Genomic DNA, 113,442 nt, shown 5'->3' on the forward strand with positions numbered 1-113,442 from the left:
CGTGCCGGTGCCGATTCCTGCGAGCGTGTGGGCGACGGCCTGGTGGCTGCGCACATCATTGCCCGCGTGCATTCCGAAGTGGAAAGCATCCTGCCGACCGCGCCCAGCGCCAGCGGCTCCGCCAGCTGAGGATACGCCGATGGCCGATCCACGGATCGTGGGCTATCTGAACCGGGCCGTCGCGCATGAAATGTCGGCGGTCCAGCAGTACATGGCCCAGGCGCGGCTGACCGCGCTCTGGGGCATGGCGGAACTGAGCGACTCGCTGCGGCGGGAAGCGCAGGAGGAACTGGAGCATGCGGATCGCCTGATGACCCGCCTGATGCACTACGGGCTGGCGCCTCCCGGCAGCCAGCTGGCACCGGTGCGTCTGGGGCGTTCGGTCCGCCAGCTGATGGAGTACAACCGCGCGCTGGAGCTGGATGCGGTGCGGATGTACGAAGAAGCGGTGGCGTACTGTCGTCGGACCGGTGCGCGTGAGGATGCCGCGCTGTTTGCGGCCCTGCTCGACGAAGAGTGGGAACACGTGCGCGAGATCGATGCTCAAATGAATGCAAACGGCAGCGGAGATTCCGATGGCCGAGAACGGTGACGTGGTTCCCGCAGGCTGGGAGCCTGGCAAGGGTTCGCTGGTGTCGATCAGCAAGCAGTACACCTTTGATCGTTACGGGGTGACGCGGGATTTCCTCGACCGGGTCGCGGATCTGTCCGAGGCCGACGGTTATCACCCCAACATCAGCTTCGGGACGACCTACGTGAACATCACCATCGATGCCCGGGACGGCGAAGCCATCGGCGAGGCGGATCGCGCCTTCGCGCTCGAGGTCGACCGGCTCGCCGGCGAGGTGACTTCATGACCCGGGGGGCGTAATGAGCTCGCGGGTGATCGCGGTCGTCAATCAGAAGGGCGGGACCGGCAAGACCACCCTGACGATGAATCTCGCGGCCGGGCTGGCCCGGCGCGGCCGGACCCTGGTTGTCGACGCCGATCCTCAGGGGTCGGCCGGGCAATGGGCGCGCATGAGTTCGGAGCGCAAGCCGTTCCCGGCATCCGTGTTCGCGGTGGCCGGGCCGCTGGACCGGGAGCTGGCAAACCTGCGTCGGGATTATGATTTCGTGGTCATCGACTGTCCGCCGACCCTGGAAGGCGGTGCGGTGAACGGGGCCCTGGCAGCGGCGGACCTGGCACTGATCCCGGTGCTTCCTTCGCCGGTAGACCTGTGGGGCAGTGTCCGCATGGGGACGGGCCTGGAGGACGCGCAACGGGCGAACCGGGATCTGCAGGCGCGTATCGTGGTCAACCAGCTTGAGGTGCGGAGCGCGCTCTCGCGCGCAATGAAGCACGCCCTCATGGAGATCGACATTCCCGCACTGGAGCAGACGCTGCGGCGGCGGGCCATCTACCGGCGTTCGGCGCTGGAAGGCAGCTCCGTCTATGATCTGGGGAAACCCGGACAGGCGGCGGCGGCCGAGATCGAAGCCATCATCGAGGAGGTTTCACAATGAGTGACCTGCAGAACAAGCTGGCGGCCGGCGTGCGCGCGGCGCGCGAAAACCAGGACAACAAGGGCGAGGCATCGGGCACTTCGACGGAGGACAAGTCGAGCGCCAGGTCGGAGTCCGGCACGGAGCAGAAAACGGCGGAGAACAAGCCGGCGCAGAAGCCCGCCTCGGGCCAGTCGTCGGCCGGCAAGGCGACGACCGGGACGCGCGGCAGCACGGCGAAAAAGCCCGCTGCAAAGAAAACCGCGGGCAGTTCCGGCGGGTCTGGCGGGTCCGGCGGCACGCGCAAGAGCAGTGGAACGACGACGAAGAAGCCGGCCTCCGGCGGCAGCCGCGGGAGTCGCAAGGACTCACCGGGGAACGACGATCGTGCCACCGGTGACGCGCCCTGGGAGAATCTGCATCCGGATCGGGTCTGGCCGGACTGAGCCGGGACGGGAACGCGAGCATGGCCGGGCGCAGCCCGGCCTTTTTGTGAAGGAGCATTGCCATGCAGGACGAACTGCGCGAATACCGGGTGACCGCAGAGCCCTATTACCAGCCGGTTGCCGACGAGGTGGAGCTGTACGAGGCGGCGTATGCGGCGCGCATGCCCATGATGCTCAAGGGTCCGACGGGCTGCGGCAAGACGCGCTTCGTGGAGCACATGGCCTGGAAGCTGGGCAAGCCGCTGGTGACGGTGGCCTGCAACGAGGACATGACCGCCTCGGATCTGCTGGGGCGCTATCTGCTGGATGCGGAGGGGACGCGCTGGCAGGACGGACCGCTGACCATGGCGGCCCGGCTCGGGGCGATCTGCTATCTCGACGAGATTGTCGAGGCTCGTCAGGACACCACCGTGGTGATCCATCCCCTGACCGACAACCGACGGGTGCTCCCGCTGGAGAAAAAGGGGGAGATGGTCGAGGCGCATCCCGACTTCCAGGTGGTGATTTCCTACAACCCGGGTTATCAGAGCCTGATGAAGGACCTGAAGCAATCGACCAAGCAGCGCTTCGGTGCGCTGGATTTCGACTATCCGGATCATGCGACCGAGACGCGGATCGTCGCGCACGAGGGTGGCGTGAGCGAGGATGTAGCGGACAAGCTGGTCAGCGTGGCCGAGCGTGCACGGAATCTGAAGGGGCACGGTCTCGACGAGGGCATCTCCACCCGCATGCTGGTGTACGCGGCCACGCTGATCGGCAAGAACGTCCAGCCGCTGGCCGCGTGTCGCATGGCCCTGGTCCGGCCCATTACCGACGATCCGGACATGCGCGATGCGCTGGATTCGGCGGTAACCACGTTCTTCTAGACCGCCTTCGAGGCGGCGCGGGCGCGCGATGAGCATCCATCTGGAAGACTATCCGGACCTCCTCGACGATCTCGGGGAACACGCCGCGCAGGTGCTGGAGTCCGCGTGGCAGGAGGCGACGCGCGCGTTCAGTCCGGCCGGTCTGGAACGCTATTACCTTGAGGGGGCGCGCAGCCTGCATTCGCTGGGGCGGGGCACCGATCTGGTCGCGGCGTTCATCCAGGAGGCCCCGGGGCTGGCCCAGGAGCTGGGCGAGGATGCGGTGGCCGAGCTGCTGAGTGCGTCCATCCGGATGTATTCCAAGACCAGTTCCGCAGTGATCACGCTGGTAATCTCGACCGCGCCCATCGCCGCGCGTCGCCTGGGCGACCATTCGCTGTTCGAAGGTTATCTGCGCCTGCTGGATTCGTTGCTCGGGCAGGCCCCGCGTGGCGTGCGTCCGATGCTGGAGCACCTGGACGAGCTGCTGAGCCATCTGACCCTGGGCGGGTTGCGGCGCTGGGCCACCTGGGGCGCACAGGCCCATCGCACGGATCTCGAGGCGCAGATCGAATACTTCGGTCTGCAGTCGCCGGAGTCGCGCTCGGTATTCCAGAAGGAGCGCCGCGGTACGCTGTTCGTGGACGTGCAGCGGCGCATCAACCTGTATCTGCGCTCGCTGTGGGGGCGCGATTTCTTCATGCGTCCGACCAGTGGCGATTTCGAGTCGCGCGAGGGCTACCGGCCGTATATCCAGGGCTTCACGCTGTTCCTGCCGGATGCCTTCGACGATACCGACGAGCTTTCCGGTCTGGACCTGTATCGCGCGGCGGCGGCACATGCCGCCGCGCACATGGTGCATACCCGCGAGCGTCAGGAAGAGGAGGCGCCGCGGGGGATCCGGGGCGCGCTGCTGGAGCTGTTCGAGGATGCCCGGGTCGAGGGGCTGACACTGGCCGCGTTTCCGGGGCTGGGTCAGATCTGGAAACCCCTGCACACGGCCACCCCGGAAGACGGCGATGCGCCGCAGCCACTGCTGGCACGGACCGCGCGCGCCCTGATCGACGCCGATTACACCGACCCGCACCCGTTCGTGAACGAGGCGCGGGCGGCCTTTGCCCGCGAGTCCGATCTGGAACGTGCGGGACTGGCGGCGGAACTGGCGGAAGCGCTGGCGCCGGCGTTCCCGGAGAAGGGCTACGTGAACCCGAAGCAGATCGCGCCCGAGGTCGTCTACCGCGACGACAACCGCTATATCTGGGCGGTGGGCCGCGAGGACGAGGAAGAGGCGGAGGTGCTGGGCGCACACGGCTCCGGCCAGGAACGGATCTACGTCACGCCGATGGAGATGATCAACACCCTGGACGTGCCCAGTGCCGGGGACGATGCCCAGCAGATCATGGTCCTGGCGACGGAGTTCTTCCGCGATGGCGAGGACACCAGCATCAACGCGCAAGAGGGCAAGGAGCCGATCTCGCTGCCGTTCCACTATCACGAATGGGACTACCAGATGCAGCTGGAGCGCCCGCACTGGGTGACCCTGCTGGAGCGCCGCCCTCCAAAGGGCGATCTGGACGAGATCGACGCGATCAATGAGAAACACAAGCCGCTGATTGCCCGTCTGAAATACCTGATCGAGGCGATTCAGCCACAGGGGATGCAGCGCCTGCGCCGCCAGCCCGACGGCGACGAGCTGGACGTGAACGCGCTGGTGGAGGCACAGATCGACCTGCGCATGAACCGTCAGCCCGATGAGCGCATCTACACCCGCAATCTGCGCCAGGAGCGGGATCTGTCCGTGCTGGTCCTGCTGGACCTGTCGGAGTCGACCAACGAGACGGTGCGCGGGACCGACACCTCGGTGGTGCAGCTGGCGCGCGAGGCGACCACCCTGCTCTCGGGCGCAATCGCGCGCATCGGCGATCCGTTCGCGATCCACGGCTTCAACTCGGACGGGCGGCACGACGTCGAATATTTCCGCTTCAAGGATTTCGATGCGCCATGGGACGACACCGCACGGGCGCGCCTGGCGGGCATGACCGGCGCACTGTCGACGCGCATGGGAGCGGCCATCCGGCATGCCACGGAGCAGCTGCGTGCCCGCGGCTCGCAGAAGAAGCTGATGCTGGTGATTACCGATGGCGAGCCCTCGGACACCGACGTGCGCGACCCGCAGTACCTGCGCTTCGACGCGCGCCGCGCGGTGGAGGAGGCCGGACGCAATGGCGTCCACAGTTTCTGCATGAGCCTGGACCCTAACGCCGATGATTACGTGGAGCGCATCTTTGGGAACCACTACATGGTGCTGGATCGGGTCGAACGGCTGCCGGAGAAATTGCCGATGCTGTATGCCGGCCTGACGACCCGTTAACGGGGGGCGGCGTGAGTCAGAGTGATTCGACGCGGGATTCCGGCCTTCCGCAGGTGATGCTCAAGTCGGAGCTGCCGGCGCATCTGATCCGGCATGCGACCCTGCGCCAGCTGCAGGTCTTCGAGGCGATCGTGCGCCTGGGCAGCTTCACCCGCGCTGCGGAGGAGCTGCACCTGACGCAGCCGACGGTGTCCATCCAGATCAAGAAGCTGTCCTCCGCGCTGGGGCTGCCGCTGTTCGAATACGTCGGGCGCCGGGCGTCGCCCACCGAGGTCGGGCTGCTGCTGTACGACACCTGCCGCGAGATGCTGGGGGCGCTGACCAACCTGGAGATGAAGCTCGCCGAGATGCACGGCCTCAAGCGCGGCCGGCTTCGCCTGGCGGTGATCACCACGGCGCAGTACTTCGCCCCCAGCATCCTCGGCCAGTTCGCGCGGCGCTATCCCGATGTGGAGCTGTCGCTGGAGGTCTCCAACTTCGACCGGGTGCTGGATCGCCTGGCCAATAACGACGACGACCTGTACATCATCGGCCATGTGCCCGAGCGCCTGACCGACGTGGCGGTGTACCCCTTTGCGCCCAACCCGCTGGTGGTGATGGCCAGTCGCGATCATCCGCTGGCAGGGCGCCGCAACATCCCGCTGCAGGAGCTGGAGCAGGAAAACTTCCTGATGCGCGAGCCGGGGTCGGGGATCCGCGAGTCGACCCTCAAGCTGTTCCAGGAACACGGGATCAACCCGCGGGTGCGCATGGAGCTGGGCTCCAACGAGGCGATCAAGCAGGCGGTCATCGGCGGTCTGGGGATCTCGGTGCTGTCGCTGCACACCCTGAGCGCGGAGGGTGCGGAAGGGCCGGTGGCGCTGCTGGACGTCGAGCATTTCCCGATCCACCGTCAGTGGCACATCGTGCATCCGCGGCAGAAGGTACTGTCGGTGGTGGCGCAGACCTTTCTCGACTTCGCCATTCAGGACGAGGCACGGCTGCGCAATCAGATCGAGGACATGCTGGCTGCCTTCAAGGCGCAGGCCGATGCCGGACAGGGCCCCTCCGCCGGATGAACGGTGCCGGCTGACAGGCCCGGCTGACAGGCTATGGGGGGCGGTTTACAATCCCCCGCAAAGTACAACCTTTGATCAGGGCCGCCACGGCGCCCGCGGAGAACACCCGTGAAGAAGCCTTCCGACGACCGACCGCGCATCAGCGGCACCCGGTTCATTGATGCCGACAGCGAGCCGCGCGCCCGGTTCAGCCTGAGTGCCTCGTACCGGGACCAGCACCACCCCGTGACCGGGACGGGTGGGGACCCGAACTTTGGCGCCATCGACACCCCGTTGGACGAGAGCTGCGTGGTTTGTGCCCCTGCGACCCGGCGTCTGGCGGAAGAGCTGTTCGAACGCTGGAACGACGCGCTGAAAACCGGCGACGCTGATCGGGTTACCGACTGCTACGCTGAAGACGCGGTACTTCTGCCCACGGTGTCGAACGTCCCGCGCACCACGCGCGACGAGATCCGTGACTATTTCCGCCATTTCCTGGAGAAGCGGCCCGCGGGCACGATCACTCAGCGTAACGTGAAGTTCGGCTGCAACAAGCTGACGGATGCGGGTACCTATACCTTTCGCGTGCGCGACGGCGGCGAGGTCAGGGACGTACCGGCGCGTTACACCTTCGTCTACGAGAATCGCGACGGCGAATGGAAGATCGTGCATCACCACTCCTCGATGATGCCCGGCAACGACTGAACAAGACCGACAGTCCCGTGCCCCGCGAGAGCCGGCGCGGGGCGACGTTTCTGACTGGAGGCAAGGACCGTGGTTTCCGAACCGGTCGTTCTGTTTTTCCTGCTCGGCGCGATCGCCGGGCTGGCCAAATCCGACCTGAAGATCCCGATGGCGGTGTACGAGGCGCTGTCCATCTTTCTGCTGCTGGCCATCGGCCTGCACGGCGGGGTCAAGCTGGCCGAATCCGAGCTGGTGCCATTGCTCCTGCCCGGACTGGCCGTGCTGGTGGTGGCGGCGTTCATCCCGCTGATCGCCTTCCCGGTCCTGCGCTGGGTCGGCCGCATGACCCGCGCCGATTCGGCCTCCATCGCCGGCCATTACGGCTCGGTCAGCGTGGTGACCTTCTCGGTGGCGGTGGCCTACCTGGCCCAGCGCGGGCTGGATTACGAGGGACACATGATCGTGTTCCTGGTACTGCTGGAGATCCCCGCGATCGTGATCGGCATCCTGCTGGCCAAGGCGGGCACCGGTGGCGGGACGCGCTGGGGCAAGACCCTGCACGAGGTGTTCTTCGGCAAGAGCGTGTTCCTGCTGATCGGCGGGCTGCTGATCGGCTACCTGGCCGGTCCGGAGAACATCGAGCCGCTGGAGCCGATGTTCTGGGATCTGTTCAAGGGCGTGCTGGCGCTGTTCCTGCTGGAGATGGGACTGGTGGCCTCCAGCCGCATCGCCGAGGTGCGCAGTTACGGGGTCTTTCTGGTGGCGTTCGCGATCGTGATGCCGGTGGTGGCCGCACTGCTCGGTATTGTGCTGGGCTGGGGGCTGGGCATGTCGCTGGGCGGCACGCTGCTGCTGGCCACGCTGTACGCCAGTGCCTCGTACATCGCGGCCCCGGCAGCCATGCGCATCGCGGTGCCGGAGGCCAACCCGGCACTGTCGATCGGGGCCTCGCTGGGGGTGACGTTCCCGTTCAACATCTTCGTCGGCGTACCCCTTTACTTCTGGTTGGCCGAACAACTCTACGCAGTCGGAGGATAGGGCATGGAAGGCGAACCGATGCGCCTGATGGTGATCGTCACCGAGGCGATCCTGGAAGACATGCTGGTCGACGAGATCCGCAAGCTGGGCGCCAGCGGGTACACCGTGATCGATGCCCGCGGCTGGGGCGAACACGGCAAGCGTCGCGGCAACTGGCGCCAGGGCGGCAATATCCGCATCGAGGTGCTGGGGTCCGAGGAGCTCTGCACCCGCATTGCCGCGCACATGCGCGACACCTACCAGAAGGACTACGGGCTGCTGATCTACACCACCGACGCGCTGCTGCACAACTGAGTCGGCTGCGGCCATGGGTGCGCGGGAGGACGAAGAGCTGGCCGCACGCGTGCGCGACGCGACCGGCGCCCGCGCGGCGTACCCGCAGGAGCGGGTGCAGGGGCTGTGGAGCGGTTACGGCGAGATCCGGCGCTACCGCCTGGAGGATGCGACGGTAGCCTCGGTGGTGGTGAAGGACGTTCGCTACCCGGCAGCCGTCAGCCACCCGCGCGGCTGGGGCGGCGGGGTTTCCGACCGGCGCAAGCGGCGATCCTATGAAGTGGAGCGGGCCTGGTACGCGGATTTCGCCCCGCGGCTCGATCCGTCGCGCTGTCGGCTCCCGCGCTGTTTCGCGGCGGGTGGGGACGATCATGGCGGCTGGATGATCCTGGAGGATCTGGATGCGGCCGGTTTCCCGGACCGCCGCGAGCGCCTGGACTTCGACGGCGCGGTCCTCTGCCTGCGCTGGCTGGCCGAGCTGCATGCCGCGTTTCTCGGCACCGCACCCGACGGCCTGTGGCCGGTCGGCAGCTACTGGCATCTGGCGACCCGTCAGGAAGAATGGGCGGCGATCGAGGACCCGGCCATCCGCCGCACGGCCGCGGAGATCGATCGCCGGCTGAACGCGGCCCGTTTTCACACCCTGGTCCACGGTGACGCCAAGGTCGCGAACTTCTGTTTTGCTGCCGACGGGGGCGCCTTGGTGGCAGTGGACTTCCAGTACGTCGGCGGCGGCTGCGGGATGAAGGACGTGGCCTATTTCATCGGCTCCTGCCTCGACGAAGAGGAACAGGAGCATCGCGAGGCCGACCTGCTGGACGCCTATTTTGATGCCCTGCGCGAGGCGCTGCGCGATCACCACCCGGACGTGGAGGCGGCCGCGCTGGAGGCCGAATGGCGGGACCTGTTCCCGCTGGCGCAGGCCGACTTCTACCGCTTCCTGGTCGGCTGGAGCCCGGCTCACTGGAAGATCCATGACTACAGCCGGCGGGTCGCGCTGGACGTCGTACGGCGGCTGGATCCGGGGCCGGCCTGAGGCGCGCCGGATCGGCCAGAGGCTGGCCTCCTGCAGGTCGAACCCTGCCGCCCCGGTGGGAGGCCGGCCCTCCGGCCGATTGTGCGTCGGGGCAATCTCCGGCGCCGGATCGGCCAGGAGGCTGGCCTCCTGCGGGTCGAACCCTGCCCCCGGTAGGAGGCCGGCCCTCCGGCCGATTGTGCGTTCGGGCTGTCTCCTGCGCCGGATCGGCCAGGGGCTGGCCTCCTACGGGTCGAACCCTGCCCCCGGTGGGAGGCCGGCCCTCCGGCCGATTGTGCGTTCGGGCTGTCTCCGGCGCCGGATCGGCCAGAGGCTGGCCTCCTACGGCACCTCCGCAGGAGGGTGCCTTGCCGGCGCGCGATGACAGGCACCGGGTGACCCTCCATGATGGGGACTGGTCGAACGGAGACCGCCGCGCGATGATCCCGCTGTGGTTCAAGCTGAGCTGGCTCGCCTTCCTCGCCGTGCTGGTGCCCGTGTACCTGCAGGAATACGGGCCGCTGAATTTCCTCTGGCTGTCCTCCATCGCGCTGGTGGCCGGCTGCGCGGCCGCCTGGCTGGAAAACCGGCGTCTCGCCTCCATGCTGCTGGTCGCGGTCCTGCTGCCGGAGCTCGTCTGGGTCCTCGACCTGGTGCTCAGCCTGCTGCTGCTAGGCAATCCGGTCATCGGTGCCGTGCACTACATGTACAACACCGACATCCCGCTGCACGTGCGCCTGCTTTCCCTCTATCACCTGCCGTTGCCGTTCGCGCTGCTGTGGATGGTCTGGCGCCTGGGTTACGACGCGCAGGCCTGGAAGTGGTGGCTGCCGATTGGCTGGGGCGTCCTGCTGGCCAGCTACGCGGTCGCGGAGGAGGGGGGCAACCTGAACTGGGTACTGGGCCCGCACGGCCAGCCGCAGGAATGGGTCGCGCCCGAGCTGTGGCTGGCGTTCGTGGTGCTGTTCTGCACCGTGATGTGGTGGCTCACCCACCGCCTGGTGCGGTGGGTGTACCGCCGGTTTGGGGGCGCGCGACCGGGCGTGAGAGAGTGACGGCCGAAGCGCAAGGAAACGAGGGGGGATCATGGATGTTCGTTACGATTCGGGTGAAGTGGTTTTGGTTTGTCGCAACCGCCACGATGACCGATGTCTCTTCTACCGGCTGGACCCGCACGCGGACGACCCGTTCATTCCCTTGCACGAGACCGGAGGGGCAAGCTTCGATCGTCACTGGCGCATGGCCCGCGTCGGAGGCTATCTGCTGCAATGGGGCCCGCTGGGCGAACGCGATGGTGTATCCGGCTATCCCTACGCGCTGAGGGAGTTCGATCCTTCACTGGCCAATCCACTGCTGGGGCCTCTGGTGCAGGGCGGGTTCTGGGAACAGAACAAGTTCCTGGGACATCGCACGCATTACGGTGATGATCCCGACGAAGGGCAGCAACTGGATCTGGTGCCGGTTGGCAGTTTCGTGCTGTGTCTGATCCCCACCCGTGGTCGGGGCACCTTCGAGTTATGGAATTTCGATCCCCGGCCCGATGCCCCCGGGAGCGAAGATCCGATCCCGGAGCCCTATTCCGCACAGGGGGAGTTTACCCGCGGGCAAGGAGCGTTCCCGCTGATCCGCAAGGGTCACACGTTGCTTCCGATGGGCGATTATGTCCTGGAGCGTCTCCCCGGAGGGCGGCGTTTCCGTCTGTGGAGCTTTGACCCGCAGCTCGACAACCCGCTGTCCCTTCCGGTGATCCGGGAGGGTTCCTGGAACGAGATCGATGACGGCCACGAGCTGACGGTGGTCGGTAACCAGCTCCTGGACTGGTGCCCCGGTCATGGTCGTTACCGGCTCTGGACCCTGGATCCGGATCTTGAGGAGCTCCTCGCGGGGCCCGTGCGGGAAGGTCGACTCCCCGCGGCGATGGGCCCCGACTCGGAGCTTGTGGCATTCGAGGCCTCGCCCCGCATTGATAGTGGCAAGGCGGTGATTCCCGGGACGATGGATTTCATGCGTTCCAGGATTCGGCATGTTGTGTACTACATGCTCGAAAGCCGGTCTTTCGACAACGTGTGTGGCTGGTTGTACGAGAATGGTGGACGGGATTGCCACTTCATTGGTCGTACGGATCCTTTTGACGGTGCGACCACCGAGGATTTCAACTGGCATGGTGACCGCAAGGTGCACGTCAGTCAGTTTCACGACGGTGTCTTGAGCGAGGAATGGGATCTCGACGCCCCCGGGCAGGACCCGTTTCATCACACCAGCGACAGTCTGCAGCAGATGTTTTCGGACATATCCGGTTACTGGCGAGGCGAGCCGCCGGATATGCAGGGATTCATCCTCAATACGGCAGACGATCAGGTGATGCAGACACTGAGCCCGGAACAGCTCCCGGTGCTCAATGGACTGGCACGTCATTTCGCCGTCTCGGATGAATGGTTTTCGTCGATTCCGGGAGGAACCGATGTCAATCGAGCCTTTTCGCTCACCGGCTCGGCATTCAATCGGCTGGGGACCTGGGAGGGCGGCAATGCTTATCAGTACTGGCCGTGTTATCCGCGCCGCCAGTCGATCTGGAAGCTGCTCTGGAGTCATGGCATCACCGACTGGAAGATTTACAACGCGGTGCTCTGGCAGGACGCGGTCTTTACCCGGCAGCTCTTCCTGCGTGGTCAGGTTCCGTCACTGGATGCGGAGCCGTCGCGGTACCTGGCGGATATCGAGCAATTCAAGACGGATGCCCGTCGCGGCGAACTCCCGGCTTTCAGTTACCTTGAGCCGGCCTGGATCGCCCCGTCCGGTTCTACCTCGTACCATCCCGGGAGTGACCTGGTGCCCGCGGAACGGACCCTGAACGAAATCTATGAGGCGCTACGCGACGGGCCCGCCTGGGAAAACACGCTGCTGGTGATTACGTTCGACAAGAACGGAGGTACCTACGATCACGTATCTCCGCCCTATGCACGCAAGCCCTGGCCGAATGACGGCGTGGATGGTTTCCGTTACGACCTGATGGGCCCCCGGGTGCCTGCCATTATGGTGTCGCCGTGGATTCGGGAGCGGAGCGTGATCCGATCCGGCGGAACGGTGCCGTTTGACTCGACCTCCTTCGGCGCAACCCTGCTCCAGTGGTTCGGGATCCCGCGATGTTCATGGTGCCTGGGAGACCGCATGGCTCATGCCCCTTCCTTTGAATCCGTGTTGCAGGCGGATGAGCCACGCCAGGACGGTCCGAGCTTTACGCCGCCCTATGATCAGTCGAACCCGCGGTCACCCCACCGGTAGTGATTGCAGGTCTCGTCCCACCCGGCGGGCCGCCGGGCGGGCGGGGGCACGGGATCCCGGATGTCGTCGGGGTCGTACTGGCAATCATGGCTGGCACAGGCGTTGGCCTCATGGGCCGAGCAGTAGTTCCAGGCCTCGGTGAATGAATCACAGGCGGCTTCCGGGTCGTTGGTATCAAGCTTGGCCTGAATGCACAGTGACTGACGGTCCTCGGCGGACGGTTTTCCGGACCAGCGATCCTCGCACTGTTTCCGGACGGCCTCGGGTGAAGCCCCGGGGTCTTCCGCCATGGCGATCAGCCAGCATGCGGACACGAAATCCTTCTCCTCGTCCTCAATCAGGTTGCGCGACCCGCGGCCACATTTATCGCTCGGGTTGTCCGGACAGCAGTTGTAGGAGGTGACATCCGGATGGTTGGTGGCAATCCAGGGGGTTGCCGGAGCGTCGGGGGCCAGGGAGGTCGAGCCGGTGTCGAGCACGCTGACCGCGTCTCGCCCGATCATGCGGGCCCAGGTGCGGCGGGCATCGGCGCCGAATACCGCTACTGGCCGTGATTCATCGGGCCGCGTTGCGAGGAGCCGCAGCATCGGGCGAAGGTAGTCTCCGCCCGGACCGGTGCGGTCATCGAACCATTCCACGGGATCCGGCAGGTAACCGGTCTGGCCGGTGCCCGGTGCTGCAATCGGACGGGCGTCCACGATGGTCTGGAAGGCATCCGGATTCTCTGCGCCCGCGGCCCCCATGATCCGTCCCCATCGGCACATCGTGTAGTTTTCCAGATAGTCCTGTCCGGTGAGGGCCGGGATCGGGGGGTAATCGAGGAAAAGTACGGTGTGCTGGCTCGCCAGAGGCAGGCCCAGTGGCAGAAACAGGGTCCAGGGTTCACCGGCCTGTGGATGCGGGTCCCAGCAGCCTTCCCGGGCCTTGCAGGCCTCGACCCCGCGGCGGGCCTGAGCGGCGTGCTCCGAATCAAGAAAGGCTGGATGCACGGTCGCATAGCGACGGGTCGTCGCGTTCTCGGGCTGGATGCGGACTCTGACTCGTTCGTCCGTTTCACCTTCAACCAGACTGACCGACACCTCGGGGTCGGGGACGCCGTCTCTCTCGAGCGACTGGGTCGTGAAATGTTCGATGGTTGCGGTCAGGTCCTCGTAGTCGCTGGCGTACGCCTCCGGGAGCCAGGATGCGTCGGGGTAGAGCTCGCGGATATGCGGCTCCGGTCCCAGGTCATATTCGACGGCTCCGGGGTTGTCGGCCATGGCGGGAATGCCGCTGCCCAGGCCCATGGCGATCATGACTACCGTCAAAAGCACCGGGCGGTTGTGGATGCAGGTACGGGGTGCTGGCATGGATGAAGTCCCTCTCTGTCTGCGGGCCAACAGGCCCCTGGTTCATGACGGGCCGGATTCGCGGGCGGGGTCCGGTGGCCGGGTGTCGGCGGGGCCAACGACCCGGTTGCGGCCGGCCTTCTTGGCGCGGTAGAGGGCTTCGTCGGCTTCGTTGATCAGATCCTGACGTCCCCCGCGGCCCGAAGGGGTCCGGGTGGCGGTCCCGATGCTCACCGTGACCACGTCCGCGGTCGTGGAATATTCGTGCGGCAGCTGCTGCTCGAGGATGGCCCCGCGCAGCCGCTCGGCCGTCGCATGCGCGGCATCGGTGTCGATGCCGGGCAGGATCACCATGAACTCCTCGCCGCCATAGCGCACCGCCAGCTGTTCCGGGTCGTCGAGGGTCTCGCGGATGATGCTGCCGATGGTGATCAGGCAGTGGTCGCCGGCGGGGTGCCCGTAGTGGTCGTTGTAGGGCTTGAAATGGTCGACGTCGAACATGATCAGTGACAGGGGCCGCTGTTCGTGCCCCAGGCGGTCCCACTGTTCCTGGAGGTAGTCGTCGCCGCGCCGGCGGTTCGCAAGACCGGTCAGGCCGTCGCGCTCGGCGAGGTTCTGCAGCTCGCGATTCACTTCCTCGAGCTGGCGGGTGCGTTCGGCCACGCGGTCTTCAAGGGTGCGGGAATACTCCCGAACCTGTTCATACAGCCGGGCATTTTCAAGCGCGACGGCGGCCTGGGCGGCCAGCAGACGGACGACCTCGGCGCGGTCCGGGGGAAAGGCGCCGGCGGTCAGGTTGTTTTCCATGTACAGCGCCCCGACGAAGCGTTCCCGCCCCAGGGGTACGCAGAGCACGGAGACCACCTGGCGCGCGGCGATGGCGGGGTCGTCGGTGAAGGCCCCCTCCTGGCTGGCGTTGTCCAGGACCACGGGCTCGCCACTGCCCAGGACATGACTGACCAGGGAGATCGGCAGGGCGATGCCGCTGCCGTCGGGGGCGATGGCGCCGGGCCCGGATCCGGGTTCGGGTTGGAGTTCGGGGCCGGGCGGTGCCTGCGGCAGTTCACCGGCCATGGCTTCCACGCCGGGCAGGCCCTGGTCCCGTCGGATCAGGCAGGCCCACTGGCCGCCGGCGTTTTCGAGCAGGATCTCCAGACTGGTGCGCAGCAGCTTCTCGGTCTCGATCTCTCCGGAGATGGCGCGCGAAGCCTTCATGATCGAAGCCAGATCAAGATCATTATGGTCCAGGGGGTCATCGCCGGGATCGCCGCCGGGGCCGCCGATCTCCTCCAGGACCGGATGCCGTTCCTCCAGCAGGCGCACCTTGCGCCGCGCTCCCCAGCGCGCGTACAGCCGGTGGGCGGCCCGCAGGTAGCCCTCGGCCGCACGGCGGCGACCCCGGGCCAGCAGGTGCGATGCGGCCCGTTCGCTGGCCATCGCCTCGTCGCGCATGAAGCCGCTGGCCGCGGCCGCTTCGATGGCGGCCTCGTATCGTTCCATGGCCGGTTCGTCGCTGCCGGACAGGCGTTCCAGCTCGGCTTCCATCAGATACTGCAGGTGCAGGAAGTTGTCCGGACAGTGGTCGGCCCAGCGCCGGATCCGGTCCAGGTCTTCCAGCAGCTGGTGCCGCATCGGGTCGTCGGGCGTCGTGACGCGATCGGGATGGACCCGGACGCAGGCCAGGAAATCCAGCAGGTAGAAGCGCGCCAGCTGCGGCAGAGACATGGCCGAACGGATCAGACGCTGCCGGCGGGCCAGGTGCTCCAGGGCGTGCTCGGGGGCGTCGTGCAGGACCGCGACCTCGGCCTTGTAGATGTGGTAGTTGGCCACTCCGGTCATGAACTGGCGCTGGTGCATGCCGTCGAGGCAGGCGTGTTCGTCGAACCGCTCGTCGCTCAGCGACAGCGGGTCCCGCGTGAGGCCCTGAAAGGCGTACTGCATCTGCAGGAAGAGGGTGGCCGAATCCAGCGAGTCGCGATAGTTGCATTCGCGGACGATCGCGATGTTTTCCTCGTGCTGGCGCGTGGCCTCCGGCAGGTCCAGTGCCGGATCCCAGATCACGCAGTCCTGGGCGCTGTACGCCAGATAGAGGAGATCGCCGGACTGATGGCCGGCCTCGATGCCGCGCCGGAACCACGGGGTCAGGCTGGACCAGTGATGGTTCCAGTGGTGGATGAACATCGCGTAGACGTAGATCACCCGTGCCCGCAGGGCGAGGTCGTCGAACCGTTCGTTGATGGCCAGACCCAGGCGCCCGTACTCGAGCCCCAGCGCAGGGTCATCCAGCTCGCCACACAGCAGCATCCCGTAGGCGGCGTGGATGAAGGCGGCTTCGGGACAGTTGCCATGGCGCAGGGACAGATTCACGCCCTTGAAGACCAGGTAGGGAAACAGGTTGCCGCTGCCCGACAGGAACGATGCCGGGAAGATCTCCATCAGCAGGCGCATGGCGAGGAGCACGGAACGGTCCTCGACGTTCGGGGCGTCCAGCAGGTCGGCGATCGCCCGATCCCCCAGATGCTCCGTGATGCGTGCGCGCTCCTCGGCCACCTCGCGGTCGCCGGGATCCTCGTGGATCTCCACGCCCAGCAGGCGCAGGCCCTCGATGGCCGTGTGCATGGAGGCCTCCATGCGGCCAAGCGTTGCGTACTGGCGGGTGCGGGTGGACAGGAGTTCCACCTTTTCGTAGGTACCGGGGGCGTGGTCGAACAGGAACCCGGCCCATTGCTCGGCCTCGTCCTGCCGGCCGGTCAGATAGGCGCATTGCTGCAGCTCCCGGGCCAGTTCGAACGCCAGCGCCCGGTGCGTGGCGTCTGTCGGTTCGGGCAGCAGGGCATGGCCGACGTGCAGCAGTTCGTAGGCGGTTTCGTAGGCCGCCACGTTGCGCGCGCGTATCCCCGCGCGCAGGTTGAAACGGGCCAGCGCAAGACGTTCTTCGGGGTCCTCGATCAGCGAGCGTCCCGCATTGAGATGGCGGACCATCTCCATCAGACGGTCGCCCTCGATCGCGTCACCGGAATGCCGACGCATCAGGCGGCCGATGGACAGATGCACGCCGGTCATCGCGCGCGCATCCGACAGGCGGTAGGCGGCCTGCTGGACGCGGTCGTGTGCAAAGCGGTAGACCGGGTTCCACCGGTTCTCTTCCGGTGCACCGTCGTCCGGGGCGTGTCCCACGAGGCGATAGTCGGCGTGCAGCGGCACGATGGTGTGCTGGCGCAGGGCGGGCATCAGGGTCTCGGCCACCTCCGTGGCCGGGCATTCGCTGATCACCGCCAGGCTCTCGAGTTCGAAGGTGTTGCCGATGCAGGCGGCGAGCTGCAGGACGCGGCCGGTGGCTTCCGGCAGCTTGCGCAGGTTGTCGATCATGAACTCGACGATGTCGCCGCTCAGTCCCGCCCACAGGGCCGCTTCCGTGTCCCAGGTCCAGCCGCCGTCGGGACCGGGACGGATGACGCCTTCGTCATGCAGTGTCTGCAGCAGCTCGCCGGTAAAGAACGGGTTGCCCCGGGCCTTGTCGTGGACCAGATCGCTCAGCGGGCGAACCCGCGCCTCGTCGTCCTGCAGGGTATCCGCCACCATACGGCGTATGGAGTCGCGGTCCAGCGGAGCGACCGGCAGGTCGTGGACCGGGCGCCCCGCGCGCACGGCCTCGAAGGCCTGGTGCAGGGGGTGACCCGGGGGCACCTCGTTGCTGCGATAGGCGCCGATGATCAGGAGGTGGTCGGTATCGCGTGACAGGGCGAGCTGCCTGATCAGGTCCCGGGTCGGACCGTCACTCCACTGCAGGTCGTCGATGAACAGGACCAGCGGGTGCCCGCGGCCGGCAAAAACCCGGACGAAGTCGGCCAGCACGATGCGGTTGCGGTTGCGTGCCTCGTCGGGAGGCAGCTCGGCGACCGGTGGCTGGGGGCCGATGATCAGTTCCAGTTCCGGGACCAGATCCAGCACCAGCTGAGCGTTGGGAGACAGCGCCTCGTTCAGCCGTTGCTTCCAGCGTGCAAGCCGCGCCTCCGGTTCGGCCAGCAGCTGCTGTACCAGGGTGCGGAAGGCGGCGGCCATTGCGGAGTAGGCGCCCTGATGGAACTGGTCGAACTTGCCCCGCGCGAAAAAGCCCCGTTCCCGTACCAGCGGGCGGTCGATCTCGTTGACCAGGGCGGATTTGCCGACGCCGGAGTAGCCATGCACCAGGCACAGTTCGGTGCCGCCCGCCGCGGCCGATTCGAACAGCTCCGCGAGTTCGTCCAGCTCCCGTTCCCGGCCGTACAGCCGCTGCGGCAGGAGGAAGCGGGAAGGCCGGTCATGCCGCGCTGGCTCGAAGTCCTCGAGCCCAGTGCCGGACGCCACGGCCTCGGCGCACTCGGCCAGGTCGCGCGCCAGACCCGCGCCGGTCTGGTAGCGATGCTCGGGATCCTTGGTAAGCAGCCGCAGCAGGATCCGCGCAACCGCGGGCGGGAGATCGGGGGCCAGGTCGCCGGGGTCCGGAGGCGTCTGGCTGATGTGGGCATGAACCCATTCGAGGACGCCCTCGGCGGTGAACGGGCGTTGTCCGGCAAGGGCCTCGAACAGCGTGACGCCCAGGGAATAGAAGTCACTGCGGTAATCCAGTTCGCGGTTCATGCGCCCGGTCTGTTCGGGCGAGAGATAGGGCAGGGGCGCCCGACTGCCGGCCTCCAGCGAACCCTGGCGTTCGCGCCCGAGCTCCGAGGCCAGACCGAACCCGGTGAGCCGCGGCGAATCCTCGTCGGCGGGCAGACGGATATGGTCGGGGGTGACGGCCTTGTGCACCATGCCCCGGGCATGGAGCCCGTCCAGGATCTCCGCGATGCGACCGCCCATGGTCAGCCCCTGCGCGAGCGGCACCCGGCCGTCGGGTGCCCGCGCCAGCCGGTCGCTCAGGGTCTCCGTCACCGGCTCGGTCACCAGCGCCGTGCGTCCGCGGCCACAGGTCTCCACGGCATGGACCTGCAGGACCCCGTCGACGTCCGCCAGTGCGCGCGCGATGCGTCCGTCCCGGCGGATCTCCGCCAGCTGCCGCCGCGACGGGTAATCCGACGCCAGGGTCTCGATGACCCGTTCTTCCCCGGAGCATTCCTCGCGTGCGTGGTAAAGCACGCGTTCGCGGTCGCGGCGCAGGACGGGCCCGACCCGGTATCCGGTCAGCCGCAGGGCTTCGGTGGTCATGCGGCTAACGGGCGTCTTCGGGACGGGTGGCGGGGTCGCTGGCCGTGTGCGGCGCGCTCATTCGCGTGACGATGCGGACCCGAAGATGCGTTCGAACGTCGCCGCATAATCCTCGCGGGCCGTGTCGCGCAGGGGTTCGCCGTGGCCGCAAAGCGCATGCCGGAAGTTCCGTTCGATCAGGCGATCGAAATCCTCGGCACCGGGTTCGGCGTTCTGCAGCCAGAGTGGTCCGATGTTGGCCGGGGTGAAGAATCCCATCTCGCGCATGCGCTCGCGGGAATCGTCGGAGAAGAACGTGTCGGGGGCCGTCCAGTTCTGCAGTGCATCGCACGCCACCAGGATGCCCCCGTCGCGGTGCAGGTGCAGGATGGCTTCGGGGATCCGGGTGGTCCGGAAGGTGAACAGGTCGGCATCGGACACCGGCAGGGCCCCGTCCGGGTCCAGCGGGTGGTCGGCCGCCAGGCCGGTTTCGTGCGTCATCTCCGGCAGGGCCCAGTAACGTGCGCCGTACTGCTGCACGTAGAACGGGTCGTCCCGACCGTGCAATGCCCCCAGGCGGACCACGTCGGTGATCCGCCCGAGCTTCTCCAGTGCCGCCAGTCCCTCGCTGTCCAGACGTACGCTGTTGACCACGATCAGGCGGTCTTCATCGCGGATCACGGTCATGTTGCGGCTGAATTTCCAGTCGGCATCCAGCAGACGGGTTTCCATGGCACCGGTGACGAAAAAGACGCCGTCATGGACTTCTTCGAGCGTGCCGTGAGGCAGGGCTGCGGGGAGTGTGCTCATGCGGGTTCCTTGCAGGCCGGGGCTGTGGTCTCAATGGTAGTCGAAGTGCCCGACATAGCGATATTCGCGGTCGTATTCCCGCAGATAGTTGTACAGGTACTGGCGCTGGGCCGGTCCGAGTCGATCAACGCGCAGATCCTCGAGGGTTTCCGAGCCGTCGCTGGTGTCCATGCGACGCAGGTGAAACAGGGTCATGTCCTGTCCGCCAAAGAAGTCCCTGAGCCAGGCGTGTGTGGCCCGGGCATCACTCATGTCGAACACGGCCCCGTAGAGGGCGGTGAGATGCGGATATTCGGGCAGCGAGCGGGCATCGAAGCGCGGGTGGCTGCCGGGCGGGTGCTCGAACGGCGGGGCGTCTTCGACGGCGAGGGCCGGCTGGGCGCGCAGCCGGGCAATGTGTTCCCGGTCGAGCCCGGCCCGTTCGGCACCGCGGATCAGGATGTTGAGGTAGCGCTGGCTGGGCAGGCAGCGATCATCCAGAAAATCCGGCCGCCCGCGATAGGCATAGGCACTTTCGCTACCCTCCGGGGTCTCCACCTCGACCACGATGCGGTCATACCCGACTCCTTTCGCCTCGACCTTGTCCAGGGCCGGCAGGCTGTCGTCCGGACACTCGTGCAGGATGCCCACCACGCGGTCGCCGGGCGTTGGCGAGGGCTCGATGTTGCCCACGCCCCCCTCGTGGCGGAAGAAATGCCGGACATTGAATCGCAGCTGCCAGCCGTGGAGCACGGCGGCCCGCGAGCGCACCGGCTCCACTCCCTTGGCCCGCAGCGAGATCAGATCCAGGTTGGAGCCAAAGCCGAAATACCGAAACAAGCTCGCTCTCCGTTTGCCGCAGGGTTCAAGTGTTATTCCTCGCCAATGGTGTGGTCAAGGGTGAGTGCTCGCGGCTCTACCTGATCCGGGGTGTGGTATTTTAGGGCGTTAAATTCGGAAAGGTTTGAAGTCTGCATGATCCCTGGGGTGGCCGGCGCGGAGAAGACGGGAGCAGGGTGCCGTGTCCGGGAGGCGCGGGATTCGTGACTGGCGTGATCCTGCGGGGTGCGTTGTTGCTGTTTTCCCTCGTCCCGGCGATGTCGGTGGCCGACGCGAACCTCCACATCGATTCCCTGGCAGAGGAGGCCGTCCCGGAGGACCCGGACGCCGCGGCCCTGGCCGAGCTGGACTGGGAGGCGCAGCCGGGGCGAACGGCCATCGAGCGCGATCACAGCCGCTGGTGGCGGGTGCGGTTCGAGTCGCGGGAGGACAACCGTGAGCCCCGGGTGCTGGCGCTGCGGGAGGTGTTCGATGCGCGTCTGGTGGTGTACCGCCCGCCAGATTACCGACCGGAGACACTGGAACTGTTCGACCCTGACGCCCCGGTAGTCGGTTCCCGGCACCGTCTCGCACTGGAGCTGGAGTCCGCGAGTCCGGATCATCCCGTTTATTTCCGGATCCTCGAGGCCCGTTCACAGCCCATCGGTCTGAGTGCGACATCGGCGTCGTCCTACCTCGAGTCCGATCGTCAACGCGTGCGCTTTACCTCCGCAGTGCTGGCGGCCAGTGTGCTTCTTGGCCTGGTTAGCGCGATCTTCGCCGCGACCCTGCGACGTCTGGCGCACGGGCTTCTGGGCGTGTGGGTGTTCTTTGGCGGGGTGTACTTTGCGGTTCTGAGCGGGGAAGCGCTGGTGCTCTGGCCCGGGCCCGTCGATGGGGGCGTCGCGCTACAGGCGGCCAGCCTGGTTGCGAGTATCGGCACTCTGGCGGCGTTTTCCGCCCTCTACCTGTTTCTCGACATTCGCCGGGCCTTCCCGCGGCTGGCGCGGGTGTTTCGCGGCCTGCTGTGGGTGGTGGCCGGATTCCTGCTGGCGGGGCTGGTGTTCCCGGGTGCATGGCTTGCGGGGTGGATGAACCTCCTGTTGCTGGTGCTCGCGACGATCACGCTGGGGGTGGCCGTTCTGCAGGCACGCGCCGGTGTCGGTCAGGCGTGGTTCTATCTCGTGGGCTGGGGAGGCGTGACCGTGGTGGTGATGGCTCGCGCCGGCCATTTCCTGATGGGCGAAGGGACGCCCGGGTGGCTGGAATACGCCCACCCCGCCACGCATGTGACCAGCGCCCTGGTGCTGGTTCTCGCCGGTGCCCTGGCGGCACGCCATGCCGAGCGCGAAATGCATCAGGCGCGGCGGCGGGCAGTCACCGATGCCCTGACCGGCTTGCCGAACCGGGCGCGGCTGAACGAACGTCTGCAGGAGCTGGCGCAGGGCGCGCAATTGGCAGATCGTCCACTGAGCGTGTTGTTCGTCGATCTGGACCACTTCAAGGCTCTGAACGACACCCATGGCCATGCCTTCGGCGATCGTTGTCTGCAGGAGGCGGCCCGTACCCTGCAGCGCCATTTGCGTCAGCACGATCTGGTCGCGCGTTATGGCGGCGAGGAGTTTGTTGTGGTGCTGGAGGAGAATCTCGGTGACGCCAGTCGAGTTGCCGAGACCCTGCGTGAGGCGGTCAGCAAGGACTGCAGGCGCGTGGACGGGCATGAGATTCATCTCACGGTTTCGATCGGCCTCGCCCATCGGGGGTATGGCGAATCGCTGGAGCATCTTTTAGAGCGGGCGGACGATGCGCTCTATCGGGCAAAGGGAGGTGGCCGCAACCGTGTGGTCCGTGCCCCCGACCCGGTGGATTTCGAGTCGACAGGGAGGGATGTCCACGATGAAACCGTATATTGACACCACCGAGCTGCGGGCAGGCGATATCCTGCTGATGCGGGGCAGAAGCTCGCTTTCGGATCTGATCGCCTGGTTCGGTGATTCGGTCTACAGCCATGCGGCGGTCATGTGTTCCGACACCCATTTCGTCGAGGCGGCCATGCCACGGTCACGCATGGTGGCGCTCGACGAGCGACTGCGTCAGACCGACGCTTATCACTTCATTGAGGTCTTTCGCCCAACCGCCGATGACGGCAACCCGCTGGACGAGGTGCAACGGGAGCGACTGGCCCGGGCGGCAAGCCAGCAGGTCGGCGTGGATTACCCCGTGGACATGCTGGTGCAGCTGGCGGCCGTCGCGGTCGTGCGTGACCGGATTCCGGAAGACGGCTGTCTGCGCTGGCTGCTGCGCGAACTGGTCGATCACCTGATCTGTTTCGACCCGGAGCATATGGTCTGCAGCGAACTGGTCTATCAGGCGATGCGCCAGGCGGAACTGGCGCCCACCATCGTGGTCGCCGCCCGTCTCGACCAGCCCTTCCCCGATGTGGATGTCCGGGAACTGGTTCGCGAATGGCTGGAGGCACGCGGTGCCGGATCAATGGGGCAGGGTCAGGCGGTGATGCCCGAACCCGTCAACGAAGAGGAACTGGTCGGGGCCTATCATCGACTGCGGCAGGAACGCCGTTTCGTCGCGGGGGGCTTCAGTCCGCACCCGGTACCCGATCCGAATCCGGCGACGATCCTGCCTGCGGATCTGTCCACCAGTCCTCAGGTACGGCGCCTCGGTCGGCTGCGCCTCTCGGAGAAGGAATGAACGGCTGAGCACAATGGAATGAAGGCCCGGCGGGGCCGGGCCTTCGGGGGACGGCAGGGTCAGTCCGCGAGGCGTTTGTACTTGACCCGGTGCGGCTGGTCGGCCTCCGGGCCGAGCCGCTTGTGGCGGTCTTCCTCGTACTCCTGGTAGTTGCCTTCGAAGAACACCACGTTGCCATCTTCCTCGAACGCGAGGATGTGCGTGGCGATACGGTCGAGGAACCAGCGATCGTGCGAGATCACGATCGCGGAGCCGGGGAAGTCCAGCAGGGCCTCTTCCAGTGCGCGCAGGGTCTCGACGTCGAGGTCGTTGGTCGGTTCGTCCAGCAACAGGAAGTTGCCGCCGCTTTGCAGCAGCTTGGCGAGGTGCACGCGGTTGCGCTCCCCGCCGGAGAGCTCCTTCATGCGCTTCTGCTGGTCCTGGCCCTTGAAGTTGAAGCGGCCGCAATAGGCGCGTGACGGCATTTCGAAGTTGCCGACCCGGATGACGTCCTGACCGCCGGAGATCTCTTCCCACACGGTCTTTTCGTCCTCCAGCGCATCGCGGTTCTGGTCCACGTAGGCCAGCTGGACGGTCTCGCCGACGTCGATCGTGCCTTCGTCCGGTTCTTCCTGTCCGGAGATCATGCGGAACAGGGTGGTCTTGCCCACGCCGTTCGGGCCGATCACGCCGATCAGCGCACCGCGCGGCACGTTGAACGACAGGCCCTGGTAGAGCACGCGATCGCCGTAGTGCTTGGACAGGTTGTCCACCTCCAGCACCTTGTCGCCCAGACGCGGACCCGGCGGGATGTAGATCTCCTTGGTCTCGGAACGCTTCTGGTAGTCGCTGGAGGCGATCTCCTCGAAGCGCTTCAGGCGGGCCTTGCTCTTGGCGCCGCGGCCCTTGGGATTGGAACGCACCCACTCGAGCTCGGCTTCCATCGCCTTCTGCCGCGCGGCCTCGGCCTTTTCTTCCTGCTTCAGGCGCTTTTCCTTCTGCTCCAGCCACTGCGAGTAGTTGCCCTGGAACGGGATGCCCTGGCCACGGTCGAGCTCGAGGATCCAGCCGGCGACGTTGTCGAGGAAGTAGCGGTCATGGGTGACTGCGACGACGGTGCCCTGGAACTCCTGCAAAAAGCGCTCCAGCCACGCCACGGACTCGGCATCCAGGTGGTTGGTCGGCTCGTCGAGGATCAGCATGTCCGGGCTGGACAGCAGCAGCCGGCACAGCGCCACGCGGCGGCGCTCGCCGCCGGAGAGGTTGTTCACGTCGGCGTCCCACGGCGGCAGGCGCAGGGCGTCGGCCGCGACCTCCAGCTTGCGGTCCAGGTTGTGACCGTCGGCGGCCTCGATCTTCGCTTCCAGTTCGGCCTGCTTCGCGGCCAGGGCGTCGAAGTCGGCATCCGGCTCGGCATAGGCCGCGTACACCTGATCCAGTTCGGTCAGGGCCTCCTTTACCGAGGCAACCCCGTCTTCCACGTTGCCGCGCACGTCCTTTTCCGGATCGAGGTGCGGTTCCTGCGGCAGGTAGCCGATCTCGATGCCCGGCTGCGGCCGCGCCTCGCCGACGATCTCCGTGTCCACGCCGGCCATGATGCGCAGCAGGGTGGACTTGCCGGCCCCGTTATAGCCCAGTACGCCGATCTTGGCGCCGGGGAAGAAGTTCAGGTTGATGTCCTTGAGGATGTACTTCTTCGGCGGGACGATCTTGCCCACGCCGTTCATCGTGTAGATGTACTGCGCCATGATGCTCCTGCGAAGCGTTTGTCGGGGTAATCAGGGCGTGCACTTTACCATTCCGGCCGGCGGGAAGCTTGGTGGTCTGCCTGCGGGCGGGGCGGTGGCTCGACAGCGCGATGACCGGAGCCGAAAATGACCCGATGATCACGTGGTGGCAGGGCCTGTTGCTGGTGGGGGCGGGGGGTGCACTGGGCGGGCTGGCGCGCTTCTGGCTCGTGCAGTGGATCGACAACCGTACCGGCGGCGGTCGGTTCCCCTGGGGGACGCTGGCGGTGAACGTCTCCGGTGCGCTGCTGATCGGCCTGGCGCTGGGCCGGGTGTCCGGGCCGGCGCTGACCTCCTGGCTCTGGTTGTTGCTGGTGGTGGGCGTGCTCGGCAGCTTCACCACGGTATCGTCGTTCAGCCTGCAGGTGGTGGGCGTGGCGGAGCGTGACGGCCTGCGCCCGGCGGTGCTCTACATCCTGCTGACGCTGGCCGGCGGGCTGACGCTGGTTTCCCTGGGCTACGGTCTGGCTCGTGCGGCGGGCGGGGCGGCATGACGGGGTATGACGTCCGGCTGTCCGCGTTCGTCGCGCTGGGGGCCGCGCTGGGCAGCATGGCGCGGTACGGCCTGTCGTGGACCGGGCTGCACCTGGTGGGCACCGGGTTTCCCTGGGATACGCTCGCGGTCAACATCGCCGGGTCCTGGCTGATCGGGCTGTATGCGGTGATCAGTGCGCCGGAGGGCTGTCACCCGGCCGATCCGGTGACCCGGCAGTTCGTGCTGGCCGGGTTCTGCGGCGGGTTCACCACGTTCTCGGTGTTCAGTCTGGAAAGCCTGTGGCTGATGCAGTCGGGCGATCCGTGGCGTGCCGCGCTTTACGTGGCCGTGTCGCTGGTGCTGTGGATCGCGGGGGTCTGGCTGGGCAGCCGCATGGGGCGGCACTGGAACGCGGCCGCGGAACGGCGGGAACGCTGAGCCCCGGTGGGTGAGGCCCGTTCGGCGGGCAACCCCGTTCCGGGGCTCGCGGCGTGGCCCGGTCAACGGGCAGGCGGGAGGGGCGGGGGCTCGACGCCGGTACGGGTCGGCCCTCCGTGTTCGATCCAGCCGTGGAGCATGCGCGGGGTGGTGGTGCCGGCCGCGCAGCGCCCGGCATGGTCGATCGCGATGGCCCCGCCGTAGCCGCCGATCCGTTCGTGCAGGTGCTGCAGGCTTGTGCTCAGGGCCTCGCGGGCGTCCAGACCGAGGTGGCGGATGCGGTCGGCCAGGTCCCTGGCGAAGACGCTGCGCAGGAAATCCTCGCCGTGCCCGGTGGCGGAGATGGCGGCGGTGGCATCGTCCGCGTACAAGCCCGCGCCGGGGATGGGCGAGTCGCCGACCCGGCCCGAGCGCTGGCCGGTCATCCCGCCGGTGGAGGTGGCCGCGGCCAGATGGCCGTGGCGATCGCGCGCGACCGCGCCGATGGTTCCGGGCGCGGGCTCGTCATGATCCAGCGTGACCTGGCCCTGGCGCAGGGCACGCTCCAGCTGTTCCCGCCGCTGCGGGGTGATCAGGGACTCCTCGTCCACCTGCGGCATCCCGATCTCGCGGGCGAAGGCGGCGGCGCCGTCCGCGACCAGCAGCACGTGTTCCCCGTCTTCAAGGATCGCCCGCGCCAGGCGGACCGGGTTGGCGATGCCCCGGACCGCCGCGACGGCCCCCGCAGCGAGAGCCGCGCCATCCATGATTGCGGCGTCCAGTTCCACCGTGGCGTCGCGGGTCAGGGCGGCGCCGGTGCCGGCGTTGAACAGGGGGTCGTCCTCGAGCCGCGCCGCGCAGTACTCCACGGTATCCAGGGCGCGTTCTCCCCGCGCCAGGCGCTCGCGGCCGGCCTCCAGGATCGCGTGCAGCGCGGCGTGATACGCCTCGGCGGCCGCCGCGTCCTGCACTTCGCGCAGCGCCCCCGCGCCGCCGTGGATCATCAGTGAGTAGGCCCCGGATGTCATTGTTCCTCCTCGATCTGGCCGCGAATCAGCAGGATGTCGCTGTGCTGGCCGGGCATGAAGCGGCTCCGGGCCACCGCGATCTCGCCGTAGCGGTTGACCGCCAGACGTCGTTTCAGCTGCCCCTGCAGCCCGCCGCTGTAGGGCGTGTCCAGCGTGCCGGGGACCGGTTCGACGGGACCGAAGGCCGCGGATTCCCGTGGCGCGTGGGTGAATGCCAGGCCCCGGGGGCGATCCGTCGGATGGGGGTAGCGCTGCCACACCAGATACAGGCGGTGGTCGTCCTGCGCCAGTGTGGGAAAGCTGCCGGGCCAGTCGTCGGCGTCCAGGCGGGACGGTGGCGCGAACTCCAGCGTGTCGGCCTCCGCCCGGCTGACATGCAGCCGGCGATGGTGGGGCTGGCGATAATCCTCCAGGTCGTTGGCCGGGATCGCCCCGAAGGCCAGGTGAACCACGCCGTCCGTGTCCACTACCAGCGACGGCGCGTCGGCATGGCCGGGGTGTTCCAGCGCGGTGGCCGGTGCGGAAAAGCCTTCGTCCGCATCGTCCGAGAAGGCGATGCGGATGTCCGCCTGCGGGCGGTCGCCCTTTGCCCAGGCCAGCAGCATGCGACCGGACGGCGCCTGCGCGAGCGCCGGGGCGCGTGCCGGCGCGTCGCCATCCGGGTTCACGGTGACCGGATCGGTGAACGCGTCGCCCGCGTCCGTGGAGCGGGCGACGCGCAGCGGCCCACGGTACTCGGTCCAGGCGGCGATCACCTCGTCGTCGGCCCCGAGCAGCAGGTCCAGGCTGCCGTTGTCCCAGCGGTGCGCGGTGATGCGGCCCTTGCCGGCCCCGTCACGCGAGCGGGAAAGATTCCTGTGGTCCTCGAAGCTGCGACCGCCATCGTGCGATCGGGCGTACAGGATCTCGCCGCCGTGGTCGCCTCCTGTGAACAGGATCTCCTGCCACAGCAGATGCACGGTAAAGCCGTCGGGGTCCTCCGGATCCGGCTCGATCGCGACCCGCGGCAGCCAGGAGAAGGTGTCCGGCTCCCCGCCGATGCGCGTGGGACGGTCGAAGATCGCATGGCCCTCGCGGTCATAACGCTGCAGGAACAGGGCCTGTTCCGCCTGGTCGGTCCAGACGACCACCACCTCGCCGTGGTCGTTGATGGCCACCGAGGCGTCATCGACATAACGGAAGTCCGAATCGTTCATGCGCCAGGGGCCACGCCAGGCCTCGCCGCGCGCGACCTCGACCGGTTCCTCCCAGACTACCGTCGCCGCGTTATCGTCTGCCGGTGCGGGCAGCCCCCACAGGGCCAGGGCCAGTACGCAAAGCGTTCCCGGGGTCTGTCGGTATCGGGCCTGCAGCATGTGACCTCCGGTGACCGTTGTTCCGGATCGACTCCCGTAAGACCACGTACGGCCGGGCCAGGATCCGTACCGATGGCCCGGTGGGCTGCCGGGGACAGCGGATACCCGTAACATCGCGGTCGGGTACGTGCCGGGAGCCGCGGATGGATTTCGAAGAGTATCGGCGAATGGATGCGATGGCCATGGCGGCGGCCGTCGCCGACGGGCAGACTACGGCGCGGGAGCTGCTGGAGTGCGCCCTGGCGCGCACGGATGCCGTGAACCCGGAACTCAATGCGGTGGTGGCCCGCCGCGATGCCAGGGCTCGCGAGGAGGCGGAGGCCGATCCGCCGGCCGGGCCGTTCGCCGGCGTTCCGTTCCTGGTGAAGGACCTGTTTCAGGAGCTGGCCGGCGAGGGCAGCGACCGGGGCTGTCGTGCGCTGCGGGATGCCGGCGCGAGTGCGGAGGTCGAAGCCGGGATCACCCGCCGCTGGCGGGCGGCGGGGCTGGTGGTGTTCGGCCGGACGAACACCCCGGAGTTCGGCGCCCGGTCGGTGACCGAGCCCGTGGTCCACGGCCCGGCCCGCAACCCTTGGGATCCGGCGCTGTCGCCGGGCGGCTCCAGCGGGGGCGCGGCCGCGGCCGTGGCGGCCGGCATCGTCCCCGTGGCCGGGGCCAACGATGGCGGCGGTTCGATCCGCATCCCCGCCTCGCATTGCGGTCTGTTCGGGTTCAAGCCGGGGCGGGGGCGTACGCCGGCGGGTCCGGCGTTTTCCGAATGGATGCACGGTGCCGCGGTGCATCATGTGATCTCCCGCAGCGTGCGCGACAGCGCGGCACTGCTGGATGCCGCGCTCGGGTCCGAACGCTCCGCGCCGGCGGTGGCGGCCGCACCCGGTTCCTTGCGGATCGGGTATGCGACCCGTTCGCCGATCGGGACGGAGGTGCATCCCGAATGCCGTGCGGCCGTGGAGGGGACGGCCCGCCTGCTGGAGGGGCTGGGTCACCATGTCGAGGAGGCGGAACCGGCGATTGACGGTCAGCAGCTGGCGCGCGACTGGCTGACCCTGTGGTTCGGCCAGGTGGCCGCGATGGTGGAGCGGGCGCGCCGGCGTACCGGCGCGGGTGCCGCGGGTTTCGAGCTCGAGACCCGGGTGATGGCGGCGCTGGGGCAGTCGCTGTCCGCGGCGGATTACGTTGCCGCGCATGAGCGCTGGAACCGTTACCGCCACGCGATGCACGACTTCCACCGGCAATACGACCTGTACCTGACGCCCACGGTCGCACGGCCGCCGCCCCGCATCGGGGAGACCGCACTGCCCGGGTGGCAGCGAACGGTCCTGGAGCTCGTGCTGCGGTCGAGGACGCTCCCGCTGCTGCGGGCCTCCGGGCTGATCGAGCGCCTGGTCCGTGACGAGCTGGGACGGGTCCCGTTCACCCAGCTGGCCAATCTGACCGGCGCCCCGGCGATGTCGGTGCCCCTGCACTGGACCCCGCACAACCTGCCCGTGGGCGTACAGTTCGTCGCACCGGTGACCGGCGAGGCCCGTCTGTTCAGTCTTGCCGGTCAGCTCGAGACCGCGTCTCCCTGGTTCGACCGCGTGCCGGCCTTGCCCTGACCGTGCGGGTCGAACCCGCGGCGGCGCAGGATGGTTTTCTCGATCTCGACCAGCACGAACAGGATTACGCCGAAGGCGAGGATGCGCAGCCATTCCTCGAGGCCGATGGCGGCGGTGCCGAACAGGAACTGCAGCGGCGGGGCGTAGGTGAACAGGCCCTGCAGCAGGATCAGCACGGCCACCGCGATCAGCACCGCGCGGCTGCCCAGCAGCCCGGCGCGGTTGAACACCGGCTCGAGGATGTAGCGGCTGTTGAACAGGAAGAACAGCTGCCCCATGACCAGGGTGTTGATCGCCACCGTGCGGGCGAAGTCGTCGGGGACACCCTGGTGCTCCAGCCACAGGAAGTGGCCGAAGGTACCGGCGACCAGCAGCACGGAGACGAAGGCCACCCGCCACAGCAGGAATCCGGACAGCAGAGGCGTACCCGGCGGTCGAGGCCGGCGCTGCATGACCCCCGGCTCGGTGGGCTCGAAGGCCAGCGCGAGGGCGAGGGTCACCGCGGTGACCATGTTGACCCAGAGCACCTGCACCGGGGTCAGGGGCAGGGTCAGTCCGAGCAGGATGGCGGCGACGATGGTGAAGGCCTGGCCGCCGTTGGTGGGCAGCAGGAACAGGATGGCCTTCTTCAGGTTGTCGTAGACCGTGCGGCCTTCCTCCACCGCGTTGGCGATGGAGGCGAAGTTGTCGTCCGCCAGCACCATCTCGGAGGCCTCGCGCGAGGCCTCGGTGCCCTTGATGCCCATGGCCACGCCGACATCGGCGCGCTTGAGCGCCGGGGCGTCATTCACGCCGTCGCCGGTCATCGCGACCACCTGGCCGTTGGCCTGGATGGCGGTGACCAGGCGCAGCTTGTGTTCCGGTGTGGCGCGCGAGAACACGTCCACGTCGCGCACCTGTCGGCGCAGTTCCTCGTCGGAGGCGGCCTCGATCTGTTGCCCGTCCATCGCGCCGCCACGGGCGCGGATGCCCAGCTCGGCGGCGATGGCCTTCGCCGTCACCGCGTGGTCGCCGGTGATCATCTTGACCCGGATGCCGGCGTCGCGGCACTTGCGCACCGCCTCGATCGCCTCGTCGCGGGGCGGATCGATGATGCCGAAGATCCCCACCAGGATCAGTCGCTGGTCTTCCAGATCCGAGTCCTGCAGTGCGGTCTGGCTGGCGTCAGTGGAACGGATCGCCACCGCCAGCAGGCGCTGCCCGCCGCGCGCGATGGCGTCGATCCGTTCGCGCCAGGCACGTTCGTCCAGCGGGCGTTCACCCTCCGGCCCCAGCTCCTTGCCGCACATGGTCAACAGCTTTTCCGGGGCCCCCTTGACGAAGATGCAGCCGTTGCCGTGATGGTCATGGTGCAGGCTGGCCATGTATTTGTAGGCGGAGTCGAAGGGGATGACGTCGGCACGCGGGTGTTCGGCGCGATGCGACGCCGGGTCCAGTCCGGCCTTGGCCGCCAGGGTCACCAGCGCGCCTTCGGTGGGCGCCCCCTCCATGAACCACTGGCCGTCGCGATGATGGAGTTCGGCATCGTTGCACAAAAGCCCCGCATGGATCGCCCGCGACAGCACCGCATCCTCCTGCGGGTCGATCTCGGCTTCGTCGCGCGAGAAACCGCCGTCCGGGGCATAGCCGGTGCCGGAGACCGAGGTCACGCTGGTGGTGGTCACGATGGTGCGCACCGTCATCTCGTTGCGCGTGAGGGTCCCGGTCTTGTCCGAGCAGATGGTGGTGACCGATCCCAGGGTCTCCACCGCGGGCAGGCGGCGGATGATGGCGTTGCGCATGGCCATGCGCTGCACGCCGATCGCCAGGGTGATGGTCATGATCGCCGGCAGGCCCTCGGGGATCGCGGCCACCGCCAGGCTGACCGCCGCGAGGAAGGTCTCCACCAGGGCGTAGTCCCGCACCCAGTAGCCGAAGGCGAAGGTCAGCGCCGCGAGGCCCACGATGCCGACCGACAGCCACCGCCCGAACTGCGCGATCTGGGCCAGCAGCGGGGTCGTCAGCTTTTCGACCTCGCCCAGCATGGTGGTGATGTGGCCGATCTCGGTGCGTTCGCCGGTGGCCACCACCACGCCACGGCCCTGCCCGTAGGCGACCATGGTTCCGGAGAAGGCCATGTTGCGGCGATCCCCGAGGTCCGACTTTTCCGGGCCGGGCTCGGTCTCCTTGTCCACCGGCAGGGACTCGCCGGTCAGCACGGCTTCGTCGACACGCAGGTTGTGCACGGAGAACAGGCGGAGGTCCGCCGGCACGCGGTCACCCGCGTTCAGCAGCACGATATCGCCCGGGACCAGCTCCTCGGCGGGGATGGTGCGCCGCTGGCCGTCGCGCAGTACCACCGCCTGAGGCGAGAGCATGTCGCGGATGGCATCCAGCGCCTTTTCCGCCTTGCCCTCCTGCACGAAGCCAATGATGGCGTTGATCAGGACCACCCCGAGGATCACCCAGGTGTCCAGCCAGTGATCCAGCAGCGCGGTACCCACCGCCGCCGCGATCAGGATATAGATCAGGACGTTGTGGAACTGGAGCAGGAAGCGCTTGAGCGGTCCGGCCTGCTCCGCTTCGGGCAGACGATTGGGGCCGTGTTGCTGCAGCCGCTCACCGGCCTGATCCTGCGACAGCCCGTGGTCCGTGTGGCTCTTCAGCTCATCCGCGACTTCCCGCGCTTCGCGGGCATGCCAGTTCGAGGGCGACTGCTCCGGCTGGTCTTCCAATGCACTTCCCCTGTATGGCCCGTATCTGACCCGGCTCTCATCCTGCCGCGACGCGGGCGGGATGTCACCCGTGCCGGGCCGGCCGGGTCAGCGGAAGTGACGCACCAGTTCAAGCCCGAAGTAACCCCCGGAATCGCCACCGTCGCGGATCTGCTTGTGTCCGGTCTTCACGACCATGTCGAGGCCGGGGCGGACCTCGCGCATCTGCAGGGCCAGTCCGCGATGGACGGCGTCGTAGTCGCGGTCCCCGTGGAACAGCACCTCCGGCCCGAGGTAGTAGCGGCTGTCGCCCAGCCGTCGCATCGCCCGGCCGCGGGTCCAGTAGGCACGGTCGGCCGGGGTGATGCTGACCCCGCCGGTGACGATCCAGCGCTCGTCGATGATGCGCCCGGCATCCATGTCCAGGACCGCGCGCAGCCGTCCGCCGACCACGTCGCTGTCTTCGGGCTCGGGATCCAGTCGGGTGTGGTACCAGGCCGCCCCGACATAGGTGCTGAGCCAGCCATCCTGTACCGGGAACTGGTAGCCCAGCGCGGCCGAGGCCCCGGTGGCCCGGCCTTTCACGGTGGTGTCGTTGTCGGGGTATTCGTACTGCGAATAGTCCACGCGATAGCGCTGCGCCCAGCCGTTGCCGAGCTCGCCGTCGTTGGGAATGATCGCCGCGGTATACGCATAGCCGCCGTCGAACAGGCCCTCCACGCCGGCCAGACCCAGCCAGTCGGCCCGTACGGGCAGGGCGAGCATGGCCAGCGGGAGGACCAGGGCAGCGGCCCCGGTCAGGCCGAGACGGCGCTGGTTTCGGCGGGTTGCGGGCATGGAGTGGCTTCCTTTTCGGTCTGGAGCTGATAGAGGTGAACCGGGCCGTCGGCGGTGGCCAGCAGGCGCGAAGGCCCGATGGTGGCCCGCAGTATGCCGGCTCCGGTCTGGTACGGGCGCGTATGGATCTCGATGGCACCGCCCGCGATCAGGGGGCGGTTGACCAGCAGGTACGGGTCGGCCCCCGGCGCGGGGTTCACGGTGACCACGCCGTAGAAGGCCTCCGTGTCGTACTGCACCGGGAACCGACAGGTACAGGCCGTCCAGTAATGCACCGCGGCCAGGTGGCGGGCGAACTCGGCCACCGGCGTTCGTGTTGCGTCGCGGCGCTCGGCCAGGCGCATCAGCGGGGTGCGGGCCTGCTCGCTGTAGCCCTGTACGTGCCACTGCAGGTCGTTGCCATGCAGGAAGGCTTCCAGGCGCTGGTGTGCCGTCTCGTCCGGTGCCTCGAAATGCAAGCCGTGGACCCGGCTGTAGTGTTCGCCGTCGGGGGCGGTCTCGGTGCGAGAGAACCGTACCCGTGCGGTCAGCGCCAGCGGGCCGCCCGGCAGGTGCAGGTTGACCTCGAGCGGGGTGTCCTCGTCGGTGCCGGGGGGCAGTGCCCCGTAGGCGCGGCAGCCGCCGGGTGACAGGTCGTCCACGGTCAGCAGACGCGGGGCCCGGTCCGGGGCGGAGACCGACATCGCCACCGGGATCGGAAAGCGGTAGTCGGCACGACGGAAACGCTCGTTGCGCGCGGTGTAGCGGAACAATGCCACGGCGATCAGGATCAGCACGCCGGCCCACAGCACGTTGGCGATCAGGGCGTCACCCGGCAGGTGCCCGTACGCCAGGTACAGCGCGATGCCGGTCGGGATCGCGAGCGCGTTGAAGGCCAGGATGAACCATTGTGCCCGCAGCGGCTGCGGGCGATCGTTCCCCGTATGCCGGCTCTTGGGCGTCACGCGGAAGGCAAGGTGCCGGCGGAACAGCCCGAGTGTCGCGCGGGCGAAGATCGCGAAGCGGGCGAAGTTGTACTGCTCGATGATGGTCGTGCGACCGTACCCGCGGGTCAGTTCCTCGAAGGCCCAGAAACTCAGCAGCATGTACGGGATGAACACCATCAGGAACTGCGTCACGGTCACGCTGATCGGCAGCACGCCGGTGACCAGAACGATCGCCGGGATGGTGTAGAAGATCAGGCGCTGCCAGCCGTCAAAATAGGTGAGCATGCTGGCGAAGTAGTTCATGCGCTGCGGCCAGGTCAGGCCCGGGTTGGTCAGCACCCGCTCCTGACGCCACACCTGCATGGCGCCCTGGCCCCAGCGCAGGCGCTGTTTGAGGAAGCCTTCCGGGTCGATGGCCGCGATGCCGAAGGCCAGCGGCTCCGCGTGATAGATCGAGCGGTAGCCCCGTTCGTGCAGCCGGATCGAGGTGTGCAGGTCCTCGGTGACCGTGCCGGTGGCAAAGCCGCCGATCTCGTCCAGGCAGCGACGGCGGGCGATGGCGCAGCTGCCACAGAAAAACGCTGCATTCCAGTAGTCCTTCCCGCGCAGGATGACGCGGAAAAACAGGGACTGCTCCGTCCACAGCTGCTTGCGGTCGGGGTCCAGGCGATGCTGGTACGAATCCAGATTGTAGAAGTCCTGCGGGGTCTGGACGAAGGCCACGTCCTCGTCGGTGAAGTACCCCAGGGTGTTGGTGAGGAAGTGACGGTGCGGTGCATGGTCGGCGTCGAAGATCGCGACGAAGTCGCCCTGCGCGTGGGCCAGGGCATTGTTCAGGTTGCCGGCCTTGGCATCTTCGCGGCTTTCGCGAGCGAGATAGCGACAGCCCAGGCGCTCCGCCAGGGTCTTCATCTCCGGTCGGTTGCCGTCGTCCAGCAGCCAGGTCTCGTGCGGGTAATCCATGTGCACGCAGGCCAGCAGGGTGCGCCGGACAACGGCCTCGGGCTCGTTGTAGGTCGGGACGAACACGTCCACCTTGAGCCCTTCCGGCGCGGGGGGTGGCGTTCGCACGGTCAGACGCCAGTTCATGATCACGTGCATGACCATGGTCAGCACACCGTAGATCTCGGCGCCGTAGACCAGCCAGGAGAAGGTCAGGGCTTCGGGGTTGAGCGTGGTGAAACGCCAGATCAGGTAGAAGGCGGCAACCGCCAGGTAGAAAAGAATCAGACCCCGCTGCGGGAAAGTCAGCGGTTCGAATTCGCGGGAACGCGGCATGACGTGCCTCAATGCTGTCGGAAGCGCGCGACTGTTGCCCGCGAACGCCCACCCTGGTTGTCCGCCCAACCGCGGTGGATGTCCAACAGCCCTGCATCCGCCCGCCGAGGTTACTGCAAATCCCCGCAGGGAACTCTGGATTCAAGTATCCGCGCTTTACCCCCGGGGTCAATACTTCGTGGCCAACATTGCACGGAATATTTGCATGGTTCACGCGGTCTTCCTGCAAAGGCCCTGCGCCCCGTGTTTCCCGACCATCCCGTTCGACCCATGGAGGCCGTACGCATGCGCAAGAATGTACCTTCGACCCTGACCGCACTGGCCGTTGCCATCGGTCTTTCCCTCCCGGCTGCCGCCGCCGAACGCGTGACCCTGGAACACGACGGCCTGAACCTGGTGGGGCATCTCGCCGAGGGCAGCGGCGCCGCGCCGGAGGACGGCGTGGTGCTGATGCTGCACGGCACCCTGGCCCACGGGCGCATGGAGGTGATGACCGCGGTGCAGGACCTGCTGGCCGAACAGCACGGACTCAACACCCTGTCGATCAATCTCAGCTTCGGCATCGACGAGCGCGAGGGGATGTTCGAATGTGACGCCCCGGTGACCCATGGTCCCGAGGCACACATGGACGAACTGGGGGCGTGGCAGGACTGGCTGGCCGGCCAGGGCTACGGACCGGTCACCCTGATGGGGCACTCCCGCGGCGGCAATCAGATCGCGCGTTATCTGACCGAGCGGGAACCGGAAAACATCGCCGGCCTGACCCTGCTGGCGCCGGCTACTTTCGACGCCGATGAAACCGCGGAGCAGTTCCTCGAGCAGACCGGCACCTCGCTGGACGAGGCCCTGGAAGCCGCGCGCGAAAAGGCCGGAGCGAACGGGGGCATGCTGGAGGATCACCGCTTCCTGCAGTGCGAGGCGCTGGAGGTCGCACCGCGGGCGTTCATCGGCTACTACGAGCCCGGCCCGCAGCACGACACGCCGAGCGTGATCGACGGCATCGCGATCGAGACCCAGGTGATCATCGGCGAGGAAGACGACGTGGTGCCGGATCTGCCCGAACGCATGGCGGCGCTGGAGGATGATGGTCAAATCCGCGTGGATACCGTGCCCGGGGCCGGGCACTTCTTCCGCGACTTCTTCGCCGACGACGCGGCGGACTTGATCGGGGAATTCGTCCGCCGCTGATGCGTTCGCCATCCCGGGTGGTTCGGGTCAGGGCGTGAACGCCATGGCCGCGTACAGGCCCAGTAACGACAGGCCGAACAGAAACACCAGACGTCCCCAGCGGGTCATGCGTCGTTCGGCCCATTCCAGCTCGTGCCGGGTGATCCTTTGCGCCCGGCGCAACCGGGCCCGCAGGCGCGGGTGCAGGCGGATCTCGCGCAGGGGACTGACCCGGGCATGCAGGCCCTGCGCTGCATGGATCAGCGCATTCGCCAGGATCGCCACGTCCCCTTCCGGGACGTGACGGGCCATCCATTCGCGCAGAACCACGATCCCCAGTGCGCTCAGGACCAGCCCCGCCAGGATGGGCCACAACAGGGAAACAGCCGCGAGCCCGGGGAGCGGTACCGCGGGCGAGGCCAGGGCCGTCAGTGCGGCCACTGCGGGCAGGATCAGGGACATCGCCGCAAGCAGCGCCCAGGGCAGCCAGCGCCCCGTTGGCAGCGGGCGTGTCGTCAGCGCCAGATCCTGGCGCAGGCGCCACAGGAAACGCAGCACCAGCAGGGTAGTCCCGATGGCCGCCAGGGTCAGCAGGGTGTAGACCAGCCCCGTGCCGTTTGCGGCCAGCGGCGCTTTCAGCAGGTCCTTGGCCAGTGCCCCGCTGGTGAACGGCAGCCCGGCCAGGGAGAAGCCCGGCAGGGCGATCAGGCCGAGCACCGCGTAGCGGTACCGCCTCGAGCGGGGGAGCTGTCCGGCGACATCCACCGCGAGGAACAGCGAACCCTTGGCCAGGCCGTGGTGCAGGGCGTACATCGCCACCGCGAACAGCAGCGGTTCGCGCACCGCCGGAAGTAGCAGCGCGAGCCCGACCCCGGTGGTCATCAGGCCCATCTGGCTGATGGAGGAGTAGGCCAGGATGGTCTTGGGGCGCGCCTGGAAGACCCCTGCCAGTGCCCCCAGAAAGGCCGCCGCCAGCCCCAGCCCGATCAGCACCTCGCCGAGCACCGCGTGGCCGGCGGCGTCCAGCGGTAGCAGGCGCAGCCAGCCCAGCAGCCCGGCCTTGATCATGGCGCCCGACAGCACCGCGCTGGCGGGGATCGGTGCGGCCGGGTGGGCCAGCGGCAGCCAGAAGTGCACCCCGAGCATGCCGGCCTTGATGCCCAGGCCCAGCACCAGCAGCACCATCGCCGCGCCCTCGGGTCGTGCCGCGGCGATGGCCGCCAGTGCGGTCTCGCCATCCGCCTGATGGATGGCCAGCATCAGACCGGCGAACAGCGCGATCTCGCCCAGCACCGACAGGACCAGATACAGCCGTGCGGCCATCCACGCCTCGGTGCTGCGCTTGTGCACCACCAGACCCCAGGCCGACAGGCTCATCAGCGAGAAGAACAGGTAGAACGACGCGGCGTCCTGCGCGAGGATCAGGCCCAGGTTGCCCGCCATCGACAGCAGGAAGAACACGAAGAAGCGCTGCCGCGCGGGATCCTCGCCGCGTTCGTGCAGCGCGTGCAGTCCGGCCGCCAGCCACAGCCCGGCAGTCAGCGCGAGGAAAACCCGGCCGATCGGGTCCAGCCCGAGCTCCACCCCGGTCAGCAGCCACGGTAGCGAGGCCTGCTTGCCCTCCGGGCCCAGCGCGGCCAGCAGCAGGGCGGGCAGCGCGGCCCAGGGCACCCAACGCAGCGGCGCACGTCCCGGCCGCAGCGACAGCGCCGCGGCCAGCAGCAGCGGGAGCAGCGGCACCCCGAGCTGGATGAATGCACTCAGGTTCATGGGGTGGCCTCCCCGCCGATATCCGCATCCATCCCCGGGACAGACACGTAGCCGCGTTCCACGATCAGTTCTACCCAGCCCAGCGGGCTCAGCTCCAGTCCGGCCAGCAGACCCGGCAGCAGCGCCAGCACCGCCACGAACAGGGTCGGGAACAGCAGCATCCAGTGGGCCTCGAAGCGGGTCTTGTGCGCCGGCGGTCGGGTCACCTCCGGTTCGGCCATCCAGCCGGCGATGATGGGCGGCAGGAAGTAGGCCGCGTTGAGCAGGCTGCTCAACGCCAGCACGCCCAGGATCCACGCCGCATCGCCCTCCAGCGCGCCCAGCCCCAGATACCACTTGGAGATGAACCCGGCCAGCGGCGGCAGCCCGATCATGCCCAGACCGCCGACCGTGAACGCGGCCATGGTCAGCGGCATGCGCCGGCCGACCCCGCGCATCTCGCGGATCTCGTGGATGCCCAGGGTCTCGGCGAAGTTGCCGGCACAGAAGAACAGCGTGATCTTGGTCAGGCCCTGATGCACCAGATGTACCAGTCCGCCGATTACGCCCAGCGGTCCGGCCAGCGCCACGCCCAGCGCGATGTAGGAAACCTGGCTGACGGTGGAGAACGCCAGGCGCTGCTTGATGTCGTGGGCGCGCAGGGCCTGGATGGAACCGTAGAGGATGGTCAGCGCGGCCAGCACCAGCAGCACGTCGGTCAGGTGCAGGGTTGCGGCCAGTTCCAGGCCGAACACGTCGTTCAGGGTGCGCACGATGCCGAACGCCCCCGCCTTGACCACCGCCACCGCGTGCAGCAGCGCGCTGACCGGGGCCGGCGCCACCATCGCCCGCGGCAGCCAGGAATGCAGCGGGATCAGCGCCGCCTTCACCGCGAAGCCGGCGATCAGCGCCAGTCCGATGATCTGCAGGAGGCCATGCGTGTCCGGCGACAGATGCCGGAGGTAGCCCCCGGCCGCGAACGGCTGTGAACCGGCCAGCAGCCCCAGCGCGATCACCGCGACCAGCAGCACCAGCCCGCTGGTGACGGTGTAGGCGAGGTACAGCCGCCCCGCGCGCAGCGCCTCCGGGGTGCCGCGGTGGACCACCAGCGGCCAGGTGGCCAGGGTCAGGATCTCGTAGAAGATCACGAAGGTGATCAGGTTGCCGGACAGGGCGATGCCGACCGTCGCGCCCACGCACAGCGAGAAGAAGCCGAAGAAGCGGCTGCGCCGGGGCGATCCCTCCAGATAGCCGATCGCATACAGGGTGGTCACGAACCACAGGATCGAGGACAGGGTCGCGAACAGCAGTGACAGGGCGTCGGCCGCGAGTACGAAGTCCACGCCCGGCAGCAATGTCAGCCCGAACTCGAAGGTCTCGCCCTGCTGCACCCCGAGGAGCAGCACCCCGACCAGTACGAGCTTGATCCCCGCCGCGGTCAGATTCAGCAGGGTGCGCAGCCCGTGGCGTTCTTCCGGCAGGAAGAAGATCACCAGTCCCGGTACCAGCGAGCTGGCCAGGATCGCGAGCAGGAGCAGGCCGCCGTCGGCGTTCATGACACCCCCGCCGTGTGGCCGAGCAGATGCATTAGCGGTGCCCCGGCCAGACCCATGGCCGCCGCACCCACGGCCAGTGCCAGCGGCATCCATTCCATGCCGGCGGAGACCGGGACGCCGGGATCACGCTCACCGAGGGCGAAAGCCGGTGCCACCATGCGCAGGATGTACGCAGTGGCCAGCAGGGAGCCCAGCGCGACCATCACCACCCACAGCGCGGTCCAGATCTGCATGATGGCGGTGGTCTCCGCCGCGCCGTGCAGCCCCGCTTCCAGCAGCAGATACTTGGCCAGAAAGCCGCCGGTCAGCGGCAGCCCCATCAGCGAGATGCCGCCCAGGCCCAGGGCGAACACCGTGCGCCCGCGCGCCCGCAGCACCGGTCCCAGGGCATTCATCCGGTCGTGTCCCGCAGCCTTCTGGAGCGTTCCGGCGCCCATCAGCACCGCGGCCTTGGCCAGACCGTGGGCGAAGGCGAAGAACACCACCACCGGCCAGGCCGCCGGCTGCAGGATCAGGATGGGGAAGGCCAGCGCGATGTAGCCCATCTGCGCCACCGTGGAGTAGGCCGCCACGATCTTGAGTCGGGGTGCGCGCAGTGCCTGCAGCGAGCCCCAGAGTAGAGCCGTGCTGCCCAGCAGTCCCAGCAGCACGGCCAGCGCCGGGGTGCCCAGCGGCGCGAAGATCAGCAGCCACAGCCGCAGGATCAGGTAGAACATCGCCGCCACCACCATGCCCGACAGCATGCCGCTGACCGGCGCGGGCGCGCTGGCATGCGCGGTGGCCAGCCACACGTGCAGCGGGAACACCGCGGCCTTCATCAGGAGTCCGCCCAGCATCAGCGCGGCGGCCATGCGCTCGGTGGGGCCGTCTCCGGCCAGCTCGCCCAGCAGCGTCAGGTCCAGCACGCCGAACTCGCCGTACAGCAGTGCGGCCCCCAGCAGGAACGACAGCGAGCCGAGCAGGTTGATCAGCAGGTAGCGCATCGCCCCGGTGACCGCGTCGGTATCGCCGGTGAGGGCCACCAGTGCCACCGCGGACAGGCTGGCGATCTCCAGGGTGATGTACAGGTTGAAGGCATCACCCGACAGCACCAGCAGGTTGAGCCCGCCCCACAGCCACAGCCACAGCGGCCAGAACTGGCGCTCTCCCGCGGTCGAGCGGATGTAGCCGCGGGCGTACAGGCTGCCGGCGAGGGCCACCAGCGCGTTCAGCAGCAGCATCGCCAGCGCCAGCCCGTCGAGGTGCAGGGTGACGCCCAGTGGGGCCTCCCAGCCGCCCAGACCGACCCGCACCGCGGGGGTGTTCATCCCCGGCGCGGCATCGAGGAACAGCCCGATGGTCGCCAGCAGGCCGAGGATCGCCAGCGGCAGACCCAGCAGCCCGATGCGCCGGGCCTGCCACGGCCAGGCGGAGGCGATCAGCGGCAGCCCCAGCGAGACCGCCGCCAGGGCCCCGGTCGCGAACACCAGGGACTCGGGCGTGGCAGCGCTCACGGGTCTTCGGGGCGGTCGCCGCGGTGGGTTCTCAGTGGCCCGGGCAGCAGCACCGCATGGCCGGTCAGGCGCGCCAGATGCACCGTCAGCGCGAGGGCGAACGCGGTCGCGCTGACCGCGACCACGATCCCGGTGAGAGTCAGCGCCTGAGCCACCGGGTCGGGCGGGGCATCGCCGCGCGCGGCGATGCCGAGAAACACCATGAACACCCCGGAACCCATGATATTGATCGCGAGGATGCGCAGGATCAGGTGACGCCGGCGGATCAGCCCGTGCAGGCCCAGCGCGAACAGCGCGGCGCCTCCGAGAGGATACAGGGTGCCGGGATCCAGGGATTCGATCATGCATCCTCCCGCGGCGAGCGTCCGCCGATGAACAGGGCGACCAGGGTCAGCGCGATGGACAGGGTTGCGCCGGTCTCGATGATCAGGATCAGGGGGTAGGCCAGTTCGCGCGGCCAGGTCAGCAGTGCGGGGCCGGCGAACAGGCCCCACAGTCCGAGGGCGAGGAACAGCAGCGCCCCGGCCGCCACGCCGATGCGCAGCAGGCGCGGGTCCGGGTCGGGCAGCGAGTGCGGACGCGCCAGGCTCATCAGTATCCCCGCTGCGCCCAGCACCGCGCCGGCCTGAAAGGCTCCGCCCGGGGCATGGCTCCCGGCCCACAGCAGGTAGACCCCGGTGACGATGGCCACCGGCAGCAGCAGGCGCACCGCCCCCGGCAGGACCGGACCCGGCGCCGGGCGCGCGGGCAGCGCGTCATGGCGCCCCAGCGACCAGGCGCCCAGTCCGGCCAGCAGGACCATGGCCAGTTCCAGCAGCGTGTCCCAGGCGCGGAAATTCAGCAGCACCGCGGTGATGCCGTGGTCCACCCCGGAGACGTCCATGTGTGCGGCCACCGCAGGCTGCAGGCCGGGGCCGTGGTTCTGCGTGGCCAGCGTTGCCATCAGCAGCAGGGCCAGTCCGCCACTCACCGCGACCGCGCTCCAGCGTCCGCGTGCCGGGGTCGGGGCACAGCTCAGCGCGACATTGCCGGCACCCGGGTCGCGGGCATCGCGGGCCTCCGCATCCGCGTTGCCCGTGTCGGGTGCCACCGGATCCGGGGGCGGGCTCGGGCCCGCGTCCCCGCGGTGCGGGTTCATGATGTGCTTCAGCCGTTCCAGCGTGACCAGCAGCAGCGCCCCGGTGATGCCGGCCCCGATGGCCGCTTCGGCCAGTGCGATGTCCGGGGCCTCGAGGCGGACCCAGGCGATCGCCAGCAGCAGGCCGAAGGTGATGAACAGCACGACCGCGCGGAACAGGTCGGTGCTCGCCAGGCAGCGCCAGGCCACTCCCAGCAGGCCGGCCAGCAGGGCCAGGTCGAACGCCAGCAGCGCCGCGTTCATTCGCGCCGCTCGAACTCGCCGTGGGTCCAGGTCCGCTGGGCGACCATGTGCGCCGCGGTGGCCCCGGCGGCGAGCACCAGCACCCAGATCAGCACCAGTTTGAGGATCATCGCCGGCCCGTCGGCCTGCAGCATCAGCCCCAGCACCACCAGCCCCAGGCCGAGATTGTCGGCCTTGGTTAGGGCATGCAGGCGGGTGTAGACATCGGGAAAGCGCAGCAGCCCCAGGGTGCCGGCGGCGAAGAATACGAGCCCCGCGAGGACCAGCACGGCGGTCAGCAGATCAGCGATCATGCGTCTTCTCCGTCGGGTTATGTGCCGGGTCGTGCGGCTGTTGTTTTTCCACCGGGTTTTCGTGCATTGGCGTGCCCGCCGGCTCCGGCAGCCCGTGCTGGCGCACGAACGCGACGGCCGCCACCACCGCCAGCAGGGCGAACACCAGCGCCACGTCAACCAGCGCCGGCTGGTCCAGGGCGAAGCCGAGCAGCAGCAGGATGCCGACCCCCGAGGTGCCGAACAGCTGGGCCGTCAGCATGCGGTCGCCGGAGCCCGGGCCACGCAGCACGCGGATCAGCCCGAACAGGATGGTCAGCAGCAGGAATCCGGCGGCGGCGACCAGCAGCAGGTTCATCGGACGTCCCCCGGGGCGTCAGGGTCGAGCCCGTAGAGCCGTGCGATGCGCCGCTCGAGCTCCATCAGCGTGGCCGCATTGTCGCTGCGGCCGTCCAGCACGTGGAGGGTCATGCGGCGGCCCTCCAGGCGGACCGCCAGGGTGCCCGGCAGCAGACTGAGCATGGCCATGAACAGGGTCAGCGGCGGTCCGTGCGGCAGTTGCACGAAATACGCCTCGAAGCCCGGTTGCAGCGGCAGGCGCGGGTGTACCGCCCGCCAGGCGACATCGACCCCGCCCTGCACCGAAGTGCGCAGGAAGAAACCGAGCAGGCCGGGCAGGGCGGCCGGTGTCAGGCGCAACGCGCGCCCCGCGGGCAGCGCGAGCACGGCACCCCCGGTCAGCGCGATGGCGAGCCAGGCGAACGGGTGCGCCAGCGCCGCGCCCCCGGCCAGCACCGCCCACAGTGCGGCCGCGGCAAGCATCGCCAGCAGCGCACGCAGCCACCCGGGGCGGCGGGCGCGCCGTACGGGCGGGTTCGAACTGGACTGGCGCGTGTCGTTCACGCCGTCATTGTAACGGCGCAGGGCGGCACCGCCAGAAGAGCCTCTCAGAGCCGGTTACTGGCCGCGGTGAAGCCCATCAGGGAGACGTCAAAGACCAGCACCTGTTCCGACTGCAGCGGACGGAAGCCCACGTTGAGCTCGCGGCCCCCGCGCAGTTCGGCCAGCATCTCGTCGGTCAGCTCGGTGGCCGCCACGCAGCCCTGCTGGATGCAGGTCACGAAGCCGGCATTGCGTTCTTCGCCCTCGTCGACCTGCATGACGATGCCCGGACGCAGATCCACGCCCAGCGGCAGCAGCAGTTCCATCACGTGTCGGTCGCCCTCGCGCCGCACCGTGGTCTGCAGATACGGCCCCTGCTGGCCCTGGTCCTCCACCTGCAGGGTCTGCTGCATCTGGCAGAACTCGCCGCCGTCATCCAGTTCCCAGCAAAGGCTTTCCCAGTCCTGGTGGGTGGTCACCTCCGGTTCCTGCTGTACCGGCTGCGGCGCCTGGCCCTGCGCCGGGGCCGGCTGCTGGGCCTGCTGCCCCGTGGCCATCGCCGGCGCCAGCGCAAGGGCGCACAGCAGCACCGCGGGGCGAACAAAGGAAAAGAACAACGAAGGATGCGAGGTCGATAACATGCAACGGCTCCTGATGGATTAAGAGGATTTTACGTCATCCAGTAAGGGGCGGCCCGGGCTCATTCCACGGCGAGGGTCATGGAGCCGGCCAGCACCAGGGCGACCAGTTCCGCCTGGCGGTGGGTGTCGGTCTTCTGGAACAGGTTGCGCAGGTGGAAGGTGACGGTGGTATTCGACACGTCCATGCGCCGGGCGATGTCGGCGGTGCGCCAGCCGTCCGCCAGGGCCAGGGCGATACGGGCCTCGGTGGGGGTCAGGTCGAACAGGCGGGCCAGGACGTCTTCCGGCAGGCGGGCGCGCCGCTCGGGGTCGGACAGGAGGATTACGGCCGCGGGTTCCTCCTCCCCGGCCTCCCGCCCGGCCGGATCGCTGCCCCCGGGCAGGGGATAGATCATCGCCAGGAGTTCGCGCCGGTGGCCATCGCGCGGCAGGCGCATGCATTCAATGGCGTCATCGGCGGCCGGTTCCTCGGCAAGGACCCGGCGCAGGGCCTCGCGCAGGCGCCGGTCATCCTCGGTGTGTACCGGCTCCGGCGGGCGTCCTTCCTGCAAGGTCAGTGCGTCGCCGGCCATGCGCCGCGCCGCGCGGTTGGCCAGCAGCACGCGGTTGCCGTGGTCGAGCAGGACGACCCCGGGAGCGACCGGATCCAGGGCGCGCGCCGCGAACTCCAGGCTGCGGCGTCCCTGATCCCGGCTCTGGCCGAGTCCACCGAGGGTACGGCGCAGTTCGGCGAACTCGTCCTCTTTCTTCTGGCGCATGCGCCGCACCTGGCGCAGGCGGGCCTCCACGGTCGCCAGCAGCAGGTCGAAGTCCACCGGCTTGACCAGATAGTCGTCGGCGCCCGCGCGTTTGCCATCGACCACCTCGCGCGGGTCGGACAGCGCGGTGAGGAACACGAACGGGGTGTCCGCCAGTTCCGGGCCGCGTTCGCGCACCGCGGCCAGCAGTTCGTAGCCGTTCATGCCCGGCATGTTGATGTCGCACAGGATCAGGTCGGGGTGTACGGCGTCGATCTGCTCCAGGGCTTCGTCGCCATGGGCCGCCTCGATGGCGACATGACCCGCCTCGCTCAGTTCTTCGCAGATGTCCCGGCGCAGCACGGCTTCATCCTCGGCGCAGAGGATGCGTGCGGCCGGGACGGCGGCATCATTCGGTGTGCTGTGGTTCATCCGGATCCTGTCCTCGCGGGAGTTCCAGCGTGAATGTAGACCCTTCCCCTTCGCGGGAACGGACGGTCAGGTCGCCGCCCTGGGTGCGCGCGAGCTGGCGGGCGATGCCCAGGCCCAGACCGATGCCGGTATGGCGGGCGGCATTGCGGGCACGGAAGAAGCGGTCGAACAGCCGCGCCTGGTCTTCCTCGGGGATGCCGATCCCGTGGTCCGTGACGTGGCAGGTGATCTTCTCCGGTTCGGCGCGCAGCTCAACCTCGATGGACGCGGTCTCGGGCGAGTATTTTCCCGCATTCGACAGCAGGTTGGCGAGGATCTGCTCGACCAGCGCGCGGTCGCAGCGCGCCATGACCGGTCCATCCGGGGTAACGCTCAGATGTACCGGATTGTCCGGGGTGATCTGCCGCTGGGTTTCGATCGCCTGTTCCACCAGCGGGCGCAGGTCGCAGGGACGGGTGGATGCCGATACGTGGCCGCCCTCGAGGCGGGCCGAGGTCAGCGCGTTCTCGATCAGACGGGTCATGTGGGCGACGGTGTCGCGCAGCTGACGGTAGCGCCCCTCGCGGGTTTCGCGGTCCATGGACTCCCCGCGCCGCAGCAGGCGCTGCAGGCCCGAGTCGATGATCGCCAGCGGGGTGCGGAACTGGTGCGAGGCCATCGCCGCGAAGCTGCGGTAGAATTCGCTGACGCCGCGTTCGCGCTCCAGCGAATGCTCGAGACTGCGCGCGGCGTCCTTGTAGCTGGTGATGTCGGCCAGACGCAGCACCTGGCCACCGTCATCGGTGCGGCGCAGGGTCATCTGGACCCAGCCGCGGCCGGGGACCTCCAGGTCGTACTGCGCACCGTCGTCCGCGGTGATCTCCTCCGGGTCGCCGTGTTCGATGTCCGGCCGGGTGACGGCGCGGATACGGTCGAGCAGGGTGTCCAGCGTCTGCCCCTCGTCCAGGGCCCCGTCGGGCAGCGGCAGCAGGCCGGCGAACTGCGGGTTGACCAGGATCAGGCGGTCATCGGAATCGAACGCGGCAAAGCCGTCGGGTGCGGTGTCGATGGCGTCCACCACGCGCCGGCGCTCGGCTTCCAGGTCGCGGGTGCGGTTGCGGACCTCGATCTCCAGCCGGTCGCGGTGTGCGGCCAGCGCCTCCTGTGCGTGGCGCCGCTGCCGCAGGGCATTCATCAGGAGGGCGGTCAGCAGGATCCCGGTGACCAGGATGCCGATCATCATCACAATGGCCTGGATCAGGCTGGCGCGGTGTTGATCCAGGCGTTCCCCCGTGCTCTCCCATTCCTCGATCATCACCGCGTTGGCGATGCGGTTGAGTGCCGACATCAGGGGCTTGAGTTCGGCATGGATCGCGTGGGCCGCCTCGACGTTGTCGGGGGCGACGTCGTCGATCATCGGCTCGATGCGCTCCAGCCGCTCGAAGGTGCCGTCCAGTGTTTCTTCCAGCCCGATGTCCTTGACGTAGCGCCGCTGTGGCCCGGCATCCAGCAGGACCAGGCGGCTGGTGAGGACGTCGTAACGCAGGCCGGGTCGGGCATCCGCGTCCCCCAGGGTCCGTCGGTGGACTTCCTCGTCCAGACGGTGACTGGCGACCTGCGCCTGGGCGGTGACCCACAGCATGTTCTCGTCCACATTGCTGCGCATGTCCTGCTCCACGTCGTGCAGGCGCATCAGCGACACCGTCAGGAAGATCGCGAAGGTAAGGACCGCGAGCACCGGCAGCACATACGTCGAGACACGGCGCAGGCTGGGGACGGCCGAGGGATCCGGGGCATGGCCCCGCTCGGGTGCGGACTCGCGGGTCGGGCGCGCGATCATCGCACCTCCAGGTGCTCCAGCTGCCAGACCCAGCGGTAGTCGTAGCGGATGTCGTCCAGCTCCGCGTGATCGTCCCGCGGGTAGACGATCCACAGCGGACCCTTGTCGCGCGGGGTCAGGGCCTCGCCATCCCGGGTATGCGCGACGACCACGTCATAGTCGTGGAAGTCCTCCATCGGGATGTCGACGATGTAGTCGTTCAGGGCCGTGGCCACCACCTCGTCACCCTCCGCACCGAGAGCCTCCAGCAGGTCGCGCATCAAAAAGCCCTCGAAGTGGTTGACCCCGTCGGTGACCACCGTGGAGGTCTCCAGTTCACGCTCCGGGAGGCGGTCCAGCATCGCCCGGTCCAGCAGGGCCCGGTCTCCGTCGTTCGCATGTTCGATGGCCCCCTCGACCCGCAGAATCACCTCGCCCTCGGGTTCGGCTCCCGGATCGAACCCCGGAGCGGAGTCCCCGCGATCCGCAGCAGTCGCACTGAAGGGCAGGGTCAGCAGCATGGCCCCCAGGGCGGCAAGAAGGCCGGGCGCATGCGCGCCGGGCGGATGAATTCGGACGACGGACATGACAAACCTCCGGACGGATGGTAACCACCAGTTCGAAGGCAGTGTCGCGCGAAATCCTGCCCCATGGAAGAAGGGGGAAATCGCGCGCTGGAAACAGTGTCCCGGGCCTGTATCGGACGGCCCAACGTCAGTGATCGGCGGTGTCGGCGTAGCGTTCGCGGAAGGCGCAGCGGCCCTCGGGGAGCCAGGCGGGGATGTCGTAGTAGCGTTCGAGGATCGGGCGCAGGACGTCCTCGTGGTAGGCGGCGTAGTCGAAGCCGTGGCCTTCGGCGACCTGCCAGGGGATGCCGCCGGCCTCGCCGGTGCGGATCTCGACGCGGTCGAAGAACGGTTCCAGGTCTTCGCGGTCGACCTCGCCGCGGCGCGGGATGAACACGAAGTCCTCGCCGTCGAGGGCACGGAAATCGGTGATCAGGTCGTCCTGACGGCCGTAGTGCGAGCCTTCTCCGAAGACCCCGAAGTAGTGCCCGGAGTAATGGCTCAGCATGGCCGAGCGCGAGTAGCTGCGGGTAAAGAAATGCCAGTCTGCGTCGGGCTGGTCCGCGTCGGCGTAGGGCTCGGTCAGCGCGGCCACCTCCTCGGGCGCGAGGTAGAACACCGCACTGGCGTGGTCGCCGTGGCCGCGCAGCCAGTCCACCGGCAGGGTGGCGATGGCCAGCAGCAACAGCGCGTGCAGCAGGGCCAGCAGGCCGGAGAGCCAGACCGAGATCCGCAGGGCGCGGGTGGTGAGGAACAGCGCGGGCACCAGCAGCAGCGGGGCGAACACCGCCAGCCAGTGCAGCCCGATCCCGGCGAACGGCGAGAGCAGGGCGAACAGGCCCAGCGGGATCAGCCCGGCGGAGACGAACACCCCCAGGCGGTGTTCGCGCACCCCCTGCACCACGGCCCGGCGCTGGCGTGCGAGGAACCACAGCAGCCAGGGCGTGAACAGGTACACCAGCAGGGCGGCATAGGTCAGGGTGCCGCCGGGGTCGAAGCCGTCCCCGCCGTGGCGGTTCACCACGTTGAACATCACGTTGTACCAGCAGTTGTCCCAGTTCCAGTACAGGTTGAGGGCCACCGCCGGCAGCACGCCGAGGATGATCAGCAGCAGGCCGCGCCAGTGGGCGCGGGCGAACAGCATGATGTGCAGGCCGATGGCCACGCCCAGCAGCACGGCGAAGTATTTCGACAGGAACGCCAGCCCCAGCGCGACGCCGCCGAGGAAGAAGGCCAGGGCCGCCACGCCCGGGCGCGGTTCCCGCAGCGCGTACCACACCAGGCCGGTGGCCAGCAGGCCGAACAGGATCAGCGGGGTGTCGGTGGCCACCAGCACGGCGATGAACAGCAGCGGCATGAACAGTGCCAGCAGCGAGACCAGGCGCGCCCGCACCGGGTCGTGCCGGTGCCACAGGGCGAGGATCAGCAGCGCCGGGGCCACGGACACCAGGATGCCGGGGATACGGATCACCAGCGGCTGTTCGGACAGCGCGGTGACCGCGCTCAGCCACCAGCCGATCATCGGCGGATGGTCGTAGTAACCGAGATCCGGATGGGCGGCCCAGATCAGGAAATAGGCCTCGTCGCCGGTGATCGGCAGCAGCGCGGCGATCAGCGCCTTCAGCGCGATCACCGCGAGCAGCACCGCCGGGTAGTGGCGGGCGGGCCAGGGGGCGTCGGCGGGCAGGCTCACAGCCGCAGATGCCGGAACAGCGGGTCGGGGATGGCGCGGATGATGGTCATGATCACCCGCCAGAACCACGGCAGATAGGCCACCGCGCGGCCCCGGCGCAGCGCGCGCAGGATGCCGCGGGCCACGGTGTCGGGCGAGGCCCACAGCGGTCCCGAGCGGTCGAAGCCCTCGGTCATCGGGGTGCTTACGAAGCCCGGCTTGAGGGTGACCACGTCGACGCCGGCCGGCGCCAGGCGGTGGCGCAGGCCCTGAAGATAGGTGGCCAGCATGCCCTTGGCGGTGCCGTAGACGTAGTTGCTCTGGCGGCCGCGGTCGCCGGCGACCGAGCCGATGGCGCCGATCACGCCATGGCCCTGCGCCTCGAAGTCGGGGGCGATGCGGGTGAGCAGGGCGACGGCGCTGGTGCCGTTGATGCGCAGCGCCTCCTGGGTGGCCTCCACCGAGTCGTGGCAGGTGGCGGGATCGGGCAGGCTGCCCCAGGCCAGCAGCGCGGCATCCACCTCGCCCAGGTGTTCGCGGGCGGCGGTCCAGGCGTTCTCGTGGGTGGCCGGGTCGGCGGGATCGGCGGCCAGGCCGCGGATGCGCTCGCCCGCCGGGTCGTCGCCGCGCACCCGCAGGTCGGCCAGCAGGCTTTCCAGCCGTTCGGCATTGCGCGCCACGCAGAACAGGTGCGCGCCATCGGCGGCCAGGCGGCGGGCGACGGCGGTGGCGATGGCGGAGGTCGCTCCGAAGATCACGACGTGGTTGAGCGGATTCATGCGGTCACCCGGCGCCAGAAGCTGGAGGAGAATTGAGGGTCGGTCAACTTAGCGAACTCGATCCATTCGGGAAACCCGGCGCGGAACATCGCGCCGGACATGCGCGCGTCCTTGGCCGGGTAGAGCGCCCCGTGCGCCTCGCGCACCACACGGTCGAGGCGCTCGAACAGCGCATGGGTCGCCGCCCCGCGATCGGGGAAATCCAGGGCCAGGGTGGTGCCCGGGCGCGGGAACGACAGCATCCCGGCCGGTGGCTGGCGGCCGAAGGTCTTGAGCACCGCGAGGAACGAGCCCTGGCCGCTGCGCGCGATCTGGCGCAGCAGCTCGGCGACGGCATCACGCGCGGTGCGTTCGGGGAGCACGCACTGGTACTGATAGAACCCGCGGCGGCCGTAGATACGGTTCCAGTCGCGGATCCCGTCCAGCGGGAACAGCCAGCCGCGATGATGCGCCGGATGCGGGCTGCGGCGCAGCGGCTGGCGGAAATACAGCTCGTTGAACGCGCGCAGGCCGGGGCCGTTGACCAGCGAGAACGGCGGGTCCACCGGCACCCGCCGCCGGGGTTCGCGGAAGCGGGCGCGTGGGGGCGGGGTGACCGCGTGGCGGCCGGCGGAATAGATCCCGCGGCCCGGGGGATGGCGCCGACCATCGGCCAGGCAGTCGATCCAGGCCACGGTGTAGGGCCATTCACGGCGCGCGCGGGCATCCAGGGCCCAGAAATCGTCCAGGCTGTGGAAGCGTTCCGACCACACCGACATCCAGGCCGAGGACACCGGCACCAGCTGCAGGGTCACGGTCTCGATCAGTCCGGTCAGGCCCAGCCCGCCGAGGGTGGCGGCGAACCAGCGCGGGTTGTGCTCGGGGCTGACCTCGACCCGGCCGGCATCGCTGCGGTGCAGGGTCAGACGCTTTACGTGCGCACCGAAGCTGCCGGCGACGTGATGGTTCTTTCCGTGCACGTCGTTGGCCACCGCGCCGCCCAGGGTCACGAAGCGGGTCCCCGGGACCACCGGCGGGAACCAGCCGCGCGGCACGCTCAGTTCCAGCAGTTCGTCCAGGGTGACCCCGGCCTCGGCGGTGATTACTCCAGTGTCGGTGTCGAACTCGACGAAGCGGTCCAGCCCGCGGGTATGCAGCAGATGGCCGCCGGCGTTGAGGCAGCAGTCGCCATAGGAACGCCCCATGCCGTGGGCCAGCAGCGGCCCGTCCGGCAGCCGGTCCGGGCGGAACGCCGGTGCGCTGTGCGCGGCGTGTTCCACCCGCGGGATGCGGTTCCAGCCGCTGGTCGTCATGCCGGACCCCCGGTGCCCTTTCCGTCCTCGTCATTGCGAGGCCCCGCAGGGGCCGTGGCAATCGCCGAGGGCCGCCCGGGGTTCGGAGCGTGCGGCTGGGTCGCGAGATTGCTTCGCTGCGCTCGCAATGACGGGGTGATATGTGACGTGTTGTTGTTCGGGTCGGGCATGGAACGCCTACGCATGGTGCTCGTCCGGGAGTTCGCGGCCACGGGCTTCGGGATTGGTGCTCAGCGCGATCAGGCCCAGCAGCACCGCGAACCACAGGGTGGTCAGGCGGATCAGCGTGGTGGCCGCCACCGCGTCCGCCGCCGGCATGTCGTGCAGCAGGAGCAGGCCGATCATCACCGCCTCGGTGCCGCCCAGCCCGCCGGGCAGGAAGCTCAGGGCGCCGGCCAGCATGGCGAGGGCGAACACGAAGGCGGCGAACGCGAATCCGGCCTCGAAGCCCATCGCGTTGAGGATCCACCAGAAGGCCAGCGCCTCGGCGCTCCAGGCCACCACGCTGAGGGCCGTCGCGCCGGCGAGCAGGTTTGGGGTGTGGCAGCGCCGCGCCTGCAGCAGGATGGTGGCGGCGTGATGCAGGCCGCGCCACAGCCGCCGGCCGGGGCGGTCCGCGTGGCGTTGCAGGGCCTCCAGCGGTCGGCGTTGCGACAGCACCAGCAGGCCCGTGGCGACGGCCGCCACGCCGGCCAGGATCAGCGAGGTCCCTTGAGTCACCAGCGTGAGCCCCAGCAGCGACAGCAGCACGACCGCCACCAGATCCGACAGCCGTTCGCTGACGAACGCAGCGAAGCTGTCCGGATAGGGGACACCCCGGCGCTTGAGCAGTACGCCGCGCAGGGCCTCGCCGGCCTTGCCCGGGGTGGTGGTCAGGGCAAAGCCGGCCAGGTAGATATGCAGGCTGGCGGGTGCGGCGACACGATGGGCCAGCGCCCGCAGATACAGCTGCCAGCGGGCGAACCGCAGGCTGTAGTTGACCAGCGACAGCGACAGGGCCAGCAGCAGGCCGAACGGGCCGACCTGCACCAGCGCGTGCCAGACCTCTTCCGCACCGGCCCAGATGGCGATGCCCAGATACGCCGCGGCGGCAACGATCACCGACAGGATCAGCCCGCGCAGGCGCCAGCCGGTCAGGACCGGGTTCCCGCTCACGACAGCACCGCGAGGGTCACGCCCAGCCAGGCCACCACCGTCACCAGCAGATGGGCATCGGTGAACAGGTCGCGCGAGGTGTCGCCGCCGCGCCCGCGAAAATGCAGCAGGTACAGATAGCGGAAGATTCCGTAGATCACGAACGGCAGGGTATAGATCAGCTCATCGGTGCCGTGCAGGGCGATGACCTCCGGGCTGACGGTGTACAGCCCGTAGGCGATCACCGTGCAGGCCGCGCTGATGGCGATGAACTGGTCCAGCAGCGCGGTGGAATAGTCGTCGAGCACGCGCCGGGTGTCGCCCCGGCTGTCGTCCCGGGATTCGGGGGCGGGGTCCGCGGGAGCCGGGCCGGCGGTCACGGCGGTTTCCGCCAGCTCCGAGCGGCGCTTGGCGAAGCCCAGGAACAGGGTCAGCATCAGGCCGCACAGCAGCAGCCACTGCGAGGGTTCGATGCCCAGCCCCAGGGTTCCGGCCAGGATGCGCAGCATGAAGCCGCCGGCGATGCTGAACACATCCAGGATGACGACATGCTTGAGCGCCAGCGAATAGGCGATGTTCAGCACCAGATAGCCCGCCAGCAGCCCGGTGACCCAGGCGCTGACGAGCAGGCCCAGGGCCAGTGCCAGCACCACCAGCACGCTCAGGATGACCCGCGCGGCCGGGATGCCGATGGCCCCGCTGGCCAGCGGGCGGCGGCACTTGGTCGGATGCCGGCGGTCGGCTTCGACGTCGAGGATGTCGTTGAGCACGTACACCGCGCTCGCCATCGCGCAGAAGGCGAGGAACGCGAGCGTGGCCGCCAGCAGGGTCTCGCCCTCCCAGGCATGCGCGAACACCGGTCCGAGGAACACGAACCCGTTCTTGATGTACTGGTGCGGACGCAGCAGTTTGAAAATCGGCTGGAGCATCGGTGCGTGCGGAAAGGCCGGCGGAACGGGCTGGCAGTGTAGGCAAATGCGCCGGCCGGTGCACCCGCGAAGATGGGCACGTGCCCGGTTTCGCAGTGTGCGCGGGTGCGATCGGTTACCATCCGGGACGTTTCTCCGATCAATCCGCTGTCACCGGGAGTCTGTCATGCAAGCACTGTCCGTCCTGAAGAAAACCGTCGTCCTGTCTGCCGGCCTGGGCCTGCTGCTGGCCGCCGCGCCGGCGGCCGCCGATCTGTCCGAGGGCGACGCCTTCCCCGACGTCACCCTCAACGACCAGCACGGGGAGCCGCTGGAGCTGCCCGGCGATGCGCGCGTGGTGCTGATGACCGTGGAGATGGCCCCGGCCGACATCACCAATGATGTCCTCGGGGACATGGGGCCCGAGGCGATCGAGGAGGCCGGCATCCGCTACGTGGCCGATACCCACGGCATGCCGCCGTTCGTGCTCGAGAACGTGGTCATGCCGCGCATGCAGGAGCGCCCCTATCGCACCGGTGTGACCGAGGGACCCGATGACATGGGCTTCATGCCGCATCAGCGCGATCATGTGAGCGTGGTGTTCCTGGATGGCGAGGGTACGGTGACCGGCACCGGCGCGGCCGCCAGTGAGGCCGCCCTGCGGCAGATGCTGGAGGGCGCCGGCGACTGAAATGGCCTTCCTGCTGGGCCTGCTGACCGCGCTGGGCTACGGCGCGGGGGATTTTCTCGGCGGCCTGGCCTCGCGGCGGGTTTCGGCGCTGGTGGTGGCCTGCTATTCGCAGCTGCTGGTCACCGCACCGCTGCTGATGCTGGCATTGCTGATGGCGGGGCTGCCCGGGGAGGCGGCCCTGCTGTGGGGCGGTGCCTCGGGCGTGGCGATGGCGCTGGGCCTGCTGGCCTACTACCGCGGGCTGGCCGAAGGCTACATGGGGCTGGTCGCGGCGGTGACCGGGGTGCTGTCGGCGCTGGTGCCTCTGGCGGCGGGGCTGGCTCTTGGCGAACGCCCGGGATGGTTGTCGCTGGCCGGGATCGTGGCCATCGTGGTGGCGATCGCGCTGGTGTCGGGCGGGGCCCGGGAGGCCAGTCCGCGTGACCCGGACGCGCCGGTGCGGGGGGCGGATGGCCACGGTCACCGCGGGCCGCATCCGCTGCTGGGGGTGTTCGACGGCGTGCTTGCCGGGGTCGCCTTCGGCCTGGTGTTCGTGTTCCTTGACCAGGCCAGCGAAGGCTCGGCCCTGTGGCCGGTGGTCATGGCCGGCGGCGTGGGCGGGCTGGTGCTGCTGGGCGTGATGCTGCTGCATCGCCCCGAGCGACACATGGCCCGCAGCACGCTGGTGCTGGTCGCGCTGGCGGGCCTGCTGCAGGGGCTCGCCACCCTGGCCTTCGTGGTGGCCGTGCGCATCGGGCTGTTGTCGGTGATCGCGGTGGCCGGGGCCCTGTCGCCGGCGCCCACCGCACTGCTGGCGCGGTTCTTTCAGGCCGAGCGCATGAGCCGCCTGCAGCTGGCCGGGTTCGGCTTCGCGCTGGCCGGCATCGTGCTGATCGTGCTGGGCGGGGCAGGGTGAGCCCCGTGGGCTCGAAGTCCTCCGCGCCATATTCGCGTGCGAGCACGCTCCCACAATGTATGAAGCCGGGCCAGCCGGGATCAGGAATCGGAGAAGGAGAGAGGCATGGAAACGGAACTGGCGAATGAACCCCGCACCGACCGCACGTTCGTGACGATCATCTACGTGCTGTATTTCGTCGGCTTCTTCATCGCCATCACGGCCCTGGTCGGGGTGATCATGGCGCACGTGAAGCGCAGCGATGCGGATGCGATCAGCGAGACCCACCTGCAGTATCAGATCCGGACCTTCTGGATCGGTCTGCTGATGGCCGTGCTGGCGACCCTGACCGCGGCGATCGGGATCGGCCTGATCATCGGGCTGCTGTTCCTGGTGTGGGTGCTGGTGCGGTGCATCAAGGGCGTGATCCGCAACAGCGACGACCGGGCCATCGAGGACCCGGCCACCTGGCTCTGGTAAGCCCCGCAGTGCGGGGCTCCGGGCGGGGTCTCAGCGCTCCAGGTACTGCAGCTTGCCCTCGACGCCGTCCCACTCTTCCGCGTCTTCCGGCGGGTCCTTGCGCGCGGTGATGACCGGCCAGGTGCGCGCCAGTTCGGCATTGAGCTCGATCATGTGCACCTGATCCTCGGGCACGTCATCCTCGGGGACGATCGCCTCGGCCGGGCACTCCGGCTCGCACAGGGTGCAGTCGATGCACTCGTCGGGGTCGATGGTGAGGAAGTTGGGCCCCTCGTGGAAGCAGTCCACCGGGCAGACTTCGACGCAATCGGTGTACTTGCACCGGATGCAGTTCTCCAGAACGATGAAAGCCATTGCGCTTCTCCATTGGTCGTGTTGCGACGCCACGGCTCCTGTGTGCCGTCGCTCGGTCCGTTCGGCGTATTGTAACCGCTCCTCCCGAGCGGCCGGGAATCCCGGCTGCTGCGGCTGTTATTCCGCCACCCCCCGTTCCAGCGTGTCCTTGAGCCGGTAGAGCGCGTCCAGCGCCTCGCGCGGGGTCAGGCCGTCCGGATCGAGTTCCGCCAGGGCCCGCGCGACGTCCCGCGCCGGCTCGGGTACTTCGGGTGCCCGCGGGGCGGGTTCTTCCGGCGCCGCGGGTGCGGGCGGCTCCGGCGGGAACAGCCCCAGCTGGGGCGAGTCGCTGTCCCGGGCACGGCTTTCCAGATCGGCCAGATGGGTGCGGGCGCGCTGCAGCACGTCGGCGGGTACTCCCGCCAGCGAGGCCACCTGCAGCCCGTAGCTCTGGTTGGCCGGCCCCTCGCGGACCTGATGCAGGAACACGATGTCGTGGCCGTGTTCCACCGCGTCGGTGTGGATGTTGGCCACCGCCGGTTCGCGTTCGGCCAGCGCGGTCAGCTCGAAGTAGTGCGTGGCGAACAGGGTCAGCGCGCGGTTCTCCCGCGCCAGGCGTTCGGCACAGGCCAGCGCCAGCGCCAGGCCGTCGAAGGTGGAGGTGCCGCGCCCGATCTCGTCCATCAGCACCAGGCTGCGCTCGCCGGCGTTGTGCAGGATGCTGGCGGCCTCGGTCATCTCCACCATGAAGGTCGAGCGCCCGGAGGTCAGGTCGTCGGAGGCGCCGATGCGGGTGAAGATGCGGTCCACCGGCCCGATGCGGGCCACGTCCGCGGGCACGAAACTGCCCATGCAGGCCAGCAGCACGATCAGCGCGGTCTGGCGCATGTAGGTGGACTTGCCCCCCATATTGGGCCCGGTGATGACCAGCAGCCGGCGGCTCTCGGGATCCAGTCGGGTGTCGTTGGCCACGAACGGGGTGTCCAGGCTGGCCTCCACCACCGGGTGGCGACCCTGCTCGATGTGGACGCCGGTCTCGGGCACCAGTTCGGGGCGGCTCCAGTCGAGCCGTCGGGCGCGTTCGGCGAGGGTGGCCAGCACGTCCAGCCGGGCCACCGCGTCGGCGATCGCCCGCAGGCGGTCGGCGCGCCCCTGCAGGCCGGCGAGCAGGTCGTCGAACAGCTGGCGTTCGCGCGCCAGGGCCTGTTCCCGTGCGGACAGGATCTCGTCCTCGAAGCGCTTGAGTTCCTCGGTGGTGTAGCGCTCGGCGTTCTTCAGGGTCTGGCGGCGCATGAAGCGCCCGGGCAGCTCCTCCGATCGCGAGCGGCCCACCTCGATGTAGTAGCCGTGCACCCGGTTGTAGGCGACCTTGAGCGTGGCGATGCCGGTGGCCTCGCGTTCGCGCGCCTCCAGGTCTCGCAGGAAGCCGTCGGCGTTGTGTTCCAGATCGCGCAGGCGGTCGAGTTCGGGGTCGAAGCCGGGACGGATCAGGCCGCCGTCGGTGACCCGGATCGGCGGCTCGTCGACCAGCGCGCGGGCCAGGGTTTCGCTCAGTTCCGTCTCCGGCGCGAGTTCGTCGCGCAGGGCGGCGAGGGTGTCGGCCTCGTCCGCGGCGGGCTGCAGTGCCGCGTGCAGGCCGGGCAGGCGTTCCAGCGCCGCCTGCAGCGCAACCAGATCGCGCGGCCGTGCGGAGCCCAGGCTGATGCGCGAGACGATGCGTTCGACGTCGGCCATGCCGGTCAGGGCCTCGCGCAGGCCTTGTTCGGCCGCGTGGTCCAGCAGCGTGGCGATGCCCTGCTGGCGTTCCCGCAGCAGGGCCCGGTCGGCCAGCGGCTGGTGCAGCCACTGCGACAGCAGCCGGGCGCCCATGGGGGTGCGGCTGGTGTCCAGCAGGTCGAACAGCGAGCCGCGGCGTTCCCCGCTCAGGGTGCGGGTCAGCTCCAGGTTGCGCCGGGTCGCCGGGTCCAGCATCAGCATCTGGCCGCGGTGTTCGCGCCCGAGCCCGGTGATATGGGCAAGGTTGCCGCGATGCTGTGCCTGCACGTAGGCCAGCAGCGCGCCCGCGGCGGCCAGGCCCAGCACCAGGTCGTCGCAGCCGAAGCCGGCCAGATCGGTGGTGCCGAAATGGCGGGTCAGGGTACGTTGCGCGGAGATCGCGTCGAAATGCCAGTCGGCATGATGCCGCGGGGCCCAGGCCTCGATCCCGGGGATCGCCGGGGCCGGGTCGGGGACCAGGCATTCCACCGGGTCGAGACGCGCCAGTTCGGCCTCCAGTTCGGTTGCGTCGGCGACCTCCAGCACCCGGAAACGGCCGCTGGCGAATTCCAGGCTGGCGATGCCGTAGCCTTCGTTGCGGCCGCGCACGGCGGCGCTGGCGGCCGGGCACACGGCGACCATGCGATTGACCTGGCGGGCCTCCAGCAGGGCGTCCTCGGTGACCGTGCCCGGGGTCACGATGCGCACCACTTCGCGTTGCACCGGTCCCTTGTTCTCGCCCACCTGCCCGGTCTGCTCGCAGATCGCCGCGCTCTCGCCCAGCTTCAGCAGGCGGGCGAGGTAGCTCTCCAGGGTGTGCACCGGGATCCCGGCCATCGGGATCGGCTCGCCGGCCGACTCGCCGCGGCGGGTGAGGGTGATGTCCAGCAGCCCGGCAGCGCGCTCGGCGTCGTCGTAGAACAGCTCGTAGAAGTCCCCCATGCGGTAGAGCAGAAGGGTCTGCGGATACTCCGCCTTGATCCGCAGGTATTGCTGCATCATCGGGGTATGTTTTGACAGGGCGTCCGCGTCGCTCACTGGCCGTTCCTGCTGTTCGGGGGCGTCGGTGGCCGGATTGTAACGGGTCCGGTGGGGGGTGCGGGGGGTTATGTGACGCAATCGCCGGAATGTCCGGGGGCCGCGGGACTTCCCTTGCTCAAGAATTAGAGAGTTCTTATATTAGGAAAAACTAAATAACAGGAAAGGAGAGCCCGCATGATTCGGAAGAACCTCGGGGAAGAATACAGCCCGATGTATTTCCTGGGCGCACTGGGGGCCGGTGGCACGGCCGTTACGTTTTTCATGTTCCTGATGTTCATGACGCCCTATGACACCCCGATCCCCACGTACGAGGCCATGATGGCGCTGATGGCGGGCGAGGGCCCGCTGATCGCCGTGCTGGTGGGTGCGGCCATGGCCGGCATCCTGTTCTTCGTGGCGCTGCATCTGCGCCTGCTGGTGTGGAACATCCGCGAATACCGGCAGTTTCGCCGGACCGAGGCCTTCACCCGGCTGCGCCGTTCCAACCAGGAAGTGGCCCTGATGGCGATCCCGCTGACCCTGGCCATGACCATCAACGCCGGCTTCATCGTCGGCGCGGTGTTCGTGCCGGGGCTGTGGAACGTGGTCGAGTACCTGTTCCCGCTGGCCATGCTGGCCTTCCTGGCGGTTGGCGCCTTCGCGCTGGTGATCTATTCGCGCTTCCTGGCACGGCTGTTCACCGAGGGGGATTTCGATTTCACCGGCAACAACAACCTCAGCCAGCTGCTGGCGGTGTTCGCGTTCGCGATGATCGCCGTGGGTCTGGCGGCGCCGGGGGCGATGAGCGAGAACCTGGCGATCAACGCCGCGGGGATCTTCTTCTCGCTGACGTTTGCCGCGCTGGCCCTGGTGCTGGGGCTGGTGATGTTCGTGCTGGGCTTCAAGTCGACGCTGCGCTACGGCATCGCGGAGGCGGCCAGCCCGAGCCTGTGGATCGCGATCCCGATCCTGACCCTGCTGGGCATTGCCTTCATCCGTCATCAGATGGGGCTGCACCACGGTTTTGGCGCTCCGCTGAACGAGGCGATGCTGTTCGTGTTCACCTCGCTGGTGCTGGGCGCTCAGCTGGTGTTCGGCCTGATCGGCTACGTGGTGATGAAGAAGCTGGGCTACTTCCGTGACTACATCCACGGCGAGAAGAAGAGCCCGGTCAGCTACGCGCTGATCTGCCCGGGGGTGGCCCTGGTGGTCTTCTCCTGGTTCTTCATCAATCTGGGACTTGTGTCCAACGGGGTCGTCGAGCAGTTCAGCGTGGCGTATTTCGCCCTGCTGGCCCCGGTGGTCTACCTGCAGGTGGTGACGATCGCCACGCTGTTCCGGCTGAACCGCAAGCTGCTGCGGGCGGAACCGGCGACCGAGGGCGCCTCCCAGCAGGCGTGATCGCGCCACTGGTTCGGTGCCAGACGGGCGGTGTCCGGGGGTTCCCGGACACCGCCTTTTTTTGTCCGGTCAGGCGGTGGCGGCGGGGCGTTCTTCGCGGCCTTCGCGCGACCCGGTGTAGCGCCAGGCCTTGCGGAAGGTGGTGCGCAGGGGCGATTCGAGATGCGCGCGGGCGCGTGCCGGGGCGATGCCGTGGTCGCGGCAGAACAGGGCCAGGGCCCAGGCGAGTTCGTCGCGGCCGAGGTCGGCGTCGCGATCGGCCGACGGGCCCTTGCACGCCCCGCAGCCGTTGACCCGCACGCGGAACGCGGTGTTGGCCAGAAAGATGCCGAAGCCCATGCGCGTGGCCACCAGCTCGGCAATGGCGTCGGCATTGCCCTCGGCGGCCGGGGCGGGTTCGCGGATGCCCTCCACCCACCAGGCCGCCAGTTCCTGCGCGAAGGTGCCGACCAGGGCCTGACGATTCCCGATCAGCTGCGGGTCGTAATGGAAGATGCGCTCGCCGCCGGTGCTGGCCGCGCCCAGCGCGGTGACCGGTTGCGGTGCCAGTCCTCCGGGTTCGGCCAGGCGGGCCGCGCGCTGCTCCAGGCCCGCATGCCGACGGACGCTGGCGAACACCTGCTCGGCCATGCCGTGCGGGCTGTCCGCCTCGCCCGGGAAGTGCTCGCGGATGGGCTGCACCAGGGTCGGCGGGTCGAAGGGCCGGTCGGCGGCTGGCTGACGGTCCACCCACGCAAACACCGCGCGGATCCACTCGCGGGTATCGACATCAAGGACCGGATCGGGCTGGAACAGGCGTGCAAGCATGGCGGGCGTGTTTCTGGAGGTGGTTGATCCATCGTATGCCATTCCGTCCCGTCGGGGCAGCCCCTGCTGCAAGCGCACCGGAATGTGTCAGACTCGGAGTCCGAATCCCCAGGGGCAAGGATGGAGACATGTTTGGCGAGGAGGACCGGCGGCGGGATCGTCGCATCCCCGTGGGCGTGACCGGGGAGGTGTACTGGACCGGTTCGGGGCAGACCACGCGAGTGGAAATCCATGACCTGGCCGCCGGCGGCTGTGCGCTGATGACCGGCTTCGAGGTGGATGCCGGGGTGGTGGTGATGGTGACGGTGCCGAGCCCCGATCCGCGCATCGAGAACCTGCAGCGGCGGGGACGGGTGCTGCGCTGTGACAGCGCGGATCCCGACCGCGAGGGCCGGCGCCGATGGCGCCTCGCGGTGGCCTTTGAAGAAGAACCCACGAGAGACGCGACACCATGACCGAATTGCGCAAGGCGGATGTCACCGGGCTGTCGGCCCTGGTCTATGACCTGGGGGAGCGGATGACTGCGCGCGGGCTGGTCATGGCCACGGTGGAATCCTGCACCGGGGGCGGGATTGCCCAGGCACTGACCGATGTGCCCGGCAGTTCGGCCTGGTTCGAGTGTGGCTGGGTGACCTACAGCAACGCAGCCAAGACCCGCCTGATGGGCGTGGACCCGGCGTTGCTGGAGGCCCATGGCGCCGTGAGCGAAGAGGTGGCGGCCGCGATGGCCACGGGCGGCCTGACGCACAGCGGCGCCGACCTGTCCCTGTCGGTCACCGGCGTCGCCGGGCCGGGCGGCGGTTCGCCGGACAAGCCGGTGGGCATGGTGTGCTTCGGCTGGCAGGCGCGCGACGGAGCCGTGCGCACCGAGACGCGGCATTTCGACGGCGAGCGCCACGAGGTTCGTCGCCAGGCCATGCTGCACGCCCTGGCCTCGCTGCTGGAGCACGAACTGGGCTGAAGCACGCGCCCGCGGAGCGGACCGTGGTGCGCGGAGGCCTACTTCGGTCCGAGCAGCAGCCAGGCGATCAGCCCCAGCAGGGGCAGGAACAGCAGGATCAGGATCCACAGGACCTTCACCACCGGGCCGGCGGGACTCTGTGCGGTCCGGACAATCGCCCAGATGATGATCAGCAGCCAGACAAGGCCCAGAATGCCGGTGATTTCAATGCCCATGCGGTGCTCCGGTAGCGGCGTGAATCGTGTCTCGAGCGCACGGATATCACGTGCAGGGCCGGGACACCAGCCCGCCGGGGCGATGGTCTATACATAAAAGTTACCAAAGGGTGCCGGCGGCACGGGAGGTATGGTCATGCAGAGGATTCCCGCAACGTCGGGTTCGGGTGCTCCCCCGGATCCGGGGGCTCCGACGAGGCGAGCGGAAGAGCGCGACAGCGAGACCGGCGACGAGGGCACGCCGACGGCCGCCGTCCGGAGCCCGAGCATGCACGAAGGCGTGGAGGTCTGGTGCGACTGTTGCTCCTGCGAGGCCGAGCCCTACTGGCTTGCGGTGGCCGCGGACCTGGGAATCGATCCGGACTGAGCCGTCCGAACTGCCGAGAGGGAACCATGAGAAAGGGGTCAGTGCCCGACCGCGGGTCCGGCGCGCCCGTCCGTCGGGTGTCGGGGCATGCGGGGGCATCGGCATGAAGATCTGGGTGGACGCGGACGCCTGTCCGGTGGTCATCAAGGAGATCCTGTTCCGGGCCGCGAAGCGCACCGGGGTGGCGATGACCCTGGTGGCCAATCAGCCGGTGCGCACGCCGCCGTCGAAGCTGATCGACTCGATCCGGGTGGGCAGTGGCTTCGACGTGGCGGATAACGAGATCGTGCGGCGGCTCGAGGCGGGTGATCTGGTGATCACCGCGGATATCCCGCTGGCGGCCGAGGTGATCGAAAAGGGCGGCGAGGCGCTCAACCCGCGGGGCGAGCTCTATACCCGCGACAATATCCGCGAGCGCCTGAGCATGCGCGACTTCATGGACACCCTGCGCTCCAGCGGGGTCGACACCGGCGGGCCGGCGGCACTGGGCCCGCGCGACCGTCAGGCCTTCGGCAATGCCCTGGACCGCTGGCTGGCGCGTAACGTGTCCCGGATGTGATCGCCCGTTCACCAGAATGCCTTGAGGCGACGCTGATCAATGTGCGGGTTCGGGAGCGGCATCATGCAGGCGGAGTGCTTGCGGCCTGCATGAATCGGTGCCGAGGCGGTTTGACCGTGGCGCGTGCCGGTTGGATACTTTGACCCGGGTCACAGATGGATGTGTGCGGTGCGACGGGCCGCGGCGGGAGAAATATGGCGGACTGGGGCTACGGGCTGCGCGCAAAATCCGTTCTGGCGCTGGTGCTTGCCTGTCTGGTGGCCCTGCTGCCGCTGAGCCTGCTGGGCTGGCAGGTGGTGGATAACGTCCGCGGGCATTTCGGCGAGGCATACGCGGTCAACATCACGCAGCTGAACGCGCAGAACATCCTGGCGCCGGTGTCGCGCGAGCTGGCGCTGTCCAGGCGGCTCGCGGATTCGGTGCTGGCCGAGGACTGGCTGCGCGACGAGGACGACGGCGAGCTCCGGGAGCGCTTCTTCCGCGAGGCACAGCGCTACAAGGACGACTTCCGCGACGGCAATTACTTCCTCATCTCGGCGGACAGCCGGCGCTACTACACCAACGACGGCGATACCGACTACAGCGAGTCGGCCCGCTACACCCTCGATCCGGACAACCCCGATGACGACTGGTTCTTCGCCACGATGGCGCAGGAAGAGTCGTTCAACATCAACGTGAACCCGGATGAGGAACTGGAAGTCACGCGGGTCTGGATCAACGTGCTGGTGGAGGATGACGAGGGTGAGCGCCTGGGGCTGGCCGGCACCGGGCTGGATCTCGATCGGTTCCTGGAACAGTTCCTGTCCATTCCGGAGGCGGGTGTGACGCCTATGATCCTGGACCGCGCCGGGGCCATTCAGGCGCATCCCGATCCGGAGCAGATCGCCTTTGGTTCGGCCGCGCGCGAGGCGGGCCTGGACGAGACATTGCCGCGCCGCCTGGGCGGCGAGCAGGAGGAGGCCCTGCGCGGGGCGATGGATCGGGCGGAGGCTGCGCCGGGTGAGGTCGAGCTGAAGCGGGTGTCGCTGGAAGAAGGGGAACGCCTGCTTGCGCTCACCTTCGTCGAGGAGCTGGACTGGCACGTGGTGAGTGCGGTGGACCTGCAGGTCGCCCGGGTGGTCGAAGGCCCGTGGTTCCGGCTGGCGGTCGTGGCGCTGGTGCTGACCCTGGGCGTGCTGATGCTGGCATTCGCCTACGGGGTCGACCGCGTGATCCTGCGGCCGCTGCGTCAGCTGAGCCATTCGGCCCGGGCAATGGCGGACGGGGACTACGCGGTGTCGCTGCCCTCGCCGGGGCGCGACGAGGTGGGCGACCTTACACGTGCATTCGACTCGATGGCCACGCAGATCCGCCATCACACCGAGGAGCTGGAGGACAAGGTTAGTCAGCGCACCCGGGAGCTGGAGGATGCGAACCGGGCGATGGCGGCGACCCAGAAGAAGATCAACGATTCCATCGACTACGCCGGGCTGATCCAGCGCGCGCTGCTGCCGGACAGTCAGCTGCGCAACACGCTGGGACAGGATCATTTCGTATTGTGGCACCCGCGCGACGGCGTGGGCGGCGATTTCTATCTGTTCCGGGCCGAGGAGGGGCGCTACCTGATCGGGGTGGTGGACTGCGCGGGTCACGGGGTCCCGGGGGCGTTGATGACCATGCTGGCCCGCGCGGCGTTCGACGACGCGATGAACCGCCGGGGGCTCGACTCGCCGGCGGGGCTGCTCCACCATGCCGATGACGTGCTGCGGGAGATGGTGCGCCAGTCGGAGATGCCGTCTTCGGTCGCCACGAATCTGGACGCCGGGCTGGTGCTGGTGGAACCCCGCGAGGGACGGCTGCGCTTCGCCGGAGCGCGCATCGGACTGTACTGGAGCGATGGCGACGCGGTGGAGGAGCTGGGTGGCGGCCGTCGTGCGCTGTGTGACCGGCGCAAGGGCGAATACGAGGATCAGGAGGTGGTCACCGCGCCTGGCCGTACCTGGTACATGGTGACCGACGGATATCTGGACCAGGCCGGCGGGGAGCTGGGCTTCGGTTTCGGCAACGAGCGGTTCGCTGAACTATTGCAGCGGCATGCGGGTCTGCCGATGGCGGAGCAGGCCCGGGCTATCGAGGCGGCCCTGAGCGAGTATCAGGGCGAGTACCAGCAGCGCGATGACATCACCGTGCTTGCCTTTCGTGTGGAATGAAGCGGAGAACCCTGGATGAACCAGTTCGACCTCTATGGCCTGCGTCAGCACTTTCAGACTCAGCGCATCCTTCTCTGTTTCAACGGTCCGATTTCACGTAGCCTGATCGAAGAGATCGGCAACGCCCTGAAGAACTACATGGAGGCGGAGCGGATCGAGGCCGACGCGGTCACCGATGTCTTCGCCATCTACATCGAGATGACCCAGAATATCCGCCACTACGCCACCCGCCAGGGTTACGGCGAGACCGACGCCGCAGCCACCGTGGTGATCGGGACCGACGAGTCGGGACGTTACGTGATCGAGGCCGGCAACCGGGTCGAGCCCGCCGATGGTGAAGTCCTGACGGCCCAGGTTCGGGAACTGGCCGCGATGGACGCGGCCGAACTCAAGGCCGCCTACAAGAAGCAGCTGCGTGCGCCGCGGGACGAGGCCGGTGCCAGCGGTGCCGGTCTGGGGCTGATCGACATGGCGCGGCGGGCCAGCGCGCCGCTGGTGGCGGAACTGAAAAACGATGAAGGGGGTCAGGCCTTCTTCAGCCTGAGGGCGGTCGTCGGACCGCGTGGCGATGATTGACGAAGAAGCACGGGAAGACCAGATGACGGATCTCGAGATTGCAAAGACCCAGTCCACGCCGTCGATCGTCACTGATGGCGACGACGGCGTGTTGCAGATGTCAGGAGATTCGTATCCCGAGAACTCCTACGAGTTCTTCAGCCCGGTGATCGAATGGGTGCAGCGGCAGCTCGACAGGGATCGGAAGCTGCGTCTGGAACTGCGCCTGATCTACCTCAACACCAGCTCGGTGCGGGCGATGCTCGACATCTTCGACATGCTGGAGGAGGCCCATGGCTCCGGCGCGGAGGTGTCGGTGGTCTGGTACTACGATCCCCGCAACCGGCGGGTCGCGGATCTCGCGGGGGAGTTTCAGGAGGACTGCAGCTTTCCCTTCGAGATCACCGCGGAGGAGCCGGCCTGATGTCGTATCGCCCGGATCCGGCCGCGGCCGAGTCCGCGCTGATCGAGGAGGTGGCCCGACTGCTCGAAGATCCGGCGCACCGGGATAATCCCCTGCGCCAGCCACTGGCGCAATTGCTCGAACTCTCCACCCATCAGCATGAACGCATGGAACGCCTGATCCGGATCTCGGACGGATTTCAGGGCGTGGCGCGGGACCAGCACGAGTCCCTGCTGGCCAGCTACGATCGTCACCTGCGTCGGCTGGAGAAGCTGGTACGGATCTCGGATCGCTACCATGAAAGCATGCGGGAGCTGAGCGAGAGCCTGCAGGAGGCAGCGCTCACCGACCAGCTTACCGGGGTGGGCAACCGCCATTATCTCAACGAGCGTCTGCGCGAGGAGGTGGAGCGCGCGCGGCGCGGGGGGCGTCCGCTGAGCCTGGCCTTGGTCGACCTCGACCGGTTCAAGCGGGTGAACGACCGTTTTGGCCACGATGTCGGCGATCGGGTGCTGAGCCGGGTGGCGGAGACCATCCGCGACGAGCTGCGCGCCAGCGACATCTTTGGCCGCTGGGGTGGCGAGGAATTCCTGCTGCTGTTTCCCGAGTCCGATCCGGAGGATGCGGCGAACGTATGTCGCCGCATCCTCGAGGCCCTGCGGAACATGGGCCCGCTGGACGACATGGGCGTGGAGCCCGTGACGGCCAGTATCGGCGTGTCGCGGGTGGACCCCGAACGGGGCTACTCGGAGGCGATCAGCCGCGCCGACGATCTGCTCTATCAGGCCAAGGCCCGGGGCCGGAACCGTTACGTGCAGGACGGGGACCAGGGCGGGGACACCGTCGCGAACGCCCGCAGCTGAGCGGCCGCGGGCCCGTCCCTCGGTTCAGGGCAGTTCCAGCTGGGTGTATGGTCCGTGTTCGACGATCTTGTCGTCGTCGAACTCGAAGGGTGCTCCATGGCGTCCTCGTTCCAGTGCAGAACCAGGGCATCGCGCCCCTCCACCTCCAGGAGTTTTGTTTCACCCGTGGGTTCGCCCTGCAGGGTGGAGCTGTCGATGCGCCTTCATTTGGAGGGGTGCCCGGCGCCGTGCGGGCCTGTGGCATGATGGACCCCGAGTGTTGGAGGGCATGCGATGAAGTGGCAAGTACTGGCGGTGTTCGCGGGCCTGGCGCTGGTCTGCGCCCCGGTGGCGGCCTCGGACCGCGAGGATCCGGCGGAGCTCGACGGGGTCGCTGTCGAGGAGGTGGTGGAGGAGGATGACGGCGAGGAGGACGCGCTGTCGTTCGACCAGCATCGGGCGGTGGAATTGCTGGGCGAAGCGAGCCGGCACTTCGACGAGCTGACCGAGCTGCCGGAAAGCCGCTGGCTGCGGCGCGATCAGCAGAGCGCCCGGGAGGACATCGACGACCTGATCGATGACGCGCTGGAGGTCATGGACGTGCCCGAGATCGTGTCCATGCGTCGCCAGTACCGGGAGTTGGAAGACCGGATCATGACCGAGCAGGAACGTCGGGCCGATCTGCGCGAGGAGCGGATGTTCGCGCCGGATACGGATGCCAGCACGCTCGCTCGGTTCACGCCCACTGAGACCCTGCGCGAGATGACCGCCCGCACGCGCGGTGACTTCGACCGGCTGATCGAGGCGCGCGAACGCAACATCGCCGCCTACGAGGAGGAACTGGAGACGCTCAAGGGCGAGATGGCCGCGGCGCTGGAGGGTGTGGGGCTGTCCATGCCGCCGGATCAGCTGGAGCTGTGGATGAGCTCGGCGATCGGCGACGACGTGGTGTCCATGGCGGTGGTGTTTCGCAGCATCCGCACGCTGACGCAGCGTCTCGAGGAGCTCACCCGCGAGAGCGGGGAAAATCTCAATGTGGCCGGTCGTTACTACGGCATGGTGGTGATCCTGCATCGGCTGGTGGTGACCATGCAGGAGCGCTTTGTCGAACGGGTGGACGAGGAGATCGTGCCGCGCCTGGAGGCCTACCGCGAAGAGGCCGACGAGATCATCGCCGAATCGCGGGAACTGATCCGCGAGGGCGGGCACCGGGACAGCCTGGAGTCCAATATCGCGGCCAACGAGCTGACCCGACAGGCGATCGACCTGTACCTGGAGGTGGTGACCGGCCAGCGCGAACAGGTGGCCGAGGCGCTGGAGATCAGCCGTTACGAGAAGCAGGTAGCGGTCAATACCTACCGGACCGTGCAGCTCAGCGCCAACGTGGCGGATCTGATCCGCGATGGCCTGGACACCTTCGAGACCCTGTCCGAGCTGCAGGTCCCGGAAACCGCGGAATTCCGCAACGACAAGATCCGCGAGGAATTCCGCCGTCTGACCGAAAGGCTGGAACGGTGAGCGGCAGGAAGACCTCCCCGACGTGCAACGCGTCCTGACCCTGTCCCGTCCCCTCAGCCTCGCGGCTGCTGGCGCACCCACAGGTGGGTGGCGCCGATCACTGCCGCCGGGACCAGCAGCAGGTTGACCACCGGCACCATCGCCAGGACCGTCGTGCCGGCGCCGAACGCGAGGGTCTCCGGACGGCGCCGGCCCAGACCCTTGCGGATCTCGGCAAAGGTGAACCCGTCGTTGGCCTGCGGCGGCTCCTGGAACTCCACCGCGAGGACCCAGCTGCCGAACACGAACCAGGCGAGCGAGGCCAGCAGGTTGAGGCCGGGTATCACGGTAATCAGCAGCACCGGGATGAACAGCAGCGCGTAATAGCCGAACTTGCGCAGGGCGGTGGCCGTGGCGTGGCCCATCTCGCCCGCCAGCGAGCGCGCGGACTGGCGCGGTTCGTGGCCGAGGCCCCGGGCGGTGCGGTAGGCCAGCGGTCCGGAGAAAGGGCTGGCGATGATGGCGGCCAGGGCCACCGCGGAGACCCCGAAGCCCACCAGCAGGGTCAGCACGAACAGCGGCCAGAGCAGCCAGGCGAGCCAGTCCCAGCCGGCCGGCAGCCAGGTGTCCAGCAGGATCTCGAAGCCGAATCCGGCGGCGATACCGACCCCGATGATGACCGCGATGTTGATCAGCAAGGGCCCGATGACCAGGCCGCGCAGGCCCGGGTCGAACACGCGCGCCAGCCCGCGAAACGGCGCGAGGAACGCGAACAGGGCGTTCATCCCGCCTGCCACTGGGCCAGCCATTGGGGAATCTCTGCGGCGGGCATCGGGCGTGCGATGCCGTAGCCCTGGACGACCTCGCAGCCGAGTTCCCGCAGGCGCTCGCCCTGCTCGGGGGTTTCCATGCCTTCGGCGATGATCTGTCGCTGGAACACCTGGGCGAGCTGGATGATGCCTTCCAGCAGGGCGAGGTCGTCGGGGTCCTCGAGCATGTCGCCGACAAAGCTGCGGTCGATCTTGACCACCTGCACCGGGATGCGCTTGAGGTAGGAAAGCGACGAGTAGCCGGTGCCGAAGTCGTCCAGCGAGAACTGCACGCCCAGCGTGGCGCAGCGTTCGATCACGCGCGAGACGTGGGCGAGGCTGGCGAGGGCGCTGGATTCGAGGATCTCCAGTTCCAGGCGGTTGGCGGGCAGGTCGGGGAAGCGTCCGAGCAGCCCGGCGATCTGCTCGGCGAAATCCGGTTCCTGCAGGTGCAGCGCGGGGACGTTCACGCTGACCGGCAGGTGGATGCCGCCTGCCTGCCAGGCACTGACCTGCGTGAGGGCCTGTTCCATGACCCAGCGGCTGACATCCACTTCCAGCGGCTGTTCCAGCAGGTCGTCGAGGAAGGCGCCCGGGGGCAGCAGTCCGCGTTCGGGATGTTGCCAGCGGATCAGGGCCTCCGCGCCCATGACCTCTCGGGTACGCAGGTTCACCTTGGGCTGGTAGAACAGCACGAACTCCTCGCGTTCCAGCGCGAGCTTCAGCCGTTCGAGGGTCTCGTGGCGATCGCGCAGGCGACGATCCCCGGCGGCGTCGAAGAAGTACGGCCGGTTCTTGCCCTGCAGCTTGGCCTGGTAAAGGGCCTGGTCGGCCTGACGCAGCAACTGTTCGCCGTCCACGTCCTCGTCGGCCTGCGGATAGGTGGTCACGCCGATGCTGGCATTGCAGCTCAGGTTCTGCCCGTCGATCCGCATCGGCCGCTGCAGCGTGCGCAGCAGCTCGTCGATCAGGGCGCGGCACTGCTCGTCGCTGTCGAGGTTGACCAGGACCAGGACGAATTCGTCGCCGGCCAGCCGGGCCACGGTGTCGCCCTCGCGGCGACCGGCCTCCAGCCGCCGGGCGAGTTCCAGCAGCATCCGGTCACCGGTCGCGTGTCCCAATTGCTCGTTGATGTCCTTGAAGTCGTCCAGGTCCAGGTACGCCACGCACACCCGGCGGCTTTCGCGCGTGGCGAGCTGCATGGCCTGGCGCAGACGGTCGAGCAGCAGGACCCGGTTCGGGAGTTCGGTCAGCGGGTCGTAATGCGCGAGGAATTCGAGCCTCTCCTGGTATTCCCGGCGTTCGGTGATGTCGGAGAACAGGCCCACGTAGTGCAGCAGCTCTCCGTGTTCGTCGCGTACCGCGCTGATGGTGCCCAGCTGCAGGTAGAGCTCGCCGTTCTTGCGCCGGTTCCACAGTTCGCCGTGCCAGTAGTCGTTTTCCCGCAGGTCCTGCCACATCCGGCGATAGAACGCTGCGTCCTGGCGTCCGGAACCGAGGATCGACGGGTTGTGACCCTCGACCTCTTCCGGTGTGTACCCGGTCAGCCGGGTGAAGGCCTCGTTGACCATCAGGATCCGGGACTGCGGGTCGGTGATGATGATCGCCTCGTTGGCGCTGGTGAACACGCTGGCGGCGAGTTTCTGGCGTTCCCGCGCCCGCTTGTGTTCGCTGATGTCGCGGAACAGGGTGACCGCGCCGGTCCGGACCCCTTCCTGGTACAGCGGCCGGCTGGAGACCTCCACCGGGATCAGGCGGCCATCCTGATGGCGGAAGGTTTCCTCGCCCTCGAAAACCTGCCCCGTGGTCACGCGCTGGCGGATGGGGCAGTCGCGCTCATCGGGGTACAGGTTGCCCGCGTGACGATGGAACCGGGTGTGGGCGTCCTTGCCCAGCAGGTCCTCCGGCCGATAGCCCAGGATCTCGCTGGCCGCGGGGTTGATGAAGGTGATGCGGCCCGCCTCATCCTGGGCGTACAGGCCCTCGGCCATGGTGTTGGTGATGGCCTGCTGGTAGGCGCGCTGGTTGCGCAGACGTTCACGGGAAGTCACCAGCCGCAGCAGCAGGAGCAGGGCCAGGCCGATCAGCAGCGTGGCGCCCAGCGCGGCGGCGGCGAATTCGCGCCGGAACACGCCGGTCAGCGGGTCCGGGGTGTAGGCGACCACATAGGCCACGCGGTCCCCGGCCGGATCGGTGATCGGCAGCAGATTGGCCGCCCAGGTCGCGCCCTCCAGCCCGACGGAGAGCACCCCTCGCGCCCCCGCATCGATCGCCTCGGCGGTGCGCGGGTCATCGGCCAGCTGCTGGCTGATCGCACGGATCTCTTCCGACGGCGGCCGGGGCGAGTCGGGAAACACCAGACTGGTGTCCTCGATGACGTAATCCGGGTGCAGGCAGGAGGTCTCGTACAGCGAGAGGAAACCCGGCGGCACCTTGTCCTCCACTGCGTTGCGCCGCAGGATCAGCTGGAACTCCCGGGTTTCGTCCAGCTCGTTCATCATCTCGCGGACGTAGCGAAACGGGATGCTGAACTCCACGCTGCCGACGAATTCGTCCCCGTCGTGCAGCGGATAGACATAGCGAAAACCGGACAGCGAGCGCCCGGTCTCGAACCCGGCCGCCGGTTCCCGGGTGCGGTGAACTTCGCGGATCAGTGGTCGCGTCGCGTACAGGTCATCACCGTGGTATTCCGGCGAGAAAAAGCGCAGAAAGCTGATTCCCCCGGCGGTGTGGAAATGCAGTTGCCGCAGTTCGCCTTCGCGCAGGCGGTCATAGGTTGGCCACAGGGTGCGATACAGCCGCCCGCGCAGGCGGGCGCGCTCCGCCTCGTCCTCGGCCTGCTGGCCCGCGCGCAGCAGTTCCACGACCTCGGTGCGATTGACCGCTTCGCGGAAGTACGCCTGCGCGGCGAGGTCAAAACTGTTGACCGCGGCCTGGTAGGCGGTGTCGAGCGTCGCGGTCTGGCGCTGTTCGTGCATGCCTGCCTTGTCCTGCCAGTTCAGATACAAAAACAGCAGGACGAGCACCCAGGCCGCCGCGGCCAGCAGCCAGATGACGCGGCGATCCAGGGTCATGGTGCGGGGGCCGTCAGGTCGGGGAGTCCGAGCTCGGGAATCGCGACCTCGCCGTGCAGCCGCCGTACCGCCGCGTAATCCTCATCGTCGACCGCCTGCGCGCCGTAGCGCAGGCTTTCGCCCCATTCGGCCATACGTTCGGCGTCCCGGGCCGATTCTGCGGGCCGCAGACGAACCAGCGCCTCGCGCAGTTCCTGCAGCCGTGCGTCGCTGACGGTATCGCGATTGGCGACCAGAGCGAAGCCGGGCAGCGGTTCGCTCTCGGCCACCGTCACCAGGCCCAGGTGCGCATAATTGCGCGCGATGTGTGTTTTCAGTCCCCCGGCGAGGGCCTCGCCGCGCACGACGGCCAGGGCCACGTCGTCGTGGTGGCCGAGGTAGCGGTAGTCGGTGGCCGCGAGCCGGGTGCCGCCGTCGCGCAGCAGGTGCGCGGTGGCCAGATAGCCGCAGGTGGACAGGGGCTGGGTCAGTGCCACCGGCTGGTCGGTCAGATCGTCCAGCGGGCGGCGCTCGTCGGCGAACATCACCACCGAGCAGGTGTACTGCGCCTCACCTCCGGGTTCGCGGAAGGCCACCACCGGTGTGGCCTCGGGGTAGCGGGCGCGCAGCGAGACATAGGGCAGGGGACCCAGATAGGCCAGGTCCACCGTGCCGTTGTGGAAACGTTCGAGGATCTCGTCGTAGTCCGTGGCGTAGCGGATCTCGAAATCGACCTCCAGTTCCTGGCTCAGGTACTCGAGCATCGGCTGCGTCTCGCGCATCACCGTTTCCGGATCCTGCATCGGCAGCGGGGCAAACTGCAGGGTCCCGGCGAAGGCCAGACCGGGCAGCAGCCCGCACAACAGAAGCGGGATCCGGAAAAGTCGTGCGTTCAGCATGGACACAGGCTAACACTACTTCGGCGATGCGACGGCCAGGCAGGCGGCGCGTGCCCCGTGGCGTTGGATCACGGTCCATTCCTCGATGTACAGACCGGCGGCATCCAGCTGGGCGCGAAAGTCTTCCTCGTAGGTGACGCGGCCGAAGTCGATGCTGGTAAGCCTGCGCAGGGCGGGCTTGAGACGCTCCAGCATCGGTGACGGGCGCTGCTGGATGGTCTGGGTGAAGTAGATCCGGCCGCCGGGGCGCAGCAGGCCGGCACAGTGGCGCAGGGCCGCCCCGGGATCCGGCAGCAGCATGAAACTGGCGGAGAAATACACCGCGTCGTAGGGGCCGCCGGTGTGCTCGTAGACCGATTGCCGGTGCACCGTGACCCGGGCGGACACAGGCGATGCCGCCAGCCGCTGCTGCGCGCGTTCGACGTAGTCCGGGTCGATGTCGATCCCCGTGATCGCGAGCTCCTTGCGGGTGACGGCATCGGCGTTCGCCAGCAGTGCGCCGGCGGTACCGATCCCGACGTCCAGCAGGGCCACCCGCGGCGGCACGCGCTCCAGAACCGCGGCGTACCAGCGCGCGGTCATGCGCAGGATCAGGCTGTCGTAGATGCGGCTTCGCAGCATGGAGCGTTCGAACCGTCCGATCACGGGTAGCCATGCAGGATACCGGACCCCGCAGCGCGCCGTGGACCCCCTGCATCGGGACCATGCCCCAGTATGGTGCGAGGTCTTGGAAGACGTCCCCTCATTATTTCATTTAAGTTTCAAGTTTCCGGGGCGTTAAATAACTCACAAAACTCGGGGCCGGCCGGATTCCGGTCAGTCGACCAACGGGGGGATACCATGCAATGGCTCGCCAATCTCAAGCTGCGCACCAAACTGGGGCTCGCCTTTGGCGTGGTCCTGCTGCTGATGCTGGCCATGGCCTTCACCAGCCTCACCGGTGATCGCTACACCACGGCGCAGTATGAAGCCGCGATGGATCGCATGGAGGACGTGCAGTTCCAGATCCAGATGGAAAGCCAGCATGTCCAATGGGCGCTGGATCTGTCGCAATCCTTGCTGACGGGCAGCGAGTTCACCGGCGAGCTGGATCATACCCAGTGCAACTTCGGCCAGTGGTACTACGATTTCCAGGATTCCGAGGCCTACGAGATGGCCAGCCCGGAGTTTCAGCGGGCCTTCGACCGCCTGGAACAGCCGCATTACAACCTGCATGCCAGCGCGCACGCGGTCACCGATGCGGTACGTGACGGCGATGACCGCGAGGCCGAGGCGACCTACAGCCGCCAGACCCTGGCCCATCTGGAGTCCATGGAAGAAGGTCTGCAGAACATGCAGCGGGTACTGACCGCGGAAAGCGAGGCGATGACCGAGGCGGCCCGCAGTGCTCAGGTGCGTGCGGCGGGCATCATGATCGGCACCTCCGGGGTGGCCATTCTCGCCGGGGTGTTGATGGCGGTGCTGCTGGCCGGTTACCTGGTGCGTGCGATCGATGCCCTGCGGGCGCGAGCGGTGGAGATGGCGGACGGCGACCTGCGCGGCGATCCGCTGCCGGTCAAGGGGTGTGACGAGATCGGCGTAGCCACCGAGGCCTTCAACACCATGGAGAACGACATGCAGAGCCTGGTCCGACAGGTGGTGGACTCAGGCGAGCAGGTGGCCTCGGCGACCGACCAGCTGGCTGCGGTGGCCGAGCAGACCCGCAACGGCGTGGCCAGCCAGAAGGAGGAGACCGATCAGGTCGCCACCGCGATGAACGAGATGTCGGCGACGGTGGCCGAGGTGGCCAGCAATACGCAATCGGCGGCGGATGCGGCGGGGGCCGGCGATCAGGCGGCGACCGAGGCCAACGCGACCACGCGCCAGACCGCCGATGCGGTGGATCGCCTGTCGTCCGAGATCCATTCCTCGGCGGATGCGGTGCGCGAGGTGGCCGAGAAGAGCGAGGAGATCGGCCAGATCCTGAACATGATTCAGGAGATCACCGAGCAGACCAATCTGCTGGCCCTGAACGCGGCGATCGAGGCGGCGCGGGCCGGCGAGGCCGGGCGGGGTTTCGCGGTGGTGGCCGACGAGGTGCGCGTGCTGGCCGGTCGTACCCACGAATCCACCGAACGCATCGGGTCGATCATTACTGGCCTGCAGAAGGGTGTGAAGACCGCCGTGGGGGCGATGGAAACCAATGAAAACAGTGCCCGCGGCGTGGTGGACGAGGTCCACGGCGTGCGCGATCGCCTGGAGCAGCTCAGTCAGTCGATCCGCACCATCGACGAGATGACCACCCAGATCGCCAGCGCCGCCGAGGAGCAGAGCACCGTCTCCGAGGAGATCAACCGCAATGTGCAGAACATCAGCACGGTCGCGGACGAGAGCCTCAATGCTTCCAGCCAGGTGGCGACGGCCAGCGAGCAGCTTTCGCGACTGGCTTCCGAATTGCGCCAGCGTGTGGAGCGCTTTCGGGTGTAGGATAAGACGGGTTGAACGGTGGAAGGCCGGAGGCCCGCATGCCCACAGAAGGGACAGAAGGGGACGCCAGGGAACGGATCCGGAGAAGGCCCGCGGTCGCATGGGTGGTCGCGGGCTTTTTTGTGCTTGCGGGATGCGGCGTCGACGTGCCGCAGGACGAGCGGACCGTGCTGCATGTCGGGCTGTACGAGAACGAGCCCAAGATCTACACCGATGCCCGGGGGCAGCCGGTCGGGCTGTTCCCGGTGCTGCTGGAGGCCCTGGCCGAACGCGAGGGGTGGCGCCTGGAGTATCGGGACTGCCAGTGGGCCGAATGCCTGGCGCAGCTGGAGCAGGGCGAACTGGATCTGATGCCGGATGTGGCCCTGACCGGGGAGCGCGAGCAGCGGTTTCGTTTCCACGAGGTGCCGGTGGCGCAGTCATGGAGCCAGGTGTACGCCCCGCGCGACGTGTCGGTGCGCTCGCTGGAGGATCTGGCGGAGCGGCGGGTGGCGGTGCTCGAGGACTCGGTGCACGAGGACTGGCTGTCGTCGGCGGAAGAGGGGGCACGTCTGGTGCGGCGCGAATCCCTGGACGGGGTGCTGGCAGCGGTGGACGAGGGGACCGCGGATCTTGCAGTGAGCAACAATTTCCACGGCGGACGGCACGCGGCCCGGCATGGTCTGTTCGAAACGCCGCTGTCCTTCGACCATACCGGACTTTATTTCGCCGCCTCGCCCACGCTGGATCCGGCCGTCCTGGAGGCCGTGGACGGCCATCTGGCGACCTGGAAGGGTACGCCCGATTCGCCCTATCACCGTGCCATGGCGGAAACGCTGAGCCCCGAGGTGCGGGGTGTGTTACCGGCCTGGGCCCTGCCGGTGATGGGTGTCTTCGCGGGCGTGGCGGTGGCCCTCGGGGGGCTGGTGCTGACCCTGCGCTGGCAGGTGCAGCGGCGCACGCGCGAGCTGGAGCGCGCAAGCCGGCGTTTCCGGCACCTGCTGGACAGCTCCCCGGTGGTCATTTATTCGCTGCCTCCCGATACGCGCGACCTGACCTGGGTCAGCGGCAATCTTGCGTCGCTGTTCGGGTGTTCGCCGGAAGAGGCCCTGCAACCCGACTGGTGGCGCGAGCATGTCCACGCGGAGGACCGCACGCTGGCCCGGCGGGCGCGCGAACAGGCGCGGGAACAGGGGCATGCAGTGGTCGAGTACCGGTTGTTCGATGCACAGGGGCGGGTGCGACGCGTGCGCGACGAAATGCAGCGGGTCCCTGTGCACAACGGGCGCGGGGAGGCACGCGAGGAGATCATCGGCAGCTGGACCGATCTGACCCAGACCTTCGAGCAGCGCGAGCAGTTGCGGCTGCTGAGCCATTACGACACCCGGACCGGTCTGCCCAACCGGGCCCTGCTGCATGACCGTATCGGGCACAGCATCGAACTGGCGATGGGCCTGGACGGTGCGACCCGGTTGCTGGTGCTGCTGGATCTGGACCGGTTCAAGGGGCTGAACGAGACCCTTGGCACGGCGCTGGGGGATCAGCTGCTGCTCGGCGTGGCGCAGCGGCTGTCGCAGTATGTGGCGGCGCAGGATACGGTGGCGCGCTCCGGGCCCGACGAATTCGGTCTGTTGCTGGAAGCCCCGGCCGCGGGCGCGGCGCGGGAAGAATGGCTGAATGGTCTGCTGGCCGAGCTGCGCCGGCCCTTCGAGCTGGCCGGGCGTGCACTGCGGATCACGGTCAGCGCGGGCTGCGCCGAATTTCCCCGTGATGGCGCGACCACCTAGGAGCTGTTCACGGCCGCGGAACTGGCGCTGGACGAGGCGCGGCGTGGTGGGGGGGATCGCTGGGAGGTCTATGTCACCGGGCTGGGGGAGCGGACTTCGCGACGCACGCTGCTGGAGCACGACCTGCGCGAGGCCCTGGTGCGCGAGGAATTCGAACTGTTCCTGCAGCCGCAATACGGTCTGGATCCGTTCGTTCTGACCGGGGTCGAGGCCCTGGTGCGCTGGGAACATCCGGAGCGGGGAAGGCTCTCGCCCGGCGAATTCATCCCTCTGGCCGAAGAGACCGGGCTGATCGGAGCGATCGACCGCTGGGTACTGGACCGGGCCTGTGCGCATCTGGCCACGCGCGATGCCGAGGGAAGCCACGTGCCGCGCATGGCCGTCAACCTGTCGGTGATGGAGCTGGAGGGCGGCGAGCTGACGCCGGTGGTGCGCGAGGCGCTGGAGCGTCATGGCCTCCAGCCCCATCGGCTGGAGCTGGAGGTCACCGAGACCATGCTGATGACCAGTCCGGAGGCCGCGATGGCCGAGCTGGGCCGGCTCAAGGCCCTGGGCGTGGCGCTGGCGATGGACGATTTCGGCACCGGCTATTCCAACCTGGCGCTGCTCCACCGCATGCCGCTGGACCGGCTCAAGCTGGATCAGTCGCTGGTGCGGGAAATCGGCCGTTCCGGTTCCAGCGAGGACATCATCCGCGCCATCATCGCACTGGCGCGAACCCTGGATCTGGAGGTGCTGGCCGAGGGCATCGAGACCGAGGCGCAGCGGGATTTCCTGCTGCGGGTCGGGTGCCGCGAGGGGCAGGGGTATCTGTGGTCCCCTCCGGTGCCGGCCGAGCAGTGCCCCTGCCGTGACTGAACCAGCCCGCGCTGGCTTGTAATGGGGCCGGGAAGGCCGTATGGTGGCGGATTACCGAACGCCTCGCCCGTCAGCGTCCGTTCACTTGATCGTTTCGATCCCCCCGATGTCGTCTTCCCCGATGGGTGCCCCTTGGCCGAGCGTTGAGCGGCGGGTTGCGCTGGAGCACTCATGTCTGACCAACCGACTTTTGCCGGCCTGAATCTGGCCGAACCCCTGCTGCGCGCGCTTTCCGCCGCCGGCTACACCCATCCAACGCCGATCCAGGCCGGGGCGATCCCTGAAGTGCTGGCCGGTCGTGACCTGCTGGCCGCGGCCCAGACCGGAACCGGCAAGACCGCCGGCTTCACCCTGCCGATCCTGCAGAAGCTCGCGGAAAATCCGCCGGCGCGCGCCGGCAACGGCCGTCCGCGCGCCCTGGTGCTGACCCCGACGCGGGAGCTGGCTTCCCAGGTTCACGATTCGGTGAAGACCTACGGCCAGCATCTGGAGCAACGCTCCATGACCATCTTCGGCGGGGTGGGCATGAATCCGCAGATCCGCGCGCTGCGCAGCCGCATGGACGTGGTGGTGGCCACGCCCGGGCGCCTGCTGGATCACGCGAACCAGAAGACGATCGACCTGTCCGGGGTGGAGATCCTGGTGCTGGACGAGGCGGATCGCATGCTCGACATGGGCTTCATCCGCGACATCCGCAAGCTGATCGCGATGCTGCCGAAGAAGCGCCAGAACCTGATGTTCTCGGCCACCTTCTCCAATGACATCCGCAAGCTGGCCGATGGCCTGCTGACCGACCCGGCCTGCGTGGAAGTCGCGGCGCGCAACACCGCCTCGGAGAGCGTGGAGCAGAAGGTCCACCTGGTGGAAAGCCATCAGAAGCGGGATCTGCTGAGCCATCTGATCCGCAGCAACGACTGGGAACAGGTGCTGGTGTTTACCCGCACCAAGCACGGCGCCGACCGCCTGGCGGACAAGCTCACCAAGGACGGCGTTCAGTCGGCGGCGATCCATGGCAACAAGAGCCAGAACGCCCGCACCCGGGCGCTGGAACAGTTCAAGTCCGGCCGCGTGCCGGTGCTGGTGGCCACCGACATCGCCGCGCGCGGGCTGGACATCGACCAGCTGCCGCAGGTGGTCAATTTCGAGCTGCCCAACGTGCCGGAGGACTACGTCCACCGCATCGGCCGCACCGGTCGTGCCGGCTGTGAAGGTTCGGCGCTGTCGCTGGTCGGCGGCGACGAGCTGAAGCTGCTGGCCGGGATCGAGAAGCTGATTCAGCGTCCGATCGAGCGGATGGAGACCGACGGCTACGCGGCGCCGCAGCCGGTGGCGGATGACCGCCCCCGCCGCGGCCGTGGCAAGGGCAGTGGTGCTCCCCGTGGCAAGGGCAACGGAAATGGCGCCGGCAACCGTTCCGGACGCGGCGGCGGTGGTCCGCGTCAGGGGCAGGGCCGCGGCACCGAAGGCCGGGGCCGCGGTCAGGCCGCCTCCGGGCGCCGCTGACACGGTTTTCCCGGTGTCGCGGCGCGGCACCGGGGCATGCGGGGCGAGCGTCTTCCGTCCGCTCCCGAAGAAATGTGAAGCAGTACACGAAACGCACCTCCCGGGGTGCGTTTTTTCGTGGGCCTCAAGGCGGCTGGAGATTGGCCGTCAAAGGGATCAGGAACCGGAGGATGACGATGAAGATAAAGGGCCTGCGCCTCAAACTGATCCTGCTGGTGATCGCGGTCAGCACCATCCCGCTGTCCATCATGGGCGGGGTGACCTTCCACAGCATGAAGGGCCAGCTGCAATCCAGCCTGGAACAGACGCTGGTGAATGTCGGCGAGCAGGTGCAGGCGGCAGTCGACCGGCGGGTGCTGGATCATGGTCGGGCCCTGCGCAGCGTGGCCCGGGCGGATATCGACGATCCGGCCGATGCACAGGCCGCGCTGGAGGGCATGCGCGAGGAATATTCCGGCTTCCGCTGGGCCGGCCTGCTGGATGAAGACGGCGAGGTTCTGGCGGAAACCGGTGATGCGGGCGAGCTTCCGGGGGTTGGCAGCGAGGGTACCCGCGACGAAATCCTTGCCGCGGCGCGGGCCGGTGAACGTCTGCTGGATGTGGACGTCGAGGCGGATACGGCCGACGGGCGCTTTATCACCTACCTGGAGTCCCTGAACGACGGTCGGGTGCTGGCGGCCCAGCTGCCGATGGACGTGATCCGCGAAGTCTCCGATCGGGTCACGATCGGCGAGACCGGCCGGGTCACGCTGTTCAATGGCGACGGACGGCTGATCGGGCACCGCGACATGGGCCGCTTCGGCTATGACATGAGCGACTACGCCATCATGGAGTCGCCGGTACACCACCGCGAAGGCGACCCGGGCGGGGAGTTCCTCAGTGGCGACGGGGACCGCAAATGGGGTCTGACCGTGATGTTGCCGGAGGTGGCGCAGGAGTATGACGTCCACTGGGGCCTGATCGTCGACCAGACCCTGGGCGAGTTGTACGCCCCGGTGAACACGCTGTGGTGGCTGTTGTGGGGGCTCTGGGTGGTGGCCTTCCTGGTCGCCCTGGCCATTGGCTGGATCTACGCCGGGGTGCTGACCCGGCCGCTGGAGCGCCTGGCCACCGGCCTGGAGGCGGTAGGCAGCGGTTCGGCGGATCTGGGGTATCGCGTGGATATCGCCACGCGCGACGAGATCGGCCGCACCGGCAGTGCGTTCAACCAGGTGATGGAACGGCTGTCCGCCCTGATCGGCCAGGTGGCGGACGCCGCCGACGGCATCGCCGCGTCGGCGCGTCAGCTGGAAGGCCGCAGTGCGGAACTGAGCCGGGCGACCGGTGAGCAGCGCAGCGACGTGGAGCAGGTGGTCACCGCGATGAACCAGATGTCGGCCACCGTGCAGGAGGTCGCGAACAACACCCAGAGCACCGCGGAGCAGGCCGATCAGGCGACTCAGGCGGTGCATGGGGGGCGCGATGTGGTGACCACCACGCAGGAGACCATCAATGCCCTGGCCGGGGAGATCAACCGTTCGCGCGATGTGATCGACGATCTCAAGGGCGACAGCGACAACATCGGCACCATCCTGCAGGTGATCGAGGAGATCGCCGACAAGACCAACCTGCTGGCGCTGAACGCCGCGATCGAGGCGGCGCGGGCCGGGGAGGCCGGACGGGGCTTTGCGGTGGTGGCGGACGAGGTCCGGCACCTGGCGCAGCGCACCAACGACTCCACCGGCGAGATCCGCGGGATCATCGAGCGCCTGCAGGGCGCCGCCGGGCGCGCCGTGGAGGCCATGGATGCCAGTCAGCAGCAGGCCGAATCCAGCGTCGGCAAGGCCGACGAGGCCCGCAGTTCACTGGATGCCATCGACCAGTCGGTGAGCACCATCGACGACATGACCCGGCAGGTGGCCAGCGCCACCGAGCAGCAGAGCCAGGTCGCCGAGGAGATCAACCGCAACGTGCACCACATCAACGATCTGGCGGCGCAGAGTGCCGACGGCGCAACCGACATGCAGCAGGCGGTGGAGGCCCTGGAGGCCCTCGCCCAGCAGCTGCAGCAGGAGGTCGCCGGCTACCGACAGCAGGGCTGACGGGCCGCTACTCCGCCCCCAGGGCCCGGGCGTTCTCCGGGCCCCAGCCCAGCCTCACGCGGCCGGCATGTTCGATCACCGGACGGCGGATCAGGGTCGGTTTCTCCAGCATCAGGGCCAGTGCGCTGTCCTCGTCGAGGGCCTCGCGCTGTTCCTTCGGCAGCTGGCGCCAGGTCGCGCCGCGGCGGTTGATCAGGGCCTCCCAGCCCAGCTCCATGGCCCATTCCCGCAGCCGTTCGGGATCCAGCCCGTCCTTGCGGAAATCCACGAAGCGATAGTCCACGCCGGCCGCCTCCAGCGCCCGGCGTGCCCGCCGCACGGTGTCGCAGTTGGCGATGCCGTGGAGGACGACTTCAGACATCGCGCAGCAGTTCGTTGATGCCGACCTTGGCCTTTGTCTGCTCGTCGACGCGCTTGACGATGACCGCGCAGTACAGCGAGTACTTGCCGTTCTCCGCCGGCAGGGTGCCGGGGACGACCACGGCACCGGCGGGAACACGGCCGCGGATGATCTCGTCGTTCTCGCGGTCGTAGATGCGGGTCGACTGGCCGAGGTAGACACCCATGGAGATCACCGCGCCTTCCTCGACGATCATGCCTTCGACCACTTCGGAACGTGCGCCGATGAAGCAGTTGTCCTCGATGATGGTCGGGTTGGCCTGCAGCGGTTCCAGCACGCCACCGATGCCGACGCCGCCGGACAGGTGCACGTTCTTGCCGATCTGCGCGCAGGAGCCGACCGTCGCCCAGGTATCGACCATGGTGCCTTCGTCCACATAGGCGCCGATGTTCACGTAGGAGGGCATCAGCACCACGTTGGGGCCGATGTAGCTGCCGTGACGGGCGGTGGCCGGCGGCACCACGCGTACGCCGCCTTCGCGGAAGTCGCGGCTGGAGGTGTCGGCGTATTTGGACGCGACCTTGTCGTAGTAGTTGGTGAAGCCGCCCTTGATGAACTCGTTCTCCGAGATGCGGAAGGACAGCAGCACGGCCTTCTTCAGCCATTCGTTGACCACCCACTCGCCATCCTTCTTCTCGGCGACGCGGGCACGGCCGCTGTCGAGCATGTCCAGCGCCTCGTTCACGGCGTCGCGCACGCTGGTCTCGACGTTGCGCGGGCTGATCTCGGTGCGGCGCTCGAAGGCGGTTTCGATGGTGTTCTGCAGGTCCGACATGGTGACGTTTCCTTGTGGTCGATCGTAGATGAAAAAACGAAAGGAACGGGTGCGGGAGGATCGGCGGAGCTGATCAGCGATACAGCCCGACGATGCGCTCGGCGGCCTCGACACAGGCCTCGGGTTCGGCGACCAGCGCCATGCGCACATGACCGGCGCCCGGGTTGTAGCCGCTGTCGGGGTGGCTGCGGCCGAGATAGCGCCCGGGCAGCACGGTGACCCCGGCCTCCGCGTACAGCCGGCGGGCAAAGGCCTCGTCGTCGCCGTCCGGTACCCGCGGCCACAGGTAGAACCCGGCTTCCGGCGTGCTGACCTCCATCACCTCCTGGAGCTTCGGCACCACGCGGGCGAACTTCTCGGCATAGAGGTCGCGATTGGCCTCGACGTGGGCCTCGTCCGCCCAGGCCGCGCGGCTGACCGCCTGGGTCGGGGTCGGCAGGGTGCAGCCGTGATAGGTGCGGTACAGCGCGAAGCGTTCGAGGATTCCGGCGTCGCCCGCCACGAAGCCCGAACGCAGCCCCGGCAGGTTGGAGCGCTTGGACAGGCTGTGGAACGCGATGCAGCGCCGGAAGGTGTCGTTGCCCATGCGCGCGGCGGCGCCCAGCAGACCCGGTGGCGGATGGCCGCGCGGATGGTAGATCTCGGAATAGCACTCGTCGGCGGCGATCACGAAGTCGTGGCGCTCGGCCAGCTCGATCAGGGTCTGCAGCTGGTCCTCGGGGATCACCGTGCCTGCGGGATTGCCGGGGTTGCAGACATACACCAGCTGCACCGATTTCCACAGCGATTCCGGTACCTGCGAGAAGTCCGGAAGGCAGCCGCGCTCGGAATCCAGGTCGTAGAACGCCGGTTCGGCCCCGGCCAGCAGGGCCGCGCCCTCGTAGATCTGGTAGAACGGGTTGGGCATCAGCACACGGGACTCGGCGCGTGGATCGACCACCGCCTGGGCGATGGCGAACAGCGCCTCGCGGGTGCCCGCCACCGGCAGGATCTGGCGCTCCGGGTCGACCCCGTCGGGCAGGGTGAAGCGCTGCTGCAGCCACAGGGCGATGGTCTCGCGCAGGGCCGGGGCGCCGCGCGTGGTCGGGTAGTGGTTGTAGCCGCTGACCGCCGCTTGCAGCGTGGGCTCGACGAAGTCCGGCAGCGGGTGCCGCGGTTCGCCGATGGACAGCGCGATCGGATCCACGCCCCCGGGCAGCTCCAGATCGGCGAACAGCGCCCGCAGGCGTTCGAACGGATAGGGCTGGAGCCGGTCGAGGTCAGGATTCATCGCTTGCTCGCAGTGGGCCGGAAAACCGGTCAGTATACGGAATGAGGCCGGCACGTCCCAGTATTCCCCGCACCGGCCGGGGCCGGGTCGGGCGGGATCAGTAGACGGGCATGTTCAGGTCCACCTCGCGCGCCCAGGCGTCCACGCCGCCGCGCAGGTTGATGACGTGCGGGAAGCCGGCCCGTTCGAGAAATCCCGCCACCTGCTGGCTGCGTACGCCATGGTGGCAGATGACGACGATCTCGGCCTGCGGATCCAGTTCGTCCCGGCGCGACGGGATCTGGCCCATCGGCAGCAGGCGTGAGCCCTCGATATGGCAGTGCTCGAACTCCCAGGGTTCACGCACGTCCAGCAGCAGCGGCGGCGGGTCCGCCGTGGCGAGGTAGTCGTTCAGTTCCGGCGCGGTCATCTGGCGCATGCGGTCTCCGCTGTCGTGCCCGGCTTATCGGGGTGTCACGCGCAGGGTGTCCGCTCCCAGGGCCTGCATGCGACCGTCCACACGGATGGTCAGGGTGCTCTCGCCGGCTTCCAGCGCGGGGGCGCTGGCAACTCCTTCGGAGCGTGCCATCATCGGCTGCGGTCCGTGGCTGTGCTGGCGCGTGAGTTCCATCTCCAGCGGCCGCAGATGCGAGGCGCCGATGCTGCGCGCCATCGCCCGGGCCTGATCCGTCAGGTCCTCCACCGCATCGTCGATCATCTCGCGGCGTGCCTCCCGTTCGCGCTCGGCGGACACGCCGAAACGGATGCCGCTGACGGTGAGCTCGTGTTCCTGCTGCAGCTCGCCGACGCGCTCGGTGAGGCTGTCGAAGTCGCCGCCGCGCAGTTCCAGACTCTGGCGCACCTGCCAGGCGGTGATCCGGCTGCGGTCATTGCGGTCCTGGATCGCGCGGGTGCTGTAGTCGAGGGTCCGGGTGTCGATGTGTTCGAATGCCTCGAGGTGCGCCAGGGCACCCTCCATTCGCTGATTGACCTGGGCGGCGGCATCACGCGCTTCGGGCGCGCGGGCCTCGGCCACCAGGGTGGCGATCATGCGGTCGTTCTCGACCTGACGCTCGGCGGTGCCGGAGAGCTTGAACACCGTGGCCCCGTCGCCGCCCGCGGCGGCCGGCGTGACGGCGGCCCCGGCCAGGATCAGGCCGCAGAGCAGGGTGGTGATACGGGTCGGGACGGAGGTCGGGGCAGGCATGGCGGTTCCTTCTCGGACATTGATCAGTGTTTCCCTAGCGCTCGCGCACCAGGCGCAGTCCGGCGAACACGTGGCGCTTCTCCGGGGTGAAGAAATTGCGCAGGCTGGGCCGGCACAGGATCGGATCGCTCCATTCGCAGCCGCCGCGCAGGACCCGGTGTTCCCCGTCGAACCACGGCACCGAGAACCCTTCATAAGGATAGGCCCGGAATCCCGGATAGGGAAAGAACGCGTTGTCGCACCATTCCCAGACCTGGCCGGTGGCCTGCAACGCACCTTCCCGCGCGGCGCGTTCCCATTCATGTTCGTGCGGCAGGCGGGCGCCGGCCCAGCGGGCGTGGGCGCGCGCGGCAAACCAGCACAGGCCCATCGCTGGCGCATCCGGGTCCAGCGGGGCCTCGCCATCCGGACGGGTCTGCCACCATTGCCCATCCCCTGCCCGCCACCATCCGAGCGGGCCGCGGGTACCCGATTGCCGGAGCCACTCCAGGCCGGCGCGATCCCAGAATTCGGGGCGCCGGTAGCCGCCCTGTTCGATGAACGCCGCATGATCGGCGTTGCTGACCGGGCGGGCGGCGATCTCGAAGGGTCCGGTGGTGGTTTCGTGGACGCCGCGTTCGTTGTCGAAGGCGTCGACGCCGGCGTAGCCGACGGTGTGGCGGGCGGCGTCGAACGGGATCCAGTCGCGGTCCGGCACGCGGGTGCCCGTGTCCGCGCCCGGCCGCGGCGGGGCGGGGGCCCGTCCGGGGTGGGCGCCATGCAGCCGTGCGAACCAGCGGACCTGTTCCAGGGTTTCCAGATGCATCGCATGGTGCTGGGCCAGGAAACCGGCGAGATAGTCGCCGACCATCAGCGGATGGTCCTGGATCGCGGGGTCCGCCAGCCATTCGCGGTGCAGGGTCTGGCGCTCGTGGCCCCAGGCCCGCAGCCGGCCCCGCGGGGGCAGACGACCGCCCCGGCGCCATTTGGGGCTCAGTTCGGGGAAGTACAGGTCGTGCCAGTCGCGCTGCGCCTCGGGCGGTTGCTGCGGCAGGCGCTCGCCCAGCCAGACCGCCTCGATGAAATGGCAGTGGGCATAGTGCCAGTCGACCGGGCTCAGATCGCGATGATACTGATTGCGGCCCGCGGCGGGCGGGGTACCGTCGAGGGCGTCGTTCAGGCGCGCATGCTGGGTGGCCAGGCAGTCACGCAGATTGAGGGGCGGGTTCGCGGACATGTCGGCAGGAGCACGTTACAGGGCGAGAAGTTCCGGCGGGCTCTCGGGCTCCACGCACAGCAGATGATGCGGCGGCACCGCCCGCCAGGCCTCGCGGTCGGTCAGGGGTTCCGAGGCGATCACCACGCTGCCGTCCGGGAACGTCTCGTCATCGGTGGTGTAGTAAAGGCTGGGCGAGTCGGCATTCACCGCGTGACGACTGGCCACGATGCGCCGACCGTCGCCGATGATCACGTTGAGCAGGGCGTGTTCGTCCCCCAGCCATTCGGCCACCAGCGAGAAGGCCTCGCCCAGTGCGCCTTCCAGGGTGGTTTCCGGGTCGTCGGCCAGCAGCTGGCGGATCAGCGCGAACAGGTATTCGGAATCCGTGGTTCCCTGGATGCCCTCCTCGATCGCCGGTTCCAGGCGCTGCTGGATGCAGCGGCGGATGCGCGGGAGGAAGCTCCGGATCAGGCCGTTATGGCTGTACAGCAGTCCGTCGCGCGCGAACGGCTGGGCATTGGCGGTGTCGCCGCCGAAGCCGGGCGTCGCGCTGCGGATGGCCGCCACCCACTGGGGCTGGTGCAGGTGTCCGGCGAGGGTCTGCAGGTTGGGGTCCTGCCAGATGGGGTCGGCACGGCGATAGTTCAGCGGTTCGCCGCGCTCGTCGAACCAGCCGAAGCCGAAGCCGTCGGCGTTCACCCGGGCGTAGACCAGTTCCTGCGGTCCGATGGCCTGCTCGGTCAGCGAATGCGGCGGATCCATCAGCAGGGCCCGCAGGGGCAGGGGAGGACCGAGATAGGCGAGGTGGCGGCACATGGGAGTCGGCGGTTCGGGGTGGTTCGGAGAAAGTCCCGGCGAAGCACTCCGGTGCTGGGAGCCGTCGCGGTTTTCATGCTAGCGTGCCGGAAAACCCAGGACGACGGAACCCCCGATGGCCGCATCTCCCGCCGAGCGCATTCCCGAGCGCTATTCCCGCCGCACCGTCGAGGTTCGCGACGCGCACGCCGAACTGCTCGCCGACTTCCGCGCCGGGATGCTGGAACCCCCGCGCAGCCTGCCGCCCAAGTATTTCTACGATGCCCGTGGCTCCGCGCTGTTCGACGCCATCTGCGATACCCCGGAATACTATCCCACCCGTCTGGAGGCCTCGCTGCTGGAGCGCAACGCGGAGGCGATCATCGCGGCGGCCGGGGCGTCCACGCTGGTGGAGCTGGGCAGCGGCACCTCGCGCAAGACCGAATACCTGCTCGCGCCACTGGAACGCGCGGCCGGCGAGCGGGCGCATTACGTCGCCAACGACGTATGTGCGGAGATCCTCGACGAGGCCGGTGCACGGCTGGTGGAGCGCTTCCCGCAGCTGAGCATCCGGGCGCTGGCGGGTGATTACATCGCTGCCCTGGAGGCCCTGACCGATGACGAGGCGGAGAGCGGTCACGGCGAGGCCCGGCTGTTCACCTTTCTCGGCAGCAGCCTCGGGAACTTCGAGGATGCCGAGGCGATCGCGCTGCTGCAGACGATCCGCCGGACCATGGGGCCGGACGATCACCTGCTGCTGGGCCTGGACCGGGTCAAGCCGGTGGACGTGCTGGAGGCGGCCTATGACGATGCGGCAGGGGTCACCGCGGCCTTCAATCTGAACCTGCTGTCGGTGCTCAACCGCGAGCTGGGGGCCGATTTCGACGAGCGCGGTTTCGTGCACCGCGCGCCGTTCAATCATCAGGCCTCGCGCATCGAGATGCATCTGGTGGCGCAGGCCCCGCAGCAGGTGCGGGTGGACGCGTTCGACACCACCCTGGAGCTGACCGCGGGCGAAGTGATCCGCACCGAGATCTCGCGCAAGTTCGACGCGACGATGATCGACCGGCTGCTTGCCGGCAGCGGTCTGCTGCGGGATCGCGAGTGGCTGGCCGGCGACGGCTGGTATTCGCTGCTGATGCTGCGACCGGACCCGGAGGCCTGATCCCGTGAAGCGCCCCGATCTGGTATTGCTGCGCCACGCCCAGTCCGAGGATCCGTCGGCATTCGACGGCCCCGACCGCGATCGTCCCCTGACCCGTGAGGGTGAAGCGAGCGCGGCGGCCATGGCCCGTGCACTGGTGCCGCTGCTGGCGGAGCCGGCGCGGGTCTGGGTCAGCCCCTGGCACCGCGCGGCGCAGACAGCCGCGCCGCTGGCGCGGGCCCTGGCCTGCGAGGCGGAAACCGTGGACTGCCTGCGCCCGGGGCAGCTGGTGGGCCCCGAGCTGCAGGAGCGGCTGCAGACGGAGAAGGATGGCGGCAGCATCGTGCTGGTCGGGCACGAGCCGGATCTGTCGCGGCTCGCCGGCCGCCTTCTCGGGCTGTCCGGCGGCGCGGCACCGGTGGCCATGGGCAAGGGCGATGCCTGCGGCCTGGGCGGCCATCTGCCCGGCCCGCTGCATCTGGTGTGGCACCTGCCGCGCGGGGTGCTGGAACGCCTCGGCGGGGCCTGACCATGACGAACGAGGGGCAGGCTGGCCAGCCCGGGGAGGTCGAGACCGTCGCGGCGGTGGACCTGGGTTCCAACAGCTTTCACATGATCGTGGCACGCCGCCAGGGCAGCGAGGTCCTGATGCAGGACCGCCTGAAGGACATGGTGCGGCTGGCCAGCGGACTGGATTCGCGCGGCGGTCTCGACCCGGCGGTGGCGGAACGGGCGATCGCCTGCCTGGAACGCTTCGGCCAGCGCCTGCGCGGGCTGCCACACGGCAGCGTGCGTGCGGTGGGTACCAATACCCTGCGCCAGCTGCGCAATGCCGATCGTTTCCTGCAGCGCGCCGAGGCGGCGCTGGGTCATCCGGTGGAGATCATCGGCGGGCGCGAGGAGGCCCGCCTGGTCTACCTCGGGGTCGCCCATACCCTCGCGGACGAGGGCGAGCGGCGTCTGGTGATCGACATCGGCGGCGGTAGCACCGAGTTCATCATCGGGGCGCGTTTCGAGACCGAGCGAGCCGAGAGCCTGGAGATGGGCTGTGTCAGCTTCACCCGCCGGTTTTTCCCGCGCGGGCGCCTGACCCGGCGTGCGTTTGAAGCCGCGGAGCTGCAGGCCGGACGCGAGCTGCAGCCGCTGGTCGGGACCTATCGCCGGCTCGGCTGGGCGCAGGCCCTCGGATCGTCCGGGACCATCCTGGCCCTCAGCCGGATCGTCGAGGGACTGGAGCTGGATCCCGAACCGGGGCTCACGCTGGCCTCACTGGAGGCCCTGCGCGAGCGCATGATCCGCAAGAAGCGCAGCGCGGATCTGGACGACCTCCCGGGGCTCAACGAGGACCGCCGACCGGTGATTGCCGGCGGGCTGGCGGTCCTGATCGGGGCCTTTCGCGCGCTGGGGATCGAGCGTCTGCATCCCTCGGACGGTGCGCTGCGCGAGGGCGTGGTGCACGACCTGCTGGGCCGGATCCGCCACGAGGACGTGCGCGGACGTACCATCCATCACCTGCGCGAGCGCTTCGCGGTGGACGCGGAACAGGCGCGGCGCGTGCAGGCCACCGCCGACTGGCTGGCAGAGCAGGTGGCCGACGAGCTGGGCCTGGGGGCGGAAGATCGCGATCGCCTCAGCTGGGCGGCGGAGCTGCACGAGATCGGCCTGGCGCTGTCGCACGCGAAGTACCACAAGCACGGGGAATACATCCTCGACTGGGCCGACCTGCCCGGGTTCTCGCGGCCGGAACAACAGGAACTGGCGCGCCTGGTGCGACTGCATCGGCGCAAGCTCAAGCCCTCGCTGCTGAAGGACCCGCGTCCCGGGGACGACGAAGGTTTCCGTCATCTCGTGGTGCTGCTGCGGCTGGCGGTGCTGCTGCACCGCCCGCGTACCGACGACCCGCTGCCGCTGGAAACGGTGCGCCCGCGCACGGCGGGCCTGGAACTGACCTTCACCGACGGCTGGCTGGACGCACACCCGCTGACCCGCGCCGATCTGGAGGCCGAGGCGGCGGAACTCAAACGGGTCGGGGTTCGCCTGGCCTTCGCCTGACCGGGATCCGGGCCCGGGCCGCGCGCCCGGGGGTTACCCGCTGGTGGTCTGGGTCCCCGAGAGCGTGTCCAGCAGCCACTGCTGCACCGACCACGGCGCTTCGCCTTCCGCCGGGGTCACGCGCTGGTAGCGACCGTCCGGCAGCAGGCGCCAGGCCGTGGCGGTATCCCGCAGATAGGCGAACAGCGACTCCTCCGCCACCCGCTCGCGCATGGCCGGATCGGTCACCGGGAACGCGACCTCGACGCGGCGGAAGAAGTTGCGCGGCATCCAGTCGGCGCTGGACAGGTACAGCTCCGGTTCGCCGTCGTTGCCGAACCAGAACACCCGCGAGTGCTCGAGGAAGCGCCCCAGCACCGAGCGCACCTCGATGTTCTCCGAGAGCCCCTCCACCCCGGGGCGCAGGGCGCAGATCCCGCGCACGATCAGCTCGATGCGGACACCGGCCTGCGAGGCCTCGTACAGCGCCTCGATGATCGCCGCCTCGTTGAGCGAGTTCATGCGCGCGACGATGCGTGCCGGGCGTCCGGCGCGGGCATGTTCGGCCTCGCGGCGGATCTTTTCCAGCATCGCGTCGTGCAGCCGGAAGGGCGCCTGGATCAGCCGCCGCAGGCGGGACACCTGGCCCAGCCCGGTCAGCTGCTGGAACACCCGGTGGACGTCCTCGGTGATCACCGGATCGGCGGTCATCAGGCCGTAGTCGGTGTACGCCTTGGCGGTGCCGGAGTGGTAGTTGCCGGTGCCCAGGTGGGCATAGCGGTTGATGCCGTTCTCGTCACGGCGCACCACCAGCGCCAGCTTGGCGTGGGTCTTGTAGCCGACCACGCCATAGGTCACGTGCACGCCCTCGTCCTGCATGCGGTTGGCCAGCTCGATGTTGGCGGCCTCGTCGAAACGCGCCCGCAGCTCGATCACCACGGTGACTTCCTTGCCGTTGCGCGCGGCCTCGATCAGGGTCTCGACCAGTGGCGAGCGGGTGCCGGTGCGGTACAGGGTCTGCTTGATCGCCAGCACGTCCGGGTCGCTGGCGGCCTGGCGCAGGAACTCCACCACCGGCATGAACGACTCGTAGGGGTGGTGCAGCAGCAGGTCGTGTTCGCGCACGCAGTGGAAGATCTGTTCGGCGCCCACGTGCGGGCGCGGCAGCGCGGGCACGAACGGCGGGAACTTGAGATCCGGGCGGTCGACCAGATCGTGGACCGCCATCAGGCGATTGAGGTTGACCAGGCCGGTGACCTGGTAGAGGGCCTCGTCCGTCAGGTTGAACTGCTGCAGCAGGAAACGGGCAACCTCCTCGGGGCAGTTGTCCGCGACCTCCAGGCGCACCGCGGCGCCGTAGTTGCGCTGCGGCAGCTCGCCCTCCAGCGCGTTGAGCAGGTCGTCGATCTCTTCTTCCTGCACGAACAGGTCGGAGTTGCGGGTGAGCCGGAACTGGTAGCAGCCGGTGGCCTGCATGCCGCGGAACAGCTCGCCGACATGGGCGTGCAGGATGGAGGAGAGCAGTACGAAGTCGTTGTCGCCGGAGGCGACCTCCGGCGGCAGGCGCACCAGACGCGGGAGCGAGCGCGGGGCCTGCACCACCGCGCGGCCGGATTCGCGGCCGAAGGCGTCCTTGCCCTGCAGGGTCACGATGAAGTTGAGGCTCTTGTTGAGGATGCGCGGGAACGGATGGGCCGGGTCCAGGCCGATGGGCGTGAGCACCGGCTGCAGCTGCTCGCGGAAGTAGTCCCGCACCCATGCCTGCTGCTCCGGTGTCCAGTGGGTACGGCGCACGAAGTGGATGCCCTCGGCGGCCAGCGCCGGGATCAGTTCGTCGTTGAGGATCGCGTACTGCTCGTCCACCAGCTGGTGCGCGGCCGGGCTGATGCGGCGCAGCTGTTCCTGCGCGGACAGGCCGTCGGGTCCGGGCGCGCTGACGTTCAGTTCGACCTGCTGCAGCAGCGAACCGACGCGGACCTCGAAGAACTCGTCGAGATTGGTCGAGGAGATGCTGAGATAACGCAGGCGTTCCAGCAGAGGAAAGCCGGGTTCCCGCGCGAGTTCCAGCACCCGGCGGTTGAATTCCAGCAGCGAGAGTTCACGGTTGAGAAAACGGTCGTTGGCTTCCAAGTCGGTATCCTGCATCGGGGACGGGCACATCACGGAATCCGCCCAGTCCAGCACGGCGATGTTACGTTACGAAGAAAAGGTATCACGATGCCCGCACCCGCGGCCCGCCAAAGGTCGAGTGTTGTACTCGGGAATTGCATCGCCCGCCCAAGGTGACTATCGTTAGCGGGTTCGGGATCGCCCGTGAAGGGGCGGTCCCCGCGAGACATCACCACGAATAACGAACGAACGCGAAGAAGGAGGTCCCATGACCTACGAACTGCCCGATCTGCCGTACGCGAAGGACGCACTGGAGCCCCACATCTCCGCCGAGACGCTGGAATACCATCACGACAAGCACCACGCGACCTACGTGACCAAGCTCAACGGCCTGCTGCCGGGCTCCGAGTTCGAGAACGCCTCGCTGGAGGACATCATCAAGAAGGCCCCGGCCGGCGGCATCTTCAACAACGGCGCCCAGGTCTGGAACCACACCTTCTACTTCAACTGCATGGGCCCGAATGCCGGTGGCGAGCCCTCCGGCAAGCTGGCGGACGCCATCAACAGCGCCTTCGGTTCGTTCGACGCCTTCAAGGAAAAGTTCAACGAGATGGCGGTCGGCAACTTCGGTTCCGGCTGGACCTGGCTGGTGCAGAATGGCGACGGCTCGCTGGAGATCGTCAATACCTCGAACGCCGCGAACCCGATGCGCGACGGCCAGACCCCGCTGCTGACCTGCGACGTGTGGGAGCATGCCTACTACATCGATTATCGCAACGCGCGCCCGAAGTACCTCGAGAACTTCTGGAGCGTGGTGAACTGGGACTTCGTCGCCCGGCAGATGCAGTAAGATCGGCGACGAGCCCGGCGGGTTCCCGCAAGAGGGTTCCGCGCCGGGTGTCCGACCCGCATTCCGGAAGCCGGCGGCACCACCGCCGGCTTTCGCGTTTGGAGAACGGAACATGAACGATTTCCTGCAGCAGACCTACAATCGCCTGCCGGTCGCCTTCGAGCGCGGCGAGGGTGCCTGGTTGTGGGACACCGAGGGCCGGCGCTATCTGGATGCCCTGTCGGGCATCGCGGTCTGCGGCCTGGGACATGCGCATCCGCGGGTGGCCAGTGCGGTCTGTGATCAGGCCTCGACCCTGGTGCACACCTCCAACCTGTACCGGGTCCCGCTGCAGGAGACGCTGGCGCGCCGGCTGTGCTCGCTCGCGGGTATGGATCGTGCATTCTTCTGCAATTCCGGGGCCGAGGCCAACGAGGCCGCGATCAAGCTGGCGCGGCTGCACGGACGTGCGAAGGGCATCGAGCGCCCGCGCGTGATCGTGATGGACGGGAGCTTCCACGGGCGCACCATGGCGACCCTGTCCGCCACCGGCAATGCGAAGATCCAGGCCGGGTTCGAGCCGCTGGTCGAGGGGTTCGAACATGTGCCCTACGGCGATGCGGACGCGGTGGCGGCACTAGCCGGACAGGAAGACATCGTGGCCATTCTGGTCGAGCCGGTCACCGGCGAGGGCGGAATCCGCATCCCCCCCGACGGCTACCTGCGCCGCCTGCGGGAGATCGCCGATGCCAGCGGCTGGCTGCTGATGCTGGACGAGATCCAGGCCGGCATCGGTCGTACCGGCCAGTGGTTCGCGTTCCAGCATGAAGGCATCATTCCGGACGTGGTGAGCCTGGCCAAAGGGCTGGGCAACGGCATTCCCATCGGGGCGAATCTGGTGGCGGGGGCGGCCCGCGACCTGTTCCGGCCGGGGATGCACGGCACCACCTTCGGCGGCGGTCCGCTGGTGTCGCGCGCGGCGCTGGCGGTGCTGGACGTGATGCAGGAGGAGGCCCTGTGCGAGCAGGCCGAACGCCAGGGGCAGGCACTGCGCCGGCAGCTGGAGGATCGCCTGGGCCACCGGCCGGAGGTCGTGGAGATCCGCGGCCGCGGCCTGATGCTGGGGATCGAGCTGGATCGGCCGGCCGGCGAGCTGGTGGGACAGGCGCTGGAGGCCGGGCTGATCCTGAACGTGACGGCGGAGCGGGTGATCCGGTTGCTGCCGCCGCTGATCATTGACGACGAACAGGTCACGCAGATCGCGAACGGCGTGGCCGACCGGGTGGATGCGTTTCTGGCATCCGGGGCCACCAGGGAGGCTTCTGCATGAATCCGCGCCATTTTCTTTCGTTTCTCGATCTGTCCGCCGAAGAGACGCGCGCGGTGCTGCACCGCGCGATCGAGCTGAAACGCCAGCTGAAGGCGGGCGAACACCATGACGACCTGCTGCGGGGCAAGACCCTTGGAATGATCTTCGAGAAGTCGTCGACCCGCACCCGAGTGTCCTTCGAGGTGGGCATGCAGCAGCTCGGCGGCAACGCGCTGTTCCTGTCGCCGCGGGATACCCAGCTCGGGCGGGGCGAGCCCATCGAGGACACCGCACGGGTGCTTTCGCGCATGGTGGACTGCGTGATGATCCGCACCTACGAGCACGAGAAGGTGGAGCTGTTCGCGCGCCATTCCTCGGTGCCGGTGATCAACGGGCTGACCGATCTGGAACACCCCGCGCAGCTGCTGGCGGATCTGCAGACCTTCTTCGAATACCGTGGCGACATCCGCGGCAAGCGCGTGGCCTGGATCGGCGACGGCAACAACATGTGCCACAGCTACATGTACGCCGCCCATCTGCTGGACTTCGAGCTGGTGGCGGCCTGTCCCGAGGGCTACGACCCGGAGCCCTCGGTGCTGGAGGCGACCCGCGATCACGTGAGCGTGACCCGCGATGCCGGCGAGGCGGCCGCGGGTGCGGATCTGGTGGTGACCGACGTGTGGGCGAGCATGGGCCAGGAACAGGAGAAGAGCGCGCGGCGCCAGGCGTTTGCCGGGTTCTTCGTGGATCAGGCCCTGATGGATCGCGCGCAGCCGGATGCCCTGTTCATGCACTGCCTTCCGGCGCATCGCGAGGAAGAGGTGGCCACCGACGTGCTGGAAGGCCCGCAGAGCGTGGTGTGGGACGAAGCGGAAAACCGCCTGCATGCGCAGAAGGCATTGATGGAATTCCTGGTGCGCGCGGCGGACTGACGCATGCAGGAGACGACCGGGGAGGGGGAGCGAACGCCGCCGCAGGGCGCCGGCGGCGGTCCCGGACAGGATCACGGCGGATCCTCTGCCGGAAGCGCGCTGCGCGCGCGCATCGGCCTGTTTCTCGGGCCGCTGGTCTTCGTGGCCTTTCTGCTGGTCCCGCCGCCGGAGGCCTTCGCCCCGGAGGCCTGGCGGGTCCTGGGCCTGACCCTGTTCATGGCCGTGTGGTGGATCAGCGAGGCGCTGCCCATCCCGGTCACGGCCCTGCTGCCCATCGCCCTGCTGCCACTGACCGGCGTGGTGGCGATGGACGAGGCTACCGCACCCTACGCCAATCCCACCATCTTTCTGTTCATGGGCGGTTTCGCGATCGCCCTGGCGGTGCAGCGCTGGGGTCTGCACCAGCGGCTGGCGCTGGCGATCCTGTCGCGTTCCGGCCGCGGGCTGCACACCCTGGTGGGCGCCTTCATGCTGGCCACCGCCGGGTTGTCGATGTGGGTCAGCAATACCGCCACCGCGGCCCTGATGTTGCCGATCGCGCTGTCGGTGCTGGGGCTGATGGAACGCGACGGGGGCCAGGGCCTGCAGGGCATGGCGCCGGACAGCCGCAGTCCGGCGCTGGCGCTGCTGCTGGGCATCGCTTTCGCGGCCAACATCGGCGGCATGGCCACCATCATCGGTTCCCCGCCCAATGCGCTGACCGTCGCGTTTCTCAATGACCGCTACGAGCTCGGGATTGGTTTCATCGACTGGATGCTGCTGGGCCTGCCGCTGTCGCTGACCCTGCTGGTCATTGCCTGGGTCCTGCTGACCCGCTGGGTGTTCCCGGTGCACCGCATCCGTCTCAACGGGCTCGACCGCATGCTGCAGGAGCAGGTAGGCGATCTGGGGCCGTGGAGCCGGGCGGAGTTGCGCGTGGCGACGGTGTTCCTGCTGGTGGCGCTGGCCTGGATGTTTCGTCCCCTGCTGGAGGCGTGGCTGCCGCTGGAACTGACGGATGCCGGGATCGCGATCCTCGGGGCGGGGCTGCTGTTCCTGATCCCTTCCGGGGCCTCGGGTCAGCGGCGGCTGCTGTGCTGGGATAACACGCGCGAGCTGCCCTGGGGGGTGCTGCTGCTGGTCGGGGGTGGTCTGAGTCTCGGTTCCGCCATCGAATCCTCGGGTCTGGCGGAACTGACCGCCGAGGCGCTGATGGGCGCCCAGGCGTGGCCGCTGCTGCTGGTGATCGCGGGGGTGGTGCTGGTCACGATGACCCTCAGCCACGTGACCAGCAATACCGCCACCGCCGCCACCCTGCTGCCACTGGTGGCCGCTCTCGCGCTGCGCATGGACGTGCCGGTGGGGCTGATGACCCTGCCGGTGGCGTTCGCCGCGTCGGTTGCATTCATGTTGCCGGTGGCCACGCCGCCCAACGCCATCGTGTTTGCCTCCAATCGCCTGCGCGTGGTGGACATGATCCGCGGCGGGGCTCTGCTGTCGGTGATCGCCATCGTGCTGGTCAGCCTCGCGGTGTATGCGCTCGCCGAGCCGTTGCTGCTGCGGCACGTGGGCTGAGTGCGTGGGGAGGCGTGTGACCCGCGCGGCTCAAGTCAGGCCGCGGCCGGCCGCTAGCGGGGGCGAGAGACTCGCAGCATGGCGCCCGTAATCCCGGGCGCGAAGAAAGCTTCAAGGGAGAGAGAGATGCTCAGGAATATCCGGATCGGAACCCGCCTGATGGGCGGCGTTGCTATCGTGGTGGTCGCGGTCGTGGTGCTCACGCTGGTGGTGGTGATGAACAGCCTCGGCAACATGGCGGACCGCGCGGAACAGCGTGAACTCAACGACCTGAGTGAACTGCTGATCCGGCAGCTCGATCAGGAGGCCGATCGCGGGACCGCGATGGCACAGGCCGTGGCCGCCATTCCGGACGTGCAGCAGGCCTTCGCCCGGCGGGACCGCGAACAGCTGCATGCGATGACCGTACCGGGTTTCGATCACCTCTACGAGGAATACGGCGTACGCCAGTATCAGTTCCATACGCCGCCGGCGACGTCCTTCCTGCGGGCACACCGTCCGGATCGCTACGACGATGACCTCTCCGGGTTCCGCCAGACCGTGGTCGATACCAACCGCGACCGCCGGCCGATCTCCGGGCTCGAGGAAGGGGTGGCCGGCCTGGGCATCCGCGGCATCGTCCCGGTCTCCCACGAAGGTGAACATATCGGATCGCTGGAATTCGGCATGGCGTTCGACGATGCCTTCTTCGAGGACTTTACGGCGGATACGGAAGCCCCGGTGGCCCTCTACCTGCAGCGCGACGGGACCTTCGAGGCCTTCGGCAGCACCATCAACGGCGACTCGACCTTCAACCGTGAGGAAATGGAGCGGATTGCCGGCGGTGAGGAACTGGTGCGCCGGACCGAGCACGACGGTCGTCCGATGGCGGTCGTCGGGCGTCCGGTGGAAGACTTCTCCGGCGAGCCGGTGGGCGTGCTGGAGCTGATGGTCGATCGCAGCGATTACGTGGCGATGGCCCGCAATGCCACGGCTACCGTGGTGGGCGTGGGCGTGGCCGCCATCGGCCTCGGCCTCCTGCTGGCCTGGTTGCTGTCGCGCAGTATCGTGCGGCCGCTGCGCGATACGGTCGAGCGTCTGGACGACATCGCGTCCGGCGACGGGGACCTGACGCGCCGGCTGGAGGCCGACGGCAACAACGAGCTGGGGGATCTGGCGGCGGCGTTCAACCGTTTTGTGGGCAAGATCCACGAGCTGGTGAAGGAAGTTGCCGCCGGCGGCGACCAGGTGGCGGCCGCAGCCAACGAGCTGTCCGCGACCAGCGAGCAGACCAACGAACAGGTCGGCCGCCAGCAATCCGAGATCGACCAGGTCGCCACGGCCATGAACGAGATGACCGCGACCGTGGCCGAGGTCGCCCGCAACGCCACCGAGGCGGCGGAAGCCGCACAGAGCACGGACAAGGATGCGACCCACGGTCGGGAGCTGGTGGAACAGACCGTCAGTGCGATCAACACCCTGTCCACCCAGGTGGAGAACACCGCGCAGGTGATCGAGCGGCTGTCGACCGATGCCGAGGAGATCAACAAGGTGCTGGAGGTGATCGGGGACATCGCCGATCAGACCAACCTGCTGGCGCTGAACGCGGCCATCGAGGCGGCGCGGGCCGGCGAGCAGGGCCGCGGCTTCGCGGTGGTGGCCGACGAGGTGCGGACCCTGGCGAGCCGGACCCAGGATTCGACCCAGGAGATCCAGGGGATGATCGAGCGGGTGCAGAACGGCACGCGCGACGCGGTGAAGGCCATGGAGGACGGCCGTCGACAGGCGCATTCCAGCGTGGAACAGGTCAACGATGCGGGGCAGTCGCTGCAGTCGATCACGCAGTCCATCAGCAGCATCTCGGACATGAACACGCAGATCGCCAGCGCGGCCGAAGAGCAGTCCTCGGTGGCCGAGGAGATCAACCGCAACGTCTCCAACATCACTCAGGTGCTGGACGAGACCGTGGCCGGATCGCAGCAGATCGCCAACGCCTCGGAGGAGCTGTCGAAGCTGGCCTCGGCGCAGCAGGAGCGCACCGGGCGCTTCCGTGTCTGACCGTGGGTCCTGCCGGCCGGGGTGTTGTGCCCCGTGCCGGAGGATGGGTTTTCGTGACGGCGGCCGATTCGGATCAAGGTTTCCGGACGGCCGCCGTTAGTATGTGAGGGTATGCTGATTTGGCCATCCGGCCGGGCAGGGCCCGGCGGAATGCGCATTGATCAGAATGCCGGAACACCAAAAGAGGGAAAGCCATGCTCAGGAATATCCGTATCGGAACGCGCTTGATGGGCGGCGTCACCATCGTTGTGGTGGCGGTCGTGGTGCTCACGCTGGTCGTCGTGATGAACAGCCTCGGCACGATGGCCGATCGCGCGGAGCAACGGGAGCTGAACGACCTGAGCGGGCTGCTGATCCGCCAGCTGGAACAGGAAGCCGAACGGGGCGAGTCGATGGCGCGGGCCATCGCCGAGATCCCGGTGATTCAGCAGGCGTTCGCCGAGGGGGATCGTGAGCGCCTGCTGGAACTGACCGAGCCGGGATATGGCCAGCTGCGCGACGAGCACGACGTGCGCCAGTATCACTTCCATACGCCGCCGGCGACCTCCTTCCTGCGTACCCACAGTCCCGACAACTACGGCGACGACCTGTCGGACGTGCGCCAGACGATCCTGGAGGTGAACCGCAATCGGCAGCCGATCACCGGGCTGGAAGAAGGCCCGTTCGGCATCGGGATCCGCGGGATGGTGCCGGTGTCCTACCAGAACGAGCACATCGGCTCGCTGGAATTCGGCATGGCCTTCGATGACGCCTTCTTCGAGTCCTTCACCGAAGAAACCGGATCACCCGTGGCGGTACACCTCGATCGTGATGCCGGTTTCGAGGTCTTTGCCGGAACCATCAATGGCGATTCGACCTTCAGTCGGGAGGAGATGCGGCGCATCCTCGATGGCGAGGAGATGATCCGCAACGTTCGCCACGACGGCCGCCCGATGGCCGTGGTCGGACGTCCTGTGGAGGATTTCTCCGGTGAGCCGGTGGGCGTGCTGGAGCTGATGGTCGATCGCAGCGAATACGTGGCGATGGCCCGCAATGCCACCACCACCGTGGTGGCGGTGGGCGTGGTCGCCATCGGTCTCGGCCTGCTGCTGGCCTGGCTGCTGTCGCGCAGCATCGTGCGGCCGCTGCGCCAGACCGTCACGCGTCTGGATGACATCGCGTCCGGCGACGGAGACCTGACGCGCCGGCTCGAGGCCGACGGCAACAACGAGCTGGGAGATCTGGCGGCGGCGTTCAACCGCTTCGTGGGCAAGATCCAGGACCTGGTCAAGGAAGTCGCCGCCGGTGGCGATCAGGTGGCGGCTGCGGCCAATGAGCTGTCCGCGACCAGCGAACAGACCAACGGTCAGGTCACGCGGCAGAAGGACGAGGTCGACCAGGTGGCCACCGCGATGAACGAGATGACCGCGACGGTGGCCGAGGTTGCGCGCAACGCCTCGGATGCGGCCACCGCGGCGCAGACCACCGACCAGGATGCCAACGCCGGGCGCGAGTTGGTGCAGCAGACGGTGCAGTCGATCAACCATCTGACCTCGCAGGTGGACAACACCGCCGAAGTGATCGAGCGGCTGTCGACCGACGCCGAGCAGATCAACAAGGTGCTGGAGGTGATCGGGGACATCGCCGATCAGACCAATCTGCTGGCGCTGAACGCGGCCATCGAGGCGGCCCGGGCCGGTGAGCAGGGGCGCGGCTTCGCGGTGGTGGCCGACGAGGTGCGGACCCTGGCGAGCCGGACCCAGGATTCGACCCACGAGATCCAGGGCATGATCGAACGCGTCCAGAACGGCACGCGCGAGGCGGTTCAGGCGATGGAAGAAGGCAAGAACCGGGCGCATTCCAGCCGCGAAAAGGTAAACGAGGCGGGCGAGTCGCTGGAGTCGATCACGCAGTCGGTGACCACCATCTCGGAGATGAATACACAGATCGCCAGCGCGGCCGAGGAACAGTCCTCGGTGGCCGAGGAGATCAACCGCAACATCTCCAACATCACCCAGGTGCTGGACGAGACGGCCAGCGGCTCGCGCGAGATCGCGAATGCCTCGGAAGAGCTGTCGAAGCTGGCTTCCGAACAGCAGCAGCGGGTGGGGCACTTCCGGGTCTGATCCGGTCCCGAGGGGGCGGCCACGTGCCGCCCCCTGTCATTTGCGGGTTCAGGAGCCCTCGGTATTGCGGTCGGCTCCGGCCCGGTCCGGATCAAAGCGCGACTCGAGGTAGTCGATGATCGCGCCCGACTCGTACAGCCAGCGCACGCTGCCGTCTCCTTCCTCGATCCGCAGGCAGGGGACCTGCAGCTTGCCGCCTTCCGTCTGCAGGGTCTCGCGGTGTTCGCCGGCCGGCTGGGCATTGCGCAGTTCGATGTCCAGTGACAGGCGCTGCATGGCACGGCGCGCCTTGATGCAGAACGGACAGGCGGGGAAGTGGTAGAGCGCGAGGGCGCGGGTCTGTTCGTCCACCCGTGCCTGTTCTTCGGGGTCACGCTGGATTCCGCGCGGGCGGGTCACCTTCTCGCCCACGAGCATGAAGGGCGTGAGAACCAGGCGCACGCCGCGGAAAAAGAGTCGGATCAGGGGTCGCATCCGCCAAGGATGCCACAGCTCCGGTTTGCGACCAATCCGGACGCAGCGGCGCTCGGTGGCCAGGGTCAGCCGGCCAGCTCGAAGTGCTCGTCGCCGTCGAGAACGATCATGTCGCCATTGTTGCGCGCGGCCAGCTGTTCACGGATGGTCTGTTCGTAGCCCGGCTTGAGGTGGGTCACCGCGATACGCGGGCGATGCCGCAGATGGTCGAGATCGCGCGCCAGCTGCAGCGGGGTGTAGTGGCGGGTGGCACCGGCGAGATGATCCATCTCGTCCGGCAGCCCGGTTTCGATCATCAGCAGATCGAGGCGGGGCAGGGCATTCAGGGTCTGCCACAGACCGCGGGTCGAAGTGGTGTCGCCGCTGAACGCAAAGGCCCCGGCATCCGGCCGGCTCACCGAATACCCTACCGCCGGGACGGTGTGCATCGCGGGAAGGGCCGTGACGGAGCGTCCGTCGATGTCCATCTGCTCGCCGGCATCCAGCGGGCGAAAGCGCAGCGCCGGTTGCTCGGGCGACGGCAGGGCGGTGAAATCGGGCCAGATCACCCAGTTGAAGATGTGGCGCTGCAGGGCTTCCAGGGTCTCCGGCAGGGCGTGCACCGTGACCGGCGGGGCATCCACCCGGAATACCGTGTCGATCAGCAGTGGCAGGAATGCCACGTGGTCGAGGTGCGAGTGCGTCAGGAAGACGTGGCGAATCGCCTGCAGTTCCTCGAGCTCGAGATCGCCCACGCCGCTGCCGGCGTCGATCAGGATGTCCCGGTCGATCAGGATGGAAGTGGTGCGGCGGCCCGGCCCGATGCCGCCGCTGGCGCCCAGGATACGCACGGAGAGGCTCATTCCGGGCTCCGGCGAAGGGGTATGGGGCCAGTCATCAAGGGAAGATGCGCGTTCATGAGCTGTGGCAAATGACTCGATCAGGGATCTCATTCTAGGCGGCTGCCTGTCCTGCCGCACGCGAAACGGCGCACGGATTGCGGCACGCGTTGCCGAAATGCGACCCGGTCCCGGGAGCACCCGGATGGTCGCCGGGGTTCCCGTGGGCTCGGGTCCCTGCTAGAATGCGCAGCATCTCGAGGGGCGGTAGCTCAGCTGGGAGAGCGTCGCGTTCGCAACGCGAAGGTCGGGAGTTCGATCCTCCTCCGCTCCACCAAACACCTCGCAAAAAGGCCCCGTCGGTCGTAACCGGCGGGGCCTTTTTGTGTGTGTACCCATCCATGACCCCAACAAAAAACAAGAGGGCATGGGGTACGGGTGTCCCGAGGGGCTATATCACCCCGTCGAGGCGGAGGTAGCCGATCAGGAACAGGATCGCCAGCACCCCGGCCAGGGCGTACAGCCAGTTGGACAGGGTCGGATTGTTGGGGCGGCTGAAGAACGCCGCCCACAGCGCCAGCAGGATGAGGACAAAGAAGAAGAACAGAAAGCGCATGCGTCAGGCCCCTTCGGGAACGTCGTAGGGGAGGTCGCACAGCGTCACCGGCGCGCCGTCCGGGGCGCCGCAGCGCAGTTCGGCCTCGGCCGCGTCCACCTTGAGCACCGCCAGTGCGGAGTACTGGCCGTCGGGGTGCAGTTCGGCGGCCACCAGTTCGCCATCGGCCTGATCCGGGTTGCCATCGGCGCGGAATACCGGCATGCCCGGTGTCGGGGGTTCGCCATCCTGGATCGCCAGGCGGAACATGCGCCGCTTGAGCTTGCCGAGGTAGTGCATGCGCGCGACCACCTCCTGCCCCGGATAGCAGCCCTTGTCGAAGCTGATCGCGCCCAGGGCATGCAGGTTCAGCATCTGCGGCACGAACATCTCGGTGGTGGCCTCGAACACGCTCGGGATCCCGGCGAGGATGTCCAGCAGCTGCCATTCGTGCGGGCCCACCGGGGCGCCGCGCACGTTGAGGGCGTCCCACAGGCGACGCATCGCGTCGAAGCCGCCGAACAGTTCGAAACGCGGGTGCACTCCGTGCACGCGCACCGCCGTCACCCCGTCCTTTTCCACGACCTCGTGGATCTCCGCGGGGCAGGCGCCCAGGGCATCCTGCAGCTCCTTCTCGGCATCCGGACCGGACAGGCCGAAGCGGATGCGGCTGTCGCCGGCCTGCTCGATGATCACGTCGGAGCGCAGGACGAACATCTGCAGCCGTTTGGCGACCGGCTCCACGCGATCCGCCGGCATCTCCAGCAGATAGCCGTCCTGAGTGCGCAGGACACGGAACACCGCATAGGTGCGGCCCTTGGGGCTGGCGTAGCTGGACAGCTGGGCGTGGCGCTCGTCCACCTGCCGGATATCGTTGCCGAACTGGCCCTGGAGGAATTCGGTGGCATCGGCACCGCGAATCTCCAGCAGCCCGCGATGGGAAAGGTCGCAGATGACATCGCCGTTGACGGCCATCTGCCGTTCACGCTCCGGGTTGCCGTAGTGGACGAGCTCGTCGCCCTCGAATTCGGCACCGGAATCGACAAGGTGTTTCTTCCAGTCTTCGCGCATCACGCATCTCCTGTAGCCGCGGGGGCGGCATTTCCCTGGCGGCCCGATAGTAGACGAACGCCGTGTCGGGTGTCAGGATCCCTTATGTCGCCCATCACGAGCGAGAGGTCGCATGCCCCGGTCACCGGTTCGTCCCGTTTTCCTCGATCTGCGCAGGATCCGGTTTCCGCTGAATGCCGTGGTCTCGATTCTGCACCGCGTGACCGGCGTGCTGCTGATTCTCGCGATCCCCGTGCTGTTGTGGCTGCTGCAGCTCTCGCTGTCCGGCCCCCAGGGTTTTGCCCGCGTGGCCGGCTGGGTCGGTCACCCGCTGGGCCTGCTGGTGCTGCTGGGTGTCCTGTGGTGGCTGCTGCATCACCTGTTCGCGGGCATCCGCTATCTGGCGATGGAATTCGGGATCGGCGAGGACCGCGAGGGGTCGCTGCGCACCGCGCGCCAGGCCCTGATTGCGGGGATCGTCGCCACCCTGATCGTCTGGGGAGGGCTGTGGCTGTGAGACTCCTGAGCGGACAGCGCGCCTGGCTGCTGCAGCGGATCACTGCGGTGTATCTGGGCGTGTTCACCGTGCTGATGCTGGGCTATTTCATCTTCTTCGCGCCGGCCGATCATGCCCGCTGGCTCGCCTTTGTCGGGCATCCGCTGGTGGGCCTGCTGACGGCGGTGGGCGTGGTAGCCCTGCTGCTGCACGCATGGATCGGCCTGCGCGACGTGATCATGGACTACGTCCATCCCTTCGGCACCCGTCTGACGGTGCTGATCCTGTCGGCCACCGGCCTGCTGATCCTCGGCCTGTGGGCCTTCGCAATCCTGTTCAAGGCATGGCTTTCATGAACGTGACCCGGCGCAAGTTCGACGCCCTCATCATCGGGGCCGGCGGGGCCGGCCTGCGGGCAGCCCTGCAGCTGTCCAACGCCGAGGCCAAGGTGGCCGTGGTGTCCAAGGTGTTCCCCACGCGCTCGCATACCGTGGCGGCGCAGGGCGGGGTGAACGCCGCGCTGGCCAACGTGCTGCCCGATTCCTGGCACTGGCACATGTTCGACACGGTGAAGGGTTCCGACTACCTGGGCGACCAGGACGCGATCGAATACATGTGCCGCGCCGCTTCCAGGGTGGTCTACGAGCTGGACCACTTCGGCGTGCCGTTCTCGCGCCTGGACAACGGCAACATCTACCAGCGTGCGTTCGGCGGGCAGAGCCAGAACTTCGGCCAGGACCAGGCCGCGCGCACCTGTGCCGCCGCCGACCGCACCGGCCACGCGATCCTGCACTCGCTGTACCAGCAGAACCTGCGCGCGCGCACGCATTTCTTCGACGAATATTTCGCGGTGGACCTGCTGCGCGATGCCGAGGGGCACGTGCTGGGGGTGCTGGCGTTCGAGATCCTCAGTGGCGAGCCGATCGTGATCGAGGCCAAGACCACGCTGATCGCCACCGGCGGGGCGGGGCAGCTGTTCCGCACCACCACTAACGCGCTGATCAACACCGGCGACGGCATGGCGATGGCCCTGCGCGCGGGGATCCCGCTGGAGGACATGGAGTTCGTACAGTTCCACCCCACCGGGATCGCCGGGCGCGGGATGCTGATCACCGAGGGTGCGCGCGGCGAGGGCGGCTACCTGGTCAATTCGGACGGCGAGCGCTTCATGGAGCGCTATGCGCCGAACGCGAAGGACCTGGCCTCGCGCGACGTGGTCTCGCGCGCGATCGCCACCGAGGTGCGCGAAGGCCGCGGCTGCGGGCGCAACGCTGATCACGTGTTCCTCGACCTGCGCCATCTGGGCGCGGACACCATCATGCAGCGCCTGCCGGGGATCCGCGAGGCCAGCCAGACCTTTCTCAACGTGGATCCGATCGACGCGCCGATCCCGGTGTTTCCGACCTGTCACTACAGCATGGGCGGGATCCCCACCAACCGCGACGGGCAGGTGGTCGCGCCGGTCAAGGACTCGCCCGAGGACCCGGTGCCGGGGCTGTATGCCGCCGGCGAGGCGGCCTGTGTCTCGGTCCACGGGGCGAACCGGCTGGGGGGTAACTCGCTGCTGGACATCCTGGTGTTCGGCCGCGCGGCGGCCAATCACATCCTCGAATACCTCGAGGAGAACCGTTATCACCGTCCGCTGGACGAATCCGCGGTGGAGGCGGCCATGGCGCGGCTCGCCCGCTGGGATCGGCGGGATTCGGGCACCGGCGAGATCGAGTCGGTGGACGGGCTCAAGCGCGAACTGCGCAAGGTGATGGAGGACCACTGTTCGGTGTTCCGCACCGACGAGGTGATGCGCGAGGGTGTGGAGAAGGTACGAGAGCTGCGCCGGCGCCTGGACCACGCGGTGATCCATGACCACACGCCCACGTTCAACACCGCGCGGGTGGAGGCGATGGAGCTGGAGAACCTGATGGACTGCGCGATCGCCACCATCCGCTCCGCGCTGGGACGCGAGGAGAGCCGTGGCGCGCATTCGCGCATCGACTTCCCGGAACGCGACGATCAGCGCTGGCTGCGCCACAGCCTGTACTCGCTGGAGGACGACAGCCTCGACTACAAGCCGGTGCGGACCCGGCCGAATACCGTGGCCTCGTTCCCGCCGAAGGAGCGCACCTACTGATGGAATTCTCGATCTACCGCTTCAACCCGGAGACCGACACGCTGCCGAAGATGCAGCGTTTCACCCTGCCCGACGAGCAGATGGAGCCGGGGATGATGCTGCTGGATGCCCTGCTGCTGCTGAAGGAGCAGGACGACTCGCTGGGTTTCCGGCGTTCCTGCCAGCACGGGGTCTGCGGTTCCGACGGCATGAACATCAATGGCACCAACGGACTGGCCTGCGTGACGCCGCTGGAGGAGCTGGATACCCCGGTGACCCTGCGTCCGTTCCCGGGGATGCCGGTGATCCGCGATCTGATCGTGGACATGACCAATTTCTGGGACCAGTATCGCGCGGCCGAGCCCTGGCTGGTGAACGACAGCCCGGAGCCCGAGGTGGAGCGCAAGCAGGACCCGGCCGACCGCGACGAGCTGGACGGGCTGTACGAGTGCATCCTGTGCGGCTGCTGTTCGGCGGCCTGCCCGTCGTACTGGTGGAACCCGGACAAGTTCCTCGGCCCCGCCGCGCTGCTGCAGGCCGCGCGCTTCATCAAGGACACCCGCGACGAGGCCACCGAGCACCGGCTGGACCGGCTGGATGACGCCTGGAAGCTGTACCGCTGTCACACCATCATGAACTGCACCCAGGTCTGTCCCAAGGGCCTCAATCCGGCGAAGGCGATCAGCGACATCCGCCGCACCATGCTGAAGAGGTCACTGTGACGGAACCCGACAGCCGCACTCGCTGGCGCTGCCGCCGGGGCATGCTGGAGAACGACTGGCTGCTCGGGGAGTTTCTCGCGCAGGGATATGCGCAACTGGACCAGGAGGGTCGCGATGCCTTCGAACGGCTGCTGGATTATCCCGACAACGTGCTCTACGAGGTGGTCATGGGCCGCCAGACCACCGCGGATGCCGGGATAGCCCGGCTTGCCCCGCTCATCCGCGCCGCCGCTGCGGCTGCGCCTGCACCCTGATCCGCGGCTCGCGCGCCGGATCCTCGCCGGTCAGGTGCTGCTGAGCACCGCGGTTTTGCTGTACGCCCTGGTCTACACCGTATGGTGGACATGGCCGGTGGCGGGCGTACTGGTGGCGGCCGCGTTCGGCTGGTCCCGGCGTGGCCGCCAGCCGCACTTCGACTGGCTGGGGTGCACCGCGTACGGGCGCTGGTGGCTGGCCACCGCCGAGGGCCTGCGCCAGGAACGCATCCACGATATCGAGATCCTGCCGGACACCCGGGTGTTCTCTACCCGCGTGGTGCTGCGCTATCGCCCCGCGGGTGGGGGTCGCCCGGGGACCCTGTGGCTGTACCCGGGGCGGGTGGATGCGGACGACCTGCGCCGGTTGCGCATGCGCCTGCGCTGGCCCGCGCCGGGTCCGGCGGAATCCGGGGAGCCGGTGAGGCCTCGCGACGTGATCGCGCGCGGCGTTGCTATACTGGCCGCACTGCGAGCTAGCGGAGGCCGGATCATGGCGGGAGATCAAACGCGTCCCGACAACGCACAGGTCATGGTGGACGTGTCGCACCTGCTGAAGGACGACCCCGATCACGTCTACAGCGAGGAAGAGCTGGACGCGATCGAGGAGCTCGATCCGGAGCTGGCGCTGCGCCTGGACCGGGCCCAGACCCATGCGGCCCGGGAACAGGCCGACGTGCCGGCCGACGGCCCCATCGACGAGGACGCGGTGCGCGAGGCCATCGAGGAGGCGCGGCGCATCATGATGCAGGATGGCGGCGACATCGAGTTCGTCGAGCTGGACGGGCGCACCGTGCGCGTGCGCCTGAAGGGGGCCTGCGTCGGCTGCCCGCGTTCCACCCTGGATCTCAAGAATGTGGTCGAACGCCTGGTCCGCTCGCGGGCGCCGGGCGTGGCCTCCGTGGCCAACACCTTCTGAAGGCCACGGTGGCCCGGTGCAGCGGCAGCTGAATATCCGCAACGAGCTCGCGGAGATCCCCCGGCTGGCGCAGGAGGTGGAAGCCTTCTGCGAGGCCGCGGGGGTGGATGCCGGGTCGGTCCATCCGGTCAACCTGGTGCTCGACGAGTGGATCACCAACCTGATCTCCTATGCGTTCCCGGATCGGCAGGAACACCGCATCGGCGTGGAACTGCACGCCGGGCCCGAGGGCCTCACGGTCGAGGTCACCGACGATGGCACCCCGTTCAATCCGCTGGAAGACGCCCCCGAGGTGTCGCTGGAAGGCGACGTCGAGGAACGTGCGGTGGGCGGGCTGGGCCTGCATTTCATGAAGACCCTGATGGACGACATCCACTACGACCGCCGCGATGGCGTGAACCGGCTGCGCCTGCAGCGCCGTCCGCGCGGCTGACACCGCAGCGAAAGGACCTGGAAGACCATGGAGCTGAAAGAAGAGACCGTGGACGGCGTGCGCGTGATCCGTCCCGCCGGCCGTCTGGACAGCAACACCTCGCCGGAACTGGAAGCGGCGCTGTTCGCGCATCTGGAAGCGGATCCGCGCCTGGTCATCCGCTTTGCCGATGTCGAATACATCTCCAGCGCGGGCCTGCGCGTGATGCTGATGGCGGCCAAGAAGGTGCGGCAGCAGGGCGGGCAGCTGGTGCTGTGCGAGATCCACGAGCCGATCCGCGAGGTCTTCGAGATCAGCGGGTTCCTGTCGATCCTGGAGGTCTGTGACGACCGCGACGCGGCGGTGGCACAGGTGCGCGACGGGGCCTGACCCGGGCGGCCTGATCCCGGGCGCGGTCGTCAGGCCCCGGTGGGGTCCGCCTCACCCGCGGGGGCGCGATAGCGCAGTGCGAGGACGGTGATGTCGTCCGCCTGCGGCGTGCCCTCGGCGAAATCCTCGACCGACTGCATGATGGCGTCGACCTGATCGCGTGCCGGGCGACCGGCGAGCGCGTCGTACAGGGTGCCCAGGCGGTCCTCGCCGAACAGTGCCTGTTGCGGATCGGTGGCCTCGGTGACGCCGTCGGTATACAGCAGCAGTTCCTCGCCCGGCGCCAGGCGGACCTGCTGCGAGGCGTAGTCCATGTCCTCCATGGCACCCAGCACCAGCCCCGGCGGCAGCCGCAGCCATTCTCGCGAGCCGTCGGCGTAGCGGTGCAGCGGCGGGTTGTGGCCGGCGTTGGCCAGGGTCACCACGCCGGTGTCCAGGTCCAGGATCCCGCACAGGTAGGTCACGAACATCGCGTTCTCGTTGTGCAGGCACAGCTCGTTGTTCACGCGCGCGAGGATCCGGCCGGGGTCGGGCTCCTGCTCGGCGATCCCCTTGACCAGGGTCCGCGTGACCGCCATGAACAGTGCGGCCGGCACGCCCTTGTCGGAGACATCCCCCACGGCGAAGAACAGTCGCCCCTCGTCGTCCAGGGTGAAGAAGTCGTAGAGGTCGCCGCCCACCTCGCGGGCCGGACGCAGGTCCGCATGCAGCTCGACCCCGGCACGCATGCGTGACAGGTCCAGGCGCCGGGGCAGGAAACTCATCTGGATGTTGCGCGCGATCTTGAGCTCGGACTCGATGCGCTCCTTGGCCGCGGTGGTGGCGGTGAGGTCGTTGATGTAGTCCTTCAGCGACAGGCGCATTTCGTCGAACGAGCGCGCCAGTTCGCCCACCTCGTCCTGCGAGCGGATCGGGGGCAGCGGGCGGTCGAGGTTGCCGCGCGCGATCTCCCCGGCGCTGGAGACCAGCCCCTTGAGTGGCCGGGTGATGCCGCGCGAGATCGCGATGATGGCGCCCAGCAGCACCAGGAAGCCGGTGCTGCCGATGATCAGCACCCAGTGCATGACCCGCAGCACGTCGCCGAACAGCTCGCGTTCGGGGATGACCACGCCCACCACCCAGTCGGGGTCCGGCAGACGTACGTGATAGAGCCGCGCGGGTTCGTCGATCAGGGCCTCGGGCAGCCGGGTGAAGCCCTCGTCGCTGCGCTGCAGCTCGCGGCCCAGTTCCCGTAGCTCGGGCGCCTCCAGGGTCTCTGCGAGGCTGAACAGGCTCTCGCGCATGATCCAGTCGCGATCGGGCCAGGTGATGAAGCGCGTGCGCGGGCTCAGCAGGAAGGCAAATCCGCTGTCGAGGATCTCCACCTCGTCCACCCGGTCGGTGAGGCGCGGCAGTTCCACGTCCAGCGTGACCACGCCGGCGAGGGCCCCGGTGTTGCTCACTCCCTCGGTGTCCGGCCCGGGATGGCCGAACGGGGTGGAGAAGGTGGTGATCAGACGGTCGGGGTCGGCCGCGGAGGCAAACGGCTCGGCCCAGAAGTCGTGCCCGGTCAGGGCCGGGATCTGGTACCAGTCGCGGGTGAAATAGTCGCCGTTGTCGGCGCCCAGATCCATGTATTCCAGCGAATCGCCTTCCTCGTAGACGAACGGACCGAAGGCCTCGCGCCCGGGCAGGGCCGCACCGGGCTCCCAGCTCACCGCGGTCCCCTGGATCTCGTCCGAGCCGCCGGTCACCGACTCCAGCAGCGGGCGCAGGTCCTCCGGCGGGTGCGCGCCGGTGGTCAGGGAGGCGGCGAGGGTGCGGGCCGAGCCGGCGACCTCGTTGAGCGAGGACTCGATGCGGCTGGCGGTCGCATGGGTCAGCTCGCGCGCCTGGTCCTCGGCGTGGTCGAGCATGATCCCCCGGACCATGTAATATAGCAGCCCGGAGGTGCTGAAGAAGATCACGGCCACGGTCAGGACCGTGACCAGCGCCAGCCGGACCGCGAGGCTCTTACTCGGGGGGTGCATCGATCACCGGGCGATGAAAACGTTCGTGCTCCGCCGGCTCCCGGCTCAGGATGCCGGTCTCGCGCATCAGGGTATGCGCCATCAGGTAGTCTTCCGGATCCAGCACCGGGGCGGGCAGGCGCCCGGTGTCGTCCAGGTAGAGCGGGCGCAGCGCCTCCAGCATGAGGTGCTGGTGCGCGCGGTTGGACGGCTCGCCCTGTGCGCGCACGCGTTGCATCACTGCGTCCACTGCGGCCTCGGGATCGTCGAAGGCCTGCTGCCATCCGCGCAGCGAGGCACGCACGAAGGCCTCCACCGCCTCGGGGCGTTCCTCCAGCGTGGACGCCAGCACGTACACTCCGTCTTCGGCCAGCCCCACGCCGTGTTCCTCCAGCGAGATGGTCTCCAGTTCGTCAGGGTCGTGCCCGGCCAGGTACAGCTCGACCATCTCGTTGTAGAGCGTGGCGGTGGCCGCCTCCACCGCGCCGGTGCGCAGGGCGGTCATGGTGGCACCCTGGTCGACGATCTCCGGCTCGACGTCGTGGCTGCGGAACAGCGCCTCGGGCTGGCCGCGGAAGCTGTCCCAGCGGGCGACGCGCCGACCGTCCAGGTCCTCGGGCGTGCGGATCCCGTGTTCGGCCAGTGACACCATGACCAGCGACGACTCGTGCAGCAGTTGTGCTACGTTGACGACCTCCACCCCGGCCTCGCGCAGTTCCAGCGCCTGGACCAGGTAGAGCAGGGCGATGTCGGCCTCGCCGGAGGCCAGGGCCCGCGGTGCGGGATGGTCCGGGCCATGCGGCAGGATCTCCACGTCGAGGCCCGCCGCGGCATATTCGCCCCGCTCCTGTGCGAGGTAAAAGCCGGCGAACTGCGCCTGTGGCACCCAGTGCGGCTGCACCCGCAGGGGATCGTCGGCAACGCCGGTCATCGGCAGCAGGCCCAGCGCCGCCAGGCATAGCGCGGCGAGACCGGCGTGGCCACGACGGGTCGGGACGGGCGGGCCACTTGCGGGATGCGGGGTTGGACGGGGCATGCGTGCG

At 68.3% G+C, this 113,442-nt stretch carries 101 protein-coding genes, 1 tRNA gene and 2 pseudogenes; 55 read left to right on the plus strand and 49 right to left on the minus strand.

Annotation, left to right across the window (positions count from 1 at the left end; genetic code table 11):
- The 14 genes and pseudogenes from F620_RS14240 to F620_RS0106275 form a co-directional block, all read left to right on the plus strand.
- Positions 1-129 (plus strand): annotated as a pseudogene (locus tag F620_RS14240) (carbon dioxide-concentrating protein CcmK); the annotation flags it as partial.
- Positions 130-139: 10 nt separating this feature from the next.
- Positions 140-592, plus strand: a complete 453-nt coding sequence (locus tag F620_RS0106215; protein WP_019569872.1) for a bacterioferritin — start codon at positions 140-142, stop codon at positions 590-592.
- Positions 576-857: a 4a-hydroxytetrahydrobiopterin dehydratase gene (locus tag F620_RS0106220; protein WP_018871382.1), complete on the plus strand. Its 282-nt coding sequence runs from the start codon at positions 576-578 to the stop codon at positions 855-857. Before F620_RS0106215 ends, F620_RS0106220 begins: the two co-directional genes overlap by 17 nt.
- Positions 858-870: 13 nt before the next feature.
- Positions 871-1,506 (plus strand): ParA family partition ATPase, encoded by a 636-nt coding sequence (gene parA, locus F620_RS0106225; protein WP_019569873.1) that lies wholly within the window; start codon positions 871-873, stop codon positions 1,504-1,506.
- Complete coding sequence (locus F620_RS0106230; RefSeq protein WP_019569874.1) at positions 1,503-1,931, plus strand: hypothetical protein; 429 nt, start codon at positions 1,503-1,505, stop codon at positions 1,929-1,931. The genes parA and F620_RS0106230 overlap by 4 nt, the downstream gene beginning before the upstream one ends.
- A gap of 62 nt (positions 1,932-1,993) precedes the next feature.
- Positions 1,994-2,797, plus strand: a complete 804-nt coding sequence (locus tag F620_RS0106235) for a CbbQ/NirQ/NorQ/GpvN family protein (protein ID WP_018871379.1) — start codon at positions 1,994-1,996, stop codon at positions 2,795-2,797.
- 28 nt (positions 2,798-2,825) lie between these two features.
- Positions 2,826-5,147 carry a nitric oxide reductase activation protein NorD gene (locus F620_RS0106240; RefSeq protein ID WP_019569875.1) on the plus strand — a complete coding sequence of 774 codons (2,322 nt, stop codon included), beginning with the start codon at positions 2,826-2,828 and terminating at the stop codon, positions 5,145-5,147.
- 56 nt (positions 5,148-5,203) lie between these two features.
- Positions 5,204-6,205: a LysR family transcriptional regulator gene (locus F620_RS0106245; RefSeq protein WP_018871377.1), complete on the plus strand. Its 1,002-nt coding sequence runs from the start codon at positions 5,204-5,206 to the stop codon at positions 6,203-6,205.
- A 108-nt stretch (positions 6,206-6,313) separates the two neighbouring features.
- On the plus strand, positions 6,314-6,889 hold the full coding sequence (locus tag F620_RS0106250; RefSeq protein ID WP_019569876.1) for an SgcJ/EcaC family oxidoreductase: 576 nt from the start codon (positions 6,314-6,316) through the stop codon (positions 6,887-6,889).
- Between the two features lie 69 nt (positions 6,890-6,958).
- Positions 6,959-7,906: a sodium-dependent bicarbonate transport family permease gene (locus F620_RS0106255; RefSeq protein WP_018947965.1), complete on the plus strand. Its 948-nt coding sequence runs from the start codon at positions 6,959-6,961 to the stop codon at positions 7,904-7,906.
- Positions 7,907-7,909: 3 nt separating this feature from the next.
- Positions 7,910-8,200 carry a hypothetical protein gene (locus tag F620_RS0106260; protein ID WP_018871374.1) on the plus strand — a complete coding sequence of 97 codons (291 nt, stop codon included), beginning with the start codon at positions 7,910-7,912 and terminating at the stop codon, positions 8,198-8,200.
- A 13-nt stretch (positions 8,201-8,213) separates the two neighbouring features.
- Entirely contained in the window at positions 8,214-9,215 is a 1,002-nt protein-coding gene (locus tag F620_RS0106265) for a phosphotransferase (RefSeq protein WP_019569877.1), read from the plus strand.
- Positions 9,216-9,634: 419 nt separating this feature from the next.
- A complete protein-coding gene (locus F620_RS0106270; protein WP_018870507.1) occupies positions 9,635-10,249 on the plus strand; it encodes a hypothetical protein in 615 nt (204 codons plus the stop codon).
- 31 nt (positions 10,250-10,280) lie between these two features.
- Positions 10,281-12,476 (plus strand): alkaline phosphatase family protein, encoded by a 2,196-nt coding sequence (locus tag F620_RS0106275; RefSeq protein WP_019569878.1) that lies wholly within the window; start codon positions 10,281-10,283, stop codon positions 12,474-12,476.
- Here F620_RS0106275 and F620_RS0106280 read toward each other — a convergent pair.
- The 4 genes from F620_RS0106280 to F620_RS0106295 are packed head-to-tail and all read right to left on the minus strand — an operon-like array spanning position 12,446 to position 20,596.
- The gene (locus tag F620_RS0106280; RefSeq protein WP_231373878.1) at positions 12,446-13,825 is read right to left on the minus strand and encodes a hypothetical protein; all 1,380 of its coding nucleotides are present in this window, start codon (positions 13,823-13,825) and stop codon (positions 12,446-12,448) included. The two genes, F620_RS0106275 and F620_RS0106280, sit on opposite strands and share 31 nt — an antisense overlap.
- A gap of 42 nt (positions 13,826-13,867) precedes the next feature.
- Positions 13,868-18,988 (minus strand): diguanylate cyclase domain-containing protein, encoded by a 5,121-nt coding sequence (locus F620_RS0106285; RefSeq protein ID WP_019569880.1) that lies wholly within the window; start codon positions 18,986-18,988, stop codon positions 13,868-13,870.
- 57 nt (positions 18,989-19,045) lie between these two features.
- The gene (locus tag F620_RS0106290) at positions 19,046-19,777 is read right to left on the minus strand and encodes a hypothetical protein (protein ID WP_019569881.1); all 732 of its coding nucleotides are present in this window, start codon (positions 19,775-19,777) and stop codon (positions 19,046-19,048) included.
- 30 nt (positions 19,778-19,807) lie between these two features.
- Positions 19,808-20,596, minus strand: coding sequence for a gamma-glutamylcyclotransferase family protein (locus F620_RS0106295; protein WP_019569882.1), 789 nt, complete (start codon positions 20,594-20,596; stop codon positions 19,808-19,810).
- 203 nt (positions 20,597-20,799) lie between these two features.
- Here F620_RS0106295 and F620_RS0106300 point away from each other — a divergent pair, with 203 nt between their 5' ends.
- Complete coding sequence (locus F620_RS0106300) at positions 20,800-22,488, plus strand: diguanylate cyclase (RefSeq protein ID WP_231364972.1); 1,689 nt, start codon at positions 20,800-20,802, stop codon at positions 22,486-22,488.
- Entirely contained in the window at positions 22,472-23,284 is an 813-nt protein-coding gene (locus F620_RS0106305; protein WP_018870500.1) for a YiiX/YebB-like N1pC/P60 family cysteine hydrolase, read from the plus strand. Before F620_RS0106300 ends, F620_RS0106305 begins: the two co-directional genes overlap by 17 nt.
- 59 nt (positions 23,285-23,343) lie before the next feature.
- Here F620_RS0106305 and ettA read toward each other — a convergent pair whose 3' ends face one another.
- Entirely contained in the window at positions 23,344-25,011 is a 1,668-nt protein-coding gene (gene ettA / locus F620_RS0106310) for an energy-dependent translational throttle protein EttA (RefSeq protein WP_018870499.1), read from the minus strand.
- A gap of 110 nt (positions 25,012-25,121) precedes the next feature.
- On the opposite strand from ettA, the gene crcB (F620_RS0106315) reads away from it, so the two are divergent.
- Both crcB (F620_RS0106315) and crcB (F620_RS0106320) read left to right on the plus strand, forming a co-directional pair.
- On the plus strand, positions 25,122-25,544 hold the full coding sequence (crcB, locus tag F620_RS0106315) for a fluoride efflux transporter CrcB (protein ID WP_026331335.1): 423 nt from the start codon (positions 25,122-25,124) through the stop codon (positions 25,542-25,544).
- Positions 25,541-25,963, plus strand: a complete 423-nt coding sequence (crcB, locus tag F620_RS0106320) for a fluoride efflux transporter CrcB (protein ID WP_019569884.1) — start codon at positions 25,541-25,543, stop codon at positions 25,961-25,963. Before crcB (F620_RS0106315) ends, crcB (F620_RS0106320) begins: the two co-directional genes overlap by 4 nt.
- A 62-nt stretch (positions 25,964-26,025) precedes the next feature.
- Here crcB (F620_RS0106320) and F620_RS0106325 read toward each other — a convergent pair whose 3' ends face one another.
- Together F620_RS0106325 and F620_RS0106330 are read right to left on the minus strand one after the other, a co-directional pair.
- The gene (locus F620_RS0106325; protein ID WP_019569885.1) at positions 26,026-26,970 is read right to left on the minus strand and encodes an isoaspartyl peptidase/L-asparaginase family protein; all 945 of its coding nucleotides are present in this window, start codon (positions 26,968-26,970) and stop codon (positions 26,026-26,028) included.
- Positions 26,967-28,325, minus strand: coding sequence for a sialidase family protein (locus F620_RS0106330; RefSeq protein WP_018870495.1), 1,359 nt, complete (start codon positions 28,323-28,325; stop codon positions 26,967-26,969). The genes F620_RS0106325 and F620_RS0106330 overlap by 4 nt, the downstream gene beginning before the upstream one ends.
- A 143-nt stretch (positions 28,326-28,468) precedes the next feature.
- Here F620_RS0106330 and F620_RS0106335 point away from each other — a divergent pair, with 143 nt between their 5' ends.
- Positions 28,469-29,923: an amidase gene (locus tag F620_RS0106335; RefSeq protein ID WP_019569886.1), complete on the plus strand. Its 1,455-nt coding sequence runs from the start codon at positions 28,469-28,471 to the stop codon at positions 29,921-29,923.
- On the opposite strand, the gene F620_RS0106340 is transcribed toward F620_RS0106335, so the two are convergent.
- The 3 genes from F620_RS0106340 to F620_RS0106350 form a co-directional block, all read right to left on the minus strand.
- Positions 29,872-32,637, minus strand: coding sequence for a cation-transporting P-type ATPase (locus F620_RS0106340; protein ID WP_019569887.1), 2,766 nt, complete (start codon positions 32,635-32,637; stop codon positions 29,872-29,874). The two genes, F620_RS0106335 and F620_RS0106340, sit on opposite strands and share 52 nt — an antisense overlap.
- Before the next feature lie 87 nt (positions 32,638-32,724).
- Positions 32,725-33,453, minus strand: a complete 729-nt coding sequence (gene bcsS / locus F620_RS0106345) for a cellulose biosynthesis protein BcsS (protein ID WP_019569888.1) — start codon at positions 33,451-33,453, stop codon at positions 32,725-32,727.
- A complete protein-coding gene (locus F620_RS0106350) occupies positions 33,414-35,657 on the minus strand; it encodes a glycosyltransferase (protein WP_019569889.1) in 2,244 nt (747 codons plus the stop codon). Before F620_RS0106350 ends, bcsS begins: the two co-directional genes overlap by 40 nt.
- 285 nt (positions 35,658-35,942) lie before the next feature.
- Here F620_RS0106350 and F620_RS0106355 point away from each other — a divergent pair, with 285 nt between their 5' ends.
- Positions 35,943-36,845 (plus strand): alpha/beta fold hydrolase, encoded by a 903-nt coding sequence (locus tag F620_RS0106355; RefSeq protein ID WP_019569890.1) that lies wholly within the window; start codon positions 35,943-35,945, stop codon positions 36,843-36,845.
- A 27-nt stretch (positions 36,846-36,872) separates the two neighbouring features.
- Here the strand turns inward: F620_RS0106355 and F620_RS0106360 are convergent, their stop codons facing one another.
- From F620_RS0106360 to F620_RS0106440, 17 genes are all read right to left on the minus strand, one after another.
- Positions 36,873-38,588, minus strand: a complete 1,716-nt coding sequence (locus tag F620_RS0106360; RefSeq protein ID WP_026331336.1) for a complex I subunit 5 family protein — start codon at positions 38,586-38,588, stop codon at positions 36,873-36,875.
- A gap of 2 nt (positions 38,589-38,590) precedes the next feature.
- Entirely contained in the window at positions 38,591-40,129 is a 1,539-nt protein-coding gene (locus tag F620_RS0106365; RefSeq protein WP_019569892.1) for a complex I subunit 5 family protein, read from the minus strand.
- Positions 40,126-41,622: a complex I subunit 5 family protein gene (locus F620_RS0106370; RefSeq protein ID WP_019569893.1), complete on the minus strand. Its 1,497-nt coding sequence runs from the start codon at positions 41,620-41,622 to the stop codon at positions 40,126-40,128. Before F620_RS0106370 ends, F620_RS0106365 begins: the two co-directional genes overlap by 4 nt.
- Positions 41,619-41,966 carry an NADH-quinone oxidoreductase subunit K gene (locus tag F620_RS0106375; protein WP_019569894.1) on the minus strand — a complete coding sequence of 116 codons (348 nt, stop codon included), beginning with the start codon at positions 41,964-41,966 and terminating at the stop codon, positions 41,619-41,621. The genes F620_RS0106370 and F620_RS0106375 overlap by 4 nt, the downstream gene beginning before the upstream one ends.
- Positions 41,963-43,003: a hydrogenase subunit MbhD domain-containing protein gene (locus tag F620_RS0106380; RefSeq protein WP_019569895.1), complete on the minus strand. Its 1,041-nt coding sequence runs from the start codon at positions 43,001-43,003 to the stop codon at positions 41,963-41,965. The genes F620_RS0106375 and F620_RS0106380 overlap by 4 nt, the downstream gene beginning before the upstream one ends.
- Positions 43,000-43,296, minus strand: coding sequence for a monovalent cation/H(+) antiporter subunit G (gene mnhG / locus F620_RS0106385; RefSeq protein ID WP_019569896.1), 297 nt, complete (start codon positions 43,294-43,296; stop codon positions 43,000-43,002). The genes F620_RS0106380 and mnhG overlap by 4 nt, the downstream gene beginning before the upstream one ends.
- The gene (locus tag F620_RS0106390; RefSeq protein WP_019569897.1) at positions 43,286-43,633 is read right to left on the minus strand and encodes a monovalent cation/H+ antiporter complex subunit F; all 348 of its coding nucleotides are present in this window, start codon (positions 43,631-43,633) and stop codon (positions 43,286-43,288) included. Before F620_RS0106390 ends, mnhG begins: the two co-directional genes overlap by 11 nt.
- On the minus strand, positions 43,630-44,178 hold the full coding sequence (locus F620_RS0106395) for a Na+/H+ antiporter subunit E (RefSeq protein ID WP_019569898.1): 549 nt from the start codon (positions 44,176-44,178) through the stop codon (positions 43,630-43,632). Before F620_RS0106395 ends, F620_RS0106390 begins: the two co-directional genes overlap by 4 nt.
- Before the next feature lie 44 nt (positions 44,179-44,222).
- Positions 44,223-44,798, minus strand: a complete 576-nt coding sequence (locus tag F620_RS0106400) for an invasion associated locus B family protein (RefSeq protein ID WP_231364971.1) — start codon at positions 44,796-44,798, stop codon at positions 44,223-44,225.
- Positions 44,799-44,857: 59 nt separating this feature from the next.
- Positions 44,858-45,967 carry a response regulator gene (locus F620_RS0106405; protein ID WP_019569899.1) on the minus strand — a complete coding sequence of 370 codons (1,110 nt, stop codon included), beginning with the start codon at positions 45,965-45,967 and terminating at the stop codon, positions 44,858-44,860.
- Positions 45,945-47,786, minus strand: a complete 1,842-nt coding sequence (locus F620_RS0106410; protein ID WP_019569900.1) for a PAS domain-containing sensor histidine kinase — start codon at positions 47,784-47,786, stop codon at positions 45,945-45,947. The genes F620_RS0106405 and F620_RS0106410 overlap by 23 nt, the downstream gene beginning before the upstream one ends.
- Complete coding sequence (locus F620_RS0106415) at positions 47,783-48,352, minus strand: molybdopterin-dependent oxidoreductase (RefSeq protein ID WP_019569901.1); 570 nt, start codon at positions 48,350-48,352, stop codon at positions 47,783-47,785. Before F620_RS0106415 ends, F620_RS0106410 begins: the two co-directional genes overlap by 4 nt.
- A gap of 127 nt (positions 48,353-48,479) precedes the next feature.
- On the minus strand, positions 48,480-50,024 hold the full coding sequence (locus F620_RS0106420) for a glycosyltransferase family 39 protein (protein ID WP_019569902.1): 1,545 nt from the start codon (positions 50,022-50,024) through the stop codon (positions 48,480-48,482).
- Positions 50,021-50,782, minus strand: a complete 762-nt coding sequence (locus F620_RS0106425) for an SDR family oxidoreductase (protein ID WP_019569903.1) — start codon at positions 50,780-50,782, stop codon at positions 50,021-50,023. Before F620_RS0106425 ends, F620_RS0106420 begins: the two co-directional genes overlap by 4 nt.
- Entirely contained in the window at positions 50,779-52,074 is a 1,296-nt protein-coding gene (locus F620_RS0106430) for an FAD-binding oxidoreductase (RefSeq protein WP_019569904.1), read from the minus strand. Before F620_RS0106430 ends, F620_RS0106425 begins: the two co-directional genes overlap by 4 nt.
- Before the next feature lie 177 nt (positions 52,075-52,251).
- Entirely contained in the window at positions 52,252-53,229 is a 978-nt protein-coding gene (locus F620_RS0106435) for a lysylphosphatidylglycerol synthase transmembrane domain-containing protein (protein ID WP_019569905.1), read from the minus strand.
- Positions 53,226-54,137, minus strand: coding sequence for a decaprenyl-phosphate phosphoribosyltransferase (locus F620_RS0106440; protein ID WP_019569906.1), 912 nt, complete (start codon positions 54,135-54,137; stop codon positions 53,226-53,228). The genes F620_RS0106435 and F620_RS0106440 overlap by 4 nt, the downstream gene beginning before the upstream one ends.
- 166 nt (positions 54,138-54,303) lie before the next feature.
- Between F620_RS0106440 and F620_RS0106445 the strand changes: the two genes are divergently transcribed.
- From F620_RS0106445 to F620_RS0106455, 3 genes are all read left to right on the plus strand, one after another.
- Complete coding sequence (locus F620_RS0106445; protein WP_018870472.1) at positions 54,304-54,807, plus strand: hypothetical protein; 504 nt, start codon at positions 54,304-54,306, stop codon at positions 54,805-54,807.
- Position 54,808: 1 nt separating this feature from the next.
- Positions 54,809-55,702: a DMT family transporter gene (locus F620_RS0106450; RefSeq protein WP_019569907.1), complete on the plus strand. Its 894-nt coding sequence runs from the start codon at positions 54,809-54,811 to the stop codon at positions 55,700-55,702.
- 105 nt (positions 55,703-55,807) lie between these two features.
- Complete coding sequence (locus tag F620_RS0106455) at positions 55,808-56,161, plus strand: DUF4870 domain-containing protein (RefSeq protein ID WP_019569908.1); 354 nt, start codon at positions 55,808-55,810, stop codon at positions 56,159-56,161.
- Positions 56,162-56,191: 30 nt separating this feature from the next.
- Here F620_RS0106455 and fdxA read toward each other — a convergent pair whose 3' ends face one another.
- Both fdxA and mutS read right to left on the minus strand, forming a co-directional pair.
- Positions 56,192-56,515, minus strand: coding sequence for a ferredoxin FdxA (gene fdxA / locus F620_RS0106460; RefSeq protein WP_018870469.1), 324 nt, complete (start codon positions 56,513-56,515; stop codon positions 56,192-56,194).
- A gap of 117 nt (positions 56,516-56,632) precedes the next feature.
- Entirely contained in the window at positions 56,633-59,287 is a 2,655-nt protein-coding gene (gene mutS / locus F620_RS0106465) for a DNA mismatch repair protein MutS (protein WP_019569909.1), read from the minus strand.
- Between the two features lie 177 nt (positions 59,288-59,464).
- On the opposite strand from mutS, the gene F620_RS0106470 reads away from it, so the two are divergent.
- A complete protein-coding gene (locus F620_RS0106470; protein WP_019022426.1) occupies positions 59,465-60,670 on the plus strand; it encodes a hypothetical protein in 1,206 nt (401 codons plus the stop codon).
- 69 nt (positions 60,671-60,739) lie between these two features.
- Here F620_RS0106470 and F620_RS0106475 read toward each other — a convergent pair whose 3' ends face one another.
- A complete protein-coding gene (locus F620_RS0106475) occupies positions 60,740-61,477 on the minus strand; it encodes a hypothetical protein (protein WP_018945591.1) in 738 nt (245 codons plus the stop codon).
- Between the two features lie 128 nt (positions 61,478-61,605).
- On the opposite strand from F620_RS0106475, the gene F620_RS0106480 reads away from it, so the two are divergent.
- Positions 61,606-61,932 (plus strand): PilZ domain-containing protein, encoded by a 327-nt coding sequence (locus tag F620_RS0106480; RefSeq protein WP_019569910.1) that lies wholly within the window; start codon positions 61,606-61,608, stop codon positions 61,930-61,932.
- Entirely contained in the window at positions 61,929-62,438 is a 510-nt protein-coding gene (locus F620_RS0106485) for a CinA family protein (protein ID WP_019569911.1), read from the plus strand. The genes F620_RS0106480 and F620_RS0106485 overlap by 4 nt, the downstream gene beginning before the upstream one ends.
- Before the next feature lie 38 nt (positions 62,439-62,476).
- On the opposite strand, the gene F620_RS14775 is transcribed toward F620_RS0106485, so the two are convergent.
- Positions 62,477-62,653, minus strand: a complete 177-nt coding sequence (locus F620_RS14775; protein WP_018870463.1) for a PLDc N-terminal domain-containing protein — start codon at positions 62,651-62,653, stop codon at positions 62,477-62,479.
- A gap of 136 nt (positions 62,654-62,789) precedes the next feature.
- Between F620_RS14775 and F620_RS14245 the strand changes: the two genes are divergently transcribed.
- The 7 genes from F620_RS14245 (at position 62,790) to F620_RS0106525 (ending at position 69,086) form a co-directional block, all read left to right on the plus strand.
- Positions 62,790-63,020 carry a hypothetical protein gene (locus F620_RS14245; protein WP_019569912.1) on the plus strand — a complete coding sequence of 77 codons (231 nt, stop codon included), beginning with the start codon at positions 62,790-62,792 and terminating at the stop codon, positions 63,018-63,020.
- 103 nt (positions 63,021-63,123) lie between these two features.
- Positions 63,124-63,579, plus strand: coding sequence for a YaiI/YqxD family protein (locus F620_RS0106500; protein ID WP_019569913.1), 456 nt, complete (start codon positions 63,124-63,126; stop codon positions 63,577-63,579).
- Between the two features lie 194 nt (positions 63,580-63,773).
- Complete coding sequence (gene siaA / locus F620_RS0106505) at positions 63,774-65,768, plus strand: biofilm regulation protein phosphatase SiaA (protein WP_019569914.1); 1,995 nt, start codon at positions 63,774-63,776, stop codon at positions 65,766-65,768.
- Between the two features lie 15 nt (positions 65,769-65,783).
- On the plus strand, positions 65,784-66,344 hold the full coding sequence (gene siaB / locus F620_RS0106510) for a biofilm regulation protein kinase SiaB (protein WP_019569915.1): 561 nt from the start codon (positions 65,784-65,786) through the stop codon (positions 66,342-66,344).
- Entirely contained in the window at positions 66,337-66,747 is a 411-nt protein-coding gene (siaC, locus tag F620_RS0106515) for a biofilm regulation phosphoprotein SiaC (RefSeq protein ID WP_304412444.1), read from the plus strand. Before siaB ends, siaC begins: the two co-directional genes overlap by 8 nt.
- Complete coding sequence (siaD, locus tag F620_RS0106520) at positions 66,747-67,589, plus strand: biofilm regulation diguanylate cyclase SiaD (protein ID WP_019569917.1); 843 nt, start codon at positions 66,747-66,749, stop codon at positions 67,587-67,589. Before siaC ends, siaD begins: the two co-directional genes overlap by 1 nt.
- Before the next feature lie 273 nt (positions 67,590-67,862).
- Complete coding sequence (locus tag F620_RS0106525; protein ID WP_019569918.1) at positions 67,863-69,086, plus strand: hypothetical protein; 1,224 nt, start codon at positions 67,863-67,865, stop codon at positions 69,084-69,086.
- Between the two features lie 53 nt (positions 69,087-69,139).
- Here F620_RS0106525 and cysZ read toward each other — a convergent pair whose 3' ends face one another.
- Genes cysZ through F620_RS0106545 form a run of 4 tightly spaced genes read right to left on the minus strand, consistent with a single transcriptional unit; the run spans position 69,140 to position 74,447 of the window.
- Positions 69,140-69,850: a sulfate transporter CysZ gene (gene cysZ, locus F620_RS0106530; RefSeq protein WP_019569919.1), complete on the minus strand. Its 711-nt coding sequence runs from the start codon at positions 69,848-69,850 to the stop codon at positions 69,140-69,142.
- A complete protein-coding gene (locus tag F620_RS0106535; protein WP_019569920.1) occupies positions 69,847-72,948 on the minus strand; it encodes an EAL domain-containing protein in 3,102 nt (1,033 codons plus the stop codon). The genes cysZ and F620_RS0106535 overlap by 4 nt, the downstream gene beginning before the upstream one ends.
- The gene (locus F620_RS0106540; protein WP_019569921.1) at positions 72,945-73,826 is read right to left on the minus strand and encodes a PhnD/SsuA/transferrin family substrate-binding protein; all 882 of its coding nucleotides are present in this window, start codon (positions 73,824-73,826) and stop codon (positions 72,945-72,947) included. Before F620_RS0106540 ends, F620_RS0106535 begins: the two co-directional genes overlap by 4 nt.
- Positions 73,827-73,841: 15 nt before the next feature.
- Positions 73,842-74,447 (minus strand): bifunctional 2-polyprenyl-6-hydroxyphenol methylase/3-demethylubiquinol 3-O-methyltransferase UbiG, encoded by a 606-nt coding sequence (locus tag F620_RS0106545; RefSeq protein WP_026331337.1) that lies wholly within the window; start codon positions 74,445-74,447, stop codon positions 73,842-73,844.
- Between the two features lie 219 nt (positions 74,448-74,666).
- On the opposite strand from F620_RS0106545, the gene F620_RS0106550 reads away from it, so the two are divergent.
- The 4 genes and pseudogenes from F620_RS0106550 to F620_RS15645 all read left to right on the plus strand — a co-directional run bounded on the left by F620_RS0106550 (position 74,667) and on the right by F620_RS15645 (position 82,500).
- Positions 74,667-76,292, plus strand: coding sequence for a methyl-accepting chemotaxis protein (locus F620_RS0106550; RefSeq protein WP_019569923.1), 1,626 nt, complete (start codon positions 74,667-74,669; stop codon positions 76,290-76,292).
- 104 nt (positions 76,293-76,396) lie between these two features.
- Positions 76,397-78,916: pseudogene (locus F620_RS14250) on the plus strand (EAL domain-containing protein).
- 171 nt (positions 78,917-79,087) lie between these two features.
- On the plus strand, positions 79,088-80,419 hold the full coding sequence (locus F620_RS0106560) for a DEAD/DEAH box helicase (RefSeq protein ID WP_019569926.1): 1,332 nt from the start codon (positions 79,088-79,090) through the stop codon (positions 80,417-80,419).
- A 170-nt stretch (positions 80,420-80,589) separates the two neighbouring features.
- A complete protein-coding gene (locus F620_RS15645; protein WP_026331338.1) occupies positions 80,590-82,500 on the plus strand; it encodes a methyl-accepting chemotaxis protein in 1,911 nt (636 codons plus the stop codon).
- A 7-nt stretch (positions 82,501-82,507) separates the two neighbouring features.
- Here F620_RS15645 and F620_RS0106570 read toward each other — a convergent pair whose 3' ends face one another.
- The 7 genes from F620_RS0106570 to egtC form a co-directional block, all read right to left on the minus strand.
- Positions 82,508-82,861: an ArsC family reductase gene (locus tag F620_RS0106570; RefSeq protein ID WP_018870451.1), complete on the minus strand. Its 354-nt coding sequence runs from the start codon at positions 82,859-82,861 to the stop codon at positions 82,508-82,510.
- A complete protein-coding gene (gene dapD, locus F620_RS0106575) occupies positions 82,854-83,675 on the minus strand; it encodes a 2,3,4,5-tetrahydropyridine-2,6-dicarboxylate N-succinyltransferase (protein ID WP_018870450.1) in 822 nt (273 codons plus the stop codon). Before dapD ends, F620_RS0106570 begins: the two co-directional genes overlap by 8 nt.
- 73 nt (positions 83,676-83,748) lie before the next feature.
- On the minus strand, positions 83,749-84,945 hold the full coding sequence (dapC, locus tag F620_RS0106580) for a succinyldiaminopimelate transaminase (protein WP_019569928.1): 1,197 nt from the start codon (positions 84,943-84,945) through the stop codon (positions 83,749-83,751).
- Between the two features lie 97 nt (positions 84,946-85,042).
- On the minus strand, positions 85,043-85,363 hold the full coding sequence (locus F620_RS0106585) for a rhodanese-like domain-containing protein (RefSeq protein ID WP_019569929.1): 321 nt from the start codon (positions 85,361-85,363) through the stop codon (positions 85,043-85,045).
- Between the two features lie 24 nt (positions 85,364-85,387).
- The gene (locus tag F620_RS0106590) at positions 85,388-86,131 is read right to left on the minus strand and encodes an SIMPL domain-containing protein (protein WP_019569930.1); all 744 of its coding nucleotides are present in this window, start codon (positions 86,129-86,131) and stop codon (positions 85,388-85,390) included.
- Between the two features lie 34 nt (positions 86,132-86,165).
- The gene (locus F620_RS0106595) at positions 86,166-87,347 is read right to left on the minus strand and encodes an SUMF1/EgtB/PvdO family nonheme iron enzyme (RefSeq protein ID WP_019569931.1); all 1,182 of its coding nucleotides are present in this window, start codon (positions 87,345-87,347) and stop codon (positions 86,166-86,168) included.
- A gap of 15 nt (positions 87,348-87,362) precedes the next feature.
- Positions 87,363-88,145 (minus strand): ergothioneine biosynthesis protein EgtC, encoded by a 783-nt coding sequence (gene egtC / locus F620_RS0106600; RefSeq protein WP_018870445.1) that lies wholly within the window; start codon positions 88,143-88,145, stop codon positions 87,363-87,365.
- 115 nt (positions 88,146-88,260) lie between these two features.
- Between egtC and egtD the strand changes: the two genes are divergently transcribed.
- Genes egtD through F620_RS0106615 form a run of 3 tightly spaced genes read left to right on the plus strand, consistent with a single transcriptional unit; the run spans position 88,261 to position 91,320 of the window.
- Positions 88,261-89,289 carry an L-histidine N(alpha)-methyltransferase gene (egtD, locus tag F620_RS0106605; RefSeq protein WP_019569932.1) on the plus strand — a complete coding sequence of 343 codons (1,029 nt, stop codon included), beginning with the start codon at positions 88,261-88,263 and terminating at the stop codon, positions 89,287-89,289.
- Positions 89,290-89,293: 4 nt separating this feature from the next.
- Positions 89,294-89,797, plus strand: coding sequence for a histidine phosphatase family protein (locus F620_RS0106610; protein WP_018870443.1), 504 nt, complete (start codon positions 89,294-89,296; stop codon positions 89,795-89,797).
- Positions 89,798-89,799: 2 nt separating this feature from the next.
- A complete protein-coding gene (locus tag F620_RS0106615) occupies positions 89,800-91,320 on the plus strand; it encodes a Ppx/GppA phosphatase family protein (protein ID WP_019569933.1) in 1,521 nt (506 codons plus the stop codon).
- A 33-nt stretch (positions 91,321-91,353) separates the two neighbouring features.
- Here the strand turns inward: F620_RS0106615 and ppk1 are convergent, their stop codons facing one another.
- Complete coding sequence (gene ppk1, locus F620_RS0106620; protein ID WP_019569934.1) at positions 91,354-93,444, minus strand: polyphosphate kinase 1; 2,091 nt, start codon at positions 93,442-93,444, stop codon at positions 91,354-91,356.
- A gap of 232 nt (positions 93,445-93,676) precedes the next feature.
- Here ppk1 and F620_RS0106625 point away from each other — a divergent pair, with 232 nt between their 5' ends.
- From F620_RS0106625 to F620_RS0106650, 6 genes are all read left to right on the plus strand, one after another.
- On the plus strand, positions 93,677-94,258 hold the full coding sequence (locus tag F620_RS0106625) for a superoxide dismutase (RefSeq protein WP_018870440.1): 582 nt from the start codon (positions 93,677-93,679) through the stop codon (positions 94,256-94,258).
- A 112-nt stretch (positions 94,259-94,370) separates the two neighbouring features.
- Positions 94,371-95,567 (plus strand): acetylornithine transaminase, encoded by a 1,197-nt coding sequence (locus tag F620_RS0106630; protein WP_019569935.1) that lies wholly within the window; start codon positions 94,371-94,373, stop codon positions 95,565-95,567.
- Complete coding sequence (gene argF, locus F620_RS0106635; RefSeq protein WP_019569936.1) at positions 95,564-96,478, plus strand: ornithine carbamoyltransferase; 915 nt, start codon at positions 95,564-95,566, stop codon at positions 96,476-96,478. Before F620_RS0106630 ends, argF begins: the two co-directional genes overlap by 4 nt.
- 3 nt (positions 96,479-96,481) lie before the next feature.
- Positions 96,482-98,032 (plus strand): DASS family sodium-coupled anion symporter, encoded by a 1,551-nt coding sequence (locus F620_RS0106640; RefSeq protein WP_019569937.1) that lies wholly within the window; start codon positions 96,482-96,484, stop codon positions 98,030-98,032.
- A 126-nt stretch (positions 98,033-98,158) separates the two neighbouring features.
- The gene (locus F620_RS0106645; protein ID WP_019569938.1) at positions 98,159-100,069 is read left to right on the plus strand and encodes a methyl-accepting chemotaxis protein; all 1,911 of its coding nucleotides are present in this window, start codon (positions 98,159-98,161) and stop codon (positions 100,067-100,069) included.
- Between the two features lie 194 nt (positions 100,070-100,263).
- Positions 100,264-102,174, plus strand: coding sequence for a methyl-accepting chemotaxis protein (locus F620_RS0106650; RefSeq protein WP_026331339.1), 1,911 nt, complete (start codon positions 100,264-100,266; stop codon positions 102,172-102,174).
- A gap of 48 nt (positions 102,175-102,222) precedes the next feature.
- Here the strand turns inward: F620_RS0106650 and F620_RS0106655 are convergent, their stop codons facing one another.
- Together F620_RS0106655 and F620_RS0106660 are read right to left on the minus strand one after the other, a co-directional pair.
- Positions 102,223-102,648 (minus strand): glutathione S-transferase N-terminal domain-containing protein, encoded by a 426-nt coding sequence (locus tag F620_RS0106655; protein WP_018870434.1) that lies wholly within the window; start codon positions 102,646-102,648, stop codon positions 102,223-102,225.
- Between the two features lie 65 nt (positions 102,649-102,713).
- A complete protein-coding gene (locus F620_RS0106660; protein WP_018870433.1) occupies positions 102,714-103,490 on the minus strand; it encodes an MBL fold metallo-hydrolase in 777 nt (258 codons plus the stop codon).
- A gap of 237 nt (positions 103,491-103,727) precedes the next feature.
- Between F620_RS0106660 and F620_RS0106665 the strand changes: the two genes are divergently transcribed.
- Positions 103,728-103,803: transfer RNA gene (locus tag F620_RS0106665), tRNA-Ala, on the plus strand.
- Positions 103,804-103,917: 114 nt separating this feature from the next.
- Here F620_RS0106665 and F620_RS15360 read toward each other — a convergent pair.
- Together F620_RS15360 and F620_RS0106675 are read right to left on the minus strand one after the other, a co-directional pair.
- A complete protein-coding gene (locus F620_RS15360) occupies positions 103,918-104,082 on the minus strand; it encodes a hypothetical protein (protein WP_018870432.1) in 165 nt (54 codons plus the stop codon).
- A 3-nt stretch (positions 104,083-104,085) separates the two neighbouring features.
- Entirely contained in the window at positions 104,086-105,132 is a 1,047-nt protein-coding gene (locus F620_RS0106675; RefSeq protein ID WP_018870431.1) for a folate-binding protein YgfZ, read from the minus strand.
- A gap of 112 nt (positions 105,133-105,244) precedes the next feature.
- Here F620_RS0106675 and sdhC point away from each other — a divergent pair, with 112 nt between their 5' ends.
- From sdhC to F620_RS0106715, 8 genes are read left to right on the plus strand one after another with little or no spacing between them, the layout of a single operon-like run.
- Entirely contained in the window at positions 105,245-105,628 is a 384-nt protein-coding gene (gene sdhC / locus F620_RS0106680) for a succinate dehydrogenase, cytochrome b556 subunit (protein ID WP_018870430.1), read from the plus strand.
- A complete protein-coding gene (gene sdhD, locus F620_RS0106685; protein ID WP_018870429.1) occupies positions 105,625-105,963 on the plus strand; it encodes a succinate dehydrogenase, hydrophobic membrane anchor protein in 339 nt (112 codons plus the stop codon). Before sdhC ends, sdhD begins: the two co-directional genes overlap by 4 nt.
- On the plus strand, positions 105,960-107,735 hold the full coding sequence (gene sdhA / locus F620_RS0106690) for a succinate dehydrogenase flavoprotein subunit (protein WP_019569940.1): 1,776 nt from the start codon (positions 105,960-105,962) through the stop codon (positions 107,733-107,735). Before sdhD ends, sdhA begins: the two co-directional genes overlap by 4 nt.
- A complete protein-coding gene (locus F620_RS0106695; RefSeq protein ID WP_018870427.1) occupies positions 107,735-108,436 on the plus strand; it encodes a succinate dehydrogenase iron-sulfur subunit in 702 nt (233 codons plus the stop codon). The genes sdhA and F620_RS0106695 overlap by 1 nt, the downstream gene beginning before the upstream one ends.
- A gap of 41 nt (positions 108,437-108,477) precedes the next feature.
- A complete protein-coding gene (locus tag F620_RS0106700) occupies positions 108,478-108,690 on the plus strand; it encodes a succinate dehydrogenase assembly factor 2 (RefSeq protein ID WP_019569941.1) in 213 nt (70 codons plus the stop codon).
- On the plus strand, positions 108,644-109,609 hold the full coding sequence (locus tag F620_RS0106705; RefSeq protein ID WP_019569942.1) for a NifU family protein: 966 nt from the start codon (positions 108,644-108,646) through the stop codon (positions 109,607-109,609). The genes F620_RS0106700 and F620_RS0106705 overlap by 47 nt, the downstream gene beginning before the upstream one ends.
- Before the next feature lie 16 nt (positions 109,610-109,625).
- The gene (locus tag F620_RS0106710) at positions 109,626-110,042 is read left to right on the plus strand and encodes an ATP-binding protein (protein ID WP_019569943.1); all 417 of its coding nucleotides are present in this window, start codon (positions 109,626-109,628) and stop codon (positions 110,040-110,042) included.
- A gap of 27 nt (positions 110,043-110,069) precedes the next feature.
- Entirely contained in the window at positions 110,070-110,411 is a 342-nt protein-coding gene (locus F620_RS0106715) for an STAS domain-containing protein (RefSeq protein WP_019569944.1), read from the plus strand.
- Between the two features lie 29 nt (positions 110,412-110,440).
- Here F620_RS0106715 and F620_RS0106720 read toward each other — a convergent pair whose 3' ends face one another.
- Positions 110,441-112,420 carry a SpoIIE family protein phosphatase gene (locus F620_RS0106720; RefSeq protein ID WP_019569945.1) on the minus strand — a complete coding sequence of 660 codons (1,980 nt, stop codon included), beginning with the start codon at positions 112,418-112,420 and terminating at the stop codon, positions 110,441-110,443.
- Positions 112,404-113,354, minus strand: coding sequence for an ABC transporter substrate-binding protein (locus F620_RS0106725; protein ID WP_026331340.1), 951 nt, complete (start codon positions 113,352-113,354; stop codon positions 112,404-112,406). The genes F620_RS0106720 and F620_RS0106725 overlap by 17 nt, the downstream gene beginning before the upstream one ends.
- Positions 113,355-113,442 lie beyond the last annotated feature (88 nt).

It is taken from the genome of Thioalkalivibrio sp. ALE11, assembly GCF_000381205.1.
Classification (GTDB): Bacteria; Pseudomonadota; Gammaproteobacteria; order Ectothiorhodospirales; family Ectothiorhodospiraceae; genus Thioalkalivibrio.

Excerpts from the sequence above, each read along its gene's own strand:
- F620_RS0106645 (WP_019569938.1), top strand. The coding sequence starts at position 98,159 with ATGCTCAGGAATATCCGGATCGGAACCCGCCTGATGGGCGGCGTTGCT.
- F620_RS15360 (WP_018870432.1), bottom strand. The coding sequence starts at position 104,082 with ATGCGCTTTCTGTTCTTCTTCTTTGTCCTCATCCTGCTGGCGCTGTGG.
- F620_RS0106500 (WP_019569913.1), top strand. The coding sequence starts at position 63,124 with ATGAAGATCTGGGTGGACGCGGACGCCTGTCCGGTGGTCATCAAGGAG.
- F620_RS0106715 (WP_019569944.1), top strand. The coding sequence starts at position 110,070 with ATGGAGCTGAAAGAAGAGACCGTGGACGGCGTGCGCGTGATCCGTCCC.
- F620_RS0106570 (WP_018870451.1), bottom strand. The coding sequence starts at position 82,861 with ATGTCTGAAGTCGTCCTCCACGGCATCGCCAACTGCGACACCGTGCGG.
- dapD (WP_018870450.1), bottom strand. The coding sequence starts at position 83,675 with ATGTCGGACCTGCAGAACACCATCGAAACCGCCTTCGAGCGCCGCACC.
- F620_RS0106650 (WP_026331339.1), top strand. The coding sequence starts at position 100,264 with ATGCTCAGGAATATCCGTATCGGAACGCGCTTGATGGGCGGCGTCACC.
- F620_RS0106290 (WP_019569881.1), bottom strand. The coding sequence starts at position 19,777 with ATGAGCACACTCCCCGCAGCCCTGCCTCACGGCACGCTCGAAGAAGTC.
- F620_RS0106280 (WP_231373878.1), bottom strand. The coding sequence starts at position 13,825 with ATGCCAGCACCCCGTACCTGCATCCACAACCGCCCGGTGCTTTTGACG.
- F620_RS0106380 (WP_019569895.1), bottom strand. The coding sequence starts at position 43,003 with ATGAACGCGGCGCTGCTGGCGTTCGACCTGGCCCTGCTGGCCGGCCTG.
- F620_RS0106615 (WP_019569933.1), top strand. The coding sequence starts at position 89,800 with ATGACGAACGAGGGGCAGGCTGGCCAGCCCGGGGAGGTCGAGACCGTC.
- F620_RS14775 (WP_018870463.1), bottom strand. The coding sequence starts at position 62,653 with ATGGGCATTGAAATCACCGGCATTCTGGGCCTTGTCTGGCTGCTGATC.
- F620_RS0106550 (WP_019569923.1), top strand. The coding sequence starts at position 74,667 with ATGCAATGGCTCGCCAATCTCAAGCTGCGCACCAAACTGGGGCTCGCC.
- F620_RS0106525 (WP_019569918.1), top strand. The coding sequence starts at position 67,863 with ATGAAGTGGCAAGTACTGGCGGTGTTCGCGGGCCTGGCGCTGGTCTGC.
- F620_RS0106485 (WP_019569911.1), top strand. The coding sequence starts at position 61,929 with ATGACCGAATTGCGCAAGGCGGATGTCACCGGGCTGTCGGCCCTGGTC.
- F620_RS0106375 (WP_019569894.1), bottom strand. The coding sequence starts at position 41,966 with ATGATCGAATCCCTGGATCCCGGCACCCTGTATCCTCTCGGAGGCGCC.
- F620_RS0106660 (WP_018870433.1), bottom strand. The coding sequence starts at position 103,490 with ATGAGCCTCTCCGTGCGTATCCTGGGCGCCAGCGGCGGCATCGGGCCG.
- F620_RS0106695 (WP_018870427.1), top strand. The coding sequence starts at position 107,735 with ATGGAATTCTCGATCTACCGCTTCAACCCGGAGACCGACACGCTGCCG.
- sdhA (WP_019569940.1), top strand. The coding sequence starts at position 105,960 with ATGAACGTGACCCGGCGCAAGTTCGACGCCCTCATCATCGGGGCCGGC.
- F620_RS0106445 (WP_018870472.1), top strand. The coding sequence starts at position 54,304 with ATGCAAGCACTGTCCGTCCTGAAGAAAACCGTCGTCCTGTCTGCCGGC.
- mnhG (WP_019569896.1), bottom strand. The coding sequence starts at position 43,296 with ATGATCGCTGATCTGCTGACCGCCGTGCTGGTCCTCGCGGGGCTCGTA.
- F620_RS0106275 (WP_019569878.1), top strand. The coding sequence starts at position 10,281 with ATGGATGTTCGTTACGATTCGGGTGAAGTGGTTTTGGTTTGTCGCAAC.
- F620_RS0106595 (WP_019569931.1), bottom strand. The coding sequence starts at position 87,347 with ATGTCCGCGAACCCGCCCCTCAATCTGCGTGACTGCCTGGCCACCCAG.
- F620_RS0106350 (WP_019569889.1), bottom strand. The coding sequence starts at position 35,657 with ATGCCGCGTTCCCGCGAATTCGAACCGCTGACTTTCCCGCAGCGGGGT.
- F620_RS0106240 (WP_019569875.1), top strand. The coding sequence starts at position 2,826 with ATGAGCATCCATCTGGAAGACTATCCGGACCTCCTCGACGATCTCGGG.
- F620_RS0106325 (WP_019569885.1), bottom strand. The coding sequence starts at position 26,970 with ATGACATCCGGGGCCTACTCACTGATGATCCACGGCGGCGCGGGGGCG.
- F620_RS0106390 (WP_019569897.1), bottom strand. The coding sequence starts at position 43,633 with ATGAACCTGCTGCTGGTCGCCGCCGCCGGATTCCTGCTGCTGACCATC.
- parA (WP_019569873.1), top strand. The coding sequence starts at position 871 with ATGAGCTCGCGGGTGATCGCGGTCGTCAATCAGAAGGGCGGGACCGGC.
- F620_RS0106470 (WP_019022426.1), top strand. The coding sequence starts at position 59,465 with ATGATTCGGAAGAACCTCGGGGAAGAATACAGCCCGATGTATTTCCTG.
- F620_RS0106440 (WP_019569906.1), bottom strand. The coding sequence starts at position 54,137 with ATGCTCCAGCCGATTTTCAAACTGCTGCGTCCGCACCAGTACATCAAG.
- siaD (WP_019569917.1), top strand. The coding sequence starts at position 66,747 with ATGTCGTATCGCCCGGATCCGGCCGCGGCCGAGTCCGCGCTGATCGAG.
- F620_RS0106540 (WP_019569921.1), bottom strand. The coding sequence starts at position 73,826 with ATGCTGAACGCACGACTTTTCCGGATCCCGCTTCTGTTGTGCGGGCTG.
- F620_RS0106590 (WP_019569930.1), bottom strand. The coding sequence starts at position 86,131 with ATGCCTGCCCCGACCTCCGTCCCGACCCGTATCACCACCCTGCTCTGC.
- F620_RS0106355 (WP_019569890.1), top strand. The coding sequence starts at position 35,943 with ATGCGCAAGAATGTACCTTCGACCCTGACCGCACTGGCCGTTGCCATC.
- F620_RS0106430 (WP_019569904.1), bottom strand. The coding sequence starts at position 52,074 with ATGACGACCAGCGGCTGGAACCGCATCCCGCGGGTGGAACACGCCGCG.
- bcsS (WP_019569888.1), bottom strand. The coding sequence starts at position 33,453 with ATGCCCGCAACCCGCCGAAACCAGCGCCGTCTCGGCCTGACCGGGGCC.
- F620_RS0106535 (WP_019569920.1), bottom strand. The coding sequence starts at position 72,948 with ATGACCCTGGATCGCCGCGTCATCTGGCTGCTGGCCGCGGCGGCCTGG.
- F620_RS0106640 (WP_019569937.1), top strand. The coding sequence starts at position 96,482 with ATGCAGGAGACGACCGGGGAGGGGGAGCGAACGCCGCCGCAGGGCGCC.
- F620_RS0106545 (WP_026331337.1), bottom strand. The coding sequence starts at position 74,447 with ATGCTGCGAAGCCGCATCTACGACAGCCTGATCCTGCGCATGACCGCG.
- F620_RS0106260 (WP_018871374.1), top strand. The coding sequence starts at position 7,910 with ATGGAAGGCGAACCGATGCGCCTGATGGTGATCGTCACCGAGGCGATC.
- sdhC (WP_018870430.1), top strand. The coding sequence starts at position 105,245 with ATGCCCCGGTCACCGGTTCGTCCCGTTTTCCTCGATCTGCGCAGGATC.
- F620_RS0106720 (WP_019569945.1), bottom strand. The coding sequence starts at position 112,420 with ATGCACCCCCCGAGTAAGAGCCTCGCGGTCCGGCTGGCGCTGGTCACG.
- siaB (WP_019569915.1), top strand. The coding sequence starts at position 65,784 with ATGAACCAGTTCGACCTCTATGGCCTGCGTCAGCACTTTCAGACTCAG.
- fdxA (WP_018870469.1), bottom strand. The coding sequence starts at position 56,515 with ATGGCTTTCATCGTTCTGGAGAACTGCATCCGGTGCAAGTACACCGAT.
- F620_RS0106285 (WP_019569880.1), bottom strand. The coding sequence starts at position 18,988 with ATGACCACCGAAGCCCTGCGGCTGACCGGATACCGGGTCGGGCCCGTC.
- siaA (WP_019569914.1), top strand. The coding sequence starts at position 63,774 with ATGGCGGACTGGGGCTACGGGCTGCGCGCAAAATCCGTTCTGGCGCTG.
- F620_RS0106265 (WP_019569877.1), top strand. The coding sequence starts at position 8,214 with ATGGGTGCGCGGGAGGACGAAGAGCTGGCCGCACGCGTGCGCGACGCG.
- F620_RS0106365 (WP_019569892.1), bottom strand. The coding sequence starts at position 40,129 with ATGAACGCCGACGGCGGCCTGCTCCTGCTCGCGATCCTGGCCAGCTCG.
- crcB (WP_019569884.1), top strand. The coding sequence starts at position 25,541 with ATGACGGGGTATGACGTCCGGCTGTCCGCGTTCGTCGCGCTGGGGGCC.
- F620_RS0106220 (WP_018871382.1), top strand. The coding sequence starts at position 576 with ATGGCCGAGAACGGTGACGTGGTTCCCGCAGGCTGGGAGCCTGGCAAG.
- F620_RS0106480 (WP_019569910.1), top strand. The coding sequence starts at position 61,606 with ATGTTTGGCGAGGAGGACCGGCGGCGGGATCGTCGCATCCCCGTGGGC.
- F620_RS0106305 (WP_018870500.1), top strand. The coding sequence starts at position 22,472 with ATGAAACCGTATATTGACACCACCGAGCTGCGGGCAGGCGATATCCTG.
- F620_RS14245 (WP_019569912.1), top strand. The coding sequence starts at position 62,790 with ATGCAGAGGATTCCCGCAACGTCGGGTTCGGGTGCTCCCCCGGATCCG.
- F620_RS0106330 (WP_018870495.1), bottom strand. The coding sequence starts at position 28,325 with ATGCTGCAGGCCCGATACCGACAGACCCCGGGAACGCTTTGCGTACTG.
- F620_RS0106475 (WP_018945591.1), bottom strand. The coding sequence starts at position 61,477 with ATGCTTGCACGCCTGTTCCAGCCCGATCCGGTCCTTGATGTCGATACC.
- ppk1 (WP_019569934.1), bottom strand. The coding sequence starts at position 93,444 with ATGCAGGATACCGACTTGGAAGCCAACGACCGTTTTCTCAACCGTGAA.
- F620_RS0106405 (WP_019569899.1), bottom strand. The coding sequence starts at position 45,967 with ATGAACCACAGCACACCGAATGATGCCGCCGTCCCGGCCGCACGCATC.
- F620_RS0106410 (WP_019569900.1), bottom strand. The coding sequence starts at position 47,786 with ATGATCGCGCGCCCGACCCGCGAGTCCGCACCCGAGCGGGGCCATGCC.
- F620_RS0106245 (WP_018871377.1), top strand. The coding sequence starts at position 5,204 with ATGCTCAAGTCGGAGCTGCCGGCGCATCTGATCCGGCATGCGACCCTG.
- F620_RS0106425 (WP_019569903.1), bottom strand. The coding sequence starts at position 50,782 with ATGAATCCGCTCAACCACGTCGTGATCTTCGGAGCGACCTCCGCCATC.
- argF (WP_019569936.1), top strand. The coding sequence starts at position 95,564 with ATGAATCCGCGCCATTTTCTTTCGTTTCTCGATCTGTCCGCCGAAGAG.
- crcB (WP_026331335.1), top strand. The coding sequence starts at position 25,122 with ATGACCGGAGCCGAAAATGACCCGATGATCACGTGGTGGCAGGGCCTG.
- siaC (WP_304412444.1), top strand. The coding sequence starts at position 66,337 with ATGATTGACGAAGAAGCACGGGAAGACCAGATGACGGATCTCGAGATT.
- F620_RS0106630 (WP_019569935.1), top strand. The coding sequence starts at position 94,371 with ATGAACGATTTCCTGCAGCAGACCTACAATCGCCTGCCGGTCGCCTTC.
- dapC (WP_019569928.1), bottom strand. The coding sequence starts at position 84,945 with ATGAATCCTGACCTCGACCGGCTCCAGCCCTATCCGTTCGAACGCCTG.
- egtD (WP_019569932.1), top strand. The coding sequence starts at position 88,261 with ATGGCCGCATCTCCCGCCGAGCGCATTCCCGAGCGCTATTCCCGCCGC.
- F620_RS0106415 (WP_019569901.1), bottom strand. The coding sequence starts at position 48,352 with ATGTCCGTCGTCCGAATTCATCCGCCCGGCGCGCATGCGCCCGGCCTT.
- F620_RS0106450 (WP_019569907.1), top strand. The coding sequence starts at position 54,809 with ATGGCCTTCCTGCTGGGCCTGCTGACCGCGCTGGGCTACGGCGCGGGG.
- F620_RS0106400 (WP_231364971.1), bottom strand. The coding sequence starts at position 44,798 with ATGTTATCGACCTCGCATCCTTCGTTGTTCTTTTCCTTTGTTCGCCCC.
- F620_RS0106455 (WP_019569908.1), top strand. The coding sequence starts at position 55,808 with ATGGAAACGGAACTGGCGAATGAACCCCGCACCGACCGCACGTTCGTG.
- ettA (WP_018870499.1), bottom strand. The coding sequence starts at position 25,011 with ATGGCGCAGTACATCTACACGATGAACGGCGTGGGCAAGATCGTCCCG.
- F620_RS0106235 (WP_018871379.1), top strand. The coding sequence starts at position 1,994 with ATGCAGGACGAACTGCGCGAATACCGGGTGACCGCAGAGCCCTATTAC.
- F620_RS0106625 (WP_018870440.1), top strand. The coding sequence starts at position 93,677 with ATGACCTACGAACTGCCCGATCTGCCGTACGCGAAGGACGCACTGGAG.
- cysZ (WP_019569919.1), bottom strand. The coding sequence starts at position 69,850 with ATGAACGCCCTGTTCGCGTTCCTCGCGCCGTTTCGCGGGCTGGCGCGC.
- F620_RS0106215 (WP_019569872.1), top strand. The coding sequence starts at position 140 with ATGGCCGATCCACGGATCGTGGGCTATCTGAACCGGGCCGTCGCGCAT.
- F620_RS0106655 (WP_018870434.1), bottom strand. The coding sequence starts at position 102,648 with ATGCGACCCCTGATCCGACTCTTTTTCCGCGGCGTGCGCCTGGTTCTC.
- F620_RS0106675 (WP_018870431.1), bottom strand. The coding sequence starts at position 105,132 with ATGCGCGAAGACTGGAAGAAACACCTTGTCGATTCCGGTGCCGAATTC.
- egtC (WP_018870445.1), bottom strand. The coding sequence starts at position 88,145 with ATGTGCCGCCACCTCGCCTATCTCGGTCCTCCCCTGCCCCTGCGGGCC.
- F620_RS15645 (WP_026331338.1), top strand. The coding sequence starts at position 80,590 with ATGACGATGAAGATAAAGGGCCTGCGCCTCAAACTGATCCTGCTGGTG.
- F620_RS0106335 (WP_019569886.1), top strand. The coding sequence starts at position 28,469 with ATGGATTTCGAAGAGTATCGGCGAATGGATGCGATGGCCATGGCGGCG.
- F620_RS0106560 (WP_019569926.1), top strand. The coding sequence starts at position 79,088 with ATGTCTGACCAACCGACTTTTGCCGGCCTGAATCTGGCCGAACCCCTG.
- F620_RS0106270 (WP_018870507.1), top strand. The coding sequence starts at position 9,635 with ATGATCCCGCTGTGGTTCAAGCTGAGCTGGCTCGCCTTCCTCGCCGTG.
- F620_RS0106700 (WP_019569941.1), top strand. The coding sequence starts at position 108,478 with ATGCTGGAGAACGACTGGCTGCTCGGGGAGTTTCTCGCGCAGGGATAT.
- F620_RS0106230 (WP_019569874.1), top strand. The coding sequence starts at position 1,503 with ATGAGTGACCTGCAGAACAAGCTGGCGGCCGGCGTGCGCGCGGCGCGC.
- F620_RS0106585 (WP_019569929.1), bottom strand. The coding sequence starts at position 85,363 with ATGCGCCAGATGACCGCGCCGGAACTGAACGACTACCTCGCCACGGCG.